General features: G+C 61.9%; 87 protein-coding genes, 3 tRNA genes, 1 other RNA gene and 1 riboswitch (1 of these 92 running past the window's edge). Of the genes, 41 read left to right on the top strand and 50 right to left on the bottom strand.

The genetic code is table 11. From position 1 onward, the window contains the following. The 10 genes from M2447_RS04885 to M2447_RS04840 form a co-directional block, all read right to left on the bottom strand. Nucleotides 1–1,997 carry the 5' portion of an ATP-dependent Clp protease ATP-binding subunit gene (locus M2447_RS04885; protein WP_343215366.1) on the bottom strand. 544 nt of this gene lie to the left of the window's left edge, so only the first 1,997 of its 2,541 coding nucleotides appear in the window; the start codon lies at nt 1,995–1,997; its stop codon lies off the left edge, out of view. 91 nt (nt 1,998–2,088) lie between these two features. Further along, the gene (locus M2447_RS04880; protein ID WP_277557649.1) at nt 2,089–2,349 is read right to left on the bottom strand and encodes a hypothetical protein; all 261 of its coding nucleotides are present in this window, start codon (nt 2,347–2,349) and stop codon (nt 2,089–2,091) included. Nucleotides 2,350–2,359: 10 nt separating this feature from the next. Beyond that, complete coding sequence (locus tag M2447_RS04875) at nt 2,360–3,484, bottom strand: protein arginine kinase (protein ID WP_277557648.1); 1,125 nt, start codon at nt 3,482–3,484, stop codon at nt 2,360–2,362. Nucleotides 3,485–3,515: 31 nt separating this feature from the next. Beyond that, the gene (locus M2447_RS04870; RefSeq protein ID WP_277557647.1) at nt 3,516–4,043 is read right to left on the bottom strand and encodes a UvrB/UvrC motif-containing protein; all 528 of its coding nucleotides are present in this window, start codon (nt 4,041–4,043) and stop codon (nt 3,516–3,518) included. A 444-nt stretch (nt 4,044–4,487) separates the two neighbouring features. After that, nucleotides 4,488–5,534, bottom strand: a complete 1,047-nt coding sequence (bamD, locus tag M2447_RS04865) for an outer membrane protein assembly factor BamD (RefSeq protein ID WP_277557646.1) — start codon at nt 5,532–5,534, stop codon at nt 4,488–4,490. A gap of 12 nt (nt 5,535–5,546) precedes the next feature. Next, nucleotides 5,547–6,650 carry a beta-ketoacyl-ACP synthase III gene (locus tag M2447_RS04860; RefSeq protein WP_277557645.1) on the bottom strand — a complete coding sequence of 368 codons (1,104 nt, stop codon included), beginning with the start codon at nt 6,648–6,650 and terminating at the stop codon, nt 5,547–5,549. A gap of 98 nt (nt 6,651–6,748) precedes the next feature. Further along, nucleotides 6,749–7,855, bottom strand: coding sequence for a phosphate acyltransferase PlsX (plsX, locus tag M2447_RS04855; RefSeq protein WP_277557644.1), 1,107 nt, complete (start codon nt 7,853–7,855; stop codon nt 6,749–6,751). A 32-nt stretch (nt 7,856–7,887) separates the two neighbouring features. Further along, nucleotides 7,888–8,067, bottom strand: a complete 180-nt coding sequence (rpmF, locus tag M2447_RS04850; RefSeq protein ID WP_108826504.1) for a 50S ribosomal protein L32 — start codon at nt 8,065–8,067, stop codon at nt 7,888–7,890. A gap of 108 nt (nt 8,068–8,175) precedes the next feature. Then, nucleotides 8,176–8,862: a DUF2238 domain-containing protein gene (locus M2447_RS04845; protein WP_277557643.1), complete on the bottom strand. Its 687-nt coding sequence runs from the start codon at nt 8,860–8,862 to the stop codon at nt 8,176–8,178. Between the two features lie 391 nt (nt 8,863–9,253). Next, a complete protein-coding gene (locus M2447_RS04840; RefSeq protein WP_277557642.1) occupies nt 9,254–10,891 on the bottom strand; it encodes a fucose isomerase in 1,638 nt (545 codons plus the stop codon). Nucleotides 10,892–11,090: 199 nt separating this feature from the next. Between M2447_RS04840 and M2447_RS04835 the strand changes: the two genes are divergently transcribed. Then, nucleotides 11,091–12,053 carry a putative sulfate exporter family transporter gene (locus M2447_RS04835; RefSeq protein WP_277557641.1) on the top strand — a complete coding sequence of 321 codons (963 nt, stop codon included), beginning with the start codon at nt 11,091–11,093 and terminating at the stop codon, nt 12,051–12,053. Nucleotides 12,054–12,251: 198 nt separating this feature from the next. Here M2447_RS04835 and M2447_RS04830 read toward each other — a convergent pair whose 3' ends face one another. Beyond that, nucleotides 12,252–12,842, bottom strand: a complete 591-nt coding sequence (locus M2447_RS04830) for an HD domain-containing protein (RefSeq protein ID WP_277557640.1) — start codon at nt 12,840–12,842, stop codon at nt 12,252–12,254. A 97-nt stretch (nt 12,843–12,939) separates the two neighbouring features. Then, complete coding sequence (locus M2447_RS04825) at nt 12,940–14,001, bottom strand: hypothetical protein (RefSeq protein WP_277508055.1); 1,062 nt, start codon at nt 13,999–14,001, stop codon at nt 12,940–12,942. A gap of 292 nt (nt 14,002–14,293) precedes the next feature. Here M2447_RS04825 and M2447_RS04820 point away from each other — a divergent pair, with 292 nt between their 5' ends. From M2447_RS04820 to M2447_RS04795, 6 genes are all read left to right on the top strand, one after another. Continuing rightward, nucleotides 14,294–14,845 (top strand): outer membrane beta-barrel protein, encoded by a 552-nt coding sequence (locus tag M2447_RS04820; RefSeq protein ID WP_277557639.1) that lies wholly within the window; start codon nt 14,294–14,296, stop codon nt 14,843–14,845. A gap of 220 nt (nt 14,846–15,065) precedes the next feature. Beyond that, on the top strand, nt 15,066–16,295 hold the full coding sequence (locus M2447_RS04815; protein WP_277557638.1) for a histidine kinase: 1,230 nt from the start codon (nt 15,066–15,068) through the stop codon (nt 16,293–16,295). Further along, nucleotides 16,292–17,041, top strand: a complete 750-nt coding sequence (locus M2447_RS04810) for a response regulator (RefSeq protein ID WP_277508052.1) — start codon at nt 16,292–16,294, stop codon at nt 17,039–17,041. The genes M2447_RS04815 and M2447_RS04810 overlap by 4 nt, the downstream gene beginning before the upstream one ends. A gap of 70 nt (nt 17,042–17,111) precedes the next feature. After that, nucleotides 17,112–17,822, top strand: coding sequence for a YrbL family protein (locus M2447_RS04805; protein ID WP_277557637.1), 711 nt, complete (start codon nt 17,112–17,114; stop codon nt 17,820–17,822). A 48-nt stretch (nt 17,823–17,870) separates the two neighbouring features. Then, nucleotides 17,871–18,641, top strand: a complete 771-nt coding sequence (locus M2447_RS04800; protein WP_277557636.1) for an ABC transporter ATP-binding protein — start codon at nt 17,871–17,873, stop codon at nt 18,639–18,641. Nucleotides 18,642–18,726: 85 nt separating this feature from the next. Continuing rightward, a complete protein-coding gene (locus M2447_RS04795; protein WP_277508049.1) occupies nt 18,727–19,935 on the top strand; it encodes an ABC transporter permease in 1,209 nt (402 codons plus the stop codon). Nucleotides 19,936–19,945: 10 nt separating this feature from the next. Here the strand turns inward: M2447_RS04795 and nadB are convergent, their stop codons facing one another. The 8 genes from nadB to M2447_RS04755 form a co-directional block, all read right to left on the bottom strand. Then, nucleotides 19,946–21,577 carry an L-aspartate oxidase gene (gene nadB / locus M2447_RS04790; RefSeq protein ID WP_277557635.1) on the bottom strand — a complete coding sequence of 544 codons (1,632 nt, stop codon included), beginning with the start codon at nt 21,575–21,577 and terminating at the stop codon, nt 19,946–19,948. Nucleotides 21,578–21,635: 58 nt separating this feature from the next. Continuing rightward, a complete protein-coding gene (clcA, locus tag M2447_RS04785; protein ID WP_277557634.1) occupies nt 21,636–22,991 on the bottom strand; it encodes a H(+)/Cl(-) exchange transporter ClcA in 1,356 nt (451 codons plus the stop codon). 196 nt (nt 22,992–23,187) lie between these two features. Next, entirely contained in the window at nt 23,188–25,410 is a 2,223-nt protein-coding gene (locus M2447_RS04780; RefSeq protein ID WP_277557633.1) for a von Willebrand factor type A domain-containing protein, read from the bottom strand. Between the two features lie 20 nt (nt 25,411–25,430). Then, nucleotides 25,431–25,973, bottom strand: coding sequence for a sigma-70 family RNA polymerase sigma factor (locus tag M2447_RS04775; protein WP_108825099.1), 543 nt, complete (start codon nt 25,971–25,973; stop codon nt 25,431–25,433). 110 nt (nt 25,974–26,083) lie between these two features. After that, complete coding sequence (locus M2447_RS04770; protein ID WP_277557632.1) at nt 26,084–27,532, bottom strand: sodium:solute symporter; 1,449 nt, start codon at nt 27,530–27,532, stop codon at nt 26,084–26,086. Nucleotides 27,533–27,585: 53 nt separating this feature from the next. After that, the gene (locus tag M2447_RS04765) at nt 27,586–28,593 is read right to left on the bottom strand and encodes a sialidase family protein (RefSeq protein ID WP_277557631.1); all 1,008 of its coding nucleotides are present in this window, start codon (nt 28,591–28,593) and stop codon (nt 27,586–27,588) included. A gap of 73 nt (nt 28,594–28,666) precedes the next feature. Continuing rightward, on the bottom strand, nt 28,667–29,623 hold the full coding sequence (locus M2447_RS04760) for a dihydrodipicolinate synthase family protein (protein ID WP_277557630.1): 957 nt from the start codon (nt 29,621–29,623) through the stop codon (nt 28,667–28,669). Between the two features lie 19 nt (nt 29,624–29,642). Continuing rightward, nucleotides 29,643–31,688, bottom strand: a complete 2,046-nt coding sequence (locus tag M2447_RS04755) for a VCBS repeat-containing protein (protein ID WP_277557629.1) — start codon at nt 31,686–31,688, stop codon at nt 29,643–29,645. A gap of 126 nt (nt 31,689–31,814) precedes the next feature. Between M2447_RS04755 and M2447_RS04750 the strand changes: the two genes are divergently transcribed. The 3 genes from M2447_RS04750 to M2447_RS04740 all read left to right on the top strand — a co-directional run bounded on the left by M2447_RS04750 (nt 31,815) and on the right by M2447_RS04740 (nt 35,850). Beyond that, on the top strand, nt 31,815–32,870 hold the full coding sequence (locus M2447_RS04750; protein ID WP_277557628.1) for a LacI family DNA-binding transcriptional regulator: 1,056 nt from the start codon (nt 31,815–31,817) through the stop codon (nt 32,868–32,870). Between the two features lie 226 nt (nt 32,871–33,096). Continuing rightward, nucleotides 33,097–34,560: an FGGY-family carbohydrate kinase gene (locus M2447_RS04745; protein ID WP_277557627.1), complete on the top strand. Its 1,464-nt coding sequence runs from the start codon at nt 33,097–33,099 to the stop codon at nt 34,558–34,560. A gap of 105 nt (nt 34,561–34,665) precedes the next feature. Beyond that, nucleotides 34,666–35,850, top strand: coding sequence for a DNA replication/repair protein RecF (locus tag M2447_RS04740; protein ID WP_277557626.1), 1,185 nt, complete (start codon nt 34,666–34,668; stop codon nt 35,848–35,850). Nucleotides 35,851–35,962: 112 nt separating this feature from the next. Here the strand turns inward: M2447_RS04740 and M2447_RS04735 are convergent. Beyond that, a tRNA-Ser gene (locus M2447_RS04735) sits at nt 35,963–36,050 on the bottom strand. Between the two features lie 165 nt (nt 36,051–36,215). Between M2447_RS04735 and galK the strand changes: the two genes are divergently transcribed. Then, nucleotides 36,216–37,367 (top strand): galactokinase, encoded by a 1,152-nt coding sequence (gene galK / locus M2447_RS04730; protein ID WP_277508033.1) that lies wholly within the window; start codon nt 36,216–36,218, stop codon nt 37,365–37,367. A gap of 196 nt (nt 37,368–37,563) precedes the next feature. Beyond that, nucleotides 37,564–38,172 carry an HAD family phosphatase gene (locus M2447_RS04725; RefSeq protein ID WP_277508032.1) on the top strand — a complete coding sequence of 203 codons (609 nt, stop codon included), beginning with the start codon at nt 37,564–37,566 and terminating at the stop codon, nt 38,170–38,172. Nucleotides 38,173–38,225: 53 nt separating this feature from the next. Here the strand turns inward: M2447_RS04725 and hisB are convergent, their stop codons facing one another. Together hisB and hisC are read right to left on the bottom strand one after the other, a co-directional pair. Further along, a complete protein-coding gene (gene hisB, locus M2447_RS04720) occupies nt 38,226–38,822 on the bottom strand; it encodes an imidazoleglycerol-phosphate dehydratase HisB (RefSeq protein ID WP_277557624.1) in 597 nt (198 codons plus the stop codon). Next, the gene (hisC, locus tag M2447_RS04715) at nt 38,804–39,922 is read right to left on the bottom strand and encodes a histidinol-phosphate transaminase (protein ID WP_277557622.1); all 1,119 of its coding nucleotides are present in this window, start codon (nt 39,920–39,922) and stop codon (nt 38,804–38,806) included. Before hisC ends, hisB begins: the two co-directional genes overlap by 19 nt. Before the next feature lie 105 nt (nt 39,923–40,027). On the opposite strand from hisC, the gene hemL reads away from it, so the two are divergent. Beyond that, on the top strand, nt 40,028–41,332 hold the full coding sequence (gene hemL / locus M2447_RS04710) for a glutamate-1-semialdehyde 2,1-aminomutase (protein ID WP_277557620.1): 1,305 nt from the start codon (nt 40,028–40,030) through the stop codon (nt 41,330–41,332). Nucleotides 41,333–41,380: 48 nt separating this feature from the next. Continuing rightward, an RNA gene (ffs, locus tag M2447_RS04705) (signal recognition particle sRNA small type) lies at nt 41,381–41,479 on the top strand. Nucleotides 41,480–41,571: 92 nt separating this feature from the next. On the opposite strand, the gene M2447_RS04700 is transcribed toward ffs, so the two are convergent. Then, nucleotides 41,572–41,648, bottom strand: a tRNA-Arg gene (locus tag M2447_RS04700). Between the two features lie 107 nt (nt 41,649–41,755). Here M2447_RS04700 and M2447_RS04695 point away from each other — a divergent pair. Then, on the top strand, nt 41,756–42,196 hold the full coding sequence (locus tag M2447_RS04695; protein WP_277557618.1) for a Minf_1886 family protein: 441 nt from the start codon (nt 41,756–41,758) through the stop codon (nt 42,194–42,196). A gap of 188 nt (nt 42,197–42,384) precedes the next feature. Next, a complete protein-coding gene (locus M2447_RS04690; RefSeq protein ID WP_277557616.1) occupies nt 42,385–44,964 on the top strand; it encodes a pitrilysin family protein in 2,580 nt (859 codons plus the stop codon). A gap of 21 nt (nt 44,965–44,985) precedes the next feature. On the opposite strand, the gene rlmN is transcribed toward M2447_RS04690, so the two are convergent. Further along, entirely contained in the window at nt 44,986–46,050 is a 1,065-nt protein-coding gene (gene rlmN / locus M2447_RS04685) for a 23S rRNA (adenine(2503)-C(2))-methyltransferase RlmN (RefSeq protein ID WP_277557615.1), read from the bottom strand. Nucleotides 46,051–46,191: 141 nt separating this feature from the next. On the opposite strand from rlmN, the gene M2447_RS04680 reads away from it, so the two are divergent. Beyond that, nucleotides 46,192–47,766, top strand: a complete 1,575-nt coding sequence (locus tag M2447_RS04680; protein ID WP_277557613.1) for a hypothetical protein — start codon at nt 46,192–46,194, stop codon at nt 47,764–47,766. 42 nt (nt 47,767–47,808) lie between these two features. Here M2447_RS04680 and M2447_RS04675 read toward each other — a convergent pair whose 3' ends face one another. Continuing rightward, a complete protein-coding gene (locus M2447_RS04675) occupies nt 47,809–48,231 on the bottom strand; it encodes a hypothetical protein (RefSeq protein ID WP_277557611.1) in 423 nt (140 codons plus the stop codon). A gap of 122 nt (nt 48,232–48,353) precedes the next feature. Further along, on the bottom strand, nt 48,354–49,406 hold the full coding sequence (locus tag M2447_RS04670; RefSeq protein WP_277557610.1) for a sugar phosphate isomerase/epimerase: 1,053 nt from the start codon (nt 49,404–49,406) through the stop codon (nt 48,354–48,356). Between the two features lie 215 nt (nt 49,407–49,621). On the opposite strand from M2447_RS04670, the gene M2447_RS04665 reads away from it, so the two are divergent. Both M2447_RS04665 and M2447_RS04660 read left to right on the top strand, forming a co-directional pair. Then, nucleotides 49,622–50,215 (top strand): LemA family protein, encoded by a 594-nt coding sequence (locus M2447_RS04665; protein ID WP_108825120.1) that lies wholly within the window; start codon nt 49,622–49,624, stop codon nt 50,213–50,215. A gap of 143 nt (nt 50,216–50,358) precedes the next feature. After that, complete coding sequence (locus tag M2447_RS04660; protein WP_277557609.1) at nt 50,359–51,711, top strand: folylpolyglutamate synthase/dihydrofolate synthase family protein; 1,353 nt, start codon at nt 50,359–50,361, stop codon at nt 51,709–51,711. 85 nt (nt 51,712–51,796) lie between these two features. Here the strand turns inward: M2447_RS04660 and ribF are convergent, their stop codons facing one another. Continuing rightward, on the bottom strand, nt 51,797–52,738 hold the full coding sequence (gene ribF / locus M2447_RS04655) for a riboflavin biosynthesis protein RibF (RefSeq protein ID WP_277557608.1): 942 nt from the start codon (nt 52,736–52,738) through the stop codon (nt 51,797–51,799). A 142-nt stretch (nt 52,739–52,880) separates the two neighbouring features. Between ribF and M2447_RS04650 the strand changes: the two genes are divergently transcribed. From M2447_RS04650 to ilvC, 6 genes are all read left to right on the top strand, one after another. After that, on the top strand, nt 52,881–53,831 hold the full coding sequence (locus tag M2447_RS04650; protein ID WP_277557607.1) for a hypothetical protein: 951 nt from the start codon (nt 52,881–52,883) through the stop codon (nt 53,829–53,831). A gap of 125 nt (nt 53,832–53,956) precedes the next feature. After that, nucleotides 53,957–55,315, top strand: a complete 1,359-nt coding sequence (locus M2447_RS04645) for a TolC family protein (protein ID WP_277557605.1) — start codon at nt 53,957–53,959, stop codon at nt 55,313–55,315. A 24-nt stretch (nt 55,316–55,339) separates the two neighbouring features. Further along, nucleotides 55,340–56,365 carry an efflux RND transporter periplasmic adaptor subunit gene (locus M2447_RS04640; protein WP_277557603.1) on the top strand — a complete coding sequence of 342 codons (1,026 nt, stop codon included), beginning with the start codon at nt 55,340–55,342 and terminating at the stop codon, nt 56,363–56,365. A 174-nt stretch (nt 56,366–56,539) separates the two neighbouring features. Further along, on the top strand, nt 56,540–58,969 hold the full coding sequence (locus M2447_RS04635; protein ID WP_277557602.1) for an ABC transporter permease: 2,430 nt from the start codon (nt 56,540–56,542) through the stop codon (nt 58,967–58,969). 76 nt (nt 58,970–59,045) lie between these two features. Beyond that, nucleotides 59,046–59,516 (top strand): acetolactate synthase small subunit, encoded by a 471-nt coding sequence (gene ilvN / locus M2447_RS04630; protein ID WP_108825125.1) that lies wholly within the window; start codon nt 59,046–59,048, stop codon nt 59,514–59,516. Between the two features lie 54 nt (nt 59,517–59,570). Beyond that, a complete protein-coding gene (gene ilvC, locus M2447_RS04625; RefSeq protein WP_277557600.1) occupies nt 59,571–60,596 on the top strand; it encodes a ketol-acid reductoisomerase in 1,026 nt (341 codons plus the stop codon). Between the two features lie 146 nt (nt 60,597–60,742). On the opposite strand, the gene M2447_RS04620 is transcribed toward ilvC, so the two are convergent. Beyond that, on the bottom strand, nt 60,743–62,380 hold the full coding sequence (locus M2447_RS04620; RefSeq protein WP_277557599.1) for a CTP synthase: 1,638 nt from the start codon (nt 62,378–62,380) through the stop codon (nt 60,743–60,745). A 172-nt stretch (nt 62,381–62,552) separates the two neighbouring features. On the opposite strand from M2447_RS04620, the gene M2447_RS04615 reads away from it, so the two are divergent. Beyond that, nucleotides 62,553–62,628 (top strand) — tRNA-Ala (locus M2447_RS04615). A gap of 327 nt (nt 62,629–62,955) precedes the next feature. Here the strand turns inward: M2447_RS04615 and M2447_RS04610 are convergent. The 7 genes from M2447_RS04610 to thiC form a co-directional block, all read right to left on the bottom strand. Continuing rightward, on the bottom strand, nt 62,956–66,111 hold the full coding sequence (locus tag M2447_RS04610) for a WGR and DUF4132 domain-containing protein (RefSeq protein WP_277557597.1): 3,156 nt from the start codon (nt 66,109–66,111) through the stop codon (nt 62,956–62,958). A 30-nt stretch (nt 66,112–66,141) separates the two neighbouring features. Beyond that, nucleotides 66,142–68,178: a hypothetical protein gene (locus M2447_RS04605; protein ID WP_277557595.1), complete on the bottom strand. Its 2,037-nt coding sequence runs from the start codon at nt 68,176–68,178 to the stop codon at nt 66,142–66,144. A 50-nt stretch (nt 68,179–68,228) separates the two neighbouring features. Next, a complete protein-coding gene (locus tag M2447_RS04600) occupies nt 68,229–69,383 on the bottom strand; it encodes a VWA domain-containing protein (protein ID WP_277557594.1) in 1,155 nt (384 codons plus the stop codon). Continuing rightward, on the bottom strand, nt 69,380–71,761 hold the full coding sequence (locus M2447_RS04595; protein ID WP_277557592.1) for a DUF5682 family protein: 2,382 nt from the start codon (nt 71,759–71,761) through the stop codon (nt 69,380–69,382). The genes M2447_RS04600 and M2447_RS04595 overlap by 4 nt, the downstream gene beginning before the upstream one ends. Before the next feature lie 3 nt (nt 71,762–71,764). Next, nucleotides 71,765–72,919, bottom strand: a complete 1,155-nt coding sequence (locus M2447_RS04590; protein ID WP_277557591.1) for a hypothetical protein — start codon at nt 72,917–72,919, stop codon at nt 71,765–71,767. Between the two features lie 52 nt (nt 72,920–72,971). Beyond that, on the bottom strand, nt 72,972–74,126 hold the full coding sequence (locus M2447_RS04585) for an AAA family ATPase (RefSeq protein WP_277508007.1): 1,155 nt from the start codon (nt 74,124–74,126) through the stop codon (nt 72,972–72,974). Between the two features lie 123 nt (nt 74,127–74,249). Further along, complete coding sequence (gene thiC / locus M2447_RS04580; RefSeq protein WP_343215369.1) at nt 74,250–76,034, bottom strand: phosphomethylpyrimidine synthase ThiC; 1,785 nt, start codon at nt 76,032–76,034, stop codon at nt 74,250–74,252. A gap of 91 nt (nt 76,035–76,125) precedes the next feature. Further along, nucleotides 76,126–76,239: riboswitch (TPP riboswitch) on the bottom strand. Nucleotides 76,240–76,463: 224 nt separating this feature from the next. On the opposite strand from thiC, the gene M2447_RS04575 reads away from it, so the two are divergent. Both M2447_RS04575 and M2447_RS04570 read left to right on the top strand, forming a co-directional pair. Next, complete coding sequence (locus M2447_RS04575) at nt 76,464–77,183, top strand: response regulator transcription factor (protein ID WP_277557589.1); 720 nt, start codon at nt 76,464–76,466, stop codon at nt 77,181–77,183. A gap of 19 nt (nt 77,184–77,202) precedes the next feature. Next, on the top strand, nt 77,203–78,495 hold the full coding sequence (locus tag M2447_RS04570) for an ATP-binding protein (protein ID WP_277557588.1): 1,293 nt from the start codon (nt 77,203–77,205) through the stop codon (nt 78,493–78,495). Nucleotides 78,496–78,953: 458 nt separating this feature from the next. On the opposite strand, the gene phoU is transcribed toward M2447_RS04570, so the two are convergent. The 9 genes from phoU to M2447_RS04525 all read right to left on the bottom strand — a co-directional run bounded on the left by phoU (nt 78,954) and on the right by M2447_RS04525 (nt 92,766). Next, complete coding sequence (gene phoU / locus M2447_RS04565; protein ID WP_277557586.1) at nt 78,954–79,634, bottom strand: phosphate signaling complex protein PhoU; 681 nt, start codon at nt 79,632–79,634, stop codon at nt 78,954–78,956. A 41-nt stretch (nt 79,635–79,675) separates the two neighbouring features. Continuing rightward, nucleotides 79,676–80,578, bottom strand: a complete 903-nt coding sequence (gene pstB, locus M2447_RS04560; RefSeq protein ID WP_277557585.1) for a phosphate ABC transporter ATP-binding protein PstB — start codon at nt 80,576–80,578, stop codon at nt 79,676–79,678. A 287-nt stretch (nt 80,579–80,865) separates the two neighbouring features. Next, nucleotides 80,866–81,354: a hypothetical protein gene (locus M2447_RS04555; protein ID WP_277557584.1), complete on the bottom strand. Its 489-nt coding sequence runs from the start codon at nt 81,352–81,354 to the stop codon at nt 80,866–80,868. A 74-nt stretch (nt 81,355–81,428) separates the two neighbouring features. Continuing rightward, the gene (pstA, locus tag M2447_RS04550; protein WP_277557582.1) at nt 81,429–82,475 is read right to left on the bottom strand and encodes a phosphate ABC transporter permease PstA; all 1,047 of its coding nucleotides are present in this window, start codon (nt 82,473–82,475) and stop codon (nt 81,429–81,431) included. Next, entirely contained in the window at nt 82,472–84,019 is a 1,548-nt protein-coding gene (gene pstC, locus M2447_RS04545) for a phosphate ABC transporter permease subunit PstC (protein ID WP_277557581.1), read from the bottom strand. The genes pstA and pstC overlap by 4 nt, the downstream gene beginning before the upstream one ends. Nucleotides 84,020–84,195: 176 nt before the next feature. After that, nucleotides 84,196–85,059, bottom strand: a complete 864-nt coding sequence (locus tag M2447_RS04540; RefSeq protein WP_277557580.1) for a phosphate ABC transporter substrate-binding protein — start codon at nt 85,057–85,059, stop codon at nt 84,196–84,198. Nucleotides 85,060–85,283: 224 nt separating this feature from the next. Next, the gene (locus tag M2447_RS04535) at nt 85,284–86,774 is read right to left on the bottom strand and encodes a glutamate synthase subunit beta (protein WP_277557579.1); all 1,491 of its coding nucleotides are present in this window, start codon (nt 86,772–86,774) and stop codon (nt 85,284–85,286) included. 76 nt (nt 86,775–86,850) lie between these two features. Beyond that, a complete protein-coding gene (gene gltB / locus M2447_RS04530) occupies nt 86,851–91,443 on the bottom strand; it encodes a glutamate synthase large subunit (protein ID WP_343215368.1) in 4,593 nt (1,530 codons plus the stop codon). A 78-nt stretch (nt 91,444–91,521) separates the two neighbouring features. After that, nucleotides 91,522–92,766 carry an LL-diaminopimelate aminotransferase gene (locus tag M2447_RS04525; RefSeq protein ID WP_277557577.1) on the bottom strand — a complete coding sequence of 415 codons (1,245 nt, stop codon included), beginning with the start codon at nt 92,764–92,766 and terminating at the stop codon, nt 91,522–91,524. A gap of 287 nt (nt 92,767–93,053) precedes the next feature. Here M2447_RS04525 and M2447_RS04520 point away from each other — a divergent pair, with 287 nt between their 5' ends. The 13 genes from M2447_RS04520 to M2447_RS04460 all read left to right on the top strand — a co-directional run bounded on the left by M2447_RS04520 (nt 93,054) and on the right by M2447_RS04460 (nt 109,814). Then, on the top strand, nt 93,054–95,237 hold the full coding sequence (locus M2447_RS04520) for a glutamine synthetase III (RefSeq protein ID WP_277557576.1): 2,184 nt from the start codon (nt 93,054–93,056) through the stop codon (nt 95,235–95,237). A gap of 428 nt (nt 95,238–95,665) precedes the next feature. After that, entirely contained in the window at nt 95,666–98,890 is a 3,225-nt protein-coding gene (carB, locus tag M2447_RS04515) for a carbamoyl-phosphate synthase large subunit (protein ID WP_277557575.1), read from the top strand. A gap of 6 nt (nt 98,891–98,896) precedes the next feature. Beyond that, nucleotides 98,897–100,057, top strand: a complete 1,161-nt coding sequence (carA, locus tag M2447_RS04510; RefSeq protein ID WP_277557574.1) for a glutamine-hydrolyzing carbamoyl-phosphate synthase small subunit — start codon at nt 98,897–98,899, stop codon at nt 100,055–100,057. A gap of 18 nt (nt 100,058–100,075) precedes the next feature. After that, nucleotides 100,076–100,891, top strand: a complete 816-nt coding sequence (gene dapF / locus M2447_RS04505) for a diaminopimelate epimerase (RefSeq protein ID WP_277557572.1) — start codon at nt 100,076–100,078, stop codon at nt 100,889–100,891. Between the two features lie 333 nt (nt 100,892–101,224). Beyond that, nucleotides 101,225–102,700: a chorismate-binding protein gene (locus tag M2447_RS04500; RefSeq protein ID WP_277557570.1), complete on the top strand. Its 1,476-nt coding sequence runs from the start codon at nt 101,225–101,227 to the stop codon at nt 102,698–102,700. A 15-nt stretch (nt 102,701–102,715) separates the two neighbouring features. Next, entirely contained in the window at nt 102,716–103,294 is a 579-nt protein-coding gene (locus tag M2447_RS04495; protein ID WP_277557569.1) for an aminodeoxychorismate/anthranilate synthase component II, read from the top strand. Next, the gene (gene trpD / locus M2447_RS04490; protein WP_277557568.1) at nt 103,291–104,307 is read left to right on the top strand and encodes an anthranilate phosphoribosyltransferase; all 1,017 of its coding nucleotides are present in this window, start codon (nt 103,291–103,293) and stop codon (nt 104,305–104,307) included. The genes M2447_RS04495 and trpD overlap by 4 nt, the downstream gene beginning before the upstream one ends. Further along, a complete protein-coding gene (gene trpC, locus M2447_RS04485; RefSeq protein WP_277557567.1) occupies nt 104,304–105,116 on the top strand; it encodes an indole-3-glycerol phosphate synthase TrpC in 813 nt (270 codons plus the stop codon). The genes trpD and trpC overlap by 4 nt, the downstream gene beginning before the upstream one ends. Further along, nucleotides 105,100–105,711 (top strand): phosphoribosylanthranilate isomerase, encoded by a 612-nt coding sequence (locus M2447_RS04480; protein ID WP_277557566.1) that lies wholly within the window; start codon nt 105,100–105,102, stop codon nt 105,709–105,711. The genes trpC and M2447_RS04480 overlap by 17 nt, the downstream gene beginning before the upstream one ends. After that, on the top strand, nt 105,708–106,889 hold the full coding sequence (gene trpB, locus M2447_RS04475; RefSeq protein WP_277557565.1) for a tryptophan synthase subunit beta: 1,182 nt from the start codon (nt 105,708–105,710) through the stop codon (nt 106,887–106,889). Before M2447_RS04480 ends, trpB begins: the two co-directional genes overlap by 4 nt. Nucleotides 106,890–106,900: 11 nt before the next feature. Then, the gene (trpA, locus tag M2447_RS04470; protein ID WP_277557564.1) at nt 106,901–107,701 is read left to right on the top strand and encodes a tryptophan synthase subunit alpha; all 801 of its coding nucleotides are present in this window, start codon (nt 106,901–106,903) and stop codon (nt 107,699–107,701) included. Nucleotides 107,702–108,075: 374 nt separating this feature from the next. Beyond that, nucleotides 108,076–109,425: an ammonium transporter gene (locus M2447_RS04465; RefSeq protein WP_343215367.1), complete on the top strand. Its 1,350-nt coding sequence runs from the start codon at nt 108,076–108,078 to the stop codon at nt 109,423–109,425. Between the two features lie 50 nt (nt 109,426–109,475). Next, on the top strand, nt 109,476–109,814 hold the full coding sequence (locus M2447_RS04460) for a P-II family nitrogen regulator (RefSeq protein WP_277557562.1): 339 nt from the start codon (nt 109,476–109,478) through the stop codon (nt 109,812–109,814). A 79-nt stretch (nt 109,815–109,893) separates the two neighbouring features. Here the strand turns inward: M2447_RS04460 and M2447_RS04455 are convergent, their stop codons facing one another. The 5 genes from M2447_RS04455 to M2447_RS04435 all read right to left on the bottom strand — a co-directional run bounded on the left by M2447_RS04455 (nt 109,894) and on the right by M2447_RS04435 (nt 115,206). Next, entirely contained in the window at nt 109,894–110,142 is a 249-nt protein-coding gene (locus M2447_RS04455; protein WP_277557561.1) for a hypothetical protein, read from the bottom strand. 21 nt (nt 110,143–110,163) lie between these two features. Further along, nucleotides 110,164–110,889 (bottom strand): MBL fold metallo-hydrolase, encoded by a 726-nt coding sequence (locus tag M2447_RS04450; protein WP_277557560.1) that lies wholly within the window; start codon nt 110,887–110,889, stop codon nt 110,164–110,166. A gap of 31 nt (nt 110,890–110,920) precedes the next feature. After that, the gene (locus tag M2447_RS04445) at nt 110,921–111,610 is read right to left on the bottom strand and encodes a hypothetical protein (RefSeq protein ID WP_277508005.1); all 690 of its coding nucleotides are present in this window, start codon (nt 111,608–111,610) and stop codon (nt 110,921–110,923) included. A gap of 52 nt (nt 111,611–111,662) precedes the next feature. Continuing rightward, entirely contained in the window at nt 111,663–114,119 is a 2,457-nt protein-coding gene (locus M2447_RS04440) for an alpha-amylase family glycosyl hydrolase (protein ID WP_277557559.1), read from the bottom strand. A gap of 136 nt (nt 114,120–114,255) precedes the next feature. Beyond that, on the bottom strand, nt 114,256–115,206 hold the full coding sequence (locus tag M2447_RS04435; RefSeq protein WP_277557558.1) for a DMT family transporter: 951 nt from the start codon (nt 115,204–115,206) through the stop codon (nt 114,256–114,258). Nucleotides 115,207–115,343 lie beyond the last annotated feature (137 nt).

The following is a 115,343-nucleotide window of genomic DNA, read 5'->3' as shown; positions in this document are numbered from 1 at the left end:
GTGAGGCGTCCGTCCTCAAGGATTTGGAGGAGGATTTGCAGCACGTCGGGGTGCGCTTTTTCCACTTCGTCGAAGAGGATGACGGCGTAGGGTTTGCGTCGCACGGCCTCGGTGAGCTGGCCGCCCTCGTCGTAACCGACATAGCCGGGGGGCGAGCCGATGAGGCGCGAGACGGCGTGCTTTTCCATGTATTCGCTCATGTCGATCTGGATGAGCGCGTCCTGGTTGCCGAACATTTGTGCGGCGAGTTGCTTGGCGGTCTCGGTTTTGCCGACGCCGGTGGGGCCGACAAACATGAAGCTGCCGATGGGGCGGCGCGGGTCCTTGAGGTCGGCGCGGGAGCGGCGCAGTGCGCGCGCGATGGCGCTGGCGGCGGGGTCCTGGCCGATGACGACTTTCTGAATTTCGGTTTCGAGCGTGAGGAGTTTTTCGCTGTCTTTTTTCTCCATGCGCGTGAGCGGAATGCCGGTCCAGTCGGCGACGACCTGCATCATGAGGTCCTCGCCGATTTCAACGCGTTTTTCGTCGCGGGATTTTTTCCAGTCGGCGAGGATTTGCTCCTGCTTGGCGCGGAGTTGTTTTTCCTGGTCGCGGAATTTGGCGGCTTCCTCGAATTGCTGGCCGGCGATGGCGGCTTCCTTTTGTTTGCACGTTTCCTCGATTTCCTTGGTGAGAGCCTCGATGTCGGGCGGGCGGACCATGTTGGCGATGCGGGCGCGCGAGCCGGCTTCGTCCATGACGTCGATGGCCTTGTCGGGGAGGAAGCGACCGGTGATGTAGCGGTCGGAGAGCTTGACGGCGGCCTCGAGTGATTTGTCGGTGAAGATGGCCTTGTGGTGATCCTCGTATTTGCCGCGGATGCCCTTGAGGATGGTGATGGTATCCTCGATGGAGGGCGGCTCGACTTTCACGGACTGGAAGCGGCGGTCGAGAGCGCTGTCCTTCTCGATGTATTTGCGGTATTCGTTGAGCGTGGTGGCGCCGATGCACTGGAGCTCGCCGCGCGAGAGGGCGGGCTTGAAGATGTTGGAGGCGTCCATCGCGCCCTCGGCGGCGCCGGCTCCAACGATGGTGTGGAGTTCGTCGATGAAGAGGATGACGTTCTTGGCGCGGCGGATTTCGTCCATGACGGCCTTGATGCGTTCCTCGAACTGGCCGCGGTATTTGGTGCCTGCAACCATGAGCGCGAGGTCGAGGCCGATGATCTTTTTGTCCATGAGGATTTCAGGGACAATGCCGTTGGCGATTTCGAGGGCGAGACCCTCGACGATGGCGGTTTTGCCGACGCCTGCCTCGCCGATGAGGACGGGATTGTTTTTCGTGCGGCGGCAGAGGATCTGGATGACGCGGCGGATTTCATTCTTGCGGCCGACGACGGGGTCGAGCTCGCCTTTGCGGGCGAGTTCGGTGAGGTCGCGTCCGAATGCCTTGAGCGCGGGTGTCTTGACTTCCTTTTTGTCCTCGGGGGCGCCGCCGGGGCGTTGCGGGGAGCCCGCGCCGGCTTCCTCGGGTGTGCCGGCTTCGCCCGCGGAGGAGCCCGCGCCACCGGTGAAGTTGGGATCGAGTTCGCGAAGGATTTCGTTGCGGGTGCGCTCGATGTCGATGTCGAGCGACTTGAGGACGCGGGCGGCGACGCCCTCGCCTTCGCGCAGGAGGCCGAGGAGGAGATGCTCGGTGCCGACGTAGGAGTGGTTGAGCGTCTTGGCTTCCTTGCCGGCGAGCGCGAGGACTTTTTTCACGCGGGGCGTGTAGGGGATGTTGCCGGCGCTTTTGCCGTCGGTGCCGACGCCGACCTGTTTCTCGACCGCGCCGCGGACGGTTTCGAGGTCGAGGCCCATTTTCTGGAGCACGCTGACGGCGACGCCCTGGCCGAGTTTGATGAGGCCGAGGAGGAGGTGTTCGGTGCCGACGTAGTTGTGTTGGAAGCGGTCGGCCTCCTTGCGCGCAAGTGCGAGGACCTGGGTGGCGCGGGGAGTGAAGTTGTTCATTGGTTCCATGCTGAAATTTTCGATTTTGGATTTTGGATTTTCGATTGGGAGCCGCTGCTCCTAAGGGGAAATCTGTGGCGTATGGTTTTGCTCGCGCGTGTTATTGGTGAAAAGGATTGGCTATTTCAGGGCGAGTTGCAGGGCTTGTGCGAAAACTTCGACGAATTGCCAGGCGGGTGATTGTTTCTTCAAGGTTTCGGCCTCGGCTTGTTGCTTTTTCCGCGCGCGCGGCATTGTCCACGAAGGCCGCCGCTTCCGCAAGTTGGGATGCCTCGGGTGTGGTTGCGGCGCGCGGCGCGCCGATACAACCGGCGGCGAGCGTGCCGACAACGAGAAGCATGATGATGGCGCTGGTTTTCATGGTGGTGAGGTTAGTTTTGCGAGGGGGCGGTGTCGGGTTCGGGCGGCGGCTCTTCGATGGCGGGAATGAAGTTGGGCGGCGCGAAGTCGGCGAAGGCGGCGCGGGTTTGGGCGGCGCGGAGCGTGTCGCGGAGGGCGGGTTCGATTTGGGCCTGGCCTGCGTTGTTCTGGATGTGGCCGGGCTGGCTTTCGATAAAGAGGCGGTCGACGAGCGGGCGTCCCGAGTCGGGGAAGATGCCGAGGTCGATGCCGAGGCGCACGAGCGAGAGGAGGTTCATCGCCTCGCTGGAGGTGAGCAGGTGCGCGTTTTGGAGGATGCCGTAGGCGCGGCCGATTTTGTCGAAGAGTTTGGAGGAGTCGTTTTCGATGAGGCGGGCGCGGGCGTTGAGCTCGTGCTCGACGATGGAGCTGAGCACGGCGGAGAGGCGCTTGATGATTTGCTCCTCGGATTCGCCGAGCGTGGTTTGGTTGGAGATTTGGAAGATGGAGCCAGAGGCGTCGGAGCCTTCGCCGAACTGGCCGCGCACGACGATGCCGAGCTGGTTGACGGCGCGGACGACTTTTTCCATGTGACCGCCGATGACGAGGGCGGGGAGGTGCATCATGGCGGAGGCGCGTAGGCCGGTGCCGACGTTGGTCGGGCAGGCGGTGAGGTAGCCGAGGGTGGGCGAGAAGGCGTATTCGAGCGCGTCCTCGATGGCGGTGTCGAAGGCGTTGATGGCGGCCCAGGTTTTTTTGAGCTGGAAGCCGGCGCGGAGAAACTGGATGCGCAGGTGATCCTCCTCGTTGATCATGACGGAGCAGGTTTGATCGCCGCTGATCATGGCGGCGGCGCCGTCGGGCGAGGCGGAGAGCTCGCGCGAGATGAGGTGGCGTTCGACGAGGATTTGTTTCTGAAGGTCGGAGAGGTCGGAGATCGCGAGGTCGTAGGCCGGTTGCATCAACGGGAGGCTGCCGATGGTTTGCCGGCATGCGGCGCGGATTTCGGCGCGTTCGTCGGGGCTGGCGCGTCCGGGGAAGCGGTGGGAGGCGAGATTGCGCGCGAGGCGGATGCGCGTCATCATGACGATGGCGCATTTGCTGGAGGCGGTGTCGGTGAGGTCGGACGGCGTGGCGATGAGACTGCCAAACGTCATTGGTTTGGCGGTCGCGGCGGCCTTCGCGGTCTTAGCTCGCGGCTTCCTGTTTCCCGTAGGTTTGTTTGACTTGGGCGATTTCATCGCGGTAGCGGGCAGCGTCCTCGTAGCGTTCGTCCTTGATGGCGCTGGCCAGTGTGAGTTCGAGTTGTGAAAGGCGGTCGTGGTATTCCTTGCGCGCGGCGGCGTGGCGGGGAACCTTGCCGGTGTGCGCGGTGCCCTTGTGCATGCCGTCGAGCATGGGGCCGAGCATTTGTTTGAAGGTTTCGTAACAGTGGGGGCAGCCGAAGCGGCCCGTTTTCTTGAAGTCGGCCTCGGTGAAGCCGCATTTTTCGCAACGAAGCGTGAGGCCTGATTCGGGAGCGGAGGCAGTCGGTTCGGATGTGGCCTTGGGCGGGAAAAGATCGAGGGGGAGCTCAAATCCTGCGAGTGTGGTGATGCCTTTTTCCTGGGCGCACGCCTCGCAGAGATCGACCTTATGCACTTTATTGTTAAGGATTTGAGTAAAGTGCACGGTTGCGGGTTTTCCGCAGGAGACGCATTTGAGCTGATTGGCCATGATTGGAATATAACACGTTTGTCGATGGTATCGACAAGAAGGATTCAAAAAATGTTCTAAATTGTGTGGTGAGCGCGATATGAAAAGAGATTCGATGGGTGAGTGTGTCGATTGTCGTTTTTGGCTGTTGCAGTCTTTATGCCATGACGATTCAGGCAAGCGATATGCTGGACGCATGGGGAAAATATTGGTTGCCCATGCCGAACCGTAAAAAACGCGGGACGTCCGCGCACAGTGTGACAACACCGATGCGCCACAATGTCCCAGACGGCCTTTGTTGATGAATCGTGTTTGTGCGCGATCATCAACATAAACGATACGGAGTAGAGATAACGGTTTCGAATACCCGAATCCCAAGTTTCAAGGAGCCGCAAAACCATGAACCCCATGCGGTCAATGGGACCGATGGGGTTCGTGTGCGGGAGTTGAAAATCGTTTTTGGGCTCAGAAAATACCCAGGAACTTCCTTTTCTTTTTCTTGGGGGTTTGGGTGGCCTTGGCGGCGGCGACTTCGACTTCCTCCAGGCGTTTGCGCGCGCGGGCGGCGATGTCGGAATCGGGGAAGACGGTGATGGCTTCGTTGTAGAACACGCGCGCGGCTTTGTAGTTGGCGCGTTTCTTGAAGTAGAAATCGGCGATGTTAATTTTGCTCTGGGCCATGATTTCCTTCATCTTGCGAAGGCCTTTTTCCGCTTGGATGATGTGGGGGTCGTTGGGATAGAGGATCATGAAATCCTCGTAGTAGGTGACGGCTTCCTTGGTCGCGCCCTGGTCGTAATCGGCGCCGTCAACGAGCGAGGCGTAGATGTCGGCGATTTTGATGTAGGCCTCGGGCGTGAGGGTGCTGTGGCCGTAGTTGTTGATGAGGCGGTCGAGGGCGTAGAGGGATTCGTTGGTGTTGCCGATGCGCTGGTGGCCGGCGGCGATGTGCATGAGGCAGAGCGGGGCGTATTCGGAATAGGGGGCGTTGAAGAGGATGGTCTCAAAATACTGGATGGCTTTTTCGCGGTTGGTGAAGCCGGGGAATATCCAGAGGAATGGGCTGCGGGCGCCGTTGAGGTAGGCGGCGGCGATTATGTATTGCTCGCCGATGATCTGGTTGAATCGGGTGGTGTTGGGGTAGCGGCTGACAACGGTCTGGTAGTCGGTGAAGGCTTTTGGAAATTCGTTTCTCTCAAAGCGGAGCGTGGCGGCGCGATACATGGCCTCGGGGGCGTAGATGGAATTGCCGTAGCGTTTGCCAACGCGTTCGTAACTTTTAATGGCGTCCTTGGTCTTGCCGGCCTCCTCCTCCTTGCGCGCGGCGTTCATGAGGGCGAGGGCGTTGCGTCCATCGGGGCCGGTGAGTCCGGTAAGGATGCCGCCTTCGGATTTCCAACCGGTTTCGGGTGTCCACACGAGGTCGGCGGCGATGCCGAGGGGCGCTGCGATGAGGGTGATGAGTGCGAGGGCAAGAAGCGTGCGGAGGCGTGTGGCGGTGTGGTTGGACATGTTGAGAGTGGATTACCAGCGAACAAGAGCGGAGCCATAGGTCAAGCCCGCTCCGAATGCGAGAAAAAGTGTCAGGTCGCCCGGGTGGACGCGTCCGGAGCGGCGCGCCTCGTCGAGCGCGATGGGGATGGAGGCGGCGGAGGTGTTGCCGTAGCGGTCGAGGTTCACGTAAACGCGGTCGCGGGTGTAGTTGAGATTTCTGGCGATGGCATCAATGATGCGGTGGTTCGCCTGGTGCGGAATGACAAGGGAGATTTGATCGGTGGCCAGGTTGTGTTGTTCCAAAATTTCACGCGCGGCGCGTTCCATTTCACGGACGGCGATTTTGAAGACTTCCTTGCCGTGCATCTGGATGTAGTGCTGGCGTTCGGCGTGGTTTTCCGGGGTGAGGGGGCGCAGCGAGCCGCCGACGGGGATGCGGAGGAGTTCGGTGTCGGGGGTGCAGTAGAGGCGCACGCCGAGGATTTCGGGGGGGAGGGTGTGGGCGCGTTTTGGGGAAAAGTGCAGGCCGGCGAAGGTGGCGCGGCGGGCGCGGGTTTTGCCGAGGACTGCGGCGCCGGCGCCGTCGCCGAAGAGCACGCAGGTGTTGCGGTCCTTCCAGTCAAGGATGGAGGAGATTTTTTCGGCGCCGATGATGAGGGCGTGTTTGTAGCGGCCGCTGGAGAGCATGGCCCAGGCGGTGTCGAGGGCGTAGAGGAAGCCGGTGCAGGCGGCGTTGAGGTCGAAACCGGGGGTGCCGTTTTTGATGCCGAGTTTCTGCATCACGAGGGTGGCGCAGGCGGGCATGCGGAGGTCGGGGGTGAGGGTGGCGACGATCACGAGGTCGATGTCGGCGGGGGTGAGCCCGGCGTCGGTGAGGGCGCGGCGGCCGGCGACGGCGGCGAAGTCGGAGGTGGCCTCGCCTTCCGATGCGACGTGGCGGGATGAGATGCCGGTGCGGGTGCGTATCCACTCGTCGGTGGTGTCGAGGCCGCGGCGGGCGAGCTCGTTGTTGGTGATGATGTTTGCCGGGGCGCAAGAGCCGGTGCCGAGGATGGCGATGGCGCCGCGGGCGATGGCGGCCTCGAGGGGCGTTTGGCTGGCGTAGGCGGCGGTGTTGTTGTTGGCGTCGGGCATGGAGGGTGCGTTGGTAAAGTTTGCGGTTTACGGATTACAATTCGCAGTTGGGCGCGGGCGCGCTCATTCGGTGTGATGGCACCGCGGCCGCGTCGCGCTCAGGCTTCGCCGGCGTTTTCAATGAGGGCTTGCGCCCGCGCGATGTCGTTTTCGATGAGCTGGTTGATGTCGGTTTTGATCATCTCGCTTGCATCGAAGATCGCATTTTTGAGGGCCTGGCGGTTTGCCGAGCCGTGAGCTTTGACCACAACCCCCTTGACGCCGAGGAGCGGCGCGCCGCCGTAGCGTTCGGGCTTCACGCGTTCGCGGAGTTCTCCGAAGGCGCCTTTGGCGAGGAGCGCCCCGAGTTTGCGAACGGGGTTGGCCATGAGGTTGCATTTGAGTTCGGTTGTGAAAAATTTGGCGAGTGATTCCCAGCTTTTGAGACAGATGTTGCCGACAAAGCCGTCGCAAACGACGACGTCGATGGCTTGTCGGTGTTCGCCGCCGTTCGTGAAGATTTGGAAGCCTTCGACGGGGCCGGCGTAGTTGATGAGGTCGCCGAGGCGTTTGAGCGCCTCGTGGGTTTGTGTGATGAGAGCGTTGCCCTTGCCTTCCTCGGTGCCGATGGTGAGCAGTCCGACGCGCGGTTTTTCGATGCCGAATTCGAGGCGCGAAAAGTGCGAGCCCATGATGGCGTTGTGCACGAGGTGCCCGGGTTTTGCCTCGGGGTTGGCCCCGGCGTCGATGAGAACAAAGTGGCCGCCGTCGCGCGGGATGATGGCGGAGAGCGCGGCGCGATCCGCGCCCTTGAGCGTGCGGAGCTTGATGATGCTCGCGCCGACGAGGCAGCCGGTGTTGGCGCAACTGACGACGGCGCGGGCGGCCCCGAGCTTGACGAGTTCGATGGCGCGAATGGTCGAGGCGTCTTTTTTCTTTTTCAGGACGACGAGGGGCTTGTCGTCCATGGTGATAACTTCCGATGCGTGGAAATAGGAGAGCTTGGGGTGGTTGTCGAGGCCGGCCTCGGCGACGTGTTTGCGCACGATTGCCTCGTCGCCGACGAGGGTGACGGGCGAGATGTCGGGAAACTCGGCCAGGGCGAGCTTAACGGCGGCAACGACTTCGGCTGGGCCGAGGTCACCCCCCATCGCGTCCACTGCTATGCGGTTGACGCGCTCTATGGGCGGCACAGTTTGCGCTGCCGTGGGAATTGCGGCTTCCATCGCAGGCGGATGGAGTTGCGAAAAGTCGCGGGTCAGACCTCGACGTTGAGGACTTGACGGCCGCGATACATGCCGTTGTTCGGGTTGACGCGGTGGGGGCGGAACGCGGTGCCGTCGGTCGGGTCGGTCGCGTATTGCGGAGCCTTGAAGGCGTTGGCGGAGCGACGGAGCGCGCTGCGACGCTTGGATTGTTTGCGTTTCGGATTAGCCATGATGAAAAGTGGGTTGGTCGTTGAGTGTTTTGTAAGAGGGCGCGGAAGTTTTCCGGGCGCTTGGAAGTTGTGTGAAGGCGAGGGAGTAAAAGGCGCGAAGCCGCGGCGTCAAGCGTCTTGGTGGGTGGAAATCAATGGTTTTGCAGCGGTTAAAGACTTGCGTTTTTCGATCCGCCACAGGACGAGCGTGGCAATCAACGCGCCCAAAGTGGCCAGCATCATGTCTTTCTGCGCGTCCCAGATGTCGCCTTGGGAGCCGTTGTAGGCGAGGCCGAGTTCGCTGCCGAAAACCTCGGCCGCGGCCCACTCTATGAGTTCGTAAACCATTGATGTGGACATGATAAGATTGAGCGGCACGAAGTGGCTCCAAAAGCCGCGCTTGATGGGCGAAACCGCCGTCATGAATTCGCGTATGGGCGCTAGAAACAGGAGCCCGTAAAGAAAATGCACCATGCGATCGAAGTGGTTGCGCCCGGGCCAAACACCATCGTGGGGCAGGGGGGCGCCGGTGATCGACGCCCACCATTCGCGGTAGGGCACCTCGGAGTAAGTCCAGTGCGCGCCGATTGCGTTGATGCAGAAAAACACAAAAAGCACCGTCCAGCTGGTGAGCGAAAAGATGGATAAAAACCGCCGGCGAAACACCATGAACAAAACGATCAGTATAAAAACGAGTCCGTTTTCAAGAATCCAATCCTGCGGATAATGCGCGCCAATGCCCGATCGCACCGTGACGGCGATAAACATCAGAAGGAGCGCCAAAATATAGCGCGAACGAAATGCCGGTGTGCTCATGTGTTTGTGATTCGCGAAAGTGAAGCAGATCAACGGCGCGTGTCGAGCGGCGCGATTTTTTTATCTTTTCGTTCGGGTGTAATTGCGAATGGTGACAAAGCGCAAAGAAACCATCCTTTGGAGTGCGGTGGCAAAGCGAAGCGGCGACACCGCCTTGAACGATTTGCGTCCGGTGAAAATCTTACGCTATTCAAAGCGGTGTCGCCGGTCGCTTGCGCTCCCTCTGCCACCGCACTCCAAAATAATCCCGCTTCGTCGCGTATTCCTCCAAACTGCCACCAATCGCAATTACACCCTTTCCGTTTCGCGCGCAAAGCGCGCGCTTACAAAAACGGACGCATTTTCATGCGTCCGTTTTACTGTATTATATACTGTTATATATTTCTGCGTATCAAAACGCCTTTCCGTTGGCCTTGGTGCCGCAGAGGCTGACTTCAATGCCGAGTTCGGCGGCGAGCGCGGCTTTGGCATACATCGCCATGTCGGCGTCCTTCGCGGATTTTGCGTAGGCGACTTGGATGTGGTTGGCCTTGTGGCGGGCCATCATTTGGTCGCGCGTCACACCGTAGGTCACGGCGTGCATGATCGGCCACACATTTGAGGTGGCGTCCCAGCGGCGCTGCGTTTCCTCGGCGGGGAGCTCGACGACTTTTGCGCGGCCGAGGTCCATTTTGAGTTTTCCGTTTTCAACAAACACGCGGCTCCAGACGATTTCACCCGGCTTGGCGATGCCGCGCAGCGTCGAGCCGCCGAGGCGGAAATACCACTTGCTTTGGCGCCAGCCGTCGCTGCCAGCCCAGCCGCCGATGTGGTGCTCCGCGGGCGCGCCTCCGGAGATAAGATACACCCACACGTAGTCCTTGACCGTGCCGCTCTTGTCCCAATCGCCCCAGCGAAGATCGTGCAGCGTGTTTTCGACGGGCTGGTCGAGCGCCTTGTGGACGCGGTTCGTGAGCAAGCCGTCGAGGCCGGCGCACTCGTCAACCTCGTTGAAATGCGGAATCGGCTCGCCGGCGCGAATGACCTTGCCCGCGGCGTTTTTCACCGGCGGGCGGTCGGAGCTGTTCAGCGTGCCCTCGACGAGATCGGACGCGGGAATCAAGTCCTTCAATCCCTGCTGGTATTGGATGCCGATGGCCTCGCAGCCGAATTCGTCGGCGATGCGGCACGCGGCGATATACATTTTGCACTGCCAGATGACCTGGCTCTCGGTGAGATCGTTTTCCTCGTCGGAGCCGAAGTGGAACGTGAAGCCTTTTTTCCTATACCAATTAAAAACCTCGCGCGCCTCGGCGTCGCTCACCTGCGTCGCGCCGTAGTAGAGCGCGGATTGCGAGAGGCGCTCCTTGTAGACGCCGGTCGAGAAAAGTAGCTCGTCGGGAATGATCGCGTTATACATGCCCATGCAGCCCTCGTCGAAAACGCCCATGATCGATTTGCGCGTGCGCAGATCGGCGGCGATTTTTTTCGCAACGGCCCTCGCCTTCGCGGGCACGGCGCATTTGGCGAGCGGCTTGACGTGCGAGGTCTTGTGCCTGGTGACGCCGGTCGCGAGCCACTCCTTGAGATGCGAGAGGAAATATTCGTCGTCGAAGTTTTCGCTCCAGAGCGTGGAATATTTTTTGCCGGCCTTGGTGAGGCCGCCGTTGAGGTTGAGCATGCCGACGAGGCCGGGCCACTGGCCGGACCAGTTCGCGACGGTGAGGATCGGCCCCTGGTGCGAGATGAGCCCCGGCAGCACGTGGTGCGAATACTGCCACACGGACTCGGCGACGATGAGCGGCGCCTTCGGGTCGAGCCTGGCGAAAATCTCCATGCCCTCCCTTTGCGAGGCGATGAAGCCGTGCTTGAGCGCGGGTTTGTAGGGATGCGCTCGCGAGAGTTTGCAACCGAGTTTGGCGAGGCAGGCGGTGAGCTGTTTTTCCATGGCGGCCTGCGCGGGCCAGCAGGTTTCGTTGGCGGACTGGCGAAGGTCGCCGGAGGCGACGAGGAGGACGGTCTTCATTTTTGAGGCGGGTTTCTTTTTCATGGAAATCAATGGGGGTTAATTAAAAGGGATGGACTAAATTGGCAAAAAGTCGCTGCGATTGGCAGGTTATTATTTTGGTGTTGCGGAAACGGCGCGGGGAGAATTTTGCCGCACAATCTGGTGTGGAGCGACGCAGGGAGGTTCGGGCGGAAAACCTGTCGCTTGTCTTTCCGTTCGCCCGCGCAATAATCCGCGTCCTGTGAACGCCACTCTCCACAAGACGGCAGCTTATGTCGCACTCGTCGCCGGGCTCGCCGCCTGCTACTGGGTCAATAGCGCGTGGGCGTTGCTCATCGGGATCGTGATCGGCCTTGCGCAACTCAATCCCGTTCCCCAACTCACAAAACCCCTCTCGACGAAACTTCTCCAGGCGTCCGTCATCGGGCTCGGCGCGGGCATGAATCTCGCCGTCCTCATCCGCGTCGGCGCAAGCGGCGTCCTCTACACCATCGTCGGCATCGCGCTTGCGTTTGCCCTCGGAATTTTTCTCGGGCGCCGCGCAAAAGTTCCGCGCGACATCACCTTGCTCATCACCGGCGGCACGGCGATTTGCGGCGGCAGCGCCATCGCCGCCATCGCCGGCGTCATCCGGCCAAAATCCGAGGACGCCACCGTCGCCCTCGCCACGGTTTTCCTGCTCAACGCGGCCGCGCTCTTCATCTTTCCCGCGCTCGGACATTTTTTCAAACTTGACCCGCAAGCCTTCGGCCTCTGGTCCGCGCTCGCCATCCACGACACCAGCTCCGTTGTCGGCGCCGCCGGCAATTACGACCCCGAGTCGCTTCCCGTCGCGACAACCGTCAAGCTCACCCGCGCCCTCTGGATCGCGCCGCTCTCCCTCGTCATCGGCTGGGCGGTTTCCCGCAACAGGAACAAGGATGCCGCCGCGACACGCCGCCGCCCGCCGATCCCGTGGTTTATCTTTGGCTTCATCGCCGCCGCCGCCGTTGTCACCTGGATTCCTCCGCTGGCCGACGCGGGGAGGGAGGTGGCCGCCTTCGCGCGACGGCTGCTTGTTCTCACGCTTTTTCTTATCGGCGCAAACCTGACGCCCGCCGCGCTCCGCGCCGTCGGTGTCCGCCCGCTTGTCCTCGGCGTCACCCTGTGGTTCGCCGTTTCCGCGCTCACGCTTCTCGCTATCAACTTTGGCTGGATTCGGTGAGGGATTTTTCCGCCCGCCGGCATCATGGCATTGGGGGATGGAGGCTCCTTTTATTTCGGTCGCATTTTGAGGTGGGGCGTTCCTAGCTAAGTAACAGTTTGATACTGTCCCGGTGAGCCGGGAATGTTGCGGCTCAGCCGGAGGCTTCGCTCTACCAAAAGGCAGTTTCTCACGACAATTTAAACCGAAACAGCCGCGCTATGCCAGGTGGCCGGCGGCGATGGCATCGGCGAGCATTTTTTCGGCGTAGGCCCAGAGGGTTGCCGAGCCTTCGGCGATGTGTTTGTTGCGTGCGATGACGCGGTCGCTCGTGATGCCGTGCTTTTTCCACGCGGCGCCCTCGGTCAGGCAGTTGAGAAGCATGGGCTGGAAACGGTCAACGGCGGCGGCGAATTTCGCCTCGGGCGTTTCGCGCGCCTCGAACTCGTCCCAGAGCGCGCGGTATTCGGCGTTTTGCGGCGCGGGGAGCATGCCAAAAATGCGGTCGGCGGCGACGGCTTCGCGCTCGTGCTGGTCGGCCATGCCGGCGGTGTCGTAGGCGAAGGTGTCGCCCGCGTCGATTTCGACGAGGTCGTGGATGGTGACCATTTTCAGGACGCGCAGGAGATCGATGCCGGGCGTGTTGCTGTGCTCGGCGAGGATCACGACGAGAAGCGCGAGATGCCATGAGTGCTCGGCGTCGTTTTCGGCGCGGCGGCTTTGCGTGCAGATGGTCTGGCGGAAAATTTCCTTGAGTTTGTCGGCTTCGATAATGAAGCGGATTTGTTGGGTTATGCGCGCGAGATCCATGAGGGGAAAGGCTGAAAAACTGAAAGGCTGAAGGACTGAAAGAGCGTCAGTCAGATCGGGCTGATTTGCCTGATCTGACCGATGGCAGAAGGCGCAATTATTCGGCGGCGGCTTTGCGGGTTTGGCGCGCCTTGAGGCTGGTGATGAGGTAGTTGTCGGGGCCGGCGTCCTTGTAGGCGGTATACCAGAGGTCGCCGAGCATTTTGGCGCCGCGAAGGAGTTGGTTTTCGAGGAGCGCGCGGCCTTCCTTGGACTGCGGTTGCGCGGGGTCGAGCTTGCCGGCTTTTTCGTAGATGTAGATTTGCTCGACGGCGGGGAGCTGACCCTCGATGTAGGCGAGGATTTGCACGAAGATCGGGTCGCGTCCGGCGGGGTCGTCGGGGGCGTTGGAGAGGCGCTCGGCGGGCTTGGCGCGGTCGGCGATCATGGCGGCGTCGATGCCGCCGGTTTTGTTGAAGAGTCCGCTGTCGATCCAGCTGTGGATGGTGCGCGCGCGTGTGTAACCGTTGGGGTTGGGGCCGGCCCAGCCGTTGAAGTGTTTCGTGACGTGGAGCGGCTGGCATCCGTCGCCGACGTAGTGGCCCATGGTGCCCATGACGTAGAGGATGTTGGCCTTGGCCTGCGCGATTTCCTCGGCGGTGCCGCCGTGCTCCTCGAAGGCTTTCAGGTAGGAGAAGCCGGACTTGAGCTTGCCGTAGTTTTCGGCGATGGCCCAGGGAATGAATCCGGGGTAGGCGCGCGTGGCGTCGCGGTTTCGGACGGGGTCGATTTTGGGGAGCTTGTCGGCGTGGATGTCGCGGGCGCGGGTGAGGTCGCTCACGAAGATGTAGCGGAACTGCGGGAGTTCGCTGAACTTGATGCCGAGCGGTTCGAGGTCCTCGACGTCGAAGAAGTGCTCGATCTGGTTGATGTGGCGGATGGAGGGATCGTAGGAGTTGCGCCAGCGGTCGGGCTCTCCCGCGAGGAAGCCGATGCGTTCGCGCGCCTCGGGCGTGCGGAGGAAGGCGGGCGCGTCGGCGGGCAGCGAGTCGAGCGCGACGAGGTTGATGGCGCGGTGGCCCTCGTAGTCCCACGCGCGCGCCGTGGCGGCGGTGAGAAACGGAAGTGCGAGGAAGGCGGCCAGGGTCACGATGCGGGTGGGTTTTCCGAGAATATGCATGGGGGAATACAAGGCAAATTGCGCGCGGCGCGCGAGCAGAATTGCTGTGACAGAATCGCTGTGCCCCAAACAAACAAAAGGCGCGAAACGCTCCGCTCGCGAGAGGGCGTTCGCCGTTCGCCTTCGGCGCGCGACCGTTCGTGCACTCTTTGTCGCGACGGCGCGTTTGTTTGCCATCAATTGCGCACATCGGCGGCCGGTAACACGGCTTCCTTAAGACACCATAACCTGCTCCGCGCGGGGATTCACGAGAGTCGCCGCGCGGGCCTTAAAATAGAACACAAAGACAGCCATGAAAAAACAAATCGCACTCTCAATCCTAGCAATCGCGTTTGCCGGCTCGGCTTTCGCCCAACTGAGCGGGGATGTCTCGACGCGTCCCGTCAGTTTTTATGTGAAGCCCTCGGTCTTCTGGGTTCCGTCCAACAACGGCCTTGACGACGGTTTCGGCGGAGCGATTTCCAGCGGCGCCATTTTTCACAAGCACCACCAGGTCGGCCTCGACTTCGCCTACTTCGAGGCGGATTACGACAAGGGCCCCGGCAAGATGAAATTCATGCCGCTCACCACCAGCTACCAATACCTGATTCCCTTTGGAAAATGTTTCCAGGCGCGCGCGGGCGTCCATGCCGGCGCGATGTTTGAAAAGAGCAAGGACCAGCCGGGCATCCGCAACAAAAGTCGCACGGCGTTCACCGGCGGCGCGTCGCTCGGGCTCGACTGGGTGATCAACAAAAACGCCTCCCTTGGCGTCGGCGGCAAGTGGATGTATGTTGACGAGACCAACGACCTGCGCGAGCGCAACATGGCCCTCGTGGGACTCAACTGCGCGGTGAGGTTTTAATTTGTCCATCGGTTTCCGCAGCGGTCTTCAGCTGCGTTTGGTATAGCATGGATAGCGCCCGGGCTCCCTCGCAAATTGAGCATTGTAGGAGAGACATAACGCTCAAACGAGTAACAGGAGCCCGGGTAAGCTTTTTTTAGCATGGCAAACAAGCCATCAGTCCCGTAATTTTTCCACCATCGTTTGCGATGCCCCTTCGCACAGCATTCGCAATCCCATCATGGCAACCACAACCCAACCAAACACGCCCGAGGCGGATTGCTGCGCGCAGCCGTTCGATCCGACGGCGCGTCGCGACTACATTCGGTTTCAGTTTTGTTTGTGGGGCTTTTTTTTGCTTCTCAGTTTCATACACTTCACATGGGACGGCACGCCGACGGAATACAGGTCTTACATAGCGGGCATAAAAGTCTATGAGACGATTATGATGGCGACCTGCTCGCACATCATCTGGCTGGTGGCTCGCAAGCGCAGGTGGTTCTCGCGGTCCAAGCCGCTGAGGGTTCGCGTGTCGGTGATATGCCTGTTCTCCTCGACCGCCGTTCTGGCCGTCTCGGCGCCCCTTATTTGGAAGCTCAACAGCATCGCCAGAAGCGAGGGCGCCGTTGAGCACAACTTATTTTTCATATTGTTCCTAAACTGGATCGGCATTGCGGTGGGGCTTACGATCTGGGGCGGTTTGTATAGCGCCTATTATTATCAGGCGCGAACCCGCTACCTCGAAACCGAGCGCGCCCGCCTGCTCGCCGCCGGGCGCGAGGCGCAACTCATGGCGCTCAAGGGCCAGCTCAACCCGCACTTTCTGTTCAACAGCCTCAACACATTGCGCGCGCTCATACAGCGCGAACCCAAGGCGGCGCGCGACGCGGTCACGCACCTGGCCGACATGATGCGCCACTCGCTCACACTCTCCGATTTTGCGATCATCCCGCTCGCGGCCGAGCTCAGCTTCGTGAACGACTACCTCGCGCTCGAGCACCTGCGCCATGAGGACCGGCTTCGCATCAAGCAACGAATCGCGCCGGAGGCGCTGCGCGAAAACATCCCGCCCATGCTCCTGCTCACGCTTGTTGAAAACGCCGTCAAGCACGGCCTCAACCAGCGCAGCGGCGGCATCGACGTGATATGCGAAATCTGGCTGGAGCCGCACGCCGGCGCCGGGACGGGCGGTGAAAAAACAATTCATCTGCGCGTCACCAACCAGGGATTTCTTGTGCTCGCCGACAAGCCCGCGGACGAGGACGCGCCGCTCACGACCGGCACGGGCCTGCGCAACATCCGCGAGCGGCTCCGGCTTCTCTACGGCGAGCGCGCATCGCTTTCCGTTTCGCAAGAGGAGCATCTCGTGGTCGCCAAGGTCGCGCTCCCCGCAGTGCCCGCGCCGGCAAACGGGGTTGACTTCCTGATCACAGGCGAGACACCCGCTTTTAATCCCGACACACAGCCATGATCAAAGCCCTCCTCATCGACGACGAACGCCTCGCGCGCGCCGAGCTGCGCGACCTGCTCCAGGCCCACCCCGAAGTGGACATCGTGGGCGAGGCGGGCAACGCGGCGCAGGCGCGCGAGCTCATCGCAAAACACAAGCCCTCGCTCATCTTTCTCGACGTGCAAATGCCCGAGGAAACCGGCTTCGACCTGCTCGTCTCGCTCGGCGAGAACGCGCCGCGCGTCATCTTCACCACGGCATACGATTCGCACGCGCTGCGCGCGTTCGAGTTTGCCGCCAAGGACTACCTTTTGAAACCCATCTCGCCCGCGCGCCTGGCGACGGCCATCGACCGCCTCGTGCCCGACGACCACGCCGCCGCGGATGAGCCGCCCTCGCCCGACGACCATGCGGGCGCTTCCGCGCCTGCGTTCGGCGCGAGCGACCGCATCCTTGTCGGCGACGGCGATCATCTCGCGTTTGTCGTGGTTGAGAGCATACGCGGCGCCGAGTCGATCGGCGCGCACACGGTGCTTTGGCTCGGCAAGGGCACGGCCGTTGTCAAACGCTCCCTCAGCTCGCTTGAGGCGCGCTTGCCGGCCGCGCTCTTTTTTCGCGCCAACCGCGCCCAGCTCATCAACCTCCGGCACATCACCGCGGTGGAACCCTGGTTTAGCGGCAGCCTCATGATCACCCTGGACAACGGCAAAAAAATCGACCTTTCGCGGCGACAGGCCCGTCTCTTCCGGGAACGACAAACCCTTTGACGCGCCCCCCGGCGATGGGGTAATCAAATGGTTTCAATTTGTTGCCTGAGAAAAAGCCTCCGCCGCATAAATGTCACAAGACATCACACATTTGCCTTTAAAACTGAGCCATCGCACCCCGATTGCAGTGGGCGGGCACCGCATGATCTACGCGCACCCGCACAACGATTCGCTTGTGCTGAAAGTGCCGAAGCCGGAGTTCCGGCAAAGGACGCAGGCCGCGCAATCATTCTGGCGGCGTCATTTCGACCGTTTCAAATATTACAACGACACCGCGCGCGAGGCCATCGAGCACATCGCCTGTTTTGCGGCAAATGAGGCGCGGCCGCCTTTCTTGCAGCGATTTTATGGATTTCTCGAAACGGACTTGGGCCTCGCCTCGGTGAGCGGAGCCGAGCGCGACGGGGACGGAAACTACGCGATGAATTTCACCCAGCTCATCAAGCAGGGGAAGTTCGACAAAAAAGTGCGCGCCGCGTTTGAGGATTTCGCCGTGGCGTTTGTCGCCAGCGACGTCGTGGTGGGTGATTTGCGCCCGGATAACATGGTGTATTCCCATGACAGCGAAACAAACCGCATGCGCTTTGTGCTAATCGACGGCGTCGGCGACAAAAACGGCATCAAGCTTTGCAGCTATTTTCGCTTCTACAACCGGATGTCCAAACGCAAAAGAATCAAGTTCCTGCGCAAGCAAATAAACTGCCTGCTCGCGCAGAACGCCGGGGCGAAAAACGAGGTCGGGCGCGTGGATGACCGCGCGATGAGTTCGATGACCTCTTGAGAAACCCGCGCGACGGCCGCACAAATTACACTCGCGCTTTTTGCCGGCATGCGCGATGGTGGCCCCGCAACACGCATCCGCCGCACACCCATGCTCACCGTTCGCAATCTCACCAAAAGTTTCACGACACCCGAGGGCGCCAAGGTGCGCGTCATCGACGTGGCGGACTTTCACCTCGACCCCGGCGGGCAGATTGCGTTGCGCGGCGAAAGCGGCTCGGGCAAGACCACATTCCTGCACCTCATCGCCGGAATTCTGCGCCCCAACAGCGGCGTCATCACAATCGACGGCGTCGAGATGACCGCGCCCGGCGAGTCGCGGCGCGACGCCCTGCGCGCCGCCAAGATCGGCTATATTTTCCAGGCGTTCAATTTGCTGCAAGGGCACACGGTTCTTGAAAACGTCCTGCTCGGCATGTCGTTCGCGCCGGGCGGGGCGGACGGCGTTCGCGCGCGCGCGATGCTCGACCGAGTGGGCCTTTCGCACCGCTTGCAACATTTTCCGCGCGAACTTTCGACCGGGCAGCAACAACGCGTCGCCGTGGCGCGCGCGCTCGCGAACCGGCCCAAGCTCGTCATCGCCGACGAGCCGACCGGCAACCTCGACAACCGCAACACCGCCGGCGCGCTCGACCTCATGAAGGACACTTGCCGCGAGTGCGGCGCGGCGCTCCTCCTCGTGAGCCATGACGACGCCACGCTCGCGCGCTTCGACAACGTGCGCGACTTCACCGAAATCAACCGCATGGACAACGCCTCGCGCACCCCTTGGGGCCAGCCGCGCAAACCCGGCGAGGCGCCCTCGCGCACCGTGGAATGAAAAACGGCATCGACAGAATCACATATCAGGCAGGGCGAAGCCCCGGGATTCGTTTCGCATTCCTCATTCCTCATTCCGCATTCAAATGACCATCCCGCTCATCATTTATCGCAGCCTGCGCCAGCACGCGCTTTCGACGCTTGTCACCGCGGCCAGCATCGCGCTGGCGACCGGCCTGCTCATGACGGTGTGGATGGTGAGGGCGCAATCGCAGCGCGCGTTCTTGGAAACCAGCACGAGTTTCGACGGCGTGCTCGCCGCGCGAGGCTCGGAATTGCAGATCGTGCTGAACGCCATTTTTCACATGGAGTCCTCGCCCGGAAATATTTTGGACGCCGACTACGAGCGCATTAAAAAGCACCCCGCGGTGAAGGCGGCCATTCCCGTCGCCACCGGCGACAACTACAAAGGCTGGCGCATCGTCGGCACAGTGCCGGAGTTGTTCACGGATGCCGAGCACACGAGCGGGACAAAATTCACGATTGCGCAGGGGAAGGTCTTTTTGCCGGGCGCGCATTCGCGCGAGGCGCTGGCCGGCAGTTTCGCCGCCGCGCAACTCGGGCTCTCCGTCGGCTCGGTGTTTCGTCCCAGCCATGGACTCGCCCATGCGCCCGATCACGAGCACGACGAGGAATACAGGGTCGCCGGCATCCTCGCGCCGACCAACACGCCCGCCGACCGTGTGATCTGGATACCGCTCGATGGCGCGCGTCACATGGCGGGGCACGCCGAGTCGTCGCGCTCGGAGTTGAGCGCGGTGCTTGTGCGGCTGCGCGCGCCGTCGGCGGGATTTGCGCTCGACCAGTATTACAACAAGCAGGGCGGGCGCCTCACGTTTGCCTATCCGACGAGCGCGATCATCGCGGATTTTTTCAACAAGATCGGCTGGTTTGACCGCGTGCTGGCGCTGGTGGCGTTTGTTGTCGTCCTGGTCGCGGCGGGCTCCGTGCTCGCGAGCATCTACGCGTCGATGAGCACGAGGCAGCGCGACATCGCGATCCTGCGCGCTCTGGGCGCCCGTCGCGGCACGGTGTTTGGCGGCGTGGTGCTGGAGTCGATGGTGATTGGCGCGCTTGGCGCGGCGTGCGGCTTTGTCGTGTATTTTGTGCTGATGACGGGCGCGGCGGAATTGATTCGCGAACAAACGGGCGTCGTCATTTCCGTGGCCGCGTGGCACGCGGTTCTGGTGTGGTGCCCGCTCGGCATGATCGCGCTCGGCGCGCTCGGCGGAATCATCCCCGCGGTAAAGGCCTACCGCGTGCCCGTGGCTGAAACGCTCTCGCCTTTGTCCTGACGCGGGGGCTTCAGGCCTTCGGCCGGCGGGGCTGCTCGTTTCTGCTGCGCGCCCGGGAGTCGCGCGCGGCTTTCAATTTTTTCGGATGGTCAACGATCGCGTGCAGCCCGCGGCTTTCCTTGCGCTGTTGCGCGCACTTCACGACGAGTTCGGCGACTTGTATCAAGTTGCGCAGCTCGAGCAGGCGCGGATCGACGGAAAAATTCCAGTAATACTCGTGCGTTTCGTGCGCGAGATTGGCGATGCGGCGCCGGGCGCGCGCGAGCCGCTTCGATGTGCGCAGGATGCTCACGTAATCCCACATCGTGGAGCGGAGCTCGTCCCAGTTGTGCGCGATGACCACGCGCTCGTCCTCGTCGCCGCCGCCGAGGTCGCGCCACGCGGGAATCTTCGGGCTCGCGGCGCGTTTGCGTTTTTCACTTTTGAGCGCGCCGGTGTATTTTATGACGGAAAGCGCGCCGCGATGCGCGAGCACGACGGCTTCGAGCAGCGAGTTGCTGGCGAGCCGGTTCGCGCCGTGCAGGCCGGTGCAGGCCGCCTCGCCGCAGGCGTAGAGCCCGGGCAGCGAGGTTTCGGCGGAAAGATTGGTGGCCACGCCTCCGCAAGTGTAGTGCGCGGCGGGCACGACGGGGATTTTGTCGCGGGAGATGTCGATGCCGAGCGCGAGGCATGTCTCGAAAATTTGCGGGAATCGGCCGCGCAGAAACGCCCTGTCGCGATGCGTGATGTCGAGCCACACATGGGGCGCGCCGGATTTTTTCATCTCGGCGTCGATGGCGCGCGCCACGATGTCGCGTGGCGCGAGGTCGGCCATTTTGTGGTAGCGTTTCATGAACGCCGCGCCATCGGCATTGCGCAGGATCGCGCCCTCGCCGCGCACCGCCTCGCTGATGAGAAAGCGCTCGCCTTTCAGCGAGTAGAGCGCGGTCGGGTGAAACTGGATGAACTCCATGTTGCGCACCTCGACGCCCGCGCGATACGCCATCGCGATGCCGTCGCCCGTGGCGATGCCGGGATTTGTCGTGTAGCGGTAGACCTGGCCCGCGCCGCCGGTCGAGAGCACGACGACGGGCGCGTGAAACGCCTCAACGCGGCGCTTGCGCACATTGAGCGCGTAGAGGCCGGCGATGCGATTGGCGCCGCCGAGCCGAAGCTTGGCCGATGTGACGACGTCGATGGCAAAAAAGTGCTCGAGCAGCTTGATGCGTTTTTCGTTCGCGATCGCGCGCAGCAGCGCCTCCTCGACCGCCTTGCCGGTCATGTCCTTGACGTGCAGGATGCGCCGCGCGCTGTGGCCGCCCTCGCGCCCGAGGTCGAACGCGCCCGATTTGTCGCGCGAAAACTCCAGCCCCAAGTCGATCAATTCACGGACGCGCTCGGGCCCGTCGCGGACGATTTCGCGCACGGCCTTTTCGTTGCACAACCCGTCGCCCGCCACGAGCGTGTCGCGCACATGCGCCTCGAAGTCGTCCGTTTGCGACATCACGACGGCGATGCCGCCTTGCGCGTGGTTGGTGTTGGACTCGGCCTTGTTTTTCTTGGTGAGAAGCGCCACCGAGAGGCCGGCGCGCGCGGTTTTCAGCGCAAAGCTCAGCCCGGCGATTCCGGTGCCGACAACAAGGACGTCGAAGTTATGAGTCATGGGTCAAGGTTTTCAAACAAGATGCCTTCCTAAAATGGCGCGGCAGAAAAGACAAAAATCACGCGGCGGGTGCGATTTCAGCGGACTTTTCCAGCGCGCGCAGGCGCAGCGATTCGTAGATCGGCGCGCAGTTCATCGCCTCGGCCACGCCGTATGCGATCAGCGAGCAGGTCAGCACCGGCAGCATAAAATCGTATTTTCCGGTCAGCTCGATAATCAGCACCATGCTCGTGAGCGGCGCGCGCACGATGGCCGTCAGCAGTCCGCCCATGCCAATCACCGCAAAAATTTCCGGATGTCCGACAAGCGACGGCCACACTTGGTGCACCGCGTGCCCCGTTGCGAGCCCGACGAGCGCGCCGATGACAAGCAGCGGCGCGAAAATGCCGCCCGCCGCGCCCGAGCCGAAACTCCACATCGTCAGCGCAAAACGCGCCAGCATCATCAAGGCGATGACGCCGATCACCTTGAGCCCGCCGCCCAGCGCGTGCTCGGCGAGATGCGAACCTGATCCGACCACTTCGGGGCAGGTCCACGCCGCGATCCCGACCACCGCGCCCGCAAGCGCGCCGATTGCGATCACGGGCCAGCGGCGCGCACGCAGACCGTCGAACCAGTCCAGGCTGCGAAGCAGCACTTTGTTGAACGCCACGCCGCCAAACCCGCACACCAGGCCGAGCACGGCGGCGAGCGGCAGCGCGGCCAGCGTGGGCGCGGCGATGCTTGGCGTGGCAAAAACAGGCGACGCGCCGAGAAGCAGACGGCACACAATGTCCGCGACAACCGACGACACAAAAGCGGCCACAAACAACACCGGCGCAAAAACGCCGTGCAGTTCCTCGAGCACAAACATGACGCCCGCGAGCGGCGCGTTGAACGCCGCCGACAAGCCCGCCGCAGCGCCCGCGCTCATGAGCGCCTTGCGCTCGCCCTCGCCGCCGCGCACGCGAAACCACCGCGAAACCATTTGGCCCGTCGCCCCGCCCATCTGGATTGTCGGCCCCTCTCGCCCGAGCGCAAGGCCCGCGCCTATGCCGATCACACCCGCCGCGAACTTGACCGGGATCACCCGCCACCAGCGCATTTCCGCTTGGTCGAGCATGACGGATTTTAAGTGTGGAATCCCGCTGCCCGAAGTTTCCGGCGCGAAATGGCGCACAAGCCACAAGGCCAGCGCGCACCCGGCCGCGCCGATGCCGACCGCCGCCAGCAAGCCGGCAGCCCAGTGCGCATTTTCCCGCAACCATGCAAGCGCTCCGGTGCGTCCGTGCTCCACCTGCATCAAGGTCCAGCGAAACGCGCACGCCAGCCCGCCCGACACCAGGCCGATGATCACCGCCTTCACAAGAATGTGACGGCGTTTGACTTGTTCCGTCTTCAGGCCGAATCCGGAGTCCTGTGTGATATGTCGCATGGTTTGCGCATCTTTAAAATGCGCGGCCGCGTGCGCAATACTTTGCGAAAATGTTTTCCATGCGGACACTCGCCCGTGCCGGCGGACTGTCACTATCGGCCGAAAACGCTAAAACCGCCGCGTTTGTCTTTCGTGGTTCCCGGCGCGCTCGGCGAGCGCGCCCCACCAGGGACGGGGCAGTTTCGTTTGAACCGTTTCAGTTCGTCGCGATCTGTTTGACGCGGCGGACGAGGTCGGTGAATTCGCCGCGGCGTTCGAGCTCGGCGCCGGTTGCGCCGGTCATGCCGGGCTCGGCCCATTCGAGGACGCTGTCGTAGGTCGCCACGCCCTTGTCGGGCGAGTTGCGAAGCAGCATCGCGAAGGCGGCAACCGAACAGGTGAACTTGAAGTCGGGACTGGCCTCGTCAAATGCCACGCCTTTGTCCTCGAGCGTGAACTCGATTTTGTCGCTCATGTCGGCACTCGGCGCCTTGTAGCGGATTTTCAGAGTGAGAAGCTCTCCCGTGAGTTCGAGCTTGGGCGCGGTGGTGACGACGGTTTGGGTCTGGTATTTGAGGGGATCGACGGTTGAAACGGGAGCGTCGGTTTCGGCGGACGTCGCACTCGGCGCACCCGCGGCGGATTTTGCGGGGATTACCTCGTAGAGGGCGGTGACGGTGTGGCCCGCGCCGATTTCACCGGCGTCAGCTTTGTCGTTGTTGAAATCCTCTTTCGCAAGGAGGCGCTTTTCGTATCCAATAAGCCGATACGCGGCGGCCTGCGCGGGATTGAACTCGACTTGGAGTTTCACGTCCTTGGCGATGGTGACGAGAGTGCCGGCGGTTTGCTCGACGAGGAGGCGGCGGGCCTCGGCGCGGTTGTCGATGTAGCCGTGGTTGCCGTTGCCTTTGTTGGCGAGTGTCTGGAGCCGGGAGTCCTTGAGGTTGCCCATGCCGAATCCGAGGACGGAAAGGAAGACGCCGCTTTTGGCCTTTTCCTCGATCATGGTGGCGAGCTCGTCGTTGCTGGTGACACCGATGTTAAAATCTCCGTCTGTGCAGAGAATGACGCGGTTGGCGCCCTCCTTGAGGAAGTTGGCCCTGGCAATTTCATAGGCGAGCTGGATGCCCTTGCCGCCGTTGGTGCCGCCGGTGGCGCGGAGGGCGTCGAGAGTGTCGAGGATTTTGGTTTTCTCACTCACCGCCGTGGAGGGCAGGGCGAGGTCGATCGTGTTTGCGTAGGTGACGATGGCGATGCGGTCGCTTGGGCGCAGGCGGTTGACGAGCATGCGCATGGATTCCTTCACGAGCGGGAGTTTGTTGGGTTCGTCCATCGAGCCGGAGACATCGAGCAGGAAAACGAGGTTGGCGGGCGGGCGCGAATCGTCGGCGACTTCGCGGCCCTTGATGCCGATGCGCACGAGGCGATGCTCGGGATTCCAGGGCGCGGCGGCGACTTCCATCGTGGCGGCGAAGGGCGCGCCGCTTTCCTTCGCGGGCGGCGCGTAGTTGTAGGCGAAGTAGTTTATCATCTCCTCGACGCGCACGGCGTCGGCTGGCGGGCGCTGTCCGCGATTGAGGAATCGGCGGACGTTTGTGTAGCTGGCCGTGTCGATGTCGGCGGAGAAGGTCGAGAGCGGGTTTTCAGTGGTGCCGAGAAAGCCATTGTCGGCGTAGCGGGTGTAGGATTCGGCACCGGGGTTTTGCGAAACAGCGGAGGCACCAATGCCGGGCATGTATTTCATGAATTCGCCGACAGAACCTTGAGTGAGCTCTCCAAAGGAATCAATGGCGATGGCAGTGACCACGTTATCAGCCGCGCGCTGTTCCATGATGAGCTTGGCCTGTCCGTGGCGTTCCCCAGTGACCGTGAATCGCTCCAGTGTTGCGGCTGTCTGCGCTGGTGTCGGTCGACTGGCAACGCTTGCAGGAGCACTGCTTGCCTCTTTCGCGCGGGACTCGGCTTCGACAGGCAGGGAGACATACATCGCTTGCGCTTTTTGCATGGCGAGTTTTTCCGCCTGTCGGGAATCGTGCGCCGGTTTCAGAATCGCGAAAAACGCCACTGCGAAACACGCCGTCGCCAGTCCGGCGACGAGGAAATACGGGAAGCGAAACGGTTTTTTCGCGCGCTTGCGCGCTTCTTGTGCCTCGGCTTCGCGGGCGGCGCGCCAGTCCTCGATTTGTTCGGGGGTGATGGGCGCGTTTTTTTGCTCCGTCGCGGGTTCGGCGGCGAAGACGGTTTCGAGTTGCCCGGCGAGGGCGCGGATTTCGGCGACGGCGGCTTGCGCGGCGGGGTTGCCGGCGATTTCGGTTTCGAAGACGGCGCGTTCGGCGGCGTCCATTTCGCCGAGGGCGTAGGCGGTGAGGCGCGGGTCGTCGGCGGAGAATTGGGGCGCGGGCGTGTTGTCGGAAGAGTGGTTGTTGTCGTTGTGTTTCATTTCTGTGGCTCCCGTTGGTGTTACGATTTTTGCGCGGCGAAGTCGGCGCGGAGGCGTTGCACGGCGTTGTGGATGAGGACGCCGACGTGGCTGACCGAGAGGTCGGTGATGCGGCTGATTTCCTTGTAGCTGAATCCGTTTTGAAACTTCAGGCGGATGACCTCCTGCTGGCTGGCGGGCAGGCCGTCGATGAGGCGCAGCATGGCGGTGTGAGCCTCCTCGTGCTCGAGGGCGCGGCCGGGGCGCGGATCGTCGGTTGCGACGCGTTCGATCTGGCCTTCCTCAAAGCGGCTCATACGGGCCTCCTTTCTAAGAATGTCGAGCGCGCGGTGGCGGCAGACGGTGAAAAGCCATTCGGCGAGATGTCCGTCCACCTCGCCGACCGGACGCTCCATGAGGCGCATGAAGGTGTCCTGCACGACGTCGCGCGCCCGGTCGGCGTCGCCGAGGAAGCGGGTGGCGTAGCGCGTGAGCGGGCCTTGGTATTCGTTGACGATTGCGCGCGCAAAGTCGTTCGCATTTGTGGTGCGTGATTGCTCATGGTTGGATGGCTCCGGTTTCATTGTTGGGGTCGGTGGATGTGTGGTGACCTTTGCCTGTTAACGCGCGACTTCACGCTTTCTTAAAAAATAATTTCAAGAAAGCAGAAAATAAACGAAATGTGCGCGAATCCCTATGCCCCGTCGCGCTTCCGCGGCCGCGCGAACGCGGTCACCAGCAATCCCGTGAGCAGTAGCGCCGCCGTGCCAAACACGATCGTCAAAAACGAATGAAACGGGCTTCGCATCCCCTCCGGCACCCAGCCGAGCTTGGGCGAAACGCTCATCCACAAAATCACCAAAATTCCGACCGCCACGCTGATTACCCCGGACGGCTTTCCGGCGCGGCGGCTGATGAATCCCAGGAGGAACAGTCCCAGCATGCCGCCGCCGAATATCCCGGCCAGCGTCCACCACGCGTCCAGCGCGCTTTTTACGTTGATCATGCCGAACGCAAGCGTGGTGCCGATTATTCCAACCACAATCGTGGAAATATACAGCACCCGCATCCTCTGCCGTTCCGTTGCCGCCTTGTTTATATAACGCTGATAATAATCATTGAGAAATATCGTGGCCGACGAATTCAGGCTGCTCGAAATCGTGCTCATCGCCGCGGCAAAAATCGACGCTATGAGCAGGCCGGTGATCCCCTGGGGCAAAACGCTCACGATGAACCATGGAAACACGTAGTCGCTCTTGTCGGCGGCTTGATACTCAAGGGGAAGGTCGCCCGCGTGGGTGAAATAATACGCAAACAGCGCGGTTCCTATAAAAAAGAACACCGCCGACACGGGAACATACAGCAGCGCCCCCATCCACAGGCTTTTGCGCGCCTCGCGGTCGGATTTTGCGGCGTGGTAGCGCTGGACGTAGTTTTGGTCCACGCCGAAGTTTTGGAGGTTGATTACCACGCCATAAACCAGCACCACCCAAAACGTGGGTTCCGCCAGGCTGGCGCCGAAACTGCCGAGGCTGAATTTATCATGCGCCGACGCGATCTGGAACAACTGCCCCGGCCCCTCGGGCAATCCGGCCAGCATCAAAACCGCGCACACCAGCGCGCCCAGCACAAGCACGACTGTTTGCGCCGCCTCCGTCCATATCACGCCCACGATGCCGCCGATGAATGTGTATAACGTGGTGCTTATTCCGGTGATGAGAATGATCAGCCTGATATCCCAGCCGAGCAGGACGTTCATGGGCAGCGCCATTAAATAAGTGACCGTTCCCACGCGCGCCATTTGCGTGAGCAGGTAGCAGGCGCTCGCATAAGTCCTCGCCCAGCCGCCGAAGCGCTCCTCGAGGTGCGTGTATGCGGAGATGCATCCGCTGTTGCGGTAGAATGGCAGGAAATATTTCACACCAATCCACGCCGCAAAAGGAATGGAAAGGCTGAACACAAAGGAGTTCCAGTTCGCCGCGAACGCCTTTCCCGGAAGCGCGATAAAACTAATGCTGCTTATATACGTTCCCAATATTGAAAGCCCGGTCAGCCAGCCCGGCAAACTGCTTTCCGCCGCGGTGAAGCCGTCAACCGACCTGCTTTTTCGCCAGCAGGCGGCGCCGATTCCCAGCGTTGCCATGAAGTAGGCAGCCAGAACGATAATATCAAGTGATGCAAAATGACCGGAGGTTTTCACAACTTCGAAGGGTCTATGACTGTATATTTGATGCGCTTGCGATCCCATGTGTATGTGATGTGCACCAATCCGTCGGATGTTTGTATAATGGCCGGGTAGGCATAACCCTCGCGCAGGGGCTGGTCCTCCAGTGTGAGAACCGGCGTCCAGTTAATCCCGTCGTCGGAAAGCGCCAGCTTGAGCGGATGGCGCACGCCCCATCCCGAACGCTCCACACGGTGCGCCGAATGATTGTATATTAACAACTGCCGCCCGTCGGAAAGCGTGATCGCGTCGGTTCCCGAGTTCGGATTGGGCAGGGCCAGTGCCGAGAGCGGGCTCCATGTCTCGCCATTGTCGGCGGACCATGTCATGGCGATCACGCCCTGCCGGGTGCGGCAAAGCGCCTCCAGGCGTCCGTCTTTCATGAACAAAATACTCGGTTGTATCGCGTCAAACCCCGCTCCCTTTTTCACGGGACCCGCTTTGCGCCAGGTTTTTCCCCGGTCCTTTGATATTTCAAAATGCACCCGCCAGTCGGACCGCCGCGCCTCAGTGCTCGAAGGCGAAATCCATGTGCCGTCGGGCAGGACAACCGGCTTGTTTTTGATGGGACCCAAAATCCCCTCGGGCAAACGGGCCGGCTCCTCCCACGAGCGTCCGCCGTCCTTGGAAATCATCTGCATGCCCCACCATTTTTGGGGCGACGGGCCGACTTTATAATATAAGATCAAGGGCGCGTTCTTGCCGGGAGGCTGAAACAAAACCGGATTCCAGGTGGGATGGCGCGTGCCGTCGGGCTGGATGCCGTTGGCCACATTGACCGGCTCGGTCCATTTGTCATTCTCAAGACGCGACACCCAAATACACACATCGGGATTCTTTTCCTTCGTGCCGCCAAACCACGCGGCGACCATGCCGCCCTCTGCCGTTTGGGCGATGGTTGACGCATGACACTCCGGATAGGGCGCCTCCTTGTATATAAACTCCGAGCGGAGCACGGCCGCGCCATTTTCAGCGACCATTGCCGGCGCCAGGAAAACGGCCGCCAGAAACACAACTAGTCCAATAGGGTATTTTGGGTTCATAAATTGATCCTTAAAAACATGCGTTGGTTGGGGAGGCAAACGCCATCTTGTTTTCAGCGTTGGCGCACTCCAGCCCCCATTCGCCAAAGGCGACGGAGAGGTCGCGAATGATGGTGTCGTGAATGCGTTTTGACTCGGGGGAAACCCGTGCCTTGGGTTCGCCGACCGGCCGCCCGCGTGCGGCCATGCCTGCCGAGACGTTTAGCGGAAATGTGAGCCTGTCAACCATGGCGCCGGTAAACTTGATCCTGTCCGCCAAAATGCCGGGGTCTCCGGGTTTTCCCTCCTGGCATATATTATATAAATCCAGCATCAAATCCGGGACAATATTCACCAGTCCGCCTATGCAGCCGACCGCGCCCAGTTTGAAAACCTCGGCAAGCCGCGTGTCCGCTCCCGAGAACACAACATAGTTCTTTTCCTTTCCAAGCGCGACCAGCTCCTTGTGATAATCAAATTCGCCGCCGCTTTGTTTGATGCCCGCCATGTTTGCCCGGTCCGCGAATTTAGCCACGGTTTCGATGTTGATTCGCGTGCCGGTCAACTCGGGGAAATTATACAAAAACACGGGCAAATCCGCGTGTTCCGCGGCGTATAAAAAATGCGCCAGCACGTCATCCTGCGTCGAGGGATAGAACCCCGGCGGCATGATCGCCACCGCGCAAGCCCCGGCGGCACGCGCATGCCTTCCCAGCTCGCCCACAATGCCGGGGCGTATGTCGCTTATATTAACAACGACGGGCAGCGGCGCCGCGCATTCGATCACGGCGGTTATCGCCTCCTTCCGCCGGTCGGCGCTCATCTGCGGAAACTCGCCGGTGCTTCCGAGTGCCAGCACCCCGTGTATGCCCTTGCGTTTCAGCCAGTCGATATTGGCGGCGAGCTCGCGCTTGAGCAGGTTGCCTTCCGCGTCCGTTGGCAGCCAGAGCGCCGCAAGTATGCCTTTTTTTGGGTATGGGGATGCCATGAAAATTGTATGATTTTGTTTATTCCTTTTTCAACAAGTAGAAGAATCCATCCTCCGCTCCCGCGAGCAGTTCTTCCTTTCCGTCGCCGTCCCAATCCCAAGTGGCCGGGGCCGTGCTGTGGCCCGCGAGTTTTTTCGAGTCCACTTGTCCCATGTCCTCGAATATCCATTCCCCGGGCTTGGTGGCGACATTGCGGTAGAAATTAATATTAACACTGTTCACGAGCAAATCCACCCGGCCGTCGCCGTCCCAGTCGGTGAAATGAAATGTGCGCCGTCCGCTTTTTCCCGCCTCGCCATAATTCATGCGCAACGCCCCGCCGGATGGCCCGTCCTTGTTGGCCGCGCCCCTGGAATCAAACTCGGACAATCCTTTCATTTTGAAAATGCGCTTACCCGGCATTACATAATGCTCGCCGTCGCGAACCACATGGCGGAACCATGCCAGGTAGCCCTCGTGGTCGGGCGCCACAAGGTCCGGCACCCCGTCCTTGTCGATGTCGATCATATAAGGCGTGCAGCGCCATTGGAGCACGAGCTCGTCGCCTTTCGGATCCCACCAATTCCACGCGGGTTTTTTCGCGCCGGTTTTCCAGATTGCGCGCACGGGTTGCGCGGCGGCCAGCTTGGGCGATGTTTTGGTCCCGATATTTTTATACCATATAATATTTCCGATGATGGAATTCACCATGATATCAAGCAGTCCGTCGCCGTCCCAATCCGCCACATATATATTGGTGTATCCCCATTTTGATTCCGCCGGCCCTTGGATCGAGCCGTTATATCCGGCCATTATCAATATGGGCTTGCCGTCCGCCTCGAGCAACCGCGGAGCCGCCCAGCGCACGGGGGAGCCGCCGAGGTTTTTTATAAATGCAATTTCGCCCGCGGTGTTTCCAGTCAATATATCCACGAGTCCGTCGCCGTCCCAATCCGCGGCAACGGGCGTGGTGAGCACGCCGAACTTCACACTGTCCGCCTCTTGCTTGAAAAAGCGCGGCGGCTTGAACTCGGGCATGCTTTTGGCGACCGGCTTGCCGCGCGGATTGGGCTGCCATTCCGAATTGATGACATTGCCGGTGTTCTCCATCAGGGCCACGCGTCCGTCCTCCTGCGCCACGATCAAATCCAAGTGCCCGTCCTTGTTCCAGTCGCATGCCGTGATCACAATCATCTCCAGTGGCATCGTCAGAGGCGCGCCCCCGGCGGACAGCCGCTGGCCGGGCGCGTATTTCGGCGACTCCCGCGTTCCCACATTTTCATAAAAGGTGAATCCGTCGACAAACTCCCCGCAGATCAAATCGAGTTTTCCCGTGCCGCGAAAATCGCCGAAAACAGGGGACGGCATGCCATAGACGTCAATGTCGCGATTATCCGCCTGCAGGCGGACCGGCTTTTCATAACGGGGCTTCGCGTTGGTGCCCTTGTTAATCATTATATATACAAATCCGTGCAGCGGCCCGTTTGTCCAGCGCCCGTTGGAATCGTATGCGTTGTCCCAGCCGTAATCCGTCCAGTCCCCGACGCCAAAAACCAAGTCCAGGGTTCCATCGCCATCATAATCCACATAACTCCACTGTTCGCCGCGAATCCGCCCGGATGTGCGGTGGATCTGCCTTGCGGTCAGCGGAAGTTTTTTCCTGTTCGCCTGCGCGAGCCCGTTTTTTATAAAATCGGGATATTCATATCCCGACGCGACCACGCGCAATCCGTCCGGTGTGTATGAGGCGGTCACATTGCCGCTGCCGGGGCCAATATAAGCCGCGGGCTTGAATATATCCATGCCGGTTTCGGCATCCTTTTTGCCCGTGTTTTCAAAATAATGGCATCCCTTGTCGGGCGAGCCTCCCGCGACGACAATCAGGTCGGGCAATCCGTCGCCGTTGCGATCACACACGACAGGCCACGCCCACAAGCCGACGCCAAGGTCGACAACCAGCCCGGGATTATTGTGCTTCAAGCGGACAAACCGGCTCGAATCATTCGCGGGTTGTGCGGACGCAAAACCGCACGACAGGCAAAGCGCGATGGCAAGGGGGAGGAACTTGGGTGCATTCATGTTCATGGCAGGGTTTTGGTCGAAAATGCTAAAATGATTTAGCTAAAGTCAATATCATTTTAACGCCATGCCCCGGTTTTGCGTATTTTTGATTTGCTAAACTTATAGATTTAGCAATACTCGCGGGCAAATATGAACAGCAAGCCGGCAGTGACCATTTACGAAGTTGCGCGACACATAGGAGTGTCCCCCGCCGCGGTTTCCTCGGTGCTTTCCAACCATTATTTGGAGAGGCGGATTTCTGAGAAAACCGCAAACCGGATACGCAAGGCGATCAAGGAGCTTGGTTATGTCCCCAACATGGCGGGGCGCCGCCTCAGAACCCACCGCCCCCTGACCCGGCAATACGACATCGCAATCCTGACCTCGTTTGAGGCGCCCCTGCCGCTCGTCGGCCAGGCGTTGCACGCCATTCAAAAGGAGGCGGACAAGCGTTCGGACAAGCACACCCGCTACGCCGTCGCCATTGAGATGTTTCATGCCGGAAAGCTGGCGGAAAAACCGGGCCTCTTGGAGTCGGACCGGTATCACGGAATCATCATAACCAACACGCTGCCGGCCGACGACCGGTTTCTCGCCACGGCAAAGTTTCCGTATGCGTCGGTCGTTCTGGGCCGCCGAATCGAGGGGCACAACTGCGTGCTCGAAATCCCCAACTTTGTTGGAAAACGGGCCGCCGAAGTGTTGATTGACGCCGGCTGCCGAAACCTCGCGGTCATTCATGGCAAGGCGCTGACGCAGGCCACCTCCCAGCGTGTCGCCGCGTTCAAGGACGCCTCCAAGGCTGGGAAACTCGCCACCCCTGCCGTGATCGAATGCGACGGGCTTCAACCCCGGGATGCCGTCGCGGCGCTGGATGCGTTTCTTGATGGCGGCGGACGCTGCGACGGAGTTTTTGCGGTGACGGACAGCCTAGCGGTCGGAGTGTATCGCGCTTTTCAGGAGCGCGGACTTTCAATTCCCAACGACGCGGCCGTGGTGGGTGTGGGGGATCATGAAATCGAGGAGTTTTTCAACCCGTCCCTGTCCACGCTCGCGGGCGCAAACGACACGATGGTTGCGGAGGCAATCCCGCTGCTGTTCAACCAGCTTTCGGGAAAAACCGACACCCCGCGGGAAATCCTCGTCGTGCCGCCCGTCTATTTGCGCGAATCGACGAACCGTTCCCGGCGCCCCCGGAAAAAATAATCGCCTGGCGTCAGGGGGGATTAAAATGCGGTTGTGATAAGGGTAGGGCGGTTTCGCCGAAACCGCCGCGTTTTACTTTTAATCACACCTCGGGCGTCCTTTTCCCGGGACCGTTTGCGCCCCGGGCGTTCAAACTGTCATGCAAACACACCTCGCGGTTGTGTGATTTTCGCACTTCACCTTTTTGCGCGTCCGCGTTCACTCATGGGGTTTAACACCTCATTTCATGGCCACCAAAAACACCTCAAAATCCACCATCTATTGCGCGGCCGTCGATCTCGGCGCCACGAGCGGGCGCGTCATCCTCGGCGCTTGGCAAAACAACCGCCTCAAGCTCACCGTCGCGCACCGCTTCCCCAACACCTTCCGCACGCTCAACGGCAACGACTATTGGGAAATCGGCGCGCTCTGGCACGAGGTGCAAACCGGCCTCCGCAAGGCCGCAGCCGCCCTGCCGCGCGGCAAAAAAATCGCCTCCGTCGGCGTCGACACCTGGGGCGTCGATTACGCGCTCCTCAACGACGCCGGACGCCTCGTGTTCCCCGTCCACGCCTACCGCGACAACCGCACGCAAGCCGGCCTGCGCCACCTCGGCAACACGCGCGCCGCGCTCGAGCGCGTTTACGCCGCCACCGGCATCCCCAACGTCTTCTACAACTCCTCGCTCCAGCTCGCAGAAACGATCGCCGACTGCCCCGCCATCACCGACCTCGCCACGCGCTGCCTCTTCCTGCCGGACTACTTCAACTACCTCCTCTCCGGCACGATGGCCAACGAGCTCACCATCGCCAGCACCACGCAGCTCCTCGATGTAAACTCGACCGACTGGTCGCGCCCCGCGCTCGACTACTTCCGCGTCCCGCCCTCGTGGCTCGGCAAACCCGTCCTCGCCGGCACGCGCCTCGGCACGGTGAAAAACATTCCCGAGCTCGCCGGCGCCAGGGTCATCGCCGTGCCCGGCCACGACACCGCGTGCGCCTACGACGCCATGCCCGCCAGCCCCGACGGCACCGACCTCTTCCTCAGCTCCGGCACCTGGTCGCTCGTCGGCTTCGAAAGCGACACGCCCGTGCTCGGCCCCGACGCGCTCAAGGCTCGCGTCGCCAACGAACGCATCGGCGATGGCCGCTACCGCCCCCTCACAAACGTCATCGGCATGTGGCTCCTCGAGCGCACCATGCTCGACCTCGGCCCCTCCGCCCGCCCGAAAACACCCGAGGCATGGGACAAGCTCATCGACGACGCGGCGCGCCTGCCCGCCTCCGTTTCAAAAGTCCTCATCGACATCACCGACCCCGCGCTCGCCAACCCGCCCTCGATGAAAGCCGTCATCGACGGACAACTCCGCCGCAAAAAAGCCGTCCCCCCGAAAAACGTGAAAGGCTACATGCGCCTCATCTGCGACTCGCTCGCCCGCGGCCATGCCGACGCCAAGGCCGCCTTCGAGCGCATGACCGGCCGCGAGTTCAAGCGCATCCTCATTGTCGGCGGCGGCTCGCGCAGCCCGCTGCTCTGCCAGTCCACGGCCAACGCCGCCAAGGTCCCAGTCGTTTCATTCAACCTCGAAGGCACCGCGGTCGGCAACATCGCGAACCAGCTCATCGCCCTCCGCGCCGTCAAAAACAAAGCCGAGTTCCGCAAACACCTTGGCGCGCACCTGGAGCAAAAGGTGTATCAGCCAAAAAATTGATTTTAAGCCGCAAGGATTAAAACCAATCGCGGAAGCGCGGAAAAACGGAATGACTACTTCCGCGATTCCGCCCTTCCGTGATTTCGCGATTAAACAATCCTCCTCGTGCATCTAAAAAGCATCACCGTTCAAAACTTCCGCAACATCGCGTTCGCCGAACTCGCGTTCGACAACTCGCGGCAGTTCTTCGTCGGTGAAAATGCGCAGGGCAAAACCAACCTCCTCGAGGCCGCCGGCTTCATCTCCGCGCTCCGCTCGTTTCGCACAAGCGAGGACCGCACGCTCATCGCGCACGGCAAACCGGAGGCCGCCATCGCCTGCGAAATCGAGCACGAGAAATTCGGCCTCACGCGCGTGACCATCCGCCTGCGCCCCGGCGGAAAGGAAGTGCATTGCGACGGCGAGCGCATCCGCAAACTCGGCGATTACATCGGACGCTTTCCCACGGTCGTTTTCACCTCGCAGGACCTGCTTCTTGTGCGCGGCTCGCCCGGCGGACGCCGCCGCTGGCTCGACCTCGCCCTCGCCGAAACCGATCCCGAATACCTCCGCGCGCTTCAGGAATACCACCGCGCCCTCGCCTCGCGAAACCAGCTCCTCAAGCGCGGCAACGGCGGCGCGTCCGCGCTCTCCGCCGAACTCGACGCCTTCGAGCAACCGCTTGCCCGCGCCGCCGCGCAACTCGCGAAACGCCGCGCCGCGGGCGTGGAAAAACTGAACACACACGTCGCCGCCGCCTACGAAAAAATCACCGCCGTCGCCGAAGGTAGGGCGAAGCCTCCGGCTGAGCCGGATCGCATCGATAACCAGTCGATGCCCGCGGCTCAGCCGGAGGCTTCGCCCTACCCCGCCGCCGCCATCGCCTACGCGCCCAGCGTCGCCAACGGGACCGCGCTCGACGAAACCGGCTGGGCAAGCCAGTTCGCCTCGGGACGCGAACGCGACACGCTCATGCGCGCCACGCTCTCCGGCCCGCACCGCGACGATTGCGAACTGACCGTCGGCGGACGCCCCGCGCGCGAGTTCGCCTCCGAGGGCCAGCAACGCGGCCTCGCCATTTCGCTGCGCCTCGCCGAGGCCGCGTATCTGCGCGAGCAAACCGGCGTGAACCCCGTGCTCCTTGCCGACGACGTTTTGGGCGAGCTCGACCCTCAGCGCCGACGCCGCTTCTGGGCGGGCATCAACAGCGACGACTCGCGCAACCAAATCCTCGCCACCGGCACCGCCCCGCCCGACGCCGAACTCGGCGCGTGGCAAATGTTCGAGGTGCGCGGCGGAATGTTTTCATGACGTCCCGCGTGCAGCCGGCCTGAATTTTTTGGGCGGTTTTCTCAAACTCGCCGGAATTCTTCCCAAACCAAACCGGACAAAGCCATGTTTCCCTCATGATCGCGGGGAAAACTGGCGGAGAGGGGGGGATTCGAACCCCCGATACCTTGCGGTATACGCGCTTTCCAAGCGCGCGCATTCGACCACTCTGCCACCTCTCCTGGTAGTTTCAGCCAGCGCGCGGACGCGCCAACCGTCGAGTGAAGGGGCGAAATAAGGCGTGCTCATCCGTTCGGGTCAACGGAAAATAATCTTTCCCTGAAAATGCCTCGCCTTTTTTCCCGGCGTGGCGAACGTGCCTGTTTCGCAATTTTTAAGTCATTCCCATGAAAAACAAACTCATCGCCCAATTCCAAACCGTCTTCGGCCGCAGCCCCGAATTTGTCACCCGCGCCCCAGGACGCATCGAATTTATCGGCAACCACACCGACTACAACGGCGGCACCGTGCTAGGCGCGTCGGTGGACCGTAATATCTGGGTTGCCATCGCGAGGCGCGATGACGGGCAGCGCCGTTTTTTCAGCGCGCATGGCGGCGAAATCGTCACCATGCCCTCCGGCATTCCGCAAAAGCAGGACGGTTCCAACAAATGGACCAACTATGCGCTCGGCGTGATTGCCGCGTTTCCGCATTTCGGCCTGAGCATTCCCGAGGGGTTTGACTATTATGACATGTCGGACCTGCCCGCGGGCGCCGGCATGAGCAGCAGCGCGGCAATTGAGCTGGCGTCAGTGCTCGCGTTTCTCGAAATCACGGGCCAGGCGGGCAAGGTTGACCGCGAGACAATCGTGAAAATCGGCAAGCATGCGGAAAACGAATTCGTGGGCATGCCGTGCGGTATTCTCGACCAGGGCGTGTCGGGCTTCGGCAAAAAAGACCACCTTGTGTTCATCGATTGCCGCGGGCCGAAATTTGACACGGTGGCGATTCCCTCCGGCGCGCATTTCTGGATTTTCAACACGCACAAAAAACACGCGCTCGTGGACGGCTTCTACGCGGCGCGCAATCGCGAGTGCATGGAAGCCGCCAGGGCGCTCGGCGTGCCCCTGCTCGCGGACGCAGGCACCGCGATGCTCGACAAGGCCGCCGCTGACGGAACGCTGGCGGGCGATGCGCTCAAGCGCGCGCGCCACGTGGTCGAGGAAATCGCCCGCGTGGACGAGACAAAAACGCTGCTCGCCAAGGGCGACCTGGCCGCGGTGGGCTCGCTGCTCACCGCCTCGCATCGCAGCTCGCAGAATTTGTTTGAGAACAGCGCGGAGGAGCTCGACACGCTAGTCGATCTGCTCACGGCCACGCCTCGCGTTTACGGCGCGCGCTTGACCGGCGGCGGGTTTGGCGGCGCGGTGATGGCGATGACCGACGCGCAGTTCGGCGAGGCGCAGGCCGCGCAGGTTGCCGCCGCCTACGAACAAAAATACGGCGCAAAACCCGAGGTGATCCACTGCCAGACCGGTGACGGCGCGGCGGTGATGTGATCAGCGCGCGAGTCAGCGTCGGCTTCCAGTCGCCGGACTCGGCAAAGTCGCGCATTGTTTAAAAACAAAAACTCGGGACGTGAAAAACGCGTCCCGTTTTTTTCGCGCGTTTGTTTGAGGGCATTATTTTGTCCGCAAACGCGACTCGGCCTTGATTGCCGCGATTTCATGCGCGAAGCTGGGCGCACCTTTTCAAATGAAACTCAACATACCCGAGGGCGATTTCGCCGGATACATCTTCGATCTCGACGGCACGCTTGCCGACACGATGCCGCTGCACTACCGCGCGTGGAACGCCGCCTTGCACAAGTTCGGCATGAAGGCGGATGAGAACATCGACCCCGACTTGTTCTACTCGCTCGGTGGCGTGCACTCGCACGGGGTCTCCGCCGTCTTCGGCAAGCGCTACGGCCTCACGCTCGACCACGACGAGATTATGCACGTCAAGGAGGCCATTTTTATGGAGCTGCTTCCCGAGGCCGGTCGCATCGCTCCCGTCGCCGATTTCGCGGAGCGCGTCGCAAAAACGCATCCCGTCGCCATCGCCACGGGCGGCCTGCGCGAATTCGCGATTCCCATCCTCAAGGCCGCGAAGCTCGACCACATTTTCAAAATCGTGGTGACGCCCGCCGACGTGCCCCCGGGCCGCGGCAAACCGGCGCCCGACATGTATCTGCTCGCCGCAAAACTCTGCAATGTGGACCCTGAAAAATGCCTCGCATTCGAGGACGCCACGCCCGGTCTCCAGGCCGCCGTCGCCGCCGGAATGCAAGTCGTGCACGTGCCAAGCCGCCCCGCAGCCTAGACGTTAATCGATTTCGCGAAAAAAGCCGTCCTGTGCGGACGGCTTTTTTGTGATTACAACTTGCCCTTGGTGCTTGGCAGCTGGCCTGCGGCGCGCGGGTCGTATTGCGTCGCGGCGTCGAGCGCGCGGGCGAGTCCCTTGAACACCGCCTCGGCGACGTGGTGCGGTTCCTCGCCGTATTCGAGATTCACGTGCAGGTTGCACGCGAGCGCGTTGCTGAAGGCGCGGCAAAATTCCTTCACGAGGATGATGTTGAAATCGCGCACAAACATCGTCGGCGCGTTCGCCTCGTAAACAAGGTGCGCGCGGCCGCCGAGATCGACGACGACGCGGGCGAGCGACTCGTCCATCGGGAGCAGGAAAAATCCGTAGCGTCGGATGCCGAGCTTGTCGCCGAGCGCGGCGCGAAACGCCTCGCCCAAAACAATGCCGACATCCTCGACGGTGTGGTGGTAATCCACGGCGACGTCGCCCTTGCAGGTGACTTCGAGATCGAAGAGGCCGTGCTTGGCGAAGAGCGTGAGCATGTGATCGAAGAACGGCACGCCGGTGTCGATTTTCGAGCGGCCGGAGCCGTCGATTTCGAGTGTGAGGTTGATGTCGGTTTCCGCGGTTTTGCGCGCGATTTTTGCTATGCGTTTTTGATCCATGCTTGGAGGGTGTTGTCGAGTGCGACCATTTCGGTGTCAGTGCCGACACTGATGCGCAGGAAGGGCGCGGTCAAGGGATGTGAGGGAAAATATCGCACGAGCACCTTGCGCGCCCGGAGCCAGTCGTAGGCGGATTGCGCGACGGCGGCGCCGCTCTCTCCGCGCGCGTTTTTCGGCTCGACGAAGATGAAGTTGGTCTGCGAGGGATAGGAAAACCAGCCGCGCGCGGTCCATTCCTTTTGCCAGTGGTCGCGCGTGGTTTTTATTTTTTCGATGATACCGGCGTAATAGTCGCCGTCTTCGAGCGCGGCGATGGCGGCGGCTTGCGAGAGGCGCGAGGTGTTGTAGCTGTCGCGCACGCGGTCGAGCACGCCGATAACTTCGGGATGCGCGAGCGCGTAGCCGATGCGGATGCCCGCGAGCGCATGGGCTTTTGAAAGCGTGCGCACGATGACGAGGTTCGGGTGGCGCGCGAGGAGCGGCACAGCGTTTTCGTTTGCGAAGGGCGCGTAGGCTTCGTCAACGACGAGCAGCCCGCGGTAGCCGGCGAGGATGCGCTCGATTTCGGCGTTCGCGAAGCCGACGCCGGTGGGCGCGTTGGGCGAGGTGAGGAAGATGATGGGCGCGGTGGAGGCGGCGAGCGTCTCGACGGGCAGGCGCATGTCGCGCTCGAACGGGATTGTTTCGCAGCGGCCGTTTTCGATGGCGACGAGCACGGGGTAAAGCGAGTAGCTGGGCACGGTGTGCGCGAGCGGCGCGCCGGCGGAGCAATAAGCGCGCACGAGCAGGTTGAGGATGTCGTCGGAGCCGTTGCCGACGCAGACGCCGGCGGCGGTGAGCGAGGGGCATTGCGGGGCGTGGTGCGCGGCGATGGTTTCGCGAAGCGCGGCGCTTGCCGGATTTGGGTAGAGGCGGAGGTTTGCGCCGGATTTGTCCGCGCCGAGTTCGCGGATGATCGCCCCGGCGACGCGCGGGCTGGGAGGGTGGGGGCACTCGTTTGTGTTCAGCTTGATCCAGCCGGATTCGGTCGGCTGGAGTCCGGGCGTGTAGGCGTGGAGTTTTGCGATGTGCGGGAGCGGTTGCGGGAGCGTGTTGGACATGACGCGAAAAAAACGAAAGCATGAGAAATGCAAAAATCGCGGGCGTTGGCGAGGGCGGAGCGCAAGGAATTGCAAACGGGCGCGCGATGCGTTTCGGTTGCGCGCATGTCGAACCAGTCTTTTCAGGGCGGCCAGTCCTCCGATCAACTTTTCGCGCGCGCGCGCCGGCTTATTCCCGGCGGCGTCAATTCGCCCGTGCGCGCGTTTCGTTCGGTGGGCGGCTCGCCGTTTTTCGTGGAGTCGGCGCGCGGCGCGACGCTCACGACGGCGGACGGGCGCGAGTTGATCGATTTCGTCTGCACGTGGGGGCCGGCGATTCACGGGCACAACCATCCCGCGATTCGCGACGCGGTGGCGGCGGCGTTGGAGCGCGGCACTTCGTTTGGCACGCCCAATCCCGCCGAGGTGGAGATGGCGGAGTTGATCACGCAATTTTTTCCGTCGGTGAAAAAAGTCCGCATGTGCAACAGCGGCACCGAGGCCACGATGACGGCGATCCGCCTCGCGCGCGGTTTCACGGGGCGCGACAAGATCATCAAGTTTGCCGGTTGTTATCACGGGCACTCGGACTCGCTTCTCATCAAGGCCGGCTCCGGCGCGCTCACGCACGGCAATCCCGACAGCGCGGGCGTGCCGGCGTCGTTTGCGCGCGAGACAATCGTGCTCCCCTACAACGACACCGCCGCGCTCGACGCGGCGTTTGCGGCGAATCCAGGCGAAATCGCGGGCGTCATCGTCGAGCCGTATTGCGGCAATGTCGGTTTCATCATGCCGGATGCGGGCTACCTCGCGCATCTGCGCGACATCACGGCGCGGCATGGCGCGGTGCTCATTTTTGACGAGGTGATGACCGGTTTTCGCCTTGCGCGCGGCGGCGTGCAGGAGCTCGAAAACATTGTGCCCGACTTGACCACGCTTGGAAAAATCATCGGCGGCGGTTTGCCCGTTGGCGCGATCGGCGGGCGCGCCGACATCATGGATTATCTCGCGCCGGAGGGGCCGGTTTACCAGGCGGGCACGCTCAGCGGGAATCCGCTGGCGATGGCGGCGGGCATCGCGGCGCTGAAACTGCTGGACGGGGAGCCGGGTGTTTACGCGCGGCTCGACGCGCTCGGCCGCCGGTTGCGCGACGCGCTTCTCGACGCCGCGAAACAAAAGGGCATCGCGCTGCAAGTGCCGCAGCGCGGCTCGATGTTCAGCGCGTTTTTTAGCGACGCGCCGGTGCGCGATTACGCGACCGCGACCAAGTCCGACGCGAAGCTTTACGCGCGCTTTTTTCACGCGTGTCTCGACGGCGGCGTTTATCTCGCGCCGAGCGCGTATGAGGCGGCGTTCCTGAGCACGGCGCACGAGGGCGGCGCGATCGCGCGCGCGTGCGAGGTGATGACGAAGGCGCTCATTTCATTGTAACGAGAAATAAATGTTGAAAGCCGCCGCGCACCGCGCACTGTTCGCGTCGGCCAGGTGCCATGCATGGGCAGGCGCGTGAACTCCGCCAGGACCGGAAGGTAGCAACGGCAACGACGTTCTCCCAGTGCCGTGGAGTGCCTGGCCACTTTTTTTTGCCCATTTGCGCGGAGGCCGGGGCTTTTGCCTCGAAAATGAAACAAGCCGCAAATGACGAGGCACTTGCGGCTTGCTCTGAAAAGTGGCGCAGCCGTAGGGAGTCGAACCCCAAACCTTCTGATCCGTAGTCAGATGCTCTATCCAATTGAGCTACGGCTGCATTTGAGGGGCGAAAGAAAGCAGGGATTCTTCGCGGAGTGCAAGCGATATTTTTCAGGATTGTTAAGGTTGCGTCGCCGTGCATTAAGATTTCCCCTTTCTTTTCCAATGCAGGACATCAAGTTTCACGAAGTCGTTGAGCAGATTTGCAAAGAGGACCCGCGCTATGACCGGCGCGCCTACGGATTTGTGCGCATGGGGCTGGACTACACCGTGGGCGAAATCCGCAAAAAAAACGCGGAGAAGGCGGGCAAGGGCGCGCAGCGCACAAAGCATGTCAAGGGGCCGCAACTGCTTGATGGACTGCGCGAATACACGCTGAACCAGTTCGGGCCGCTTTCAAAAACCGTGCTCAACGAATGGGGCGTCACACGCTGCGAGGACTTTGGAGAGGTCGTGTTCAACCTGATCGAATACCAGGTTTTCAGCAAAACCCCCGACGACCGGCGCGAGGATTTCGCGTCAATCTACACCTTTGACGATGCCTTCGAGAAACCGTTCCGTCCCGAAAAAGCGGTGCGCTTCAGCATCATTGAGGATGAAAAGTGATAAGATTTTCGATTTTGGATTCTGGATTTTCGATTGGCGCGCGGCAGCGCGGAACTGGGTTTGACGAAAACAATCATGCCCGCGATTTTGCATAACCCAAGGATGACGCGGATGAACTCGGCTAAATCTCCGCATCTGTGAAAACCTGCTCCATCCGTGGAACATTCTCTTATTCAAAAATTTCACCAATGTCCAAAACCAGACGTCCCTCGAAAACAAAGTCCGACTTCGATCTTCTCAACACCTTTTGGCGCGAGCCGGTCGCGCGCACGGTTCTTCCCAACGGGCTGACCGTGCTTGTGAAGCCCGACCATTCCGCGCCGGTCGCGTCGGTGCAGGTTTGGGTGCGCACGGGGTCGATTCACGAGGGCGAAAACCTCGGCGCGGGGCTTTCACACTACCTGGAGCACATGCTGTTCAAGGGCACGAAGCGGCGCGCGGCACGGGAGATTTCCGCGACGGTGCAGGCGCACGGCGGGCTGATCAACGCCTACACGACCTTTGACCGCACGGTTTACCATATCGACCTGCCCTCGGAGCACACGGCGCTCGCCGTCGATGTGCTCGCCGACATGATGCTGCACTCGTCGATCGACGCGGACGAGACGGCGCGCGAGAAGGACGTGATCCTGCGCGAGATCGACATGTGCCGCGACGATCCCGACACGCGGCTCGGCGAGTCGCTCTTCGACACGGCGTTCCGCCGGCATCCGTATCGGTATCCGGTTATCGGATACAGGGATGTTTTTTCGACGGTGACGCGCGAGGAACTGGTGGCGTATTACCGCGCGCGCTACGTGGCGAACAACATGGTCGTCGTCGTGGCGGGCGATGTGGACGAGGCGGGCGTGATTGCGGAGGTTGAAAAACATTTCGCGGACGCGCCGCGCGCGCGCCTGGCGCCCGTGCTTGTGGAGGACGAGCCCGCGCAGCTCGCGCCCCGCGAGGCGCATTTTTACGAGGATGTCGAGATCACGCGCGCGGGGCTGGCGTGGCAGGCGCCGGGCATCGCGCATCCCGACGCGCCGCTGCTCGACTTGCTGGCGACGATTCTTGGCGCGGGCGACAGCTCGATACTCTGGCAGGCGATTCGCGAGAAGGCGCGCCTCGTGCACGCCATCGACGCGCAGAGTTGGACGCCGGGCGGGGCGGGGTTGTTTTCGATTTCGTTTATTTGCGACCCGGAAAAACGCGATCCGGCGATTCGCGCGATAAACGAATCGCTGGCGCGTTGCGCGTCGAAAGGTTTCACGGCGGCGCAAATCAAGAAGGTGATCCGGCAGCTCGTCGTCGGCGAAATCAACAGCCGCAAGACGATGTCGGGGCAGGCGGCGCGCCTTGGCGCGAGCGAGGTGATTGTCGGCGACCTTGGTTATGCGCGCGCGTATTTCGAGCGGTTGCGCAAGGTGACGCCGGCGGACTTGAAGCGCGTGTTGAAGGCGTATCTCGTGCCGGAGCGGTTGACGACGGTGTCGCTGAGTCCGAAGGGCGAAGCGAAGAAGGCCGGCCTGGCAGTCCGCGCCACATCGGCATTCGCGCCGGAGTTTGAGGAAATCAAAATGCCGAACGGCGCGCGCTTGCTGCTGCAACGCGACGCGCATTTGCCGAGCTTGCATGTGCGGCTGCTTTGCCAGGGCGGGCCTTTGTTTGAGACGCCGGGCAAGCGTGGCGCGACGGCGCTTCTGGGCACGATGCTCGCGCGCGACACGCGCCGGCGCACGGCGGCGGAGGTCGCGCAAGCGATCGAGGAAATCGGCGGCGTGCTGTATCCGTTTTCGGGGAACAACAGCATCGGACTCGGCGTGGAGGTGTTGTCGGACGGCGCGGATGTGGAGCGCGGGCTGGAGTTGCTGGCGGACGCGGTGTTCGCGCCGGCGTTCAAGCGCGGGACGTTCGAGACGGAGCGCGAGGCGCTGCTCGCGGCACTCGCGCAGGACGAGGACGATGTCGTCGCGCACGGCAGGAAGCTGGTGCGCAAAAAGTTTTTCGGCGCATATCCGCTGGCCTGCGATGCGAGCGGCGACGCGGAGGGCGTGCGCGCGCTCGCGCCGTCGGATTTGGCGGCGTTGTGGAAGCGGTTGTTTGTGTCGCAAAACGTCGTGCTCGCGGTGGCGGGCGATTTTGAGAAGGCGAAATTGCTGCCGAAGTTGAAGGCGTTTTTGAAGCGCGTGCCGAAGGGGACGTTGACGGAGGAAACCCATGCGGGCGGAATGCCCGCGTCTCCGGGTGATTTCACCGACGCGCAGCCGCGCGAGCAGGCGGTGGTGTATCAGGCGTTTCCGGGGCCGGGTTTGCTGGCGGATGATTTTTACGCGGGCGAGGTGATGGACGAGTTTTTCAGCGGCATGTCGTCGCGTTTGTTCGAGCGCGTGCGCGAGGAGAAAGGGCTGGCGTATTTCGTGCGGTCGAGTCGCGTGACGGGTTTGCGCGCGGGCATGTTTTTGTTTTTCGCGGGGACGAGCCCGGCGCATTACGAGGAGGTGTTGCGCGAGATCGACGCGGAGATCGCCCGCGTGCAATCGGGCAAGATCGGCGAGGACGAGGTGGAGCGCTGCCGCGTGCGCCTGAAGGCGGGGCGGCGGATGAGCCTTCAGACAAACGCCTCGCGCGCGATGCAGGCGGGCCTGAACGCGCTCTACGGCCAGCCGGTGAACGACTGGCTCAACTACGACAAACGCATCGACGCGGTGGGCGCGAAGGACCTGCGCGATTTTGCGCGCCGGCATTTCAAGCGCGCGCTGCGCACGCAGTTGGTGGTGAAACCGTGAGGCGGGGCGCAAGGCGCGCCCCTACGACATTGCCGCCAACTGGCCGCAACCGGCGGCGATGTCGATGCCGCGGCGCTGGCGAATCGTGCTCGGCAGATTGTAGGCGGCGAGCACGGCTTGGAATTTTTTCGCGGCGCTGGTGTGCCCGGGCGCGCCGTCGTAGGCGGCGGTGGGGTTGAGCGGGATCAAGTTTACTTGCGCATGGATTCCGGTGAGGAGGCGTCCGACGGCGTGGGCGTGGTCTTCGGTGTCGTTTTTGCCGTCGATGAGCGTCCACTCGAAAAAGATGCGGCGGTTGAGTTTTTCCGCGTAGTAGCGGCAGGCGTCGATCAACTGGTCGAGCGGCCAGCGTTTGGCGGCGGGGACGAGTTTGCGGCGCTCGGCTTGCGTGGCGGCGTGCAACGAGACGGCGAGGTGGATCGGGCTGGCCTCGTTGGCCATGCGCATGATGCCGGGAACGACGCCGACTGTGCTCAGCGTGATGCGGCGCGCGCCGAGCGCGAGGCCGCTGCCGTCGCGCATGATTTCGCAGGCGCGCATGACGGCGTCGTAGTTGTGAAGCGGCTCGCCCATGCCCATGAGCACGACGTTGCGGAGGCGCTCTCCCTGCGCCTTGAGGATGCGCCGCACATGGAGCGCCTGCGCGACGATTTCGGATGCGGCGAGGTGCCGGGAAAATCCCATTTGCCCGGTGGCGCAAAACACGCAGCCCATCGCGCAGCCGGCCTGCGAGCTGATGCAGGCGGTGACGCGCCCGGTGAAACGCATGAGGACGGTTTCGATTTTTTTGCCGTCGGCGAGTGAGAGGAGGTATTTGCGCGTGAAGCCGTCGGTGCTGCGCGCCTCGTGCGCGACGGGCGGAATGGTGAGCGCGGTTTCGGCCTGGAGGCGTTCCATGAGGCGCGCGGGGATGTCGGGCATGGCGTCGGAATCGAGCGCGCCGGCGGCCTCGTAGTAGAGATAGTTCCAAAGGCGCGCGGCATGCACCGGCGAAAAATCCCACGAGGTTATGAGCGCGCGCAATTCATCACGGGTGAGACCGTGGAGGTCGGTCGGGCTGGCGTGTGGTGATGCGGGCTGCTGCATGGACCGGCATTACGACAGATGAGCGCGCGGGCGGGAAGGCGAAAAGGGTGGCGCGGGCTGGCGGTCCGCGCCATGTTACGCGGGTCTTGCCTCGTTTCGTTTTGAGGGTTTCCTCCCTGTTCAAATCTCATCCCCTCAAAAATGAAAACAATCGCCTCCCCTCGGTTCCGCCTTCTGTTGCTCGCGTTTTTTGTCTTCGAAGCGGGTATTCACGCCGCCGATTTGAACAAGGTCGTTTATTACAGCGAATATGGCGCCGCGGGCGATGGTGTGACCGATGATTTTGACGCAATCATCCGGACCCATGCCGCGGCCAATGAAAAAGGACTGCGGGTTCGCGCCGACGCGGGCGCATCCTACTATATCGGCGCGGCGAGCAAGACCGCCACAATACAGACCGACACCGACTGGGGCGACGCCAGGTTCATTATCGACGACTCGAAAGTGAGCGTCGAAAACCGCGGCAAAAATGTGTTCAACATATCCTCCAAGCTTTCCCCGGTGAAAATAACATCCGTGAAAACGCTGCGGAGGAACCAGGCCAGTCTCGGCGTCACGCTTCCGCATGCCGCGTTTGTGGTGGTGACCGACAGCACGACCAAGCGCTATATTCGCATGGGTTTGAATAAAAACAACGGCTCCGCCCAGACCGATGTCTTTGTCGTTGATAAAAACGGCAACATGGACGGGGCAACGCCCGTAATATGGGACTATAATAATATTACTTCCATGACGGCCTGGCCCATCGACTCCGGGACATTGACTGTTCGCGGAGGGCATTTCACAACCATCGCCAACCAGGCCGAGTCGCGTTATACATACTATGCCCGGGGCGTGGGAATCACGCGCTCCAATGTGGTTGTCGATGGCGTGACTCATGTTGTCACGGGCGAGCTTGATCATGGCGCGCCGTATAACGGATTTATCACGATAGTGGGTTGCAGCGGCGTGACGGTGAAAAATTGCAGGCTTTCGGGGCATAAAACCTACACCACAATCGGACGCGCGAACGCGCCGGTTTCGATGGGTTCATACGATATTATTGTCAACAAGGCCGCCAATGTGACTTTCAAGGATTGCAGGCAGTTAAACGATATACACGACAGAAAGATATGGGGAATCTTCGGCTCGAATTACTCGAAAAACATTACGTTTGATAATGTTGTGTTTTCGCGCTTCGACGCGCACATGGGCGTGGCAAACGCGACCATAAAAAATTCCGTTCTCGGGCACCAGGGCATCAATCTCATAGGAAGCGGCGTGTTTCTTGTGGAGAACACCAGGGTGCATGGCGCGAGTTTTATAAATTTGCGCCGCGATTACGGGAGCACCTGGGAGGGCGAAATAATAATACGCAACTGCGAATACATCCCGCGCAACGGCGCCCGGTCTGACGCCGTGCTTATAAACGGTAGTAACTCGGGACGGCATGATTTCGGCTACGCATGTTACATGCCGGAGAAGGTGACGATTGACGGTCTTGTGATAGACGATGGCAACCCGGTGGAGAATTACCAGGGGCCCAAAATTTTCGCCCCCTTCAACGCCGATTATAAAAATGCTGATTATCTTGAAAAATATCCCTATGCGATAACCAGGGAGGTTAATATACGGGGGCTGAGAATAAAAAGCGGGAAACCGTATATAATAAGCAACAACCGCTTTCTGTTCCGCAATGTCAGCGTAACGGAGGCTGAGCAAGCGGCCGGTTTATAATTGTGGGGGCGCACCTTGCGTGCGCCCCCACATGGGACGTTCTTACTTTTTGGCTGTTGCGAGGGCGTTGCTCAGCGCTTCGATGAACGCCCATTCGCCGTCGCTGCGCTTGCCGTCGGCGTCGGCGAGTTTGCGGCAGAGACGGAGCAATGTGTCGCTGGATTTTTCCGAGCCCATGCGCCTCACGATGGAGAGGATGAACTCCATGCGGGCGTCCTGGCTTTCCAGCGCCTGGCGCGCGGCGGCGATGGAGCGCGGTTCGTAGGTCGAGAAGGGGTGATTGGGATCCCAGTCGAGGGTTTCGTTCCAGTCGGCGATGACCTTGGTTTCAGCAAGCGCGATGCTTGAGTCGGCATACATGCAATAGTGCAGCGCGTCGACAATGGCTTCGCGCTCGGGTTGCATGAGACCGTCACTCGCGGTTTTGCCTTTTTGGAAGATGAGTTTTTGGAGGATGGAGGACATGATGTTTTTTGAGGTATGATCTTCACCACGGAGAGCGCGGAGGACGCGGAGTTAGGAGGAGTTTTTCGAGGAAACTCTCCTGGGTTCCCCCCGTGTTTTTCCGGGCCTCCGTGGTGAACAGGTTACTTGTTCGCAAACGCGGCGTCGAAGGCGACGGCGCTGGGCGGGAAGTCGATCTTGCGGACAAAGGCCGCCGACTCGGTGCCGCCGTGGACGCGGTCCATGCGCGAATCCTCCCACTCGACGGAGAGCGGGCCGCGGTAGCCGATGTCGTTGAGCGCGACGATGACTTCCTCGAAGTTGATGTCGCCGTGGCCGGGCGAGCGGAAGTCCCAGTAGCGGCGCGGATCGCCGAAGTCGGTGTGCCCGCCGAAGACGCCCGCGGTGCCGTCGCCGTGGCCCCACCAGGCGTCCTTGATGTGCGCGTGGTAAATGCGCGAGGCGAAGGTGCGGATGAACTTCACGTAGTCCACGCCCTGATAACCGAGGTGCGAGGGGTCGTAATTGAAACCGAAGCGGCGGTGGCCCTTCACGGCGTCGATGGCGCGGCTGGCGCTGACAATATCGAAGGCGATTTCGGTGGGATGAACCTCGAGGGCGAAGTTCACATCGACCTTGTCAAAGGCGTCGAGGATGGGGAGCCAGCGCTTGGCGAACTCGGCGTATCCTTTTTCCCAATACGCCTGCGAGGTCGGCGGAAACGCGTAGATGGAATGCCAGATCGGCGAGCCGGTGAAGCCGTTGACGACCGCGGGGAATTTCGCGGAGTAGGCGCGCCCGACGCTGTCGTTTTTCGGGCGTGCATCGAAGAACGCGCGCGCGGCCCTGGCGGTGGTGATCATTTTTTTCGCGGCGCGCTTGCGCACGCCCTCGGGATCGCCGTCGCCCCAGACATCGGGCGCGACGACCTCGCGGTGGCGGTCGTCGATGCGGTCGCACACGGCCTGGCCGTTGAGGTGGTTCGAGATGGCGACGCAGGTGAGCCCGTGGTCGAGGAGCATGGCCCAGCGGTCGCGCAGATACGTCTTGCTGGAGACGGCTTTCTCGACATCGAAGTGGTCGCCCCAGCAGGCGAGTTCGAGGCCGTCGTAGCCCATTTTGTGCGCGAGGGGCGCGAGTTTTTCGAGCGGGAGATCGGCCCATTGGCCGGTGAACAACGTGACTAATCGTGACATGTTTTTCTGGAGTTCGGGTTGTTGTTTGGGTTTGTTGAGGGAAAGAGGGAGTTTGCCCGGGAGTGAACACGCGGTCGCGGTTTGCGGCAATTAAAATACATGCAACGGCGCCGGGACGTGTTGCCAAAATGGAAAGGAGGCGCATTATTCCATTTCATTTCCCGGGCATTGTGCTGTAAGTTCCCCGCAGTTTTCAACCTTTCAAAACCATTACCATGAGCATCGCACTAATCGTATCGCTAATCGTCCTCGTCCTGATCGTCCTTTTTGTAATCGGCATTTACAACAAGCTCGTCGGGCTTAGGAACCGCTTCAAAAACGCCTTCGCGCAAATCGACGTGCAACTGCAGCGCCGCTACGACCTGATCCCTAATCTTGTCGAGACGGCCAAGGCCTACATGAAGCACGAGCGCGAGACGCTCGAGGCCGTGATCGCCGCGCGCAACACCGCCTACGCCGCGTCGAAGGCCGCCGCCGCGAATCCCGCCGACAACGGCGCGATGAAGTCGCTGCTCGGCGCCGAGTCAGGCCTCGGCAGCGCGCTCTCGCGCCTGATGGTTGTCGCCGAGCAGTATCCCGACCTGAAGGCCAACCAAAACATGATGCAGCTCAGCGAGGAACTGACCTCGACCGAAAACAAGGTGTCGTTCGCGCGCCAGGCCTACAACGACTCGGTGATGACCTACAACACCCAGCGCGAAGTTTTCCCGTCGGTGATTTTCGCGGGCATGTTCGGCTTCGGCCCCGCGGAATTGTTCCAGGTCGAAAGCGCGCAGGTGAAGCAGGCTCCGAAGGTTTCTTTTAACTGAAGACCTCGATTGGTTGCTCAAATGGCACGGGCGATTCCGTCCGTGCTTTTTTTGTGCGCACCAGTCGCGCATGCGCATGGTTGCCCGATTTCTCAATTTGCACGCGCGGACAATTTGTTCATGTTGCGTTTCTTTTCGACAACATGAGCACTGTTTCCACATCCGCCGGCAGCGACGTTTTCACGGATTACGCGCGCGTGCAGGATTATCTTTTCAGCCTGAAGGCGCGCGGCGTGAAATTTGGGATCGATCGCATGCAGTCGTGGATCAGCGCGCTGGGGCATCCCGAGCGGGCCGTGCCGGTCATCCACATCGCGGGCACGAACGGCAAGGGCTCGACGGCGGCGATGCTCGACGCGATTTTTCGCGAGGCGGGCTGGCGCACGGGGCTCTACACATCGCCGCATCTCGTGCTGCTCGGCGAGCGCGTGCAGGTGAATCGCGAGCGGCTCAACGAGCGGGAAATCCTCGACTACACAAACGAGCTGCGCCCGATTGCCGCGGCGGTTTCGCGAGAAAACCCCGACGATCACCCGAGCTTTTTCGAGTTCATGACGGCGATGGCGTTCATGCAGTTCGCGCGGAAAAAATGCGACGCGAGCATCGTCGAGGTCGGCATGGGCGGGCGGTTTGACGCGACCAATGTCGTCGTGCCCGAAGTGTCGGTGATCACGACAATAAGCCTGGATCATTGCGAGTTTCTCGGTGATGAGGTCGAAAAAATCGCGTTTGAAAAAGCCGGTATCATCAAGCCCGGAAAACCTGTTGTGATCGGACATTTGCCCGGGGCGGCGGCAGCGGTCGTGCGTCGTGTCGCGAACGAACTCGGTTCCCCCGTATATTCGATTGAGGAGGAGTTTGGCGCGGACATCGGCAGCCCCGATTATCCGCGCACGAACCTCGAAGGCGATTACCAGCGCTGGAACGCCGCCACGGCGGCGCTCGCGGCCCGCGTGCTGATGAAAGCATCGGACTCGCGCTGGCGGTTGACCGGCGATGTGATCGCGCGCGGCTTGCAACGCGTCGACTGGCCGGGACGCTGGCAGCGCATCACGGTTGGCGGGCAGCCGTTGATTCTCGATGCGTCGCACAATCCCGAGGGCGCGCAAACGCTCGACGAAAACCTCGCGCGCCTGCGCGCCGAACTCGGCGGGGGCGAGGAGGGCAAGCCGGTCATCGTGACGGGCGCGCTGGGCGCGTTGCGCGCGCGGGCGTTGCTGGAAGTCGAGGCGAGGCATGCGCGCGAGTTGCACCTGGTCGTGCCGCATCAAGCGCGCGCGTGTTCGTTCGAGGAGTTGGAGGCGCAGGTGCCGCGCGATTTTAAGGGGAGGATTTATCACGCGACAGTCGAGGAGTTATTCCCCGAGCCTGATCGTTGCGCGATTTCGGATTCGCATGCCCCCGTGGTCGTGTCGGGTTCGATTTACCTGATCGGCGAAATCTTCGCCCGCCTGCAGAAAGGCGTGGAAGCCGAGGGCCGCTTGCAGGATTTTTGAGGCCAAAAAAGTTTGGGGCGCAAATAAAGGCGAAACAGACGCATGTCGCGAATGCATGTCGATTCGCGTCCATTTGCGGTTCAGTTCATGCCAAATCAAAAAACGCCTCCGCCTCGGCGCGGTCTTTGGCGATTTGCGCGGTCAATTCGTTCACATTTGCGAATTTCATTTCGGGGCGGATGAAACGCAGCCAGTCAATGCGGACTTGGTCGCCGCCTGTGAACGGGCACGGGCCGAGCAGGTGCGCCTCAACGCGGGGCTGGGTGCTGTTTTCGACCGTGGGGCGCAGGCCGTAGTTGGCGACGGCGCGGTATTTCCCCGGCGCTTTTTCGCCGGAAACCTCCACGGCATACACGCCGAGGCGCGGGCGGAGCCCGGGTTCCCAGGGAATGTTGAGCGTCGGGTAACCGAGGTCGCGCCCGAGCGCCTTGCCCGGCATGACAACGCCCTCGGCAAAATAACTGTAGCCGAGCATGATGTTCGCCGCCTCGATTTCACCGTCTTCGAGGCAGGCGCGTATGCGGGTGCTGCTGATCGGCTCGCCGTTTTCGTTGACGCGCGACACGCTCATCACCGTGAGGCCGCGTGGTTTTGTCGCGGCAACAAGCATCGTCATGTCGCCGCGGCGGGCGCGGCCGAAACGCCAGTTCTCGCCGACGTAGATCGTGTTGAGGCGCGGCAGGTGCCTCAGCAGGAGCGGAATGAAGTCCTCCGCCTCGACTTGCGCGAACCCGGGTGTGAATTGTTGCGTGGCGACAAAGTCGACTCCCGTTTCGGCGAGCAGGCGCGCCTTGGTGCCGGGGTTGCAGATCAGGCGCGTGGGATTGTCGGGGCGCAGCAGCACGGTGGGGTGGGGGGCGAAGGTGAGCACGCCGGCCAGTCCGCCGCTGCGCCGCGCGGATTGGATCGCCATGTCGATCACCGCGCGGTGCCCGAGGTGTATGCCGTCGAACATGCCGATCGCGAGATGAAGCGGCTTCGCGGGCAGGCGGATATTCTCGATGTTTTGAAATTGGGCGACGGGCATGTGAGGCGTTCAATAGAGGCGCGATTGGGGCGGCGTTCCAGTTTTAATTTTCTGGAAAAACGGCGTCGCGACATCCAGCGTCGCGACACAGGTTTTTTCGGCGGGCAACTTTTGCCTGTTTTTCGCGTCTTATTTTTTCATCGTGAACTCCAATATTAAAAACGCAGCGATTGTTATCCTTGCACTCACCACGATTGGCGCCGGTGTTTTTGCCTGGCGGCAATACCAGCGCGCCAACGCGCTCGACACCCAGGTCGCCGCGCTCAACAAGGCCGCCGAGGAGCGCGCCGGGCGCGGCCAGCGCCGGGCCTCCAGCGAGCGGCGCCAGCAGAATCCCGAGGATGGACAGGCTTCCGTCGCCGATGACGAGCAGCGCGCCGCGCGCGAGGAGCGCAGGGAAAACATGCGCGCGGTGTGGGAGTCTCCCGAGGCCGTGAAGGTGCGGACGGCGGAGCAGCGGCGCAGGCTCGACGCGCGTTATGCCGGTCTCTTCAAAAAGCTCAACCTGTCGCCCGGCCAAATCGAGAAGGTGAAGGATCTCCTTGTTGAAAAACAAAACGCCGGGCGCGACGTGATGTCGGTGGCTCGCGAGCAGGGTCTTGACGCGCGCGCGAATCGCGGCGAGATCCGGCAGCTCATCCAGCAGACCGGCGCCGAGATTGACGCGAACATCGCCTCGGTGCTCGGCGCGGATAAATTCGCGCAATACCAAACCTACGAGCAGACGGGCAGCCAGCGCGCCGTGGTCGGCACGATCGAGCAACAACTCAGCTACACCAGCGACGCGCTCACACAATCGCAGAGCGAACAGCTTGTCAGTTTGCTGGCGGCAAACACGCCCGCGTCCTTCGACAGCGGCGGCCCCGGCGGACCTCCTTGGGGAGGCGGCCCCATGATGATGGGCGGCGGTTATGGCGGCGTGGAAATCACCGACCAGGTCGTCATCGAGGCGCAGCGTTTTTTAAGCGCGGCGCAAGTTGAGGCGTTACGCCAGTTGCAATCCGAGCAGAACGACCAGAAACAATTGCGCGAGCTCATGACGAGCGCCGGGGGTGGCGAGGGGCGCGTGATGCGCGGCCGCCGCGCGCGCTGATGCCGTTGGCTGGCAACTGCGGGTTGCCATAATACGTTTGCTCAAAACCGCCCGCTTTTGCCAGTCTGTGCGCGACCATGAAACTCGCACGCAGGCATTTTCAGTTTCGTTGTTTTTTTTGCGCGATGGCCATCGTTTGCATCGCGGCAAGCGCGGTTGCCCGGCCGGCGGCCGCGCCGCTCACTTTCGACGAGGCGCGCGCGCAGCTCATCACAAACGCTCCTTCGCTCAAGGCGGCGCAGGCTCGTTTCGCCGGCAAGAAGGACACCACTGATTCGCTCAAGGGGCTTAACTATCCCGAGCTTGGCCTTGAGCTGCGCTATTTCCGATACGAGCACACGATCAACAATAAACAGGCCGACATCGACTCGCTTTCGGTGAACGGCAACCCGATCCCGCTCTCGGCGCTCGGGTTGGGTTCATACGAGGCGCGGCTTTCGCAGACCGCGCTTCAACCGCTTGCCACCGCGTCATGGGTGCTTTACTCGGGAGGCGAAATCACGGCGGCCAAACGCGCGGCGAGCGCGGCCGCCGAGCAAGCCGGCGCGCAACTTGAGGCGGTGCGCGAGGCGCTCGATCTCGAACTCGTGCGGGCTTACTTTGGCCAGCAACTCGCGTCGCGCGTGCTCGTGCTGCGCAAGGAGCTCCTTGACGGAATGCGCGAGCACCTCGACAACGCCATCAAGCTTGAAAAGGGCGGGCTCGTCACCAAGGCGCAGCGCCTGCAGGCGCAGGTTGCATGCGATGCCGCGCAGCGCGGTTACGACGCCGCGGAGCACTCGGTCAAAAACGCGCGCATAGGATTGTCCGCGATCCTGCACACGAACGAGCCGTTCGAGCCGACCACGCGGCTCTTTGTCATAAAACAGCCAATCGCATCACTCGCCACGTTTGTTGTCGGCGCGCGCGAGCGCAATCCGCAGGTGCGCGCCATCGAATCGCTCAAACGCGCCGCCGAGCAGGGCGTGAAGGCCGAGCGCGCCCGCTGGATGCCCAAGGTGCTCGCGTTTGGCAGCTACAATTTTGACAAGGACAGCGAGACGCTCGTCGACACCGACTGGATGGCGGGCATCGGCGTGCGCTGGTCGGTGTTTGACAAGATCGACCGGCGAAAAAGTTACAGCGCCGCGAAGCAGACCGTCGCCGAGGCCGCCGAATCCGCCGAGCACGCGCGCATGCTGGCCGACGCCGGCGCGCGCCAGGCCTACGACGGACTCGCCAGCGCGCTGCGCCAGTTCGAGTTGCTCGAAAGCAACCTCGAATCGGCCCGCGAAAACCTGCGCGTGCAGGAAGTTTCGTTCAAGGAAGGGCAGGGGATTTCGACTGATGTCACCAATGCGCGCATCGCGCTCACCAACGTGCTCGTCGAACGCGCCGTCGCCGCCTACCAGTTCGACCTCGAGCTCGCCAAACTCCTCCACGCAAGCGGCCAGATGGATCAGTTCTCTGCCTACATGCGCCAGGCCGATGTGATTATTCCGTAACGTTCAAAGACAAAATATTTTGCCATGACTCAAAAAGCCTCAGCAAAACCCTCCCGCCACAAAGTGCTCGCCGTGATCCTGCTTCTCGGCATCGCGGCCATACTTGCCGTCGGTATTTGGCTCTCGTCGAGACCGATTCCCGGGCAGATACAGGGCATGATCGACACCGACGAAATCCGTGTCGCGGCCAAGGCGCCCGGTCGCCTCGAAACCGTGCTCGCCGCCGAGGGCGACAGCGTTCGCGCGGGGCAAATCCTGTTCACGCTTTCCAATGCCGAGCTCGACGCAAAGCTGCGCGAGGTAAGCGCGCTCGAAACTTCGGTGAAGGCGCTTCAGGCGAAGGCGGAAAAGGGCGCGCAGGACGAGGACATCGCCTCGGCCAGGGCCGTCTGGCAGGCGCACCAGGCCGCCGCGGATGTGGCGGCCAAAACCGCGGAACGGTTGAAACGATTGTTTTCCGAGGGCGTGATCTCGGAGCAGAAGCGCGACGAGGCCGTGGCAAACGCGGCCGCGACCGCCGAGTCCGCGGAGGCCGCGCGCAAGCAATACGAAAAGGCGCTTGCGGGCACTCGCGTTGAGGACAAGGCGGCGGTCGATGCGCAAGTCGCGCAGGCCGGCGCCGCGGTTGCCGCGGTGAAATCGCTGGAGGAGGAATTGAAAACGCCTGCGCCGATCGACGGGCAGATCACGAAGCGTTACGCGAATGTCGGCGAAATCGTGCCGCCGGGATTTCCCGTGTTTTCGATGATCAACCCCGACGACTTGTGGGTGTCGTTTAATGTGCGCGAGAATCAATTCTCTGGAATGGAGATCGGCAAAATCGTGGAGGGCTCCGTGCCCGCGCTCGACGGAAAGCGCATGCAATTTAAGGTGTATTTCATCAGCCCGCAGGGCGCGTTTGCGACGTGGCGCGCCGTGCGCCAGTCGGAGGGATATGATGTGAAGACTTTTGAGATTCGCGCGCGGCCGGTGAGCGTCGCGGATTCCGAAAAGGGAAAACTGAGGCCGGGCATGAGCGTGCTGTTCGACTGGCCGCAAGGCGGGCGCTGACGCGATGAAAATCACGAATTATTAATTGCGAATGATGTTCGATGAACACGGCGGTTTTTCTTTGGAGTGCGGCGGCAGAGGTCGACGCCCGGCGCCGCCGTTTTCGCATGCCAGCAAAATTCGCAAACCATTCAAAGCGGTGTCGCCGCTCCGCTTTGCCACCGCACTCCAAAAATGATCTCCGCATTCCTCAATTCCATCGCCCGCGAGTTGCGTTTTCTTAGGGGGGACAAGTGGAATCTTTCACTGGTCACCTGGGTGCCGGTGGTGGCGATTGTCTGGTTCGGGCTTGTGTTTTCGGAAAGTTCGCCGCGCCAGTTGCCGGTGCTCGTTACGGACGCGGACCAGTCGGCGATGAGCCGGCAGCTCGTGCGTTTGTTGCAGGCTTCGCCGGTTGCGGGCGTGGTGCGTGTCAGCGATAATTTCGAGGACATTCGCGAGGCGGTGCGCAAGCGCGAGGCTTACGCGGCGGTGTTTATTCCCGCGGGGGCGGAGCGGGATGTCGCGCGCGGCGAGCAGGCTCACATCTACTCGTATTACAACACGCTTTATTACTCGTCGGCGAACCTCATCCAGCGTGACCTGGCGTCGGCGGTTTCCCAGTTGAACACGAACTTGTCGGCGGCGCGCGCGGGCGGGGTGACGAATCGCGCGGTCGATGGCGCGCAGGCGTTTGGCGCGCCGCTTTCCGTGCAGGTCGCGTTTTTATACAACGCGGCGAACAGCTATGAATTGGCTCTGGGCGGAAGCCTGATCCCCGTGATTTTGCTCGTGATCATGGGCAACGCGCTGATGGTTTCGCTGGTCGGGGATTTGGGGCCGGAGCGGCGCGCGGCGTGGGTGGCGGACGCGGGCGGACGCATGGTGTTCGCGATTGTCTGCAAGGTGATTTTTTACGCGCTGGTGTTTACCGTGATCGGGACGCTGGGCGTGTTGTGGATGCGCTGGCGCGGCTGGCCGGTGAACGGAAGCATGGGCGTGATTGTCGCGGCACAGATGCTGTTGTTTCTTGGGAACGGCGCGGTGTGCGTGCTGATTGCCGGGGTCGCGCGCAAGAACCTGCTCTTTGCGTTGAGTGCGATCAACTTTTACACGGGCGGCGGCATTTCGTTTGGCGACATCCTTTTCCCGGTCAACACATCGCCATGGTATACCAGGTTGATCAGCGAGATCATGCCCTACACGACCTACATGCAGGTGCAGACGCAGCAGATGCAAATGGGCTCGCCGCCGGGTGATTCGCTTTGGTTTTTGTGCAAGCTCGGGCTGTTCGCGATGATCGTGTTGCTGGCGGGGTTGCTGGCGTTGCGCGTGTCGCTTGCGTTTGGCGACCGGAAGCGCGCGCGCGGCGACGCGGATTTGCCTTCGGCGGACAATAAAAACAATATTGCGCGCGGCGGATTTTTGCGGGGCGCGCGGATTGTCGCGCAGGCGATCAAGGCCGAGTTCAGCGTTGCCGTGCTGCTGTTTGTCGCGACGGTTTTGTATACATTTTATTATCCCGCCGCCTACGTGGAGCAGGTTTCGTCGCGCTTGCCGGTGGCCGTGGTGGATTTGGACAACAGCGCGCAAAGCCGGAAACTGCTGCGAAAAGTCATGGCGCTGAAAGCCGCTGAGGTGGCGGCGTGGCCGGCGTCCTTTGAGGACGCGCGAAGGCTGGTCGAGCGTCGCGAGGTGGACGGCATTTTGTTGATCGACGAAAACTTCGGGCGCGACGCGCTTTCGGGGCGGACGGGACGACTGTCGATTTACGGCAACAATGCGTTCATCGTTCGCTGCTCGGTGCTGCTCAACGCGCTTGGCGAGGCCGCGCAGGACGCGGCGCTGGATATTGCGGAGCCGCAACTGTTGCAGGCGGGCATCGGGGCGGACGCGGCGGCGGCGCGCATGCTGCCCGCGCGCATCGTGCCGAGGCCGCTTTTTAACACGCGCGAGGGTTATGGAAGTTTTGCCGTGCCCGCCGTCGCGCAACTGGTCGTGCACCAGGCGACGATTTTTGGCATTCTCATGATCTTTGGCTGGCGCAGGCAGCGCGCGGCGGAGGCGGGTGTCCGCGTGCCCGCGATGCACTGGGGCGAGTTTTGGGGAATGTTCGGAACCTTGTTTCTCATCGCCCTGATGAACGCGATGTGGGTGAACGGCTACTGCCTGTGGCTGCATGATTACCCGCGCGCCGCCAATGTCGGCGGGATGTTTGTCCACATGGTGGCGTATGTGTTTGCCATTGTCGCGGTGGCGTTTTTGGCGGGGGGATTTGTGGATCGCACCGAGCGGGCGTTGCAGTTTTTCACGTTCACCTCGATGCCGGTGTTTTTTGCGATGGGCGTGTCGTGGCCGCCCGAGGCGATGCCGGCGTCGGTGCGCGCGGTGTGCCAGCTTGTTCCGGCGATGCCGGGTGTCGCGGCATTCGCCAAGCTCGGGCAAATGGGCGCGCCGCTGTCCGAGGCGCGCGGCGAAATCCTGCACCTGATGGTGATCGCGGTGGCGTGCGTCGCGCTCGCATGGATGCGCCTGGGGCGCGACGGGTCGGCGGCGAAAAGCGGGGGCGCGTGTAGTCCGGAGCGTCCGCTTTTCCCAAAAAACAAAGCGTTTCCGCGCCAATAAGCGTTCTTGATGTTCGCCGTGCGACGTGTAATTTAGCGCGTTTTCATTTTTCACAAACTCCGTTCACGACACACTCATGCGACACACGATCTCAGTCCTCGTTGAAAACAAGTTCGGCGTTCTCGCGCGCGTAGCCGGAATGTTCAGCGGCCGCGGTTTCAACATCGACACGCTCAACGTCGCGCCCACGCACGACCCCGCGCTTTCGCGCATCACCGCCGTCCTCATGGGCGACGAATCCTCGCTCGACATGGTCATCAAGCAACTGCGCAAACTTGTGAACGTCGTCGAGGTGATCGACTTCGAGGAGGGCCAGTCCGTGAATCGCGAGCTGCTCATCGCCAAGGTGAAGGCCGACCGCAAGACGCGCGCCGAGATCATCCAGATTTGCGGCATCTTCCGCGCGAAGATCGTCAACGTCGGGCGCAGCGACGTCATCATAGAAATCACCGGCGACGAAACCAAGCTGGCCGCGTTCCTCGGCCTCATCCAGGACTTCGGCATCATCGAGCTCGCCCGCACCGGCATGCTCGCATTGAAGCGTTGAGCCTGCTCTTATCACATCTTAATTCATAAATCTTAATTCTTAATTTTCATCATCATGCCAGCAAAAGTATACACCGACAAAGACGCCGATCTCGGCGTGTTCAAAAACAAAACCCTCGCCGTTCTCGGCTACGGTTCCCAAGGCCACGCGCACGCGCTTAACCTCAAGGACTCCGGTTGCAAAGTCGTCATCGGCCTTTATCCCGGCAGCAAGTCGCGCGCCGTCGCCGCGCAGCAAGGTTTCAAGGTGCTCGACACCGGCGAGGCCGTTCGCACCGCCGACGTCATCATGGTCGCGCTTCCCGACATGAAGCAGGCCGCCGTTTACGAAAAGGACATCCTCCCGAATCTCTCGAAGGGCAAGACGCTCATCTTCACGCATGGCCTCGCCGTCCACTTCAAGCTCATCAAGCTGCATCCCGAGATCGACTGCGTGATGGTTGCGCCGAAAGGCCCCGGCCACATGGTGCGCCGCCTTTACACCGAGGGGAAGGGCATGCCCGCCCTCATCGCCGTTGCGCAGGACAAGTCCAGGAAAGCCAAGAAAACCGCGCTCGCCTGGGCCAAGGGAATCGGCTCCACGCGCGCCGGTGTTCTCCAGACCACCTTCAAGGAAGAGTGCGAAACCGACCTTTTCGGCGAGCAAGCCGTCCTCTGCGGCGGCGCCAGCGCGCTCGTCCAGGCCGGATTCGAGACGCTCGTCGAGGCCGGCTACCAGCCCGAGATGGCCTACTTCGAGTGCTTGCACGAACTGAAGCTCATCTGCGACCTCATGTATGAGTCCGGCATCGCCGGCATGCGCTTCTCGATTTCCGAGACCGCGAAATACGGCGACATCACCCGCGGCCCCCGCGTCGTGAACGCGAAGACGAAGGCCGAGATGAAGAAGATCCTGAAGGAAATCCAGAACGGCACCTTCGTGAAGCAGTGGGTCGCCGAATACAAGGGCGGACTCAAGAAATACAACGCGCTGCTCAAGAAGGGTGAGAAGCACCTCATCGAGAAGACCGGCTCCCGCCTTCGCAGCATGATGCCCTGGATGTCCAAGAAAAACCTCAAGGGCGTTCAGGCCTCCTACTAATACGGGAGGCGAGCGCATCGCATCGTTTCAACAAAAACGCCGGACGCATCAAGCGCGTCCGGCGTTTTTTTGCATGGGCAAGCGGCGTCTTTTTCGCAGTCGAAACACTCGGGCTTCCGCCGCGTGCCGGCTTGCCGTGGGGCCGCCTACTTTCCGCGCGCGGGTTTTTTCGCGGCGGGTTTGGCGCCCTTGCGGTGTTTGACCGCGGCTCCGATGAAGGCGGCGAAGAGCGGGTGCGGGGCGTTAGGCTTCGATTGAAACTCGGGGTGGAACTGCACCGCGAGGAACCAGGGATGGTTTTTGATCTCGACGATTTCGACGAGGTTGCGCTGGGGGTTGATGCCGCTGACGATCATGCCGGCGCGGTGGAGCCGGTCGATGTAGGCGTTGTTGAGCTCGAAGCGGTGGCGGTGGCGTTCGCGAACCTTGGGCTGCTTGTAGGCCTTCGCGGCGAGCGTGCCGGGCGTGAGCGCGCAGTCGTAGCTGCCGAGGCGCATGGTCGCGCCCTTGTCGATGACCTTTTTCTGCTCCTCCATCAGGTTGATGACGGGGTTGGCGCAGTCGGGCGCAAACTCGGCGCTGTTGACATCGTCGAGCTTGAGGACGTTGCGGGCGAATTCGATGACGGCGATTTGCAGGCCGAGGCAGAGGCCGTAGTAGGGAATGTTGTTTTCGCGGGCGTGGCGGGCGGCGGCGATTTTGCCCTCGGTGCCGCGGTCGCCGAAACCGCCGGGCACGAGAATGCCGTCAAGGCCCTTGAGTTTTTTCGGGGCGTTTTTGGAGTCGAGCTCCTCGGCGTCGATGCGGACGATGTTGACCTTGCAGTTGTTGGCGATGCCGCCGTGGGTGATGGACTCGTAGACGGATTTGTAGGCGTCCTGAAGCTCGATGTATTTGCCGACGACGCCGATGGTGACTTCGTGGGCGGGGTTTTTGATGCGGCGCACGATTTGCTGCCAGATGTTCTTGGCCGGGCGCGGGTGTTTTTCGGCGAGGCCGAAGAGTTCGATCACGAGGTCGTCGAGGCCCTCCTTTTGGAGCGCGAGGGGGAGTTCGTAGATCGAGGAAACGTCGGCGCACTGGACGACGGCCTTGACGGGGACGTTGCAGAAGAGGGAAATTTTTCCGCGCAGGCTGGTGTCGAGCGGGTGTTCGCAGCGGCAGGCGATGATGTGCGGCTGGATGCCGATTTCGCGGAGCTTGGCGACGGATTGCTGGGTGGGCTTGGTCTTGAGCTCGCCGGCGGCCTGGAGGAAGGGGACGAGCGTGACGTGGATGAAAATGCAGTCGTTGCGCCCCACTTCGAGGGCGAACTGGCGGAGCGCCTCGACGAAGGGCAGGCCCTCGATGTCGCCGGTGGTGCCGCCGATTTCGGTGATGAGCACATCGACGTCCTTGGTGGATTGGTAGATGCGCTCCTTGATTTCGTTGGTGACGTGCGGGATGACCTGGACGGTGTTGCCGAGGTAGGCGCCCTGGCGTTCCTTTTGGATTACGTTTTCGTAAATCTGGCCGGAGCTCATGCTGTTGAGGCGGGAGAGTTTGCCGCTGGTGAAGCGCTCGTAGTGGCCGAGGTCGAGGTCGGTTTCGGCGCCGTCCTCGAGCACGTAGACCTCGCCGTGTTGGAAGGGGCTCATGGTGCCCGGATCGACGTTGAGGTAGGGGTCGAACTTTTGCATGCGGACTTTGAGGCCGCGCTGTTCGAGAAGCGCTCCGAGAGCAGCAGCCGTGAGGCCTTTGCCAAGTGAGGATACGACACCACCAGTTACAAAAATGTATTTCATCGGGAAAGGTAATGGATATGCGGTGAGGCGGACACGTTACAAGAAAAAGTAAGTTTGAGGGGCGGGAAATTTTTCGAATGCGGGGGGCTTGGGGGCGTGGAGAAAAAAATGGGGCAAAAAAGTCCTTGCATTTGACGGCGAAACTTTGATTCTCACGCCCCACTTTGGTTACGGGCTCGTAGCTCAGTTGGCAGAGCGCCTCAATGGCATTGAGGAGGTCGTCAGTTCGATTCTGATCGGGTCCACCAAAAGTGCGCCGCCGCCGGATGTGTCCGGAGGTGCTTTTTTGTGACTAATGCGGCATTGGCGGTGCCTTGCGTATTTGCGAGCCCCCTTTGCGACCCCTTGAGGCCCGTTTTGACAGGAAACGAACGTGGTTTGTGTGCGTATTTGTGGGTCATTTTTCGGCGCGTAATTCGTGGGTGAGCCCACCCAAAAAAACAAAAAACAGAAAGGACTCTCAAGCCTGCCGGCGCCGCGCTGATCGGCATCGGCGACGCGCTGATACAAAACGTGCTGCCGATCTGGTGAGGTGAAATAAAGTGGAAGCGGTGGCAGACCGCCTCCGCCCCGCCTCACTTCGCCTTCATCAGCAACAGCTCGCAGTCGTTGAGCACTTCGCTGAGCACGAGCGCGTCAACTTGCGCGAGCGGGATTGCGTTTTTGTGGTCGGGATACATGCGCGGCGTGTAAAGGCCGGGCACAAAAAACACGCGCTCGATCGTCTGCTCGCCCGCGCCTTCCCAATAGCCAACCGAAAACCCTTCGTCGTAGTTGATCACCGCCGTGATGTCCGCTCCGGGGAATTGCTTCGTGTGCTCGTTCACCCAGCCCGCGTCCTGCGGTATGCCGCGCTGCCAGCCGAGTTTTTCCAGGCCAAACACAAGCGTCTGCGCCACGAGTTTTCCGCGCGCGGCGAGGTGCTTGATCTCCGCGCCCTGCGCGTGCTCCGGCGCGAGCGTGTGAATCGTCCGTCCGAGTTGCGCGAAGGGCGGCACGATTTCGTAGTCGCCAAATATCTGCCCCCACTGGTCGAGGAGTTGCCTTTGCCCGGACATTTGCAGTGGGTGCGCGAGCCCGATGGTCGCGCCCGCCGCGTCGCCGGGAAGCGCGAAATCGGCGTCGTTCTCGTCGGCGAAAGTCTGGTCCTCCGTCACGCGAAACGCGCCGGTGAGTTTGCCCCGCGCGTCGTAAACGCCCCAGAGCAGCAGGCGCGCGAGGTTGATCATCAGCGGTTGTTTTACGATCAGTTGCAGGAATTCGCCCGGAGCCCAGCGGCGCCCGGTGACCATCGCCTGCTCCAGCCGCACGGCCTGGATTTTCGCAACCTCGGCGATTTGTTTTTTCAACAACTTCCATTCGGCCACGGCGGCGGGCGCGAGCGTGGCGTCGTCCTTCGCGCCGGGTTTTGGCAGGTCGGATTTGATCGTGCCGTCGGCATGGCGGATCATCGGTTTCATCTCCGGGCCGAGGATGAAGCGGAACTGGCGCGGGCCGAAGTCGAACACGCGCGAGCCGCGCTCATCGAGTCCGCAATCCGGCACGATGCGATCCTCCAACTGCGCGCGCGACATGCCGCGCGTCTCCGCGATCGCCTCCATGCACTGCGCGGCGCGCTCCTTGATGCCCTTGAATTTCACCTTCTGCGCGATGCCGTTTATCTGCATGAGCGCGGTGTCGGTGCCGATTGCGCGCAGCACTTCGAGCCCGGTGACGGCGCGCTGGTGCTGCGACTCGCCCGGCCACACGCGGACGAGCGGCGCGAGTTTGAGCACGGAGCGGTCGCCTCCGAGAAGTCCGAGCGCGAGAAACGCCCATTTCTCCTTTGCGGGCGCGCCCTCGCCGAGCCAGAGCTCGAACAGCCGCCAACCAAACGCGTCGAGGCTGTCGGCCTCGGCGTGTTCGCGAAGCGCGACGGCGAGCGGGTGTTTTTGCTCCGGCGTGCTCGCCTGGAGCGCGGCGATCACCTCGCCGAGTTGCGCCTCGCCGAGCGCGTATTGCCCGCCCTCGATGTCGAGAATGAGCGGCGTCAAGTCGGGCAGTTTCACCCACGCGGGCCTCTTGTTTTTTCCAAGCGGCGCGGCGGCGAGCGCCCCGCCCCACCACGCGGGAATTTTTTCCGGCGGCAGCGCCGGGTAAACTTTTTCAACGACATCGAGCACGCTCGCGCGGATGCGTGCGACGGTGTCGGCGGGGAAATGCGCGAGCTGCGTCTCGATGAGCGCGGAGGCTCCGCGGCGCTTGAGCGTGTTGAGATAATCGACGGCGGCCGCCGCGCCCTTGCCGCCCCCGGCGGCGACGGGGATCAGCCCGGCCACGCTTTCGGCGGGATGCGCGTCGAGCCATTCGCGCGAGGAGCGCGGGGCTTTTGAGTTGTGCGCGAGGTCGAGCATGTGCGGCGCGGCCTCGGGCGCGTGCACGCGCGCGAACTCGGCGAACAATTCCTCGGCATCCTCCTTTTTGCCGATTGCGGCGATGCTGCGCGCGATGACGTCGAGCGCGGTGAGCCCGGTGCGCGCGAGAAAACCGCGGATGTAAACAGGCCGGTTGAGCGGCAGTTTCAGGCGGCGCATGTGAAACGCGACAAGCTCGGGCGTGCCGAGGCCGAGCACGATTTCCTGCGGGCAATGGTAGTGCGCGTGATCCCACGAGGTGTCGGCGGTGTAAAGGTTGTCCGCCCAGCCCTCGACAAGCGCGCGCGCCTCGTCACGCAGGCCGAACATCACGCCGAACATAAACGCCGCCGGCGGAGTGGCGTAAAAATCAGCCGGCCACACGGCGGAATTCCACGCGGCCTTGGCGGCCTCCTTCCACGCGGCGCGCTCCGCGGCGGTCAGCCACGGGAAAACGTATTTGCGAAACCCGTCGCGGTAAACGCGCATGCGCGTCATTTGAAAACCAAAGCCGCGTCCCACAACCGGGCGGAACATGTATTCGATCAACTCGGCGGGCGTCAGCAAAACCGCGAGGCAACGGACAAACTCGGCCGGCACATAATTGTTTTTTGTATCGAGCGCCGCCGGCGCCTTTCCGGTGAACACGGTGTTTTCCTTTCGGATTTTTTCGGCGTGCTCGGCGGGTTTCTCATCGCGTTTGCGCGGCGCGAGCATGACCGAGCACCAGAACTCCGCCTCCTCGCGCGAAAGCTGCGTGTCGGGCAGCGCGGCGGTAAAATCCCACTCCCAGCCGTATGAGCGCGCGCGCACCTTGGTCGCGAGTCGCTTCAGGCAATCCTCCAGGTCAAACGGCTTCGCGGGCGGCGGCGGTGTGAGCGCGGCGGACAGCACGCGAACCGCGCCGTCGGGCAGCGGAAAATCCTCCGGCACGGCCGCCCAATCGGCGGCATCAAGGTCGATCTCGCGGCGCAACGCGGCGTTGGTGGAAAACGCCGGCGCCGGTTCGGGTGCGGCAGCCGGCGCGGCGGCCGGTTGCGCGGGAACCGCCTCCTTCTTCGCGACCGCGACGGGCGCGGGTTTTTCTTTTTTCGCAACGGGAGCAACGGGCGCCAGGGGCGCGCCGGCGGTTTTTTCGACGTAACCCTTTTTCGTTTTTTCGGCGACGAGCTTGTCGAACGACTTTTGCGCGTCGGAGTCGGAGGCGAACTCCTTTGTCTGCGTCTGGCCCGCCGTGCCGATGCGTCCGTAGTTCACGGTGTGCGCCTTGCCGTCGAGTGTGATTGTCCAGAATTTGTTGGAGGAACCGTCGGAGAATTCAAACGTGCGGGTGGTCATGATGCGCACGAGGCAACGGATTTCGGCGCGTTAATGCGATGTAAAAGGCGGTGGAAGAATCCGGAAATTTTCCAGCGCCGCGTATTCGCGAAACGCAAAATCGGCGGCGACGGTGAGCGCGAGCAGCGCGCCGGTGTTTTTGGCAAAACCGTTCGCGTCCGGCACGAGCGCGTCCAGGCCGAGCGAGCGCCCGAGCGCGGCGAGGCGCGCGCTTTCGGCGGCGGTCGCGGACGGGCCGAGCAGCCACGTCTCGGCGAGGTGCTCCTGCAATTCGTCGATGTAATCGTGCAGCGCGTCGGCGGAGGTTGCGGCGGTTGACAACGACGCGGGAAGTTTTTCGGCGGTCGCGGGCCGGTTGTCCGGGCCGCTTTGCGGCGGCGCGTCGTCAACCCACGGCTGGATGCAGGTGCGCCCGGAGGCGTTTTCAAAAACGACGCTCAGCGGCGCGAGCACGAGCTCCGCGCCCTCAAGCCGGGCCTGCGCGCATACAAAACGCACGTTGCCGGGCGTGGCGCGCAACGCGGCGAGAAGCGACTCGTTGCCGGCGGAGGCGCGCGTCACGCAGGGGTGCGCGAGGACCGCCGTGCCGCCCTCGGCGTCGGCGAGGCGCGCGCGGATTTCCTGCGACGCGACGGAAAATACGACCTCGCCCGCGCCCGCGACGGGGCACACGGCGAGGCGCGCGGCGACGCGGCGCGGACCGAGCGCGGCGGGCGGCTCGGCGCGGAGTTGCTCGCGCAGCGCGGCGAAACTGGAAACGAGCAGCGGCGCGCGGAGCGTCTCCCACGCGCAGGCCTGCGGCGTCACGCTCACCGGCGCGCGGCCGGCGATGAAGCGGCCGGAGGGCGAGCGGCGCCCGCCCTTGACGAGAAGCTGGCCGCGCCCGATGGCGGCGAGCGTGGCGCCCTTGAGCGCGAAGGTGCGGGCGAGCGCGGCAAAACTTTTCGGCGTCCCGCCCGGCTCGTGCGCGAAGGCGCGCGTGATGGCGAGCGTGGTGCCGGTGTCGGCATCCTGGAGGTAGGCGGAAATTTCCGTTCCCGTTTTCCAGGTGCGAGCGGCGCAGCCGAGGCCGATCAGGCGCGCGGAGGCGATTTCCGTCTCGCGGTCGCGCGGCGTGCCGCGAATGAAAAGCGGCGGCACCGGCGACACGCCCGAGCGGATGGCGTTGGCGCGCTGGAGAAGCTCGGCGGCGAGCGCGAGAAAATCGCGCGGCGCGAAGCGGGCGTCGCGCGCGAGGTAGGCGGTGTGGAGTTCCGCGATGTCGTGCAGCGCGTCGGCGGGCCAGACGAGCGCGGCGTCGCGCGCGAGCGTGGAAAGGCGGCGCCAGGTGTCGGCCTGGAGCGGCGAGGAGCGGGCGAGCCCGGTGGCGGCGAAAGCGGCGAGTTCCGCCTCGATCTGGCCGAGCACGGAGAGCGCGGCGTCATCGGGCGCGGCGGAAATTTCCGGCGCGGTGGAGACGAGCGCCGCGGTTTGCCCGGCGGGCATTTTGCGCGCGGCCCAAATGGAGAGCAGCGCGTGGCCGCAGGGCGCGGTGGCGGCGCAATCGCACACGGCGTAGCGGGGATCGCGCGGCACGAGAAAATTAACCGTGCAGCCAAGCGTGTGCAGGTGCGCGCGCGGCTTCGCGCCCGTCCAGACTTGGATGACGTGGCCGGCTTCGAAGTCGCGCCGCCAGCGCGCGAGCTCGGCGGGCGAAAAAAACGCGTCGAGTTGCGCGTCGGTGATTTCGGCGGGCGACCATTCGGCATTCGCGGACACGGACGTGTTTTCGCCCTTGGGCGCCGGCGCGGGGGTTTGCGAAAGCTGGTAACGGATGACGGTGCGCAGGACGTGCCGGCAGAGCGTTGTCGAGGGGCAGGTGCAGCGCGCGTCGGTGAGGCGCGCGCCGGCGGGCAGGCGGCATTCGGGGCCGTCCGACCAGCGCGCGGTGATGTCGCCCGCGGGCGTCTCCCCAAACTCGCACGCGAGCGCGGACGATTCGGCCTCCTGGCGCGCGCGCCGGGCGAGGCCTCGGTTCGCGAGCGAGGCGAGATCGTCGTCGTTGAGTGCGAGAAGGTCGGCGCGCATGGGTTTCGTTTTTGAAATTTGGGAAAATGTTTTTGTTGGGTCGGTGTTGCTCAGCCGACTTTTTGGGCGATCCATTCGGCGAGCTCGCCGGGGGTCATGGCGCCGACGTGCGCGCCGAGTTGCGCGAGCTGGCGCGCGACGTGCTCGTCGTAACGCGGGCGCGCGTCGGGGTCGAGCGCGGCAAGGCCCAGGAGCGTGGAGCCGCCGCCGATGATGCGGCGCGCCTCGGCGTAGAGGCGCCCGACGGGCGCGCCCTCGAAGAAGTCGGTGACGAGCAGCACGATGGCGCGGCGCGGATTGTCGATGAGCGAATGCGCGTAGTTGAGCGCCCGGCCGATGTCGGTGCCGCCGCCGAGCTGCACTTTCATGAGCGTCTCGACGGGATCGACGCAGTGCTCCGTGACATCGACGACGGCGGTGTCGAAGAGCACGAGGTGCGTGCGCAGCGCGCGGAGATTCCAGAAGCAGGCGGCGGTGATCGCGGCGTGGATGACGCTGTCGAGCATGGAGCCGGATTCATCGACGAGGATGACGAGCTGCCAGCGGTCGGTCTGGCGGCGCACGCGCGAGTAGAAGTGCGGCGTTTGGAGGACGAGGCGTTTTTCGTCGGGCCGCCAGTGCTTGAGGTTGCGGCGGAGCGTGGTGCGGATGTCGAAATTTTTGGCAACCCTGACGAGCGAGCGGCGGCGGCGGTCGAGCGCGCCGCTGAAGGGCTGGCGCACCTCGGAGGCGAGTTTTTCCATGAGCTGCGCGACGACGCGGCGCACGAGGTCGCGGGCGAGCGCGAGCACTTGCTCGTTCATGAGGTGCTTGGTGTGGAGCACGGCCTTGAGGAGCGTCTGGCTGGGCTGCGCGCGGGCGAGCAGGTCGGGGTTGGTGACCATTTCCTGAAGCTGGTAACGCTCCAGCGCGTCGCGCTCGATTCGCTCGATTGTCTTTTGCGGAAAGAGGCGGTGAACGTGGTTGATCCACTCGGGCACGGTGAGCCGCGATTCGCCGAGATCGCCGGCGGGATGGCCGCCGCGGACGTTGCGCCCGGGGGAGTATTCGCGGTTGTAGAGGTAGGCGAGCGCGGCATCGCGCTCGGCGTCCTCGCCGGAAAGCCCGCCAAGCGTGGATTCGACGCCGTCGCCAAGCACAAGCCGCCAGCGCGTCTGGCGCGCGCGGGTTTGTTCATCGGAAGATGGCGGGGAAACATTACTCATTTGACGAGGGGAGCGCGGAGGCCGTGGCGGGCCAGTTCTTGTTGGAGGCGGGATTCGAAGGCGAGCGCGCGGGCCGCGGCGGCGGGGGAAACGGCGAGCGCCGGGAGCGGCGCGGCGGCGGTCGCGCCGGTCGCCTCGAGGAGGCGGCGGGCGAGGTGGTCTTTTTCGCGGGGCGTGAAATAGGTGAAGGCGAGGCGGAGCGCGGGCAGCGCGGCGAGAAACATTTCCGTGTCGTAGGCGAGCAGGTGGCGGTCAATCGCAAGGAGCAGGTCGGGGTGGCGTTGCGACTCCTCGCGAGCGAGCGCGAAGACGCCTTGCAGGAAATCACCGAGTTTGTCGGGCGCGGAGGGGATTTGGCCCAGGATATCGGCGAGGCCCGTCTCGCCAAGCGACCAGAGCGCGCCCGCCGCGCCGCCGCGCAGGAGCGGCGGATGCGATGATGTCGCGCAGAGGCGGCGCAGCGTGGCGACAAGCCCGGCGGTGTCCCACGCGAGCGTTTTGCCGGCGGTGTGGACGGCGGCGAGCAACGCGCGCAGACCCTTGATCGCGGCTTCGTCGGCCGCGGGCGCCTGCGCCTCGAGGAGCCAGATGGCGCGCGCGTGGGACTCGGTGAGCAGCGCGGCGATTTCATCGCGCGCGGCGGCTGCGGCCGTGGCGACGGAATCGTTGTAACGATAAAGATAATACAGGTGGCCGAGCGCGCGCGCCACGCTCACGAAGGAGGCGTCGGCGCGAAGCAGCTCGATCACACGCGCGCGCAGTCGCGCAAAACCGGCGTGCCAGCCGGCGAGCGCGGCGTCGAGCAGGAGGCGCGCGGCGGCATCGGCATCGCGCTCGATCCTCGCGGCGTTTTCAACAAGGCGCGCGCCGGCGGCGTCCGGCAGCGCGGCGCCGTAAAGCGAGCGCTCGATGCACGCGGCGTCGAAGTCGGGCGTCCAGCGAAGCGCCCACGTTTCCCAGAGACGCGAGAGGTCGTCGCGCCCGGTAAAGTCGGTGCCGTCCGTGCGCGCGAAGCCGGGGATTTCGAGGATGCGCAGGCGGTGCAGCGTGTGCGAGCGGGCGATGTCGGCGGGCTTGTCGAGCGCGAGTTCGAGGCGGCGTTCCTGGGAGGGCGGCTCGATGTCGTGCGCGCGGAGCGCGGCGGCGATGTCGGCGACGAGCGGCGGAAGCGGCGTGCCGGGCGCGAGGCGTCCGCGCGCGTCGCCGCGAAACACGGCGTGCAGCGCGTCGAGAAACGGATGCCGCGCCGCGCCGGAGCCGCGCGCCGCCGTGGCGATTTCCTCCTTCACAAGCGCGCCCGTGAGCGCGTCAACGAGGTCCGTGCGCCAGACGATTGCGTGGCCGCGCAGCGTGGCGAGCGCGGCGGCGGTGGTCTCGACCGCGACGAGGTCGGCGGTGCTCGCGGTTTGCCCGCGCGCGCGGAGCGACTGCGCGGCGGCGGCGAGGAGCGCGGCGTGCGCGCCCGGCGAATGATCCAGCCAGACACGGTGATAGAAGCCGGGATTAACGAGGCCGGCCTCGTAGCCGGTGAGAGAATCGAGGCGCTCGTAGGAATACGGCGTGAGCGCGATGCCGTGCCCGCCGTCGGGCGGGCGCGGTTGCCGTTCAGGCGCGATGGCACCGTCGGGCGGGCTGGCGGCGTTTTCATTGTATTCGTTTTCCGAATACAGGCCGTCGAAGAGCGCGGAGCTGTGGAAGCCGCCGGTGACGACGAGCACGGGGCCGCGCGGATGGCGCGCGAGCGCGGCGCAGATGCGCGAGAGCATGAACGCCTCGCGCGCGAGGTCGGCGGCGCTCGCGCCGCCGTCGGCGAGGCGGGCGTTGCGGCAGAACGCGTGGCAGCGGCGCAAAAACTCGCCCGGCGAAAGCGCGGGGTCGATTTCGAAGAGCGTGTCCCAAAGCGTGTCCCAGTCGTCCACACCGAGGCTGCGGCAGAGTTGCGCGGTGTAGGAGGAGCGGCCGAGCGCGCCGTCGGCGTAACGGTTGGCGGCGCGATCGAGCGCGGCGGTTTCGCTCCACGGCAGGTCGATGAACTCGGCGGGGATTTTGAGCGCGGCGGCGGCGCGGAGCGCAACCCACTCGGGGGAGAATTCGCAAAACGGATAAAACGCGCCGCGCCGGTTTTGCCCGGCGTCGGTGAAGTAGCTGTAGATCGCGATCGGCAGCGTGTGCGGCGCGAGCAGTTCGCCCAGGCGCGGATTAAAATCGGACGGGCCCTCGATGAGAACGGCGGCGGGACGGAGCCGGCGAACGAGTTCGCCGACAAAGCGCGCGCACGCGGGGCTGTGATGCCGCACCGGAAAAAACACAACCGGCCCGTCGCACGACCAGAGTCGCGGATCGGCGTCGGCGTAAGGAAATGCCTTGGTTTCCCGCATCGGTTACGAACTCCAGCGTTGAAAACGCCACATTATGCGTTCTTTGAGCCCCGCGTCTGAGGCGAGCCATTCGTCCACGCGCTGGCGCACCAGTCGTTTCACGTATTTCTGCAATGCGGGCATATCAAGTTTGTCCTTGGTTGCCCCCGCATAGCGCACATCGCCCATTTGGCCGCCAACTGCCGCGAGTATAAAGACATGTTCCACGATGGATTTTCTTGAGACTTTGATACCGTGCGGCCAATCCTTCGCATTTTTTCTGAATGCGGCAATAATGCCGTCGAGAATACCGTTTATCAACGAGCCGCCTTCTTTTGTTTCAGAGCTTCCGCACCATGAGCGAACGCGCCCATCGCACTGCATCGGATCAATACATATGCCAATGCGATACACGCGGCCCGAATCCTCCGCCTCAATATGCAAACACGCGGTGTTTTCAGATTTCTTTAGTAAGATGATATTATCAAACTCATCAAATATACCTCGTTTGTAATGAAAAAAACGCCGTTGGACTACCTCCGTCTGCCTGTCCGTGCATACAATCGTCACGCGGGGATTAAGCAGTGCATATTCGCGCAGAGCCTCGGTAATTTGATCGAAAGGCAGGATCGTGGTGTGCCAGATTTCAGAATCCAAAGTAAATTCGAATTTCATCACCCCTTTCGCGATGTCATCGCCCGCGGAGGTGTTCTTTTCGGGATGGATTGTTTCAATTGTATATTTACCACGTTGAGACTGAAACTTCAGCATGGGCGAATCGGTTTGATAAATCCGGGCGCAAAATGTTTCGGTTGCCGCGACTAATATACTTAGATCCAAATGAAAACGAGCCTCCGATCCCGGATAAAATAGCAGGGGAGTTTTTGGCCTTGAATCCAAAACGCCCATGGCATCCAGAACAGGTTTTGTTCTCACTCCCATTACTGAAATCGAGAGTTTTTTCCGTCCCGGATGAAATTCGAACTCCACGCGGGGAATATCATTGTTCTCGCCCCGCCCTGAGTTCGTATTATTTGCCGAATCCGCCAGCAGGTCGTCGAGAAACGCCACCAGCAAATGGCACAATCCTTTGATATTTGGCCATCCCAAATACATGCCCGGCCGGGCCCGAATCGCCTCAAGCGCGCTCGTGTATTTTATAATCCCTGTTTCAGCCATGTGGATGTGCAAATGCGATTATGAAACAATGCCGGTCATGTGCGCGCTTCGCTCACTTTTCGGCGGCGGGTTGGGGCAGGTATTTTATGCCGTCGTAAAACTCGGGCCAGCGGCCTTTTTTGCGGGGTTTCACGACGTGGTGGAAATAATGTTGCAGGCGCTTGATGTCGTCGGGGCTGTCCTTGAGCGCGGAGCCGAGCAGGCTTTGCACGAGGTGCGCGGCGGAGATTTTTCCGCCGTCATAATAATAGGCGTGCAGGCCGGCGGCGTAGGCCACGGAGACCGCCTCGGCGGTGCTCATCACGGTGCCGAGCGGTTCGAGCGCCTTGCCTTCGGAGGCGGTTTTGCCGGTGCGCAATTCGTGGAACGTGGTGAGGAGCACCTCGGTGAGGTCGGCGGGGAGCGCGAGGGGAATGCCGGCGCGGGAGAGGAGGCGCGACGACTCGCGGCTCACGAGCGCCATCTCGTCGGCGAGGCTCGCGATGGGCGAGACGGTTTCGAAATTGAGGCGGCGCTTGAGCGCGGCGCTCATTTCGTTGACGCCGCGGTCGCGGGTGTTGGCGGTGGCGATGATGTTGAAGCCGACCTGGGCGTAGAGCGTGCGGCCGTCGTCCTCGCGCTCGGGAATCGCCATGACGCGGTCGGAGAGGATGGTGAGGAGCGTGTCCTGGATTTCGAGCGGGCAGCGCGTGATTTCCTCGAAGCGCACGAGCTTGCCGTCGCGCATGCCGCGGTGCAGCGGCGCGGGGACGAGCGCGCGGCCGGTCGGGCCCTCGGCGAGCAGGAGCGCGTAGTTCCACGAGTATTTTATCGCGTCCTCGGTGGTGCCGGCGCTGCCCTGGATGATGAGCGTGGAGTCGCCGCTGATGGCGGCGGCGAGCAATTCGCTGAGCCAGCTTTTCGCGGTGCCGGGCTCGCCGACAAGCATGAGGCCGCGGTTGGTGGCGAGCGCGACGATGCAACGTTCGAGAAAACTTTGCGCGCCGACGAATTTCGGCGCGCCGGGCGAGTCGGGCGCGGCGCCGGGTTCGCCCATGATAAAACGAAGCACGGAGCGCGGGGTAAGCCGCCAGCCGCCGGGGCGCGGGAGATTTTTATCGGCCTCGACAAGGCGCGCCAGTTCGTCGGCGTAAAGGATCTCGGCGGCCGGACGCTGAAGCGCGGCGTTCTTGGATGCGGATGCGGGGGATACGGGCTTGGCGGACATGAAAAAAGGATGTGCCGATGCGTCCGCGCGGGACAAGCACATCCTTTGTTTGTGGAAAGCGGCGGGGTGACGCGGCTGGCGAGCGGCCCGCGGGAAGCATCACAATCGTGTGACGGCGCGGCGCTACGCAGCGCCGCGGCGGATGTCGGCGGTGATTTTCATCGGGCAAAAATTGGGGCCGCACATGGAGCAAAAGCGGGCGTTTTTCGAGTGCTCCCGGGGCAGCGTGGCGTCGTGGTATTCGCGGGCGCGCGCGGGATCGAGGGAGAGATTAAATTGGTCCTCCCAGCGAAATTCAAAGCGCGCCTTGCTGAGGGCGTCGTCGCGGAGCCGGGCGGCCGGATGGCCCTTGGCGAGGTCGGCGGCGTGCGCCGCGATTTTGTAGGCGATCACACCGGCGCGAACGTCATCGCGGTCGGGCAGTCCGAGGTGCTCCTTGGGCGTCACGTAGCAGAGCATGGCGGCGCCGTGCCAGCCGATGTGCGCCGCGCCAATGGCGCTGGTGATGTGATCGTAGGCGGGCGCGATGTCCGTGGTGAGGGGGCCGAGCGTGTAGAAGGGGGCCTCGTCGCACCATTGCAGTTGTTTTTCCATGTTCTCGCCGATCATGTGCAGGGGCACGTGGCCGGGGCCTTCGTTCATGACTTGCACGCCGTGACTCCATGCCCGGCGGGTGAGAGCCCCCTGGGTCTTGAGTTCGGCGAACTGGGCCTCGTCGTTGGCGTCGGCAATGGAGCCGGGGCGGAGTCCGTCACCGATTGAAACGGCGATGTCGTATGCGGCCATGATTTCGCAGATGTCGTCCCAATGTTCGTGGAGAAAATTCTCCTCGTTGCGGGCGAGGCACCACCGGGCCATGATGGCGCCTCCGCGGGAGACGATGCCGGTGAGGCGGCGCGCGGTGAGCGGTATGTGGCGCAGGAGCAGGCCGGCGTGGATGGTGAAGTAATCGACGCCTTGCTCGGCCTGCTCGACAAGCGTGTCCCGAAAAACGTCCCATGTGAGCGCCTCGGGGCGTCCGCCGGCCTTTTCAAGCGCCTGGTAAAGCGGCACGGTTCCGACGGGGACGGGACAGTTGCGCAGAATCCATTCGCGGGTGCGGTGGATGTTTTTGCCGGTGGAAAGATCCATGAGCGTGTCGCCGCCCCATTTGATGGACCAGCGCATTTTCTCAACCTCCTCGTCGATGCCGGAGGCAACGGAGGAGTTGCCGATGTTGGTGTTGATTTTGACCAGAAAGTTGCGGCCGATGACCATCGGCTCGAGTTCGGGATGGTTGATGTTTGCCGGGATGATGGCCCGCCCGCGGGCAATTTCGTCGCGGACAAATTCGGGCGTGATTTCACGCGGTCCGCGGGTTGGCGGGATCGTCCCGGCGGGCTGTCGCGGGAGTCCGAGGTTTTCACGAATGGCGGCAAACTCCATTTCGGGCGTGATGATCCCGGCGCGGGCGAGGGCGAGTTGTGTGGGGCGATTGCCGGGGCCGGCGCGGAGGACTGGCCGGCGGTTGGCGTCGGGAAAATCCTTGCCGGCGATGCGCGCGCCGTTTTTTTCTGTGCGCGCGCGGTGTGTTTCGGAGAGGTAGCCGTCGTCGGACGCGCGCACCGCGCGGCCTTCGATTTGTTCGATGCCTTCGCGCGCGGCGATCCATGCCGCGCGTATTGGCGGGAGGCCGCGATTCGGGTTGGCGTGAAAGCCGGGGTCGCCCCAGGCACCCGATGTGTCGTAAACGCGGACGGGGGCGTTTGCCGTCCCGCCGCCGTCGTAGCCGCATGAGGGATTCTGGGCGATTTCACGAAAAGGCACGCGGATATCGGGGCGCGAGCCGGTGACATAGACGCGGGTGGATGCGGGAAACAGGGTGTGCGGATTGTCGCGGGTTGCGGATGGATTGTCGCTGGCGGGCATGTTGCGAAGGCGTTGATCGGTATGGTTCATTGTTGACCGACGCGATTTGCCGCCGCCTCCGGTAACGCGGCTCCCGATGCGTTTTTGAAACGAAGCTCCGGGCCGTTTTCCCTTCGGCGGTGCTAACCGCATCAGGTTCGAAGGCTATGGGGACGGATCGTATCCCTGTCTCAGCCCGGCGCCCCGGGTTCGCCTAAACGAATTGGTGAGAACGCACGCAATGCCCGCGCGTGTGTTTTGTCAAGTTGCGCGAGTTTCACCACCGCGTGCGCTGCGGAGTGTGAATGCCCGCGCGCCGCACTATTTTTTCACCCGCGGGCATTTGCGGGAATGAGATGAGCGGTTCGCGGGAAGTGTTACAATCGTGTGACGGCGCGGCTACCGGCTCGCAATGGCGCGCAAAAGGCGTTTATGCTGCGTTTCTGTCTTATGGCCGAGTCCGCCAAAAAAATTCTGATTGTCGATGACGAACCCGACGTCACCGATCTGGTCGCCTACAATCTCAAGGCGAAGGGGTTTGTTGTCGAAACACTCAACAACCCAAACGCCGCCGTCGGCTTCGCCCACGCGTTCAAACCCGACCTTGCGATCCTCGATGTCATGATGCCCGAGTTGAACGGCATCCAGCTTTGCCGCATGTTTCGCGCCGATCCCGCGTTCAAGGGCATCCCCGTCATTTTTCTCACGGCCAAGGCGGAGGAGCATGACCGCGTGCAGGGTTTTGAGACGGGCGCCGACGATTACATCTGCAAGCCTTTCAGCATAAAGGAACTCGTTTTGCGGGTGCGGGCGTTGCTGCGGCGCGCCTCGCCCGGCGCAAATCAGGAGGCGTCCCAAACGCAATTGCACGCGGGCCGTCTTGTCCTCGACAGGGAGCGCCATGTCGTGACAGTCGCGGACGCGCCCGTCAGCTTGACGGCGACGGAGTTCAGGCTGCTGCAACTTCTCATGGAGCGCAGGGGGCGCGTGCAAACGCGCGAGCATCTCTTGGTTTCCGTTTGGAATTACGAAACCGAAATCGAAACGCGCACCATCGACACGCATGTGCGCAGATTGCGCGAAAAACTTGGCGGCGAGGCGGCGTGGATCGAGACGATTCGCGGCATCGGCTACCGCTTTTCGGAAAACGCGCCGCGGGAAGCCTCGTGAGCGCGCGCACACACCGGCCATGATTTATATCACTGTCATCATTGTCCTCGCGATCGCGCTTGCCGCCGCGCTGGTCCGGCTGGCGAGGTTGCGCGGGGGCTTGCGCGAAATGGCGCGGACGCTTGTCGAGCGGCGGGAGATCCGGCGCGGCGGGTTGCGCGTGACGCCCGATTACGGCATGGGCGTTTTGATCGACGAGATAAACGAGATTCTTGCCGAGAACGGCCGCCTGCAACGGCAGCGCAGCAGCCATCTCGCCCAGTTGGAGACCACGCTCGGGAGCTTGCAGGAGGCGGTGATCGTGATCGGGAGCGACAACACCGTGCTTCTCGCCAACAAGGCGTTGCAGTCGCTTTTTCCCGATGCGAAAAACGCGCTCCGCCAGCGCTTTGAGCGCGTCATCCGGAGCGCCGCGTTTCTTGAGTATGTCGAGGCGGTTCGCAACGGCACCGCCCGCCCGCAGCACGAAATCGCCTTCGACACAGCGGACGGGACGCGCTGGGTCGAGGCCACCGGCGCGACCATCGAGCCGCCCGACGAGCCCGGCGAGCCGTGGTCGCTTTTTGTTCTGCACGACATCACGCGCCAGAAAAAACTCGAGGCCGTGCGAAAGGATTTTGTCGCCAATGTGTCGCACGAATTGCGCACGCCGCTCAGCCTGGTGAAGGGTTGCGCGGAGACGCTTGTTGACGGGCACCGTGAAATGCCCGACGCCGATCGCGACCGGTTTTTGCGCACGATTCACCGTCACAGCGAGCGTCTCGCCACGCTCATCGAGGATTTGCTTTCCCTTTCGCGGCTGGAGTCGGCGAACCCGGGGTTAAACATTGAGCGCGTTTCGATTTCGCAATTGTTGCATTCGATCGCGGACGACTACCGCGCGCGCCCGTCGGCGTCGGCGCACCGGATAACGGCGGACATTGATCCCGCCATCGGCGAGGCGGGCATCGACGCGCAAAAAATCACGCAGGTTTTCGAAAATCTCCTCAACAACGCCCTCAAATACACGCCCGCCGGATCGACCATAACAATCACCGCGAAGCGACGCCCCGCGCCCGCGCATGAGGGCGGCGGGAACGAGGTGGAGGTGTGCGTGCGCGACAACGGCCCGGGCATTCCCGGCGCGGACTTGCCGCACATGTTCGAGCGTTTTTATCGGGTGGACAAGGGACGCTCGCGCGAAACCGGCGGCACGGGACTCGGGTTGAGCATCGTGAAGCACATTGTGCAATTGCACGGCGGACGGGTTCGTGTCGAAAGCACGCAGGGCCGGGGCGCGGCGTTTTTCTTCACGCTGCCGGAGCGGAAGTGATTTTTTCTAAAAAAATCACGATTGGAATAGCCGCAAAGAGGCGCAAGAGGCGCAAAGATAAAAATACATGGGGGCTTTACGAGCTAGTTTTGGCCTTTAACGGGTAGGGCGCGCCCGCCGGGCGCGTATTTGTTTGGAGCGTCGAGGAAAAGACTGGCTCCTGCCTATGCACGCCAAGGGCGTGTTACAATTTAGCCCAGGGTGAAGCTTGCGACACCCTGGGTTTTTGTTTTCCGAATGCGGTGCCCTGAAGGGGCGCTACAACATGCGATGAGTCCTGATTTGTAGCGCCCCTTCAGGGCGCCGCTTTATACTGTCGGCAACCCAGGGTTGCGCGCTGCGCGCTCGCCCTGGGCTAAGTTGTTTGACGCCTTTGGCGTCGAGCTTGCCGCCTTTTCCTCGATGCTAAACGGATATGCGAACGCGTCCTATCAGTCATCGCTCATAAATGGTATGTTTCACCCCTGCTTGCCGGCGTGCCGGATGTCTTTTGCCTGCGCGAGATAAACCATTTCCTCGGCGATGTTGGTGGCGTGGTCGGCGATGCGCTCGAGGGATTTTGAAATGAACATGAGCTCGATGGCGCGGTTCACCTCGGCGGGATTCGCCGCGGCGCGGGCCGTCAGGGCGCGGTAGAGCCGCTTGTTGAGCTTATCGACCACCTTGTCGCGCCGGACGATGTCGATGGCCTTGTCATTGTTTTCGGAGTCATGAAGGCAGTCGAGCGCCTCGCGGAGCATTTCCAGGGCGACGGCGGCCATTTGCCGGAGGTGGACCGCATCTTCGTCGTCGTTGGTGAGGATTGGCGGTTCCGCGGCGAGACGCAGGGCGCGCTTGGCGATGCCTGTGGCTTCGTCGCCGGCGCGCTCAAGGTCGCGCGAAGCTTTCATGCCGACAATCACGAGCCGAAGCTCGGTGGCGATGGGCGCGCGGAGGTTCATGAAACGCATGGCTTCGTTGTCGATGGCGAGTTCGAGCCGGTCGATTTCGTCGTCGGACGCGATCACGCGCCGGGCGATTTCAGTGTCGCTCTCGGCAAGCGCGCGCAGGGCGAGGCGGATGCGTTCAATGACTTTTTCGCCCATCAGAATGAGTTGCGAGCGGAAGGTTGCGAGTTCGGTGTCGTAAAAGCGTTTCATGGAAAGGGAGGAGAGGTGCGCGAATCCGTTTGTCCCGGCGCTCAGCCGAAGCGGCCGCTGACGTAGGCCTCGGTTTGCGGGTTCGCGGGGTTCATGAAGATGGTGCGCGTGTCGTCATACTCGACGAGGCGGCCGAGGTAGAAGAAGGCGGTTTTGTCGGAGACGCGCGCGGCCTGCTGCATGGAGTGTGTGACGATGATGATTGTGTAGCGCGTCTTGAGTTCGTGGATGAGGTCCTCGATTTTGCCCGTGGCCACGGGATCGAGCGCGGAGCACGGTTCGTCCATGAGCAGCACTTGCGGCTCGACGGCGAGGGCGCGCGCGATGCAGAGGCGCTGCTGCTGCCCGCCGGAAAGGCCGAGCGCGTTGTCGTTGAGGCGGTCCTTGACCTCGTCCCAAAGAGCGGCGCCGCGAAGCGAGAGTTCCACGCGGCGGGCGATCTCGGCCCTGTCCCTGATCCCCTGAATCCGCAATCCGTAGGCGACGTTTTCGTGAATGGATTTTGGAAACGGATTTGATTTTTGAAAAACCATGCCGACGCATTTGCGGAGTTCGATGGCGTCGATGCCGGGCGCGTTTATGTCGGCGTCGCCGATCTTGATTGTTCCGCCGCGGACGGCGGCTCCGTCAATGAGGTCGTTCATGCGGTTGAGGCAGCGCAGGAGTGTCGATTTGCCGCAGCCGGAGGGGCCGATGAAGGCGGTGACGCGGTTGGCGTCGATGGTGAGGTTGACGCAATCGAGCGCTTTTTTTTCGCCGTAATAAAAATCGAGGTTGGAGATTTCTATTAAATGCGGAGCGCGGATTTCGGTTTCGAGCGAGGCGTCGGGACTGGCATGAGGAACGGCTTCGGCCGGCGCGGGTGTGGCGGTGGTGTTGGTCGCGGTGACACGCGGCGCGGGCGGCTCGGTTCGCAAAATCTGTTTGGTCAGGCATGCATTCATTCGCCGCGAGTGTGCGCGGACAATGTTACAAGCGGGCGAAGCGAATGTTACGATTCCGTGACAAATGAGGGCGCGCCGGATGCGAGCGGAGAATAGGCCGCGATTGCCTTTGATTTTTGATAAAAACGACCTGTTTTAGGCTTTGATTTTTGACAAAAGCTCCCCGGAGCAAACTTCGGCATCCGTTTGGCGACAGGAGAATGGTGACATGCATGACGCGCAAAACATCGGGCAATTCAGCCCGAGGTAAGCACACAGTGTGCAGTCACATTGGCTCTGGCCGCTGCTTAGCCTCTTTCTTTTCTGTAGTATATCTGGATGCTCGGTTGAAATGCCCAATCCACCACTTTCATAAAAACTGCCGAGCGTTTCGGATCTATTTCCGACGTAATCAGCAATGACGCTGGCCTACTATCAAGAAACGATTTGTAGCGATTAATCAACTCCTTCAACTCGGTAACAGAAATCGGCCTATCCAACGGAAATGCAAAAATTTCTGGAGGTAAAGATGGACTATAAACGAAAATCTGGTCTGCGCGATCAATGTGAATGCCAAAGCCGAAAAAGGCCTCGCGCCGCCAACTCTTAAGCGGCGGGGAAAGAGTTAATGATAATATGTCCGACTTTTTTGCTTCAGCTTCGCTAAAACTGTAAGTGCCGGAATTGGGACATGGTAACTCAATAATCGTCGGCTGCGATGAACAGCCAGCCAATAACAGTAAAAATAAAGACAACACATGCGTTCTCATGATCTTGTTTATGACTAATAGTGCCATTGGCCTCAACGCAATTGGCGTGCATGGAAAGCAATGTTTTTTGTTCTCTGTTCACACGGCGGCGTCTGTCACGCTCACCACGAATGTTTTTTCCGAAGGCGGTTGCGGAGGAGGATCGAGGCGGCGGCGATCAGGGCGACGAGGAGAAGGAATACGAGCGTCGAACCGTATTGCACGCGTTCGGTGTATTCGTTTTGCGGGATTTTTGAGCTGACCACGTAGATGTGATACGGGAGCGCCATCACGCCTTGAAAAAAGAAATCGGTGAGCTTCGCGACTTGCCAGGGCAACTGGTCGCGCACGACGTAGGCGGCGGTGAACATGATAGGCGCGGTTTCCCCGGCGACGCGCGCGATGCCGAGAATCGACGAGGTGAGGATGCCGGGCAGCGCGTAGGGCAGCACGCTTTTGCGGATCGTCTGCCAGCGCGTCGCGCCAAGCGCGAGCGAGGCTTCGCGGTAGCCGCGCGGGACGGACTTAAGCGCTTCCTCGCTCGCGGTGATCACGACGGGCAGGACCATGAACGCGAGCGTAAACCAGCCTGCCATAAGGGAGACGTTCCAACCGAGAAATATCACAAACAGGCCGAAGCCAAAAAGTCCGAACACGATCGAGGGCACGCCGGCAAGGTTGAGCACCGCGAGCCGGATGAGGCGCGTGACCGTGTTTTGGCGCGCGTATTCGTTGAGGTAAATCGCCGAGCAGACGCCGAGAAAAAGCGCCAGTGTCATGGAGCCCGCGACGAGAAGCAGCGTGCCGACGATGCAGGGAAAAATGCCGCCGACCGAATAAACGTAGGCGTGCTCGGAACGCGGCGCGACGGCGGGTTGCGATGCGGACGGGGCGGCGAGATTTTCCATGAAAGCGCGGTAGTCGCGGTCGCCGAGCTCCAGCTTTTTTCCGTCGTGTTCAAAAACGTGGAGCGTCTCGGGCGCCTCGGTGAAAAACGCGATGTTGATGAAGGGAAACTCCGCCTTGAAAAGAACCGGCGCGCCTTTGAACACAATCGTGCCAACCACGAGCGCGCCGCAAAGCAGGACCAGGTAAGTCGAGGCGCGAAGGAGCCCGAAAACGGCGGCCTCGCGACGGCGGCGGGTGTTGTTTTGTTGGTGGAAATTCATGACGCGGGAAGCCGGTGGCGGAGGAGGATTTTTTGCGCCGTGTAGTTGATGAGGAGCGAGAGGACAAACAGCACCATGCCCACGACGAAGAGCGCGCGGTAGTGGATGCCGCCGTGGACAACCTCGCCCATTTCCTGGGCGATGATGCCGGTCATGGTGTGCACGGGTTGCGTGACGACCGCCGGGCCTGCGCTGAAATCGGGAATGGCGATGCGGTTTCCGGCGCAGAGGAGCACCACCATCGTTTCGCCGATCACGCGCCCGAATCCGAGCAGCACCGCCGAGATGATGCCCGAGAGCGCGGCGGGGGTGATGATGCGGAGCGTGGTTTGCAGGCGGCTGGCGCCGAGCGCAAACGAGGCTTCGCGAAGCGCGCGCGGGACGTTGGTGAGCGCGTCCTCGGCAAGCGTGAAAATCGTCGGAATCGATATGAGCGCGAGCAGGCAGCCCGCCGTCAGCGCGTTGAGCCGCTCGATGATCGGGAAGCCGGGGAGCCAGGCGAACCACGAGGTTTGCGAGAGCGAGCGCAGCAGCTCGCCAAGGACGGCGATCCCGAAAAAACCGAGCACCACCGACGGGAGCGCGGAGATGAATTCGATGGCGGGCTTGACAAGGCGCTGCTCGCGCGGCGACGCCACCTGGCTGATGTAGATGGCCGCGCCGACGCCGAGCGGAACGGCAATCGCCAGCGCGATGAGCGACGCGAGAAGCGAGCCGCTCAGGAGCGGCAGGATTCCATACCAGTCCTGCCAAAAGCTGGCGGTCGTCCATTCGCGCCCGGTGAAAAACGCGCGCGCACTCGCATGCCACGGCACGGGCGCGTCGGCGCGCCAGCCGGCGAGCTCGTTTTCGATTGCGGGGAGTTTCGCGATGAAGGCGCGGACGCGCGCTTGAAAGTTTTCCATCCGTCCGCTGGCGAGCGCCGGCGGGAGGCCGGTGTTTCCGGATGCGGAGAGGATGGCGCCCAGTTCGTCGCCGGTGGCGCGGAGGGCGTCGCGGCAGGCGGGAAGCGTATCGAGGACGGGCTTGATTTCCGCCTGGAAATCAACCGGCTCGATTTTTATCCGCCCCGCCTCGGTGGTTTTTCCGGCGTCGAGGAGCTGCCGGCGTTGCACGGCCTTGTCGTGCCGGAGCGCCGCGCGGGTCTTGATGGCGACGGCGGTTTCGCCGATGTCGGAAACCAGCTCGCGGACCGGGCCGATGGCGTCGCCGAACCGGACTGCGAAATCATCGAAGGCGGACAGGCGGGCGTTGGCGTCGGCGACCGGGAGACGGGCGTCATCGGTAAAATGTTGAAAGGCGCGAAGGCGAATGTCGAAAAGTTCGCGGACGAGCGCGGCGTGCTCCGTCTCGGCGCGGCGAAGGATGTCAACGTATTCGAGCCCGGCGCGCCGGTAGAGAACGAGGTCGTTGCGGCTGTCGCGAAAAAACGGCAGCCCCTCGCGAAAAAGAAAGATCGTGATGAGCGCGAGAATGAGAAGCGCGACGAGCGCGGTGGAGCCGAACGCCGCGCGGATGAGCCGCGCGACCAATGAGGAATGCATAATGGAAAAAGAGGAACCGGGAACGAGCCGACGCCCCGCACGGCCTCCGGAAGCCGGCGCCCCGCCCGCGGGTTTTTCGCCCGCGGGTGTTTTCTCTGAAGTGGGTTTGGGAGCTTTCATTCTACAATTCTACATTCCACATTTTTCATTCTTCATTGACCGGGCGCGAAACGCGCTCAGCGCACGGGCACGAACCCGATTTTCTCGGCGATGCGCTGGCCTTCCTCGCCGAGCGTGAAGGCGACAAACGCCGCGGCCTCCCCGGACGGCTGTCCGTTCGTGTAGTAGAAGGTCGGGCGGGCGAGCGGATATTTTTTGTCGAGCACGGCTTGTTTTGTGGGAAGCGCGCCGTCAGCCGAAAGCGCCTTGATGCCCGGGCTGCCGAGATAGGCGAGCCCGACGTAGCCGATGCCGTTTGGATTTCGCGCAACCTCGGCGGCGATCTGTTCGTTGCCGGCCATTTTTTGCGAGGACCTGGCGTAGTCGCGCTTGCGCATGGCGAGCTGCTTGAAGTCGGCGTAGGTGCCGGAGGAGGTGTTGCGCGTGTAGATTGAGATCTTGCCCGGCTTGCCGCCGACCGCGGACCAGTCGGTGATGTCGCCGGTGAAGATTTGCTCGATCTGGCGGCGGGTGAGGCCGGCGAGCGGATTGCCGGCGTTGACGATGATGCCGATGCCGTCGTAGGCGACGATGGTGGCCCTCATGTCAACGCCCTTGGCGGAAGCCGCGGACATTTCGGTGGATTTGGCGCTGCGCGAGGACATGCCGATTTGCGCGGTGCCGTCGATGATGGCGGCGATGCCGGTGGTGGAACCCTCGGCGGCGATTTCAAAAGTGACGCCGGGCTTGGCCGCCCTGTATTGCTCGGCGAGCATGGGCACGAGTTTTGCGCCGAGCGTGTCGGAGCCCCTGATGACGATTTTCCCGGCGCTGGCGGGAATGCCCGCCGCGAGCGCGAGGATGAATGCGAGGATGCGCGGAGATGGCAAAAAGAACGCCGGTGGTGTGGGCGATTTTTTAAGGAGGCCTCTGGATTTCATGTTTGTCTTGGTGTTTTTGCATCCGCGTGCGGCGGATCACACCAAGACAATGCCCGCCGCATGTGGCGAATTCGTGGCGGGAATGTTACAATCGTGTGAACTGCCGTGACGAATACCCCGTGGCAAATTTTCGCGGCAACATCGCGGAGTTGTTGGCACTCTTTGCCCCGCCAATCTTACGGATCGTTTGTGTGAGAATGCGGGGGATGTTCGCCCGGCAATCCTTACGGCAACAATGTGGACCCCATGAGTGCGCGATCACATTCGCGGGCGGCGGCTCGGCCCTCGTTGATCGCCCAGACAACCAGGCTTTGGCCCCGGCGACAGTCACCGGCGGCGAAGACTTTCGGATGATTTGTCCGGTGAATCTCATGCGCGGCCTTGATGTTTCCGCGGGCGTCGGTTTCCAGCTTCAGTTGGCCGGGCAGGGATTGCTCGGGGCCGAGAAAACCCATCGCCAGAAGGACGAGGTCGGCCTTCAGTGTTTTTTCGGTGCCGGGCTGCTCCCTTGGGATGAATTGTCCGTTTTGATTTTTCTCCCATTTCACTTCAACCGCCACGAGTTCACGCACGCTTTTTTCGCCGATGAATTTTTTGACGGTTGTCAAATATGCGCGCGGGTCGGCGCCTTGTCGCGCGGCGGCCTCTTCCTGACCGTAATCGGTTTTCAAAACCTTGGGCCATTCGGGCCAGGGGTTGCCGGGCTGGCGCGCGCGCGGCGATTCGGGCATGATTTCAATTTGCCGCACGGAGGCGCAGCCTTGGCGGAGCGAGGTGCCGACGCAATCGGTGCCGGTGTCGCCGCCGCCAATGACGATGACGTGTTTGCCTGCCGCGGAAATGGCGGGCGCGGTTTTGTTTCCCGACAAAACGGCCTTCGTGTTTTCTGTGAGAAAATCCACGGCGAAATGAACGCCGTCCAAATTGCGACCCTCGACGGGCAGGTCGCGCGGCTGCGTGGCGCCGATGCAAAGAACGATCGCATCGTGGGTGGCAAGCAGTTCATCAGGCTCGATGTCCGAGACGCTGCCGCCGCCGATTTCGGCGTTGCAAACAAAGGTGACGCCCTCGGCTTCCATATTGCGGATGCGACGCAGGACAACGTCGCGCTTGTCGAGCTTCATGTTGGGAATGCCATACATGAGCAGCCCGCCCGGCCGGTCGGCGCGCTCGAAAACGGTGACGGCATGGCCGGCGCGGTTGAGTTGCGCGGCGGCGGCGAGGCCCGCGGGACCGGAACCGACGACGGCAACTTTTTTGCCCGTGCGGAATTTCGGCGGACGCGGCACGACCCAGCCTTCGCCCCAAGCGCGCTCGCTGATCGAGCACTCGTTGTTTTTGATGGCGACGGGCGGGCGATTGATACCGAGGACGCACGAACCCTCGCAAGGCGCGGGACAGACACGTCCGGTGAACTCGGGGAAGTTGTTTGTTTTGTCGAGGCGCGCATAGGCCTCCCTCCAGAGTCCGCGGAAAACGAGGTCGTTGAATTCGGGGATGAGGTTGTGGACGGGACAACCCGCCGCCATGCCGGAGATGAGTTTTCCGGTGTGGCAGAACGGGACGCCGCAATCCATGCAGCGCGCGCCCTGGCGCCGGAGTTTTTCCTCGTCGAGTTTATGATGAAATTCATTCCAGTCGCGAAGACGGTCGAGCGGCGGACGATCCGTCGGAATCTCGCGCATGTATTCCAGAAATCCTGTTGGTTTTCCCATAGCGTTTTTATTTTAAATTTTTTCGTGTGGTCGGAGTGGTCTTATCAGTCGGATCGGTCTTATTGGCCGGAGGCGCTTAATTCCCGCCGACGCGGGAGTGGTCGTGGGCGTTGGCTTCGAAGGCGGCGGCGATGGCGTGGTCGCCGGCGAGTCCCTCGGCTTTCGCTTTTTCGATGGCCTCGAGCATTCGTTTGTAATCCTTCGGCATGATTTTGACAAAGTGCGGGAGCGCGGCGTCCCAATTGCCGAGGAGTTTTTGGGCGACGGCGCTTTGCGTGTAGCGCGCGTGGTTTTCGACAAGCTGCCGCAACGAGGCGGATTCATCCGCGTCCTCGATTTTTTCAACAAACACCATGCTGTCGTTGAGGTTTGAGGGGAGGCGGTTTTCGGGGTCGTGGACATAGGCGATGCCGCCGCTCATGCCCGCGGCAAAATTGCGCCCCGTGGCGCCGAGCACGACGACTTTCCCGCCGGTCATGTATTCGAGGCCGTGATCGCCGACGGATTCGACGACCGCGGTCGCTCCGGAATTGCGGACGGCAAAGCGTTCGCCCGCCATGCCGCATGCGTAGAGCTCGCCGGATGTCGCGCCGTAAAGGGCGACGTTGCCGATGATGATGTTTCGCGCGGGCTCGAAGGTGCTGGAGGCGGGCGGATGGATGATGATTTTGCCGCCGCTAAGACCTTTGCCGACATAGTCGTTCGCGTCGCCCGCAAGCCGGAATGTCATGCCTTTGGGGATAAACGCGCCGAAGCTCTGGCCGGCGCTGCCGTGAAAGCGAATGTCGATGGTGTCCTCGGGCAACCCGTTCGCGCCCCACTTGCGCGTGACTTCGCTGCCGGTGCGCGTGCCGACGACGCGGTGGATATTTTTGATCGGAAACTCCGCGGAGACTTTTTCACCGCGCTCAATGGCAGGGCGGCAGCTTGCCAGAAGCGCGGTGACATCGAAGGATTTTTCGAGTCCGTGATCCTGCGGAATCCGGCAGTGGCGCACGGTCTCCTCGCCGCCATCAGGCGCGTAAAGAAGGTTCGAGAGGTCGATGCCCCGGGCTTTCCAATGAGTGACGGCCTTGCGCGATTCGAGGCGCTCAACGCGCCCGACCATTTCGTCGAGCGTGCGAAAACCGAGTTGAGCCATCAGCTCGCGAACTTCCCGCGCGATGAAGGTCATGAAATTGACGACATCCTCGGGACGGCCCTTGAACTGTTTTCGCAGTTCCGGGTTTTGGGTGGCGACACCGGCGGGGCAGGTGTTGAGGTGGCAGACGCGCATCATGATGCAGCCCGTCGAGACGAGCGCGGTGGTGGCGAAGCCGAATTCCTCCGCGCCGAGCAGGGCGGCGATGACAACATCGCGCCCGGTTTTGAGCTGCCCGTCGGTTTCGACGGCGATGCGCGAGCGGAGATTGTTCAGGACGAGCGTCTGGTGCGTCTCGGCGAGGCCGAGTTCCCACGGGAGGCCGGCGTGGTAAATCGAGTTGAGCGGAGACGCGCCCGTGCCGCCGTCGTGCCCGGAAATGAGGACAACATCGGCGTGCGCCTTGGCGACGCCCGCGGCGATCGTGCCGACGCCGACTTCGGAAACGAGTTTCACGGAAATGCGCGCGCGGTGGTTTGCGTTTTTCAAGTCGTGGATGAGCTCGGCCAGGTCTTCGATCGAGTAAATGTCGTGGTGCGGAGGCGGCGAGATGAGGCCGACGCCCGCGGTTGTGTGGCGGGTTTTGGCAATCCACGGATACGCCTTCGAGCCGGGCAGTTGCCCGCCCTCGCCGGGTTTCGCGCCCTGCGCCATCTTGATCTGGATTTCATTCGCGTTGACGAGGTATTCGCTCGTGACGCCAAAACGCCCCGACGCGACTTGTTTGATAGCGGAGCATTTTGAGTCGCCGTTGGGCAGCGGCTTGAAGCGCTCGGGAGACTCGCCGCCCTCGCCGGTGTTGGATTTTCCGCCGATGCGGTTCATGGCGATGGCGAGCGTCTCGTGCGCCTCCTGCGAAATGGAGCCGTAGGACATCGCGCCGGTTTTGAAACGTCGGAGAATTTTTTCAACCGGCTCGACTTCCTCAAGCGGAACGGGATCGGCGGGCTTGAAGTCGAGAAGGCTGCGCAAGGTGCACAGGTGCGCGGCCTGGTCGTCGATGAGGCGGGTGTATTGCTTGAACACGGCATAGTCGCCGGTGCGAACGGCCTTTTGCAGCGCATGAATCGACTCGGGATTGAAGAGGTGGAACTCGCCGTTGTCGCGCCAGCGATAGTGTCCGCCGGGGGGAAGGGCGGTGTCGCCGGAGGCGATTGCGCCGCGCGGATTGAAGGCGGCGTCGTGGCGCATGAGCGTTTCCTCGGCGATGGTTTCGAGGTTGACGCCGCCGATGCGCGAAGGCGTCCAGGTAAAGTATTTTTCGATGACGTCATCGCGCAGTCCGACCGCCTCAAAAACTTGCGCGCCGCGATAACTTTGCGCGGAGGTGATGCCCATTTTTGTCATGATTTTCACGACGCCCTTCGAGGCCGCTTTCACGAAGTTTTTCGCCGCAGCCCGGCTGGAAATCCCGGGCAGCCAGCCATCGCCGGCGAGTTTTTCAATGCCCTCAAAGGCGAGGTAGGGATTGATTGCGCTGACGCCGTAGCCGACGAGCAGCGCGAAGTGATGCGTTTCGCGCGCCTCGCCTGTTTCGAGGACGAGACTGACCTTTGTGCGCAGCCCGGTGCGGATGAGGTAGTGGTGCAGGCCGGCGGAGGCGAGCAGCGCGGGGATGGCGGCGTTGCCCGCGTTCACACCGCGGTCACTGAGGATGAGCACGCTTACCTCGTCGTTTTCGATGAGTTTTGCGGCGCGGCTGAAAACGTCGTCGAGCGCTTTTTCGAGACCCTTCGGCCCGCCCGCCACGGGGAAGAGGATCGGCACGACGCCGACTTTGAGGCCGGGTTGTTTCATGCGGCGGATTTTTGCGAACTCCTCGTTGGTGATGACGGGATAAGGCAGCTCGACGCGGCGGCAGCTTGTCGGCAGCGCTTGCAAGAAATTGCCCTCCGCGCCGAGGCGTGTCTCGATTGAAATGATGATTTCCTCGCGAATGCTGTCGATGGGCGGGTTTGTGACCTGCGCGAAGAGTTGCTTGAAATAATCGTAGAGCAGGCGCGGTTTGTTGGAGAGGACGGCGAGCGGGGTGTCGTTGCCCATGGAGCCTATGCCCTCGATGCCGTCGCGCGCCATCGGGAGGAGGACGGCGTGCTCGGATTCGTAGGTGTGGCCGAAGGCGGTTTGCCGCTGCGCGAGGGTTTCGAAATTGCTTTCGGGAAGACTTTCGGCGGGCGGCAGCTTGTCGAGGGTGACGAGGTATTCGTCCAGCCATTTCCGGTAGGGATGGGCGGCGGCGAGTTGCCGTTTCACTTCGCGATCGTCGAGGATTTTGCCCTGTTCGGTGTCGATGAGAAGCATGCGCCCGGGTTGGAGGCGGTTTTTGGAGGCGATGTTTTCGGGGGCGATTTCATCGAGGACGCCCGCTTCGGAGGCGAGAACAACAAGGTCGTCTTTCGTGATGTAATAACGGGCGGGACGCAGGCCGTTGCGGTCAAGCTGGGTGCCGATGAGTTTGCCGTCGGTGAACACGAGCGCGGCGGGGCCGTCCCAGGGTTCGGTGAGGCAGGCGTGGTATTGGTAAAACGCGCGGAGGGCGGGGTCCATCGCCTTGTGGTGGGTCCACGGTTCCGGAATCATCATCATGACGGCATGGGGGAGGGAGCGCCCGGCGAGATGGAGAAGTTCGAGGGTGTTGTCGAACATGGCCGAATCGCTGCCGTGGGGATTGATTACGGGAAGGATTTTTTTGATGTCGTCGCCGAAGAGTTCGCTTGCGAGGTGCGCCTGGCGGGCGTGCATCCAGTTTACGTTGCCGCGCAGGGTGTTGATTTCGCCGTTGTGCGCGATGTAGCGGTAGGGATGCGCGCGGTTCCAGCTTGGAAAAGTGTTGGTCGAAAAACGCGAGTGGACGAGCGCGATGGCCGATGCGAGGTCGGGCGCGCGCAAGTCGGTGAAGTATTCGGGGAGCTGGGTTGTGAGCAGCATCCCCTTGTAGACAATCGTGCGCGCGGAGAGGCTTGGGACGTAGGCGGAGTCGCCGCCGGCGATTGCGGCAAGCTCGCGCGAGATGCGTTTGCGGATGATGTAGAGTTTGCGCTCAAAGGCGAGTTCGTCGGCGAGTTCGGGCGGGCGGTTGATGAAAACCTGGCGGATGCAGGGTTCGCAGGCCTTGGCGGTTTCGCCGAGCGTGGAGTTGTCGGTCGGCACGGTGCGCCATCCGAGGATTTCCTGCCCCTCGCTGCGAATGATGCGGGCGATGTGCGTCTCGCTGTCGCGGCGAAGGGTGGCGTTGCGCGGCAGAAAAAGAAGCCCCGTCCCGTAGTGTCCGCGCGGCGGCAGCTTGACGCCCGCTTTTGCGCAGGTGCGCGCGAAAAACTCGTGCGGAATTTGCATTAGGATGCCCGCGCCGTCGCCGGTGTTGGTTTCCGCGCCGGTCGCGCCGCGGTGGTCGAGTTTTTCCAGGACCTTGAGTCCTTGCTCGATGATGCGGTGGCTGGCGCGGCCCTTGACGTCCACGACAAAACCGACACCGCAGGCATCGTGCTCAAACCAAGGATCGTAAAGTCCCTGCTTGCGCGGCGGCATGGGCGCGCGCGGGAGTTTTTTTTCGGAGAGTGCGTTTGATGTGTGATTCACTGTGTTTGCTGGAAATGGGTTGCGGTTTCAGAATGCGAACCGGCACGCGGCCAGGCGCGCTTCCAGTTCGGCGGCGATGACGCGCTCGGCGGTTTCGTCGGCAGCCTGAAAGGTGGCGGAAAACCGGACGTGGCGTCCGGCGTCGTCCCAGGACACGGTGCTGATGAGCAGGTTTTTGATGAGCCATTCGCTGAAATCCGCGGCTTTCGGAAACCGGGTTTCCGAACCGTCGGAGTGGAGGACTTTTTCGGGCGCGGCGGTGTAGAGAAAAAATCCCGCCTTGGGTTTTTCGCAGGAGAATCCGGCTTTTTTCAGGACGGGGAGCAGAAGGTCGAAACGGCGCGCGTATTTGGCGGCGATTTGTCCCGGGATCGAGCGGTTGCCAAGGGCGGTGACGGCGGCTTTTTGGATGGCGATAAACTGGCCGGAATCGGTGTTGTCCTTCACGTCGGCATAAGCGCGCACGAGCCACGGATTGCCGGCGACGAAACCGATGCGCCATCCGGTCATGTTGTGGCTTTTCGAGAGCGAGTGCAGCTCGACGGCGATGTCTTTTGCTCCGGGGATTTGCAGGATTGAAAGCGGTTTTCCGTCGTAAGGCAGGGCCGCGTAGGCGGCGTCCTGGATGATGATGAGCCTGTGCTTTCTTGCAAAGGCGAGCGCCTCCTCGAAAAATTCGCGCGTGGCGACGGCGCCGGTCGGGTTGTTTGGAAAGTTCAGCAGGAGCACTTTTGCGCGCGGCAGAATGTCGCCGGGAATGCTGTTGAGCGCGGGCAGGAAATTGTTTTCCGGCAGAAGCGGCAGCGGGAAAATATTCCCGCCAAGGTAACGCGCGTGCGTGCCGAACACCGGGTAGCCGGGCGTGGTCGTGATGACGTAATCGCCGGGATTAACGATGCAGGCGGGGAGAATGGAGAGCGCCGCCTTCGAGCCGATGGAGTGGACGATTTCGGTTTCGGGATCGAGGCCGTCCACGTTGAAAATTTCGCGCATGTAGCGCGCGGCGGCTTGCCGAAACTCCATGCAGCCATTGTCGGCATAAATGCGGTTTTCGGGTTTCGGAGCCTCTCGTTGCAGGGTCGCCACAACGTCCGGAAACGCCGGCGCGTCCGGCTCGCCGACGCCAAGGTCGATAATACAACCGCCGGGATTGTTTTTAAGGGCCTCGCGCTTGGCGCGTTTAATCCGTTCGAACTTATAAATCTCGGTGGAAGTGCCGTAGGCGGCACCTCCGATTCTGTCGGCGAAAAGCTCACGAATTTCGAAGTCCATTGTGATTATATAAATCCCCGCGACTGCCCCGAGGCGGCCGGGTGACGGCGCAGGATTTGATCCGGATTATAAACATGTCAATTATACACTGAATTCCAGGCCGCTGACTGATAATGATTTTAGGAAATGTTATATAATCACGGGGGCTCATTATTAGATTTAATTTATTTCCCAAGATAATTGACATTAGTCCCGTTGATTGTTTTCGGTGGCAACGAACCCACGTTTCCCTGCGGTCCCCAAGGCCACTCTTGATCCGGCGGGAACGGGTTTCATAACACACTAAAATGAACGGTATAACAAATCGTGCTGGAGCCATTCAAGCGGCGGTGAACACTCCGCCCCGCAAAGCAGCAATTGACGCCACGGAGATATTTAAGGGCGATCTCTACGGCCGAAATGTCTTCGACCTGGCGAAACTGCGCCGCCACCTCCCGAAGGATGTTTGCAAGGAGCTGGAAAAAACAATCGAGACGGGCTCCCGGCTCGATGTTTCAATCGCCGACGAAGTCGCCTCCGCGATGAAAAACTGGGCGATCGAAAAGGGCGCGACGCATTTTGCTCACGTCTTTTTTCCCCTCACGGGACTCACCGCGGAAAAGCACGACAGCTTTCTCGCGCCCGCATCGGGCGGCGGCGCCGCGATCGCGGATTTTTCCGGCAAGTCGCTTATTCAAGGCGAGCCGGACGCGTCCAGTTTTCCCTCCGGCGGCATCCGCGCGACATTCGAGGCGCGCGGTTACACGGCTTGGGACGTGACAAGCCCCGCCTACATTTACGAGGGGCCGAACGGCAACACACTGTGCATTCCCACGGCCTTCGTGTCATGGACGGGCGAGGCGCTCGACAAGAAGACGCCGCTGTTGCGCTCCATGCAGACGCTCGACAAGCAGGCAAGGCGGGTGCTGAAACTTTTCGGGCACAAAAACATCCCGATGGTCACCGCCACCGCCGGCCCCGAGCAGGAATACTTCCTCATCGACCAGAATCTCTTCTTCCTGCGCCCCGACCTCTACATCAACGACCGCACGCTCTTTGGCGCGCCGCCGGCCAGGGGGCAGGAATTCGAGGATCATTATTTCGGCGCCATTCCCGAGCGCGTGCTGGCGTTCATGATGGAGGTGGACAACGAGTGCTACAAACTCGGCATCCCCATCAAAACACGCCACAACGAGGTTGCGCCCTCGCAGTTCGAAATCGCGCCGACCTTTGAAAGCGCGAACCTCGCCACCGACCACAACCAGATGGTCGCATCCATACTCAAGCGCGTCGCGCGGAAGCACGGCATGATTGCCATCCTCAACGAAAAACCCTTCCAGGGCGTCAACGGCTCGGGCAAGCACGTCAACTTTTCCCTCGGCAACAAGGACCAGGGCAACCTGCTCGATCCGGGCGACACTCCGCACGAGAACGCTCAATTCCTCGTGTTTTGCGCGGCGGTCATCCGCGCCGTTTCCATCCACAGCCGCTTTTTGCGCGCGGTCGTGGCGACGGCCTCGAACGACCACCGGCTCGGCGCCAATGAGGCCCCGCCCGCCATCATCTCCATCTTCCTCGGAGAGCAACTCAACAGCATCTTCGAGCAAATCAAGGCGGGCGGCGCCAAGTCCTCGGCGCGAAAAGGCACCCTGCGCGTTGGCGTGGACACCCTCCCGTCGCTTGCGAAGGACACGGGCGACCGCAACCGCACCAGCCCGTTCGCCTTCACGGGCAACCGCTTCGAGTTTCGCGCGGTCGGCTCCGGGCAATCCATCGCCGGCCCGCTCGTCGCGCTGAACACGATTGTCGCCGACTCGCTGGAATACATCGCCGAAAAAATCGAGGCGCTTCAGGCCAAGGGCTCCAAGCTGAACGAAGCCATCCAGATTGTGCTCAAGGAAATCATCACCGCGCACGGCAAGGTAATCTTCAACGGCGACGGCTACTCCGAGGAGTGGCGGAAGGAAGCCGCGCGGCGCGGGCTGCCCAACCTGAAAACCTCCGTCGAGGCGCTCCCCGCGCTCCTCGACAAGGTTTCCGCCGAGGTCTTCGTCAAGCACGGCGTCTTCTCAATGCGCGAACTTGAATCGCGCCACGAGATTTACACGGATGTCTATGTGAAGACGGTCAAGTCCGAGCTGAACTCCGCGCTGGAAATCGCAAAAACCTTCATCGTTCCCGCCGTGAACCGGCAGCTTGCCGAATTCGGCAGGACACTCGCCGCGCAAAAGGCCGCGGGCGCAAAGGGCGCGTCCACCGTCGCCTCGGTGAGGAAAGTTTCCGCCTTGCTGGAAAGCCTGCAGGGCAACATTTCCAAACTCGAAACCCTGCGGAAAACATTCCCGGAAAAAATCGGGGCGCAGGCCAGGCACGCGCTGAAAATCCGCAACCAGCAAAACAAACTCCGCGCCGATGTTGACGCGCTCGAAATGGAGGTGGCCGACGACTTCTGGCCGCTGCCGACCTACGGGGAGCTCCTGTTCATCAAGTGAGCGTTTTTAATAAGAAGCGCAAAATAACACCGGCATGAAAATGCAAAGTGACCGCTTGCGCATCCCCAACGGAGATGCGTCTGTTAGCCCGGGGTTGGCGCGAGCTTCGAGCGCCCACCCCGGGTTTTGTGAAAAAGAAAACACAACCCTGAAAGGGTTGCGTCCTCTGAAAACGCATGCCGGGCGGTCAGGCCGCAACCCCGTTGGGGTTGGTTGTTATGCGCTATATTCCCGGGGTGGCTCGCCACGCTCGCAACCCCGGGCTATCGGACAGAAGCCCGTTGGGCTTCAATCAATGTCCCTTTTATTCCGGAAAAATTAATGGAAACGATTCAATGCGCATCGCCCTCCACTCCCTCCACTTACCGGGGAATGCCTTTGGCGTTCCCTTTTTTTTATCCGAAACCTTTCACTGAAAAACTTCATCCATGCCGAAACGGACAGACTTAAAAACAATCATGATAATCGGCTCCGGCCCGATCGTAATCGGACAGGCCTGCGAGTTCGATTACAGCGGGGTCCAGGCGTGCAAGGCGCTCCGCGACGAGGGTTACCGCGTCGTGCTCGTCAACAGCAACCCGGCGACGATCATGACCGATCCCGAATTCTCGGACGCGACCTATATCGAACCGCTGACGGTGCCTTCGCTTGAGAAAATCATCGGGATTGAAAAACCCGACGCGCTCCTGCCCACGCTTGGCGGGCAAACCGGCCTCAACCTCGGTCTTGCCCTGTTCGAGGCGGGCGTGCTCGACAGGCACGGCGTGAAACTCATCGGCGCGAATGCCGCCGCCATCAGGAAGGGCGAGGACCGCGAGTTGTTTCGCCGGGCCATGCAAAAAATCGGCCTCGACATGCCCAAGTCGCGCGTCGTGAAGTCGCTCGCCGAAGCGGTCGGGGCCGCGGGGCAAATCGGGCGATTCCCGCTGATCGTCCGCCCCAGTTTCACGCTCGGCGGCCAGGGCGGCGGCATTGCCTACAACGGCGACGAGCTGGAGCTCATTGTGCGCGGCGGGCTCGACGCGTCGCCCGTTCACGAGGTTCTGATTGAGGAGTGCCTGACCGGATGGAAGGAGTTCGAGATGGAAGTCATGCGCGACCGCAAGGACCAGTGCGTCGTGATATGCTCGATCGAAAACATCGACCCGATGGGAGTGCACACCGGCGACTCAATCACCGTCGCGCCCGCGCTCACGCTAAGTGACAAGGAATACCAATTGATGCGCGATGCGTCGTTTGCGGTCATCCGCGAAATCGGCGTGGAAACCGGCGGCAGCAATGTCCAGTTCGCGGTCTGCCCGCGCACGGGCCGCATGGTTGTGATCGAGATGAACCCGCGCGTCTCGCGCTCCTCCGCCCTGGCGTCGAAGGCAACCGGGTTTCCCATCGCGAAAATCGCTGCCAAGCTGGCCGTCGGGTATTCGCTCGACGAGCTGCGCAACGACATCACGCGCGGGACACCCGCGGGCTTCGAGCCGAGCATTGATTACGTTGTCACCAAAATCCCGCGTTTCGCATTCGAGAAATTTCCGCAAAGCCCGCGCGAACTCGGCTCGTCGATGAAGTCGGTCGGCGAGGTGATGGCAATCGGGCGCACCTTCAAGGAATCGTTCCAAAAAGCGTTGCGCTCGCTCGAAAACGGCACGCTCGGCTACGGCGGCGGCGGCTTGTTCGGAGACCGTGAAAAACGTGACGCGAACGAGTTGCGGCGGCTTCTCGCATGGCGGCTGCCCGAACGGATCTTTTATATTCGCCAGGCGTTTTTGGCGGGCATGGATGTCGCGGCAATCAACGAGCTCACGCAATTCGACCCGTGGTTCCTGCACCAGTTCAAGGAGCTGGTCGGGCTGGAGACAAAACTGCTCGAAACGCCCGCGGAAAAATGGGGCGCGCGTTTGCTGCGGACGGCGAAGGAGGCGGGATTTTCCGACACCCAGCTTTCAAATATCTCCGGAAAAAGCTTCGGCGAAATCCAGTCGCTCCGCGAATCACTCGGCATCCGCGCCGGATACCGGCTCGTGGACACTTGCGCGGCGGAGTTCGAGGCGCGCACGCCCTATTATTACTCGAGCTACGGCGACGAGGACGAGGTGCGCCACACCGGCAAAAAGAAAATCATGGTCATCGGCGGCGGTCCCAACCGGATAGGCCAGGGCATCGAGTTCGATTATTGCTGCACGCACGCATCGTTCGAGTTGCGGCGGCTCGGCTATGAAAGCGTGATGATAAACTCGAACCCCGAGACGGTTTCCACGGACTACGACACATCCGACCATTTGTATTTCGAGCCGCTGACCGCGGAGGACGTGCTTTCGGTCTACCGGCGCGCGAAGTGCGACGGCGCGATTGTGCAGTTCGGCGGGCAAACACCCTTGAATCTTGCGCGTGTTCTGGAGGCAAACGGTGTGAACATCATCGGCACCCCGCCGCAATCCATCGACGCGGCGGAAGACCGCGAGCAGTTCAAGCAAATCCTCCAAAACCTCGGACTGCGCCAGCCGCGCAACGTGACGGCGACGTCTCCCGCCGAGGCCGCGCGCCTTGCCGATGAAATCGGCTTCCCCATCCTGCTGCGCCCTTCCTTCGTGCTCGGCGGACGCGGGATGTTCATCGTTTACAACCGCGGCGAAATGGACGCCGTCCTGAGCGAGGTTTTCTCGGTCGCCCCCGGCACGCCGGTGCTGCTCGACCAATACCTGGAGGACGCGGTCGAGCTGGATGTCGATTGCATCAGCGACGGCGAAACAACTGTCATCGGCGGCATGCTTGAGCATGTTGAGTTTGCCGGGGTTCATTCCGGCGACGCGACGATGGTCATGCCGCCGCACACACTCGGCGGCATGTTGTTGGAGGAAGTCCGCGAGGCGACCCGCGCGCTTGCCAAGGCGCTCGAAGTTCGCGGCCTGATGAACGTCCAGTATGCCATCAAGAACCACGATCTCTACGTCCTCGAGGTGAACCCCCGCGCCTCGCGAACAATCCCCTTTGTCAGCAAAGTCATCAACGTCCCGCTGGCGCGGCTGGCCGTTCGCATCATGACCGGCGAAAAACTCGCCGACATCGGTTTCACGGAAGAAATCACGCCCGGCATCTGGGCGGTAAAACAATCCGCGTTTCCATTTAACCGCTTTCCCGGCGCGTCGGTCGCCCTCGGCCCGGAAATGCGCAGCACCGGCGAAGTCATGGGACGCGACAAAAATTACGGCATCGCCTTCGCGAAGTCGCAGATGGCCGTCAACATGCCCCTGCCGCTCGAGGGCTCGGTCTTCATGAGCGTCAAGGATTCCGACAAAAAAACGATCCTGCCCTACGCCCGTTCCCTCGCCGCGCTCGGCTTCAAATTCTACGCGACACAAGGCACCGCCAACGCGCTCGCAAGCGTCGGCATCAACGCCACGATCCTCGGCAAATTGTTATCGGGACGCCCCAACGCGCTCGACCTGATCAAAAACAACGAGCTCGCGCTCGTCATCAGCACGCCCTCAAGCGCCTCCGCGCCTGTTGATGAGAACACCATTCGCGCGGAGGCGCTCAAAAACAACATCCCCGTCCTTCTGAGTGTCAACGCGGCGATCTCGGCGTTGAAAGGCATCACTGCGATGCGCAAAAAAAAATGGACGGTCACATCCCTCCAGAAATCCGCGGGGAACTGAACTTTTATGAACACGGAAAAACAAGCGGTGCTCGCGCTCGAAGACGGCACACTCTTTCACGGCAAGGCCTTCGGAGCGGAAAAAACCGTCCTCGGCGAATGTGTGTTCAACACCAGCATGACCGGCTACGAGGAAATCATCACCGATCCCTCCTATCACATGCAAATCGTCACGATGACCGCGCCGCAAATCGGCAACTACGGCATCACTGGCGACGACGGCGAATCGGAAGGCCCGAAAATCTCCGCGCTCGTCGTCCGGGAACTCAGCCCGTGCGTCAGCAACTGGCGCGCAAAAGAGTCGCTCCCCGGCTATCTCGCGCGCCACGGCGTGCCCGGCATCCAAGGCATCGACACACGGCATCTCACAAAACTCATTCGCGACAAGGGCGCGATGGGCGCCTGCCTCAGCACCGCGGGCATTTCCGACGCCGAGGCGCTGAAAAACGCCCGGGCCCAAACCGGCGCGGCAAACGCCGATTACGTCGGGCAAGTGACAACAGCGCGCCCCTACCTTTTTACGCCCGGCGAAAACGAACGCGCGCTCTTCACCGTTCCCGGCACGACACTCTACCGCGACAAGCCGCCGCCAAAACGCTTCAAGCTCGCCGCCGTCGATTTCGGCGCGAAGCGCTCCATCTTCCGCCAGCTCCACGCGCACGGCTTCGACGTTCACGTCCTGCCCGCGACAAGCACGGCGGAGCAAATCCTCGCGCTCAACCCCGACGCGCTTTTTCTCTCGAACGGCCCCGGCGATCCCGCGGCCATCCCCCATGCGCACAAGGCCGTCGCCGCCTGCATCGGCAAGCTGCCGATTTTTGGGATATGCCTCGGCCACCAAATCATCGCAAAAGCAATTGGCGCGAAAACCTACAAACTGAAATTCGGACACCGCGGCGGCAATCAACCGGTTAAAAATCTGGAGGACGACGTCATCATCATCACAGCGCAAAACCACGGCTACGCGGTCGATCCCGAAAGCCTGAAAAGCTGCGGCGGCGTTGTCACCGAAATCAACCTCAACGACAACACCATCTCCGGTTTCCGCCTGCCGGGCCGCGATGTCTTCTGCGTTCAATATCATCCCGAAGCCGGCCCCGGCCCCAACGAGGGACGGCGCAACTTTGAAAAATTCCACCAAATGGTCGCCAACCGCAAACAGCGCTGACACCCGCCTTGTTCAAAAATGAAATTCACCAAATACCACGCCCTCGGAAACGACTACCTCGTCCTCGACGCCCGCAAATTTTCCAGGCCGGCGCCGCGTCAAATCCAAAGAATCTGCCATCGCAATTTCGGACTCGGCTCCGACGGAATTCTCCACGGTCCGCTCCCCTCGAAAAAAGCGCCGTTTGCCCTTCGCATCTTCAACCCCGACGGCAGCGAGGCGGAGAAAAGCGGCAACGGATTGCGGATTTTTGCCCGCTACCTCCGGGACCAAAAACTCGTGGGCAACAAACCCTTCCTCATTGAAACAAAAGGCGGCGTGGTGGAGGCGCGCGTGATTTCCAAAACCAAAATCCGCGTCGCAATGGGCGGCGTCAGTTTCAGCTCGCGGGACATTCCGGTTCGGGGCCGGACGCGCGAGGTGCTTGGCGAAAAACTCCTCATCGGCGGGAACGCCCTTCCTTTTTACGCCGCCACGGTTGGCAATCCGCATTGCGTCATCCCGGTCGAAAATCCGACCGGGGCGCTCGCCCGTGAAATCGGCCCGCAAGTTGAGGTTCACAAAACTTTTCCCAACCGCACCAACGTCCAGTTCCTGCATGTGATCGACCGGAACAATATTCGCATAGAAATCTGGGAGCGCGGCGCGGGCTACACGCTCGCCTCCGGCAGCAGCAGCTCGGCGGCGGCGGCGGTCGCGTTTCGCATGGGCTGGTGCGACGGCAACATCACCGTTCACATGCCCGGCGGCACCTTGTCGGTCGAAATCACACCCGACTTCCGGGCGACACAAACCGGCCCCGTCGAATTCATCGGCACGCTGGAGTGCAAATGAGACACCGCGACCCGCTGTGTCCAAAGTTTCCCGCCATGAAAAACACGCCCCGTTTGAAAAAATACTTGCGTCGAAAAACAAAGCGGTTCCTTTTGCGCGCCATCACATGAGCGCACAGTTGCACACGACTAATCGATGGTGGCGCCGGCAAGTCTGCCGGTGAGCCAGCCTTTGTGCATAGACATTCAAGCTCACAAAAAAGAACGCGGCCGCACGCGCGGCATTTGACGTAATCGCGTTCTTTCGTCCGGCGGACAAACACGCACCCGTGTTGCTCCGCCTTTTTTGTGCCCGGATTTTTCCCCATGCGAAAACCAAGTGATATTTTTTCCAATGAAACCTGATCTGCAAACATTCGAAACACTGTGCAATACGCACAACCTGATTCCCGTTTTCCGGGAATCGCTCGCCGACTTGGAGACGCCCGTCTCCATTCTCAAACGGCTCGAAAGGGAGGAAAACGTGTTCCTCTTCGAGAGCGTCGAGGGCGGCGAGCGCTTCGGTCGCTACTCCTTCATCGGCCTCGGCAACAACGGCCTTTTCCAAGTGCGCGACGGCCGCGCGACCTTCACCAAAAACGGCATCACCGAAAACCTGCCCGGCGGCATCCTCGCCTTGCGCGAATTGCTCAAGGGCGTGAACGCCGCGCAAATCGACGGGCTTCCGCCTTTCTTCGGCGGAGCCCTCGGCTACATCGGCTACGAAACCGTCAACGAATTCGAAAAACTGCCGCCGCCCAAAAACGGCATGGGCGAGCCCACCGCATGTTTTTTCTTCGCCGACGAAATGCTCATTTTCGACAACGTGCGCCATAGCATTCTCGCCGTTGTGTGCGTGCGCCCCGGCGAGTTTGAAAATCCCCGCGCCGCTCACGCAAGCGCGACCGCGCGCATCGACGGCATACTGGCGTCGCTCGAAAAACCGCCCGCGCCGGCAACGCCCCCGCCCGCCGGAACCCTGCCGCGTTTCGAAAGCAAAAGCGGACGCGAGGACTACTGCCGCAAAGTTGACCGCGCCAAGCGGCACATCGTGGATGGCGACATCATTCAGGTCGTGCTCTCGCAAAAATTCTCGCTGAGCGCAAAAATCGACGCGCTCAAACTCTACCGCGCACTGCGGCTCATCAACCCCTCGCCCTACACATTTTTCCTAAAAATCGGAGACACGCACTGGATCGGTTCGTCGCCGGAAACCATGGTGCGCCTGACTCGCGGCAAGGCCGAGCTGCGCCCAATCGCCGGCACGCGCAAACGCGGCGACACGCCTCGCGACGACGCCCGCCTTTGCGACGAGCTTCTCCGCGACGAAAAGGAAACCGCCGAGCACCTCATGCTCGTCGATCTCGGGCGCAACGACCTCTCGCGCGTCTGCCGCCCCGGCAGCGTTCAGGTGCGGGACTACATGCACGTCGAACGCTACTCGCACGTCATGCACCTCGTCAGCCAGATTGAGGGCGAGCTCGACGGCGGAAACGACGCCTTCGACCTGCTCCGCGCCGTTTTTCCCGCGGGCACCTTGAGCGGCGCGCCCAAGGTTCGCGCCATGGAAATCATCCACGAACTCGAGGACGGGCCGCGCGGCACCTACGGCGGCGCGATCGGCTACTTCAGCTACTCGCACAACATGGACATGGCGATCACCATCCGGACGCTCCACGTGCGCGATGGCAAAATCACCATTCAGGCCGGCGCGGGAATCGTCGCCGATTCCGATCCCGAAAAAGAAGCGGACGAATGCCTCGCAAAGGCCGGCGCCATGTTCAAGGCCGTCCGCTTCGCCGTCCAAAACCTCGACATGAGCACACTCTGAAAACAACCGACCGCCATGATTCTTATAATCGACAATTTCGACTCCTTCACCTTCAACATCGCGCACTGCGTCGAAGTGCTCGGCGCGCGCGTCGTCACCATGCGAAACGATGCCGTCACGCTCGGGCAAATCGCCGAAATGCGGCCGCGCGGGATCATCCTCTCGCCCGGCCCCGGGCGTCCTGAAAACGCCGGCATCCTTTGCCCGGCCATCAAGGAATTCGCGGGCAAAATCCCCATGCTCGGCGTCTGCCTCGGGCATCAGGCAATCGCCAGTGTTTTCGGCGCGAAAATCATCCGCGCAAAGGAAATCCGCCACGGAAAAATCTCCGAGATCACGCACGACGGACGCGGCACGTTTGAAAAACTCCCGTCGCCGCTCCGAGTCGTCCGCTACCACTCGCTCGCGGTGGACGCGGCGTCGCTTCCCGACGGTTTCGAGATCACCGCGCGCGCGCGCGACGGCGAAATCATGGGCGTTCGCAACGCCGCGAAAAAACTCGAGGGCCTGCAGTATCATCCGGAATCCATAATGAGTTCCGGCGGCAAAATGCAGTTCGCCAATTTCCTGCGCACACTGGAGGCGGACCGATGAACCACAAGCACGCCGCCGAAAAAATCGCCGCCGGGAAAGACCTCGACGCGCACGAGGCGCAGGCGCTCGTTGAAAACATCATCGCGGGAGAGCTGACGCCCGCGCAAACCGCGTTTATTCTCGGCGCGCTTCACGCCAAGGGCGAGTCGTCCGGCGAAATCCTCGGCGCGGCCCGCGCCATGCGACGGCACGCCCGCTTCATCGATTGCGGCGGAAAATCCGCGACCGACATCGTCGGCACGGGAGGCGATGGAAAAAACACCTTCAACATTTCAACCACCTCCGCCTTTGTCGCCGCGAGCGCCGGCGTCGTCATCGCCAAGCACGGCAACCGAGCCGCCTCCGGACTGTGCGGTTCCGCCGACGTGCTCGCGCAGCTCGGTCTCAACCTCGACTGCCCGCCCGTGCAAATGGAGCGCGCGATTCAGGAAATCGGCGTCGGTTTTCTCTTCGCCGCAAAAATGCACCCCTGCATGGCGGGCGTCGCGCCGCTCCGCAAGGAGCTCGGCATCCGCACGCTCTTCAACCTCGCCGGGCCGCTCTGCAATCCCGCCGGCGCCGGCACGCATGTGCTCGGCGTCTTCGCGCCCGGGCTCACGGAAATCTACGCGCACGCCCTGCGCGAACTCGGCTGCAAGCGCGCCCTCGTTGTCCACGGCATGGACGGCCTCGACGAAATCAGCGCGGCAGCCGAAAGCCGCGTCTGCGAACTCCGCGACGGACAAATCAAAACCTACCCGCTGCACCCCGAGTTTTTTGTCGGGCAACGCTTCCCCGAAACCGACGTCCGGGGCGGCGACGCGCGCGAAAACGCCGGCATCCTGAGGGGAATCCTCTCCGGCGAAATCTCCGGCGGCGCGAGAGCCGCCGTCCTCCTGAACGCCGGCGCTGCGATCTTCGCGAGCGGACTCGCGGACGACTTGCGCGAAGGCGTCCGGCTCGCCGACGAAAGCCTCCGCGGCGGCGCTCCGCTCGAAAAACTTAACACACTCATCGCCTATAGCCGCCAATGAAAACCCGCGCGCACATACTCGACCAAATCGCCGCCCGCACCCGGCGGGACTTGGAGGAAAAACAGAAACACGTCCCGCTCGAAAAACTAAAACGCGCCGCGCAATCACGCCAGCCCGCGCCGTCCTTCGCGGACGCACTTCGCGATGGCCGGCAATGCAAAACGCCGCGCGTGATTGCCGAGCTCAAGCGCGCCTCGCCCTCGGCGGGCGTGATACGCGATCCCTTTGAGCCGCTAAAACTGGCGGACGCGCTTGAAAAAAACGGAGCCGCCGCGCTTTCGATTCTGACCGAGCCGCATTACTTTGAGGGTCGCCTCTCCTATCTTGAGGATATCGCGGGGCGCGCAAAAATTCCGCTTCTCCGAAAGGATTTCATCGTGGACGAATACCAAATCCACGAAGCCCGCGCCGCCGGAGCCTCGGCCGTTTTGCTCATCGCGCGAATGCTCGACGACCACGAGCTCGCCGCATTCCTGCATCGTTGCAAAACGCTGCGACTCGACGCGCTCTGCGAAGTGCATGACGAACCGGAACTCGACCGCGCCCTGCGCGCGGGCGCGTCCATCATCGGAATCAACTGCCGAAACCTCGAAGACTTTTCGATGCATCCGCGGCTCACCGAAAACCTTATTCAGAAAATTCCCGCGGACAAAATCATCGTCGCTGAAAGCGGCCTTTCCTCGGCGGCCGAATTGCGGCGCCTGCAAGCGCTCGGCGCGGACGCATTCCTGATCGGCACCACGCTCATGAGGGCGCAAAGCCCCGCCGCCGCGCTTGAGGCACTTTTGAAAAATGAAACCGAAAATTAAAATCTGCGGCCTCACGCGCGGGGAGGACATCGACTGCGCCCTGTCGCTTGGCGCGGATTACATCGGATTTGTCCTCCACGAAAAATCGCCGCGTTTTGTTGCCATCGAAAAATTAAAATCGCTTCTGGCCCGCGTCCGGAATCGCGCGGCAACCGTCGGCGTCTTTGTCAACCCATCCGCGAAATTCCTCCACAGCGCGATGGAGTGCGGTCTCGACATCGCCCAGTTGCACGGCGATGAGACGGATGAATTCGTGAGACAGTCGCGCTTTCCCGTTTGGAAAACATTTCGCTTGGAAACCGAAAACGACGTGACGCGCGCCCTTCATTCTCCGGCGGCCTGTTGCCTGGCCGATGCCAGTTGCGGGCCAGTTTACGGGGGCAGCGGACAAGTGGCAAACTGGAGACTGGTCGCGCGACTCTCGCAACAACGCCCCGTCGTTCTTGCCGGCGGCATCAATGCCGCAAACATCCGGCGCGCCGTCGCCGAGGTGCGGCCTTTTGCAATCGACATTTCCAGCGGCGTCGAATCCGCGCCCGGCATCAAGGACGGTGAAAAACTCCGGCAACTTTTTTCCATCATCAAAACACCATGAACACACACTACGGAACCTACGGCGGGCAATACGTCGCGGAAACGCTCATGCCCGCGCTTGAGGAAATTGCGGACGCCTTCGACGGCGCGCTGCGCGACACCGCGTTTCAAGACGAATTGGCCGCGTTGCTCGCCGACTACGTCGGACGCGAAACGCCGCTCTATTTTGCGCGACGCCTCAGTGCGCGCACGGGCGGCGCGAAGATTTACCTCAAGCGCGAGGACCTCAACCACACCGGCGCGCACAAGGTGAACAACGCGCTCGGCCAGGCGCTCCTCGCCAAACGCATGGGCAAGACGCGCCTCATCGCCGAAACCGGCGCGGGCATGCACGGCGTGGCCGCCGCCACCGCCGCCGCGCTCCTCGGAATGCCGTGCGAGGTTTTCATGGGCGAGGAGGACGTGTCGCGCCAGTCGCCGAATGTCGAGCGCATGCGCATCCTCGGCGCAAAGGTCGTGAGTGTTTGCGCCGGCTCGCGCACGCTCAAGGACGCCATGAATGAGGCGCTGCGCGACTGGGTGGCGAGTTTTGAAAACACGTTCTACGTCATCGGCACCGCCGCCGGCCCCGCGCCGTATCCGGAAATCGTGAAACATTTCCAATCCGTCATCGGCGCCGAGGCTCGACGCCAGATCCTGGAAAAGGAAAACAAACTGCCCGCGCAAGTCATCGCCTGCGTCGGCGGCGGCAGCAACGCCATCGGGATTTTTTCCGGATTTGAGGCCGACAAAAACACGGCGCTCATCGGCGCCGAGGCCGCGGGCAGGGGACTGGGCACCGGACAGCACGCGGCCAGCCTGTGCGGGGGGAGCCTTGGCGTTTTGCACGGCTCAAAAACCTTTCTCCTGCAAGACAAGGACGGCCAGATTCTCGACACCTACTCGATCAGCGCCGGGCTGGATTACCCCGGCGTCGGCCCCGAACACGCGCACCTGCGCGACACCGGTCGCGCGCGCTACGTCCCCGTCACCGACGACGAGGCGCTCGACGCCTTCAACGCGCTCGCACAATTCGAGGGAATCATCCCCGCGCTCGAATCCTCGCACGCCGTCGCCGTTGCGCTGAAAAACGCACGCGCCCTGCCGTGCGATGAAAGCATCGTCGTGTGCCTCTCGGGACGCGGCGACAAGGATCTCGCGCACATCCGCCGCCACGCTGAACAAAACAAAAACCAATAATCTTCCCGACCATGAACCGATTCACCAAGACATTCTCCCGGCTCCGCGCCGAAAACAAAAAGGCGTTCACCGCGTTCTTCACCGTTGGAAATCCCGACGCCGAAACATCGCTCCAGCTCATCCTGAAAGCGATTGATGCGGGCGCGGACATCATCGAACTGGGCGTGCCGTTTTCCGACCCGAGCGCCGACGGCCCCGCGATTCAAGCGTCCTCGCAAAAAGCGCTCGCCAACGGAATGACCCTCGCGGGCGCGTTGCGCATCGCGCGCGAAATTCGCAAAAAAAACGCCACGGTTCCGCTCGTGCTTTTTTCGTATTTCAACCCGCTTCTGCAACACGGACTCGAACGCCTTGCGACCGACGCCAAGGCCGCCGGCATCGACGCCATGCTCGTCGTCGATCTGCCCTTCGAGGAATCCGGCGAGCTGACGCGTTTTTTGCGCCCGCGGGACATTGCGCTCATCCCGCTTGTCTCGCCCGCGACAAGCAACCGGCGCGCGAAAAAAATCCTGAAGGATGCGCAAGGCTTTGTGTATTACGTCAGCGTCAAGGGCGTGACCGGAGTGAAAAACGACCGCAACGACATCGGGGACATCGCTGCCCAAGTCGCCGCGCTGAAGGAGATCACGCCGCTCCCCGTCCTTGTCGGCTTTGGCATTTCGACGCCGGATGATGCCGCGCGAATCGGACAAGTTGCCGACGGCATCATCGTGGGCAGCGCCTTCATCCGGCTGACCGAGCGCCATGCCGGCGCCGCCTTGCTGGAAAAAACATATTCCCTCGCCCGCGAATTGAAAACCGCGGTCGGCTAAGCGGGAAAGATGCGATGTCTGGATGTCGCCCGGGCTGGTTGCCATTCAGGGCATCGAAATGCCATATCGCATTCATTTCGGGGCTTGCGCACGGGCACTTGGATGAATTGCAGTTTTTATAATTCCCGTAAAGTTTATTAATTATTCTATTTCATAAATCCGGTTGTATTTAAAAATTTTATATCACCGTGTTTATTTCCATTGGTGCTTTTCTTAAGGTGTGCGGTTCAAAGGTAAGCGAGACTTCTAATATAGACTTATAATATCAATTTCCTCGCGACCCGTGTTGGGGGTGCTATGCCGTGCGACGCATGAAAGCAAATTCCTTCTCCACACTTTTCCGCGCGGTGACTTGCGGAATTAGTATATTACTGATGGCGCTCGCTGCGCGGGCCGAAACACCAGGAACGGCATCCGTCCCCTTGTCAACGGAGGCGCGCCTGGGCGCGCTTGAGGCCTATATAAACAACGCGCCTCCCCCGGCGGACGCCCCCCTCGCGGGGACACCCGGGCCGGGGCACAACGGCTGGATGATGACATCCACCGCGCTCGTGTTGTTCATGACGCTGCCCGGACTGGCGTTGTTTTACGGCGGGCTTGTCCGCCGCAAAAACGTGCTCTCGGTGCTCGCGCAATGCCTGGGCATCGCGGGGCTGTCCACGGTGCTGTGGTGGGCGATTGGCTTCAGCCTGTCGTTTGCCCCGGGCAATTCGTTCATAGGCGGGCTTGACCATGTCTTTTTCAAGGGCGTGACGAGCGCGACGGGCACGTTGCCGTGGGTTTCGCAAAATGTGTTCGCGATGTTTCAGCTCACCTTTGCGATCATCACGCCGGCGCTTATCGTGGGCGCGATTGCGGAGCGCATGAAGTTCACCGCGATCATGGCCTTCATAACGGTGTGGATGTTTGTCGTGTATTATCCGCTGGCGCACATGGTTTGGGGCGGCGGCCTTATGTCGGGCGCGGCGGGCGCGATCAAGGCGGTCGACTTTGCGGGCGGCACGGTTGTGCACATGTCGTCGGGCTGGTCGGCCCTGGTTCTGTGTGTGATTCTCGGGCCGCGCCTTGGCTTCGGACGCGAAAAAATGGCGCCGCACAGCATGGTGCTTTGCATGGTCGGCACCGCGATACTCTGGATCGGCTGGTATGGGTTCAACGCGGGCAGCGCGGGTGGCGCGGATGGCATCGCGGCGAATGCGTTCATGACAACGACGCTTTGCACCGGCGTGGGCGGTTTCACCTGGGGGGTGCTGGAGTATGTTGCAAAACGCAAACCGTCGGTGCTCGGTTTCTGCTCGGGCATTGTGGCCGGCTTGGTGGTGATTACCCCGGCGGCGGGTTTCGTCAACGCGACCGGCGCGGTGATTTGCGGCGTGTTCGCGGGCATCGTGCCGTATTTCGCGGTCGTAAAACTCAAGGCCGTGTTCGGCTACGACGATGCGCTCGACACATTCGGCGTGCATGCCGTGGGCGGCACGCTCGGGGCGATTCTTACCGGCGTCCTGGCCACGACCGAGGTCAACCCCGGCATCGCCGGCATCATGGACGGCTTATTGCTCGCGCAACTCAAGGCCGTGGGTGTGACGCTTGCCTGGAGCATCATCGCCACGGTCATCATCGCATATCTCGTCAAGGCCGTCATCGGGCTGCGCCCGGCGCCGGAAGCCGAACGCCAGGGCCTGGATATTTCCGACCACGGCGAGGAAGGCTACATCAACACCTGAGCCGCGGGACGCGGCCTCTTCTTCGTATCCAATAAACAAATACAAAAATAATGAAACTCATCATCGCGATCATCAAACCCTTCAAGTTGGAGGAAGTTAAAGCCGCGCTCGCCGATATCGGCGTGGACGGCATGACGGTCACCGAGGCCAAGGGCTTCGGGCGGCAGAAGGGGCATACCGAAATTTACCGTGGAAGTGAATACACGGTCGATTTCCTGCCGAAGGTAAAAGTCGAGGTTGTTGTCAGCGACGACATGCTTGCCAGCGTTGTCAAAACCATCGAAGGCGCGGCCAGAACCGGCAAAATCGGCGACGGAAAAATCTTCGTGATGCCCGTCGAGCAAACGATGCGCATTCGCACCGGAGAAAACGGTGAAAGCGCCCTCTGATCTGAAAACATCATGACAATCCGTCCCGCGCCGGAAGCGCGGGGCGGTTCATTCGCACAATATCAGAATTCTCATGATTTCAGCCTATTCGAGGTAGGCTTCCCTGGGTGAGCTGTTCATCATCCCGGATCACCCAGGGCGCACCCTGGCCAAAGGCATTTCTTCGCGAGAGTTTAAATCGAAACAGCACCAAGGCGATTTTGGCCGCGCTCGCGGCAAGCGCAAACCAAGAAGCTCTCTCATGGGGAAATTGCAGCCCCTGATCGGGTCCACCAAATTCAAACCGCCGCCGGAAACATACGCCGGCGCTTTTTTGCGCCTGGACCATGTTCGGTTTGGGGTGGTTTGTTCAGCCGCATTTTTGGGCGTGGTGAACCGTCCCGGCGCGCCGGGATAGCGCATGCAGTGTTTCGGCCCTTCTCATGGCGTTTGTTCGCGTGGTGTGGCAGATGTAAACTTCGGACGGGTTTAGCGAGGCGGCCTTGGTGATGCTGCGAAGCGCCTCCCTTCGGTCGTCGGTAAAAATGCGGGGCGGTGTTTGCGTGAACATGCCGAGCTCGGCAAACAGGTCGCCTGCGATGAGCGTGTTGGTTGAGAGAATGTAATAGCCGGTGTGGCCGGGCGTGTGTCCGGGGAGCGCGAGGTTTTGGATGGTTTCGAAGTGTGGAAGCGGCTTCGAATTTTGGCAGGCGGTGAAATAGTGAACATTTGCCGGCGGTTTGTAGCGCCAGAGGAATCGGCCGATGGTTTCGAGCGCGCCTCCGATTTTGTTGAGGCCGCGATAATGCGCGCTTTCGATGAGCCAGGGTTTGTCGGCGGCGGGACAATGCACGGGCGCGCCGCTCCAGCGCTGGATGGCGGCGGCGTTCACACAGTGGTCGAAATGCGCGTGCGTGAGCTGGATCGCACAAAGGTCGCCGGGCCGAATGCCGAGTTTGCCGAAGAGCGCGGAAAGTTTTCGCGGAGTGCAGCCGGGACAGGCGTCGATAAGGATGGCTCGCGTGGCGGTATCGCGAGTTTCCGTTACAAGATAGGAAAAACCAAATAGGCCGCGGATGGGGTGGATTTGAATCATGCGCGAGATATTTGTCCGACGAGAGGGGTAATCATGGGCGCTTTCCGAATAGTTTTAGGAGTATAACAATGATGCCTATCGGCAACCCGAACATCAGTAGTGGTGTAAGTATATATCCGATGATCCGACCAATTGTGCGGTCTCTATTAATGGGGTCGTTCAAAATATCTCCAGGCTCTAACTCTGAATCCAATTTAATACGTTCAAGATAGCTTTTGCTTACTTCCGAGGATTCATCAATGGGACTGTCAAATGAATTTATGGTAACTGAGATAATATATTTTTTTGAAAAGACGAATAATGTGGCATTATACATCATCATATCGACTTCTATATTTTTCCCTTCGGCAAACAGCCAGATTGCAGGAAGTCCATCCAGCTTTGAGGGCTTTTTACCTGTGAGTGTCATGTTTTGTTTAAGGATTGCTTCTTCGTGCCCTTCGATTGCCCCAAGGTAAGCCTGTCTGCTGATCTCGAATGGCGGCGTAAAGATCATCGTCATCGCATGGGCATTTAGACTCTCACACAAAGAAAAATCCACGAGGTTCGGACGCATTTCCTCGGAGGCATCGAGAAAGGTTTTTCGCACCAATTCATACGATTCTTCATCGGCAGATTCCCAGTTGAGGGCGGTAGTAAGCGTGACCGAGGCGCACTGCGCGGCTGCGCACGTCAAAAAACAAACGATGATCAAGGGGAGTTTGGGGCCTTTTAGTTTCATAAAGATTGGTTGATCGAGAATTTTCGTTACGGCGTTGGAGCAGAGTTTGTTCTCACACCGCTTCCCACAACACGCAGCTCAGCGGCGGGAGGAAGAGGTTTTCGGCGGGCGCGGGATAGGGGTGCGCGGGGTCGCCGGGGGAGTAGAAACGGTCGTGATCGGCGAGTTGGCGCCATTTTAGTTTCATGACTTCGGGGGGGAGTTTGATCGTGATGTCGTTCTCGGTGGCGTTGATCGCGAAGAGGAGGCGGTGCGGGCCCATTTCGCAGTCGGCGTTGTAGAGCGTGGCGGCGGCGGTGGAGTTTTCGGCGAAGAAAAAGCGGAAGAACTCGTCGCGCGGGCGGGTGTAGTGGCGGAGGATCGCGCCGCGCGGGGAGCGACGGAATGCAATCCATTCGGCGAAACAGGCGTGCGTGCTGGGGAAGCGCAGGATGCGGGTGTAGTCGAGCGCGTTGAGGTCGCCGCGCAGATAGGTGTTGTTCACGCCTTGCTTGGAGCGGAGAAAATCCTGCCCGGCGGAAAACATCGGGATGCCGAGCGACATGCAGAGGACGGAGGCCATGAGGCGGGTGCGGCGGCGATCCTTATAGGTGGGGATGTTGCCGTTGTGGCCGGCGTTTTCCGTGATGACGTCGAGCCAGCAACGGTCGTCGTGCGACTCGGAGTAGTTGACGGTTTGCGCCGGAAACTTGGCAAAGTGCCACGGGGAGCCCTTGAGGTTGTATTCGTAGGATTCCTGACTGGAGCCGCCGCGGACGTATTCGCGAATGAAATTGCGGTAGCCGTCGTTCCATGAAGCCCAGCCGGTGTCGCGGAGGGCGCCGGCGATGTGGCCTTTGAAACTCCAGGGTTCGGCGATGAGGATGATGTCGGGTTTTGTTTTCTTGAGGGCGCCTTCGATTTCCTTGAGCGCGTCGATGCCGAGGAGTTCGGCGAGGTCGAGGCGGAAGCCGTCAACGCCGAAGGTTTCGACGAGGTGCGCGAGGCTGTCGATGATGAGGCGCCGCGCCATGGCGGAATCGGCGTTGATGTCGTTTCCGCAGCCGGACCAGTTGGAGAGGGATCCGTCGGCGTTGGTGTGGAAATAGGCGAGCTGGTCGATGTGAAGCAGGTGGGCGGGTTCGCCGACGTGGTTGTAGACGACATCGAGGATGACGGCCATGCCGCGACGGTGGAATGCGGCGACGAGTTGCTGGAGGTCGTGGATGCCCGAGGCGCGGGCGGGGTCGGTCGAGTAACTGCTTTCGGGAGCGAAGTAGTTGCTGGTCATGTAGCCCCAATGGTAGTCGCCGGGGGCGATGTTGTCGAATTCCTGGACGGGTTGGAGCTCGACGGCGTTGACGCCGAGGCGGTGCAGGTAGAAGTCGGGATGCTCGACCCATTTGGCGAGGCCGGCGAAGGTGAGGCGTTCATCGGGCGCGAGGTCGATGGGGGCGCGGGCTATGAGATCGCGGACATGCGCCTCGCAGATGACGAGGTCCTGCCATGCGGGCGTTTGGAAGCGCGCGTGGTCGTGATGGCGCCGATGGGTGAGCCGCGCGCGGTCGATGATGATGCCCGGGCCGTCGCGATCAACGGCGGCGAGGGCGTAGGGATCGAGGATGCGTTGCGCGGGGTTGAAGCGGGTGAACTCGTTTTGCGCGCCGTCGATGTGATACCAATAATACCAGCCGTGAAGATTTTGGGAGAGGGTGATTTCCCACGTGTGATCGGGGTTGCGCTGGAGGGGGTAGCGGTGGGGCTCGTCGGTGCGGCCGAGGTCGTCGATCACGCAAAGCTCGACGCTGCCCGCGCGCGGCGCGTAGATGCGAAAGAGGGTTTCGTCCTTGCCGGGGATGGCGCCGAGCGGCGCGGCGGTGCGGTGTTCCGTGAAAAAGGTGGTGGGGCGGAGCGTGGCCTGCGGGTCGTTGTTCCAATGGGCGCGGTTGTTGGCTGCGAGGTCGAGCGGCGTGTCGAGTGTGAATTGATAGACGTGGAGGCCGGTGCGGGTGGGGTCGATCTGGCGGTTGAGGTTGCCGGTGTCGTCGCGGACCGCGTTGAACGCGGACTGGGGAACATCGAGCCACTGATGCTGCCCGGTGACGAACTTGAAGCGTTTGGGCGGCTGCGCCATGAAGTCGGCCGCGGGACCGCTCCATGTGAGAAGTTCCGTGCCGTAGTGATTCGCGAGGTGGAGTTCCCATTCGGGATTGCCGACGGCTTTGTGCCATTCGTTGTGGTCGCCGACGAGGTAGACTCGGGGGAGCGGTTGCCTGGGCTCGGCGGGCAGGTTTTCGGGCCAGATGCAGAAATGAATCTCGTTGGTTTTGTGGTCGATGTAGTAGGCGGTGTGCCGCGCAAATTGGAGCGAGGGGACGGGGGTGATTGAGGTGAACGCGGGGGCGTCCGGGCCGAGGGAAAGCGGGGGCGGGGTGCGTCCGCGCCAGTCGGCGGCGAGTTCGATGTGGCCGCGATTCGGCGCTTCGAACCAGGCTTGCGTGATCTTTTTTTCGCGTGTGCGTATGGGCATGGAAAAGTTTTCTATGAGTGGAAGAACAATCGCGGAAGCGCGGAAGTGCGAAAACGCGGAAAAATCAATGGGACACAGAAACACGGAACCGCCCCCGGTTCAAGAGGCGTGTGCAAAAGCGGCGCGGTCTTGCGCGCTACGCCGGCATGTCGGCGCTGGGGACGGGGACTTTGCGCACGCGTTCGCGGTAGATGAGATACAGGCCCGAGCCCATTACGATGGACGCGCCGACGAATGTCCACACGTCGGGGCGCTCGCCGAGAAAGAGCATGGCGAGTCCCATCGCGAAGACGAGCTGCGCGTAGAAGAAGGGCGCGAGCACCGTCGCCGTGGCGCGTTGATGCGCGAGGATGAGCAGCCAGTGCCCGAGCGCGCCGAACACACCCGTCACCAGCAAGCCCAGCCATGTTCCGATCGTCGTCGGCGTTTGCCAGGCGAAGGGCAGGATCGGGAGCATGATGACGGTGCCGCAAAGCCCCGTGTAAAATATGGTGGTTTTCGGCGAGTCGTGCGCGGCGAGCATGCGCGTGGCGACGGCATACAGGGCGTTGGTGATCGCGGCCAGAACCGCGAGTGCGATGGCGGGATGCACGCCATGGCTTCCGGGGCGCGTGATCACGAGCACGCCGGCGAATCCGACGAGCACGGCCACCACGCGGCGCGGCCCCATTTTTTCTCCGAGCAACGGCCATGCGATGACGGCGACGATAAGCGGCGAGGAAAACGTGACCGAGGTCACCTCGGTGAGCGGAATGTATTGCAGCGCGGTGAACGAGCACACGGTCGTGAGCACGATGCCGAGCGAGCGCAGGATTTGCAGCCCCGGGCGCTTGGCTTTCAGCAGGGGCGCGCCGGGCGCCGGGCGCAGCAGCGCGAGCGTGAGCAAAAAACTGCCGATGTAGCGGATCGAGACGATTTGCAACGACGGCAGTGACGCGCTCAGCCATTTGACCGTGGTGTCCATGCACGCGAAACATGCCACCGCCGCGACGAGCAGGGCGATGCCTGCGAGCGTGGTGTTGGCGCCGCCGCCCGCGTCGGATGCGGAGCGCTGGGCGGCGATATTGAGGTTGGGATTTTGAGACATGAAAAAGAACACCATGCGCGCGAGCACCGTGTTGCGTCAATCGCGGCGCAAGCCCCGGGAGCGGGGGGGGGGGGGGGGGGGGACCCCGCGAGGAGGGTGTTTAGGGTGCGCTCGGGGGTTGTTGGTTGTGTGGCGGG

Source organism: Ereboglobus sp. PH5-10, assembly GCF_029504735.1.
Taxonomy (GTDB): domain Bacteria; phylum Verrucomicrobiota; class Verrucomicrobiia; order Opitutales; family Opitutaceae; genus Ereboglobus.
The sequence above is the reverse complement of the archived record's forward strand: the minus strand, read 5'-3'. Positions and strand labels throughout refer to the sequence as shown.

Bases quoted from the DNA above. Each gene is read 5' to 3' on its own strand.
- M2447_RS04875 (WP_277557648.1), bottom strand. From the start codon at position 3,484: ATGACGTTTGGCAGTCTCATCGCCACGCCGTCCGACCTCACCGACACC.
- M2447_RS04445 (WP_277508005.1), bottom strand. From the start codon at position 111,610: ATGAAACTAAAAGGCCCCAAACTCCCCTTGATCATCGTTTGTTTTTTG.
- M2447_RS04750 (WP_277557628.1), top strand. From the start codon at position 31,815: ATGAACAGCAAGCCGGCAGTGACCATTTACGAAGTTGCGCGACACATA.
- hisC (WP_277557622.1), bottom strand. From the start codon at position 39,922: ATGTCCAACACGCTCCCGCAACCGCTCCCGCACATCGCAAAACTCCAC.
- trpA (WP_277557564.1), top strand. From the start codon at position 106,901: ATGAACCGATTCACCAAGACATTCTCCCGGCTCCGCGCCGAAAACAAA.
- ribF (WP_277557608.1), bottom strand. From the start codon at position 52,738: ATGCCCGTCGCCCAATTTCAAAACATCGAGAATATCCGCCTGCCCGCG.
- M2447_RS04645 (WP_277557605.1), top strand. From the start codon at position 53,957: ATGGCCATCGTTTGCATCGCGGCAAGCGCGGTTGCCCGGCCGGCGGCC.
- M2447_RS04760 (WP_277557630.1), bottom strand. From the start codon at position 29,623: ATGGCATCCCCATACCCAAAAAAAGGCATACTTGCGGCGCTCTGGCTG.
- M2447_RS04640 (WP_277557603.1), top strand. From the start codon at position 55,340: ATGACTCAAAAAGCCTCAGCAAAACCCTCCCGCCACAAAGTGCTCGCC.
- M2447_RS04585 (WP_277508007.1), bottom strand. From the start codon at position 74,126: ATGTCCGCCAAGCCCGTATCCCCCGCATCCGCATCCAAGAACGCCGCG.
- M2447_RS04765 (WP_277557631.1), bottom strand. From the start codon at position 28,593: ATGGTCGCTGAAAATGGCGCGGCCGTGCTCCGCTCGGAGTTTATATAC.
- bamD (WP_277557646.1), bottom strand. From the start codon at position 5,534: ATGTCCAACCACACCGCCACACGCCTCCGCACGCTTCTTGCCCTCGCA.
- M2447_RS04455 (WP_277557561.1), bottom strand. From the start codon at position 110,142: ATGGTCCAGGCGCAAAAAAGCGCCGGCGTATGTTTCCGGCGGCGGTTT.
- M2447_RS04745 (WP_277557627.1), top strand. From the start codon at position 33,097: ATGGCCACCAAAAACACCTCAAAATCCACCATCTATTGCGCGGCCGTC.
- carB (WP_277557575.1), top strand. From the start codon at position 95,666: ATGCCGAAACGGACAGACTTAAAAACAATCATGATAATCGGCTCCGGC.
- M2447_RS04815 (WP_277557638.1), top strand. From the start codon at position 15,066: ATGGCAACCACAACCCAACCAAACACGCCCGAGGCGGATTGCTGCGCG.
- ilvC (WP_277557600.1), top strand. From the start codon at position 59,571: ATGCCAGCAAAAGTATACACCGACAAAGACGCCGATCTCGGCGTGTTC.
- dapF (WP_277557572.1), top strand. From the start codon at position 100,076: ATGAAATTCACCAAATACCACGCCCTCGGAAACGACTACCTCGTCCTC.
- M2447_RS04695 (WP_277557618.1), top strand. From the start codon at position 41,756: ATGCAGGACATCAAGTTTCACGAAGTCGTTGAGCAGATTTGCAAAGAG.
- M2447_RS04755 (WP_277557629.1), bottom strand. From the start codon at position 31,688: ATGAACATGAATGCACCCAAGTTCCTCCCCCTTGCCATCGCGCTTTGC.
- M2447_RS04525 (WP_277557577.1), bottom strand. From the start codon at position 92,766: ATGGACTTCGAAATTCGTGAGCTTTTCGCCGACAGAATCGGAGGTGCC.
- M2447_RS04600 (WP_277557594.1), bottom strand. From the start codon at position 69,383: ATGAGTAATGTTTCCCCGCCATCTTCCGATGAACAAACCCGCGCGCGC.
- M2447_RS04460 (WP_277557562.1), top strand. From the start codon at position 109,476: ATGAAACTCATCATCGCGATCATCAAACCCTTCAAGTTGGAGGAAGTT.
- M2447_RS04725 (WP_277508032.1), top strand. From the start codon at position 37,564: ATGAAACTCAACATACCCGAGGGCGATTTCGCCGGATACATCTTCGAT.
- rlmN (WP_277557615.1), bottom strand. From the start codon at position 46,050: ATGCAGCAGCCCGCATCACCACACGCCAGCCCGACCGACCTCCACGGT.
- M2447_RS04795 (WP_277508049.1), top strand. From the start codon at position 18,727: ATGACCATCCCGCTCATCATTTATCGCAGCCTGCGCCAGCACGCGCTT.
- pstC (WP_277557581.1), bottom strand. From the start codon at position 84,019: ATGCATTCCTCATTGGTCGCGCGGCTCATCCGCGCGGCGTTCGGCTCC.
- trpB (WP_277557565.1), top strand. From the start codon at position 105,708: ATGAACACACACTACGGAACCTACGGCGGGCAATACGTCGCGGAAACG.
- M2447_RS04690 (WP_277557616.1), top strand. From the start codon at position 42,385: ATGTCCAAAACCAGACGTCCCTCGAAAACAAAGTCCGACTTCGATCTT.
- M2447_RS04610 (WP_277557597.1), bottom strand. From the start codon at position 66,111: ATGACCACCCGCACGTTTGAATTCTCCGACGGTTCCTCCAACAAATTC.
- M2447_RS04575 (WP_277557589.1), top strand. From the start codon at position 76,464: ATGGCCGAGTCCGCCAAAAAAATTCTGATTGTCGATGACGAACCCGAC.
- M2447_RS04880 (WP_277557649.1), bottom strand. From the start codon at position 2,349: ATGAAAACCAGCGCCATCATCATGCTTCTCGTTGTCGGCACGCTCGCC.
- M2447_RS04675 (WP_277557611.1), bottom strand. From the start codon at position 48,231: ATGTCCTCCATCCTCCAAAAACTCATCTTCCAAAAAGGCAAAACCGCG.
- nadB (WP_277557635.1), bottom strand. From the start codon at position 21,577: ATGACTCATAACTTCGACGTCCTTGTTGTCGGCACCGGAATCGCCGGG.
- M2447_RS04570 (WP_277557588.1), top strand. From the start codon at position 77,203: ATGATTTATATCACTGTCATCATTGTCCTCGCGATCGCGCTTGCCGCC.
- M2447_RS04620 (WP_277557599.1), bottom strand. From the start codon at position 62,380: ATGAAATACATTTTTGTAACTGGTGGTGTCGTATCCTCACTTGGCAAA.
- M2447_RS04540 (WP_277557580.1), bottom strand. From the start codon at position 85,059: ATGAAATCCAGAGGCCTCCTTAAAAAATCGCCCACACCACCGGCGTTC.
- galK (WP_277508033.1), top strand. From the start codon at position 36,216: ATGAAAAACAAACTCATCGCCCAATTCCAAACCGTCTTCGGCCGCAGC.
- M2447_RS04780 (WP_277557633.1), bottom strand. From the start codon at position 25,410: ATGAAACACAACGACAACAACCACTCTTCCGACAACACGCCCGCGCCC.
- phoU (WP_277557586.1), bottom strand. From the start codon at position 79,634: ATGAAACGCTTTTACGACACCGAACTCGCAACCTTCCGCTCGCAACTC.
- M2447_RS04520 (WP_277557576.1), top strand. From the start codon at position 93,054: ATGAACGGTATAACAAATCGTGCTGGAGCCATTCAAGCGGCGGTGAAC.
- pstB (WP_277557585.1), bottom strand. From the start codon at position 80,578: ATGAATGCATGCCTGACCAAACAGATTTTGCGAACCGAGCCGCCCGCG.
- M2447_RS04555 (WP_277557584.1), bottom strand. From the start codon at position 81,354: ATGGCACTATTAGTCATAAACAAGATCATGAGAACGCATGTGTTGTCT.
- plsX (WP_277557644.1), bottom strand. From the start codon at position 7,855: ATGGAAGCCGCAATTCCCACGGCAGCGCAAACTGTGCCGCCCATAGAG.
- hisB (WP_277557624.1), bottom strand. From the start codon at position 38,822: ATGGATCAAAAACGCATAGCAAAAATCGCGCGCAAAACCGCGGAAACC.
- M2447_RS04670 (WP_277557610.1), bottom strand. From the start codon at position 49,406: ATGTCACGATTAGTCACGTTGTTCACCGGCCAATGGGCCGATCTCCCG.
- M2447_RS04680 (WP_277557613.1), top strand. From the start codon at position 46,192: ATGAAAACAATCGCCTCCCCTCGGTTCCGCCTTCTGTTGCTCGCGTTT.
- ilvN (WP_108825125.1), top strand. From the start codon at position 59,046: ATGCGACACACGATCTCAGTCCTCGTTGAAAACAAGTTCGGCGTTCTC.
- M2447_RS04535 (WP_277557579.1), bottom strand. From the start codon at position 86,774: ATGGGAAAACCAACAGGATTTCTGGAATACATGCGCGAGATTCCGACG.
- carA (WP_277557574.1), top strand. From the start codon at position 98,897: ATGAACACGGAAAAACAAGCGGTGCTCGCGCTCGAAGACGGCACACTC.
- M2447_RS04770 (WP_277557632.1), bottom strand. From the start codon at position 27,532: ATGGCAACGCTGGGAATCGGCGCCGCCTGCTGGCGAAAAAGCAGGTCG.
- M2447_RS04830 (WP_277557640.1), bottom strand. From the start codon at position 12,842: ATGGATCTCGCGCGCATAACCCAACAAATCCGCTTCATTATCGAAGCC.
- M2447_RS04595 (WP_277557592.1), bottom strand. From the start codon at position 71,761: ATGCGGGAAACCAAGGCATTTCCTTACGCCGACGCCGATCCGCGACTC.
- M2447_RS04810 (WP_277508052.1), top strand. From the start codon at position 16,292: ATGATCAAAGCCCTCCTCATCGACGACGAACGCCTCGCGCGCGCCGAG.
- M2447_RS04450 (WP_277557560.1), bottom strand. From the start codon at position 110,889: ATGATTCAAATCCACCCCATCCGCGGCCTATTTGGTTTTTCCTATCTT.
- M2447_RS04820 (WP_277557639.1), top strand. From the start codon at position 14,294: ATGAAAAAACAAATCGCACTCTCAATCCTAGCAATCGCGTTTGCCGGC.
- M2447_RS04605 (WP_277557595.1), bottom strand. From the start codon at position 68,178: ATGCGCGCCGACCTTCTCGCACTCAACGACGACGATCTCGCCTCGCTC.
- M2447_RS04840 (WP_277557642.1), bottom strand. From the start codon at position 10,891: ATGAAAAAGAAACCCGCCTCAAAAATGAAGACCGTCCTCCTCGTCGCC.
- M2447_RS04480 (WP_277557566.1), top strand. From the start codon at position 105,100: ATGAAACCGAAAATTAAAATCTGCGGCCTCACGCGCGGGGAGGACATC.
- thiC (WP_343215369.1), bottom strand. From the start codon at position 76,034: ATGCCCGCCAGCGACAATCCATCCGCAACCCGCGACAATCCGCACACC.
- M2447_RS04635 (WP_277557602.1), top strand. From the start codon at position 56,540: ATGATCTCCGCATTCCTCAATTCCATCGCCCGCGAGTTGCGTTTTCTT.
- clcA (WP_277557634.1), bottom strand. From the start codon at position 22,991: ATGCGACATATCACACAGGACTCCGGATTCGGCCTGAAGACGGAACAA.
- M2447_RS04465 (WP_343215367.1), top strand. From the start codon at position 108,076: ATGGCGCTCGCTGCGCGGGCCGAAACACCAGGAACGGCATCCGTCCCC.
- M2447_RS04665 (WP_108825120.1), top strand. From the start codon at position 49,622: ATGAGCATCGCACTAATCGTATCGCTAATCGTCCTCGTCCTGATCGTC.
- M2447_RS04845 (WP_277557643.1), bottom strand. From the start codon at position 8,862: ATGAGCACACCGGCATTTCGTTCGCGCTATATTTTGGCGCTCCTTCTG.
- M2447_RS04435 (WP_277557558.1), bottom strand. From the start codon at position 115,206: ATGTCTCAAAATCCCAACCTCAATATCGCCGCCCAGCGCTCCGCATCC.
- M2447_RS04870 (WP_277557647.1), bottom strand. From the start codon at position 4,043: ATGGCCAATCAGCTCAAATGCGTCTCCTGCGGAAAACCCGCAACCGTG.
- M2447_RS04500 (WP_277557570.1), top strand. From the start codon at position 101,225: ATGAAACCTGATCTGCAAACATTCGAAACACTGTGCAATACGCACAAC.
- rpmF (WP_108826504.1), bottom strand. From the start codon at position 8,067: ATGGCTAATCCGAAACGCAAACAATCCAAGCGTCGCAGCGCGCTCCGT.
- M2447_RS04660 (WP_277557609.1), top strand. From the start codon at position 50,359: ATGAGCACTGTTTCCACATCCGCCGGCAGCGACGTTTTCACGGATTAC.
- M2447_RS04800 (WP_277557636.1), top strand. From the start codon at position 17,871: ATGCGCGATGGTGGCCCCGCAACACGCATCCGCCGCACACCCATGCTC.
- pstA (WP_277557582.1), bottom strand. From the start codon at position 82,475: ATGAATTTCCACCAACAAAACAACACCCGCCGCCGTCGCGAGGCCGCC.
- M2447_RS04860 (WP_277557645.1), bottom strand. From the start codon at position 6,650: ATGCCCGACGCCAACAACAACACCGCCGCCTACGCCAGCCAAACGCCC.
- gltB (WP_343215368.1), bottom strand. From the start codon at position 91,443: ATGCCGCCGCGCAAGCAGGGACTTTACGATCCTTGGTTTGAGCACGAT.
- hemL (WP_277557620.1), top strand. From the start codon at position 40,028: ATGTCGAACCAGTCTTTTCAGGGCGGCCAGTCCTCCGATCAACTTTTC.
- M2447_RS04590 (WP_277557591.1), bottom strand. From the start codon at position 72,919: ATGGCTGAAACAGGGATTATAAAATACACGAGCGCGCTTGAGGCGATT.
- M2447_RS04495 (WP_277557569.1), top strand. From the start codon at position 102,716: ATGATTCTTATAATCGACAATTTCGACTCCTTCACCTTCAACATCGCG.
- M2447_RS04805 (WP_277557637.1), top strand. From the start codon at position 17,112: ATGTCACAAGACATCACACATTTGCCTTTAAAACTGAGCCATCGCACC.
- M2447_RS04825 (WP_277508055.1), bottom strand. From the start codon at position 14,001: ATGCATATTCTCGGAAAACCCACCCGCATCGTGACCCTGGCCGCCTTC.
- trpC (WP_277557567.1), top strand. From the start codon at position 104,304: ATGAAAACCCGCGCGCACATACTCGACCAAATCGCCGCCCGCACCCGG.
- trpD (WP_277557568.1), top strand. From the start codon at position 103,291: ATGAACCACAAGCACGCCGCCGAAAAAATCGCCGCCGGGAAAGACCTC.
- M2447_RS04440 (WP_277557559.1), bottom strand. From the start codon at position 114,119: ATGCCCATACGCACACGCGAAAAAAAGATCACGCAAGCCTGGTTCGAA.
- M2447_RS04775 (WP_108825099.1), bottom strand. From the start codon at position 25,973: ATGAAACCGGAGCCATCCAACCATGAGCAATCACGCACCACAAATGCG.